Raw genomic sequence first — 110,539 nt, 5'->3', positions numbered from 1 at the left:
CCTTGGTCATGGCTTCGAAGGAGTACGTCCGGGTCTCGCCGAGGACGACGTAGTCCGGCTCGTGGTCGGTGAGGATGTACCCGATGTCGTGCAGCGCCGTGGTCAGACCGGCCTCGCCGATCACGTACGCCGAGCCGCCGGGCCGCTGGTCGTCCAGGAACTTCGCGGTGGCCAGCGCGGACGTCCAGATGTTCTCGATCGGCACGTCCAGGCCCATCCGGCTGAGCCGGGCGTGCAGGTCGCGCGGGGTGTAGATGGAGTTGTTGGTGAGTACCAGGAAGGGCTTGCCGGACTCCCGCAGCTTCTTGATGAAGGCGTCGGCGCCGGGGATCGGTACGCCCTCGTGGATCAGCACTCCGTCCATGTCGGTGAGCCATGACTCGATGGGCTTGCGTTCTGCCATGTGCGTCGATCACTCCTGCGTACGTGCGGACTGAGCGGGGCGCCGGAACCACGGCGTACCGACGCCCCCAGGGTAGTCAGGACTGCGTGATCCTGACCCTGTCGATCACCCAGTACTGCGCAGTGGTCAGCTGCCGGTGGCCGACTTCCAGGCGTCGACGTACTTCGTCAGGTTCTTGTCGATGTCGTTCCAGTCGGGCTCGAAGTTATGGGGGCGGGTCCGGTAGGAGGCCTTGGTGCGGATCTTGGAGACGGCGAGCGGGACCAGCAGGGTCGCCGCCATCAGGACCACCGCGATCGCGGAGCCGGCGAACAGGGCGCCGCGGTCGGTGGCCGCGTGGACGAGGACCGGGAGCGGGGTCCAGTCGGGCGGGTAGAGCATCATCGTGGCGCTCAACTCGCCCATGGACAGGGCGAAGCAGAGGCCGGCGGCGGCGGTGAGGGAGGGCAGCAGCAGGGGGATCCTGACCCGCCACAGGACGTAGGAGGGCCGGGCGCCGAGGGAGGCGGCGGCCTGTTCGTACGCCAGGTCGAGCCGGACGATCGCGGCGGCGACGGACTGGTAGGCGAACGCGGTGACCAGCACGGTGTGGGCGACGATCACGATTCAGCGGGTGCCGTTGAGCAGGCACGGCGGCTGGGAGAACGCGACCAGGATCGCGAGGGAAGACGTCGGCGTAGGGCTGCACCGAGGTTCCGCCGGTGTCCGGCTGGAGGGACTGCTGGACGACCAGGGCGAGGGGGTAGAGGAAGAAGAGGGACCAGCGACGCCCCATCGCCTCATTTCCCGCGAAGCGCTCACCGCCGCCTGCGGGCCAGCAGCAGGGCCGTGCCGGTGACGACGAGTAGGAAGGACGTGGCGGCGAAGGCGCCGTGGGGGGTGGTGAGGCCGGTGCGGGCTAGTTCGTCGGCGAAGGACAGGCGGCCCTCGGGGGCGGTGGGGGCGGCGGAGGGGTCGTCGTCCGGCTCGGCGGCACCCTCCGGCTCGACGCGCACGCGGAACCGGTAGTCGTTCGACTGCCCGACCCAGTCGCCGTCGTCATCACGCCGCTGCACGACGGCCGCGTTGGCGGTGACGTCGTTCGGTACGGCGTCGGAGGTCAGCGCCAGCCGCACCCGCACGGTCAGTGTCTGCCCGGGCGGCACGGTGAACCCCGCGAACTCCTCGCCGAAGGCCCCGACCAGTTCGTCCCGGTCGGTCCGCTCGAACCGGACCGGACGCGGTCGCGAGCCTTCGTAGAACTCCAGGCGCGGCTGCGACGGCTTCAGCGCCCGCTTGCCGTCCACGAGCACGACGACCGGGTGGATGCCGGTGCAGGGGCTCTGGGTGGTGTTGGTGAGATCGATGGACCACATCCCGTACCCGCCGCCGGCGTCGTAGGAGTCGGGGCCGCCGTGGATACGGGTGGTGATCGGGAACTGCCGGTCGTCGGAGGCGGCGCAGTGGGGCCCGGGGGCCGCGTGCGCCGGCGATGCGGTGGCGCCGAGGAGGGCGGCCGCGGCGAGGATGACGGGGAGGGCGGAGGAGAGGGGGACGGGCGTGCACGGTCGCATGAATCCATTCCGTGCCGGGCGACACCCTCCGCGCGAGAACACCGCGCCGTACGGCCCAACAGGTCCGCCCGATCGAGCAACTCGCGGGCCACAGCCGCCGACACGGCCGCATCACCGGGAACGCCGCCCCAGGCCACGCAGACCGCACCGCCCGCTCAACCAGTCCCCCGCCTCACCGGCGGTCCACCGCAAAGGGCCCGGCCTCCAGACCACCCTCACCCACCGCCCGCCCGGACAGACCACCAGCCCACCGACCGGACCCCGACGAAAGGCCGAGCCTCCGAGCCACCCCCACCCACCGCACGCCGACACGACCCACCAGCCACAGGCGAGCCACCGCAAAAGCCCCGGCCCCCAGACCACCCCAACCCCACCGCCCGCCCGGACAAACCACCAGCCCACCGACCGGACCCCAACAAAAGGCCGAGCCTCCGAGCCACCCCCACCCACCGCACGCCGACACGACCCGATCGACCAAGCCACCAGCCCACAGACGCGCCACCGCAAAAGCCCCGGACCCCCCAGCCCCCACCCCACCGCCCGCCCGGCACGAGGGATACGGCGAAAGGTCGAGCCCCCCTCACCCGACCGCCCGCCCGAACAACGGCGCCAGTAGCAGTTGTGCCGCGCCCTCGGCGACCGCGCGTCTTCCGCCGCCCGCGAGTCGTACCGGAACCGCCTGCTCCCCCGTACGCCGGGCACGTTCCGCGAGGACGCCGGCGACCCCGCGTACGAACCGCTCCGGCTCGGCCGCGACGGTCCGCCCGCCCAGCAGCACGAGGTCGACGTCGAGCAGCGCGACCAGGTTGCACGCCCCGACCCCCAGCACCCGCGCCGCCTCCGCCACATCTCCCCGCGTCACCGCGCCCAGACACAGCGCCTCGACGCACCCCCGGTTCCCGCACCCGCACACCGGTCCGTCCAGCTGCACGACCTGATGCCCGAACTCCCCCGCCCCGGTCCGGGCCCCGCGATGGACCACACCCCCGATCACCAGCCCGCACCCGAGCCCCGCCGCGAAGTGCAGGTACGCGAAGGACCCGCTCCCACCCGCCACCGCCAGCCGCAACGCGGCGGCGTTCGTGTCCTTGTCGACGACCACCGGCAGCTCCAGCCGCCGCCCCAGTACGTCCCGCAGCGGAAACCCGTCCCACTCCGGAAACCCGGTGACCCGGTGCAGCACCCCACGGACGTGATCGAGAGGCCCGGGCAACGCGACCCCGACCCCGAGCATCGTCCGCACGTCGGCCGCCGAGTCACCTTCGAGGACCTCCGCGACGAGGGCCACCACCTGCCCCACCACGGTCTCGGCCCCCGCGCCGAGGTCGATCGCCGAGCGCCGCTCCCCCACCACCACGCCCGCCAGATCGACCAGCACCACCCGCAGCTCGTCCCGGTCCAGATGCACCCCCACGGCATGCCCGGCCTCCGGCACCAGCCGCAGCACCGTCCGCGGCTTGCCCCCCGTGGACACCAGCCGCCCGGCCTCGATCACCAGCCCCTCGTCCCGCAACCGCCCGGTGATCTTGCTGACGGCCTGCGGGGTCAGCGCGGTCCGCTCGGCGAGCTCCAGCCGGCTGACGCCCTCCGCCCCGGCCCTGCGCAGGAGTTCGAGGACCAGCGCGGCGTTGTGGCTCCGCACCGCCAGCAGATTCGCCCCCTGCCGCACGCCCTGCTGCGTGCCGTGCGGCACACCCGCCCCGGTGGTGGTATTCGGCCTGTTCACCCTCCCATTGTCCCCTCCGCTTGCACTTTGGCAACAGCGTTGCGAAAGTGGATGTATGACTGGCACACCCCCTGGCTCGCCCCTCCGCGTCGGCCTCGTCGGCTACGGCCTGGCGGGCTCCGTCTTCCACGCTCCGCTGATCGCCACCACCGAGGGCCTGACCCTGGACACGGTGGCCACCTCGAACCCCGAGCGGCAGGAGCAGGCCCGCACCGAGCACCCGGGCGTCCGGGTCGCCGCCACCCCCGACGAGCTGTTCGAGCGCGCCGAGGACCTGGACCTGATCGTCATCGCGTCCCCGAACAAGACGCACGTCCCCCTCGCCACCACCGCCCTGAAGTCCGGCCTCCCGGTGGTCGTCGACAAGCCCGTCGCCGGCACCGCGGCCGAGGCCCGCGCGCTCGCCGCCCTCGCCGACGAGCACGGCCTGCTCCTGTCCGTCTTCCAGAACCGCCGCTGGGACAACGACTTCCTGACCCTGCGCCACCTCATCGCCGAGGGCGAGCTGGGTGACGTATGGCGCTTCGAGTCCCGCTTCGAGCGGTGGCGGCCGCAGCCGAAGGGCGGCTGGCGGGAGTCCGGCGACCCGGCAGAGATCGGAGGTCTGCTCTACGACCTCGGCAGCCACGTCGTCGACCAGGCCCTGGTCCTGTTCGGCCCCGCCACCTCGGTCTACGCCGAGGCCGACATCCGCCGCCCGGGCGCCGAGACGGACGACGACACCTTCATCGCCCTCACCCACGCGAGCGGCGTCCGCTCCCACCTCTACGTCTCCGCGACGACCGCCCAACTCGGCCCCCGCTTCCGGGTCCTGGGCTCGCAGGCCGGTTACGTCAAGTACGGCCTCGACCCGCAGGAGGCGGCCCTCCGGGACGGGCAGCGCCCCTCCGAGGCCGCCGAATGGGGCACGGAACCCGAGTCGCTGTGGGGCCGCGTCGGCTCCGGCGAGTCCCCGCTGACCGGCGGCGGCCGCCCGCTGCGCACCCTGCCCGGCGACTACCCCGCGTACTACGCCGGGATCGCCGCCGCCCTGCGCGACGGCGCCCCCAACCCGGTGACCGCCCTGGAGGCGGCCGCTGCCCTCGACGTACTGGAAGCGGCCCGCCGTTCGGCCCGCGACGGAGTGACGGTGACCCTGTGACGAACAGCCAATACAGCCACAAGAGCGCGATGACCCCGAAGATCACCCCCGAGCTGACGCCCACCGTCGAGGAGCTGGAGGCACAGGAACGCCGCCTGGTGTTCCGGCAGTTCACCCACGACGACGCCTGGGTGCTCGGCTCCCTGCTGGTGGAACTGGCCCGGGAGCGCCAGGCCCCGGTCGCCATCGACATCCACCGCGCCGGCCAGCAGCTCTTCCACGCCGCCCTGCCCGGCTCCACCCCCGACAACGACGCCTGGATCGCCCGCAAGCGCCGGGTGGTGGAGCGCTACGGCTCCGCGTCGTACCTGGTCGGCGCCCGCTGCCGGGCCAAGGGGACCACCTTCGAGGAGTCCTCCCGCCTGGACCCGGACACCTACGCCGCCCACGGCGGCTCCTTCCCGATCACCGTGGCGGGCGTGGGAGTCGTCGGAGCGGTGACGGTCTCCGGTCTCCCCCAGCTCCAGGACCACCGCCTGGTGGTGGAGGCGCTGGAGCACCTTCTGGGCGATCAGGCCTGAGTCCCGGCCTCCCGCTCGGGCCGGGATTATCGGAAGCGACCCTCCGGTTGTCACAGGCGTATCAGCCGTCACGGCAACCGGAGGGATCGTCCCCATGAACAACCCCGTCACCTCGCTGAAGGAGCGGCTGGGACGGTACGGCATCTGGAGCGTGGGCCTGCGCTCGGAGGATCCCGACCGCCGCCCGGAGCTGGACGAGTCGGCCGCCGAACTGGAGGAGCTGGGCTTCGGCACGCTCTGGCTGGGCGGCAGCAGCTCCACCGCGAACGCCGCTCCGCTCGTCCACGCCACGAAGAGCATCACCGTCGGCACCAGCATCCAGAGCATCTGGCAGCACGACCCCGCCGACACGGCCGCGGCCTACGCCGAGCTGGAGGCGACCCACCCGGGCCGGTTCCTGCTGGGCCTGGGCGTGAGCCACGCCAAGCTCACCGACCAGTACCGGCGCCCGTACTCGGCCCTCGTCGGCTACCTCGACGAGCTCGACGCCGCCGGAGTGCCCGCCGAACGCCGGGTGCTGGCGGCGCTGGGCCCGAAGACCCTGGAGCTGGCCCGGGACCGCGCGGCCGGCGCGATCCCGTACCTGGTGACCCCGGAGTACACGGCGTACGCCCGCGAGATCCTGGGCGAAGGCCCGCTCCTCGCCCCCGAGTTGAAGGTCGTCCTGGAACGGGACCCGGCCCGGGCCCGCAGTGTGGCCCGGGATTACCTGGCCATGTATCTCTCGCTCCCCAACTACACGAACAACTTCCTCCGCCACGGCTTCACCGAGTCGGACCTGGCGGACGGCGGCAGCGACCGCCTGATCGACGCGGTGTACGCCTGGGGCGACGAGGACCACATCCGGGAGCGCATCGCGGCGTTCCACGCGGCGGGCGCGGACCACGTGGCGCTCCAGGTGGTCACCGACGACCCCAGGGACGCGCTGCCCCGGGAGGAATGGCGCAGGCTGGCCGACCTGCTGACGTGAGCGCCAGTACGCGGGACAGAGCGGACCCCGACGGAGTCACCCGTCGGGGTCCCGCACCCTCAGGCGTCCTTCAGCTCCTGCCGCTGCCGCCCCAGCCCCTCGATCTCCAGCTCCACCACATCGCCCGCCCGCAGATACGGCTTGGGCTCCGGCTGCCCCAGCGCGACCCCCGCGGGCGTACCGGTGTTGATCACATCGCCCGGGTACAGGGTCATGAAGTGGCTGACGTACCGCACGACCTCCCCCACGGAGAAGATCTGCTCGGCGGTCGTGCCGTCCTGCTTCAGCTCCCCGTTGACCCACAGCCGCAGCGACAGCTTCTGCGGGTCCGGCGCCTCGTCCGCCGTCACCAGCCACGGCCCGAGCGGATTGAACGTCTCGCAGTTCTTGCCCTTGTCCCAGGTGCCGCCGCGCTCGATCTGGAACTCCCGCTCGGACACGTCGTGCGCCACCGCGTACCCGGCGACATGCCCGAGCGCCTCCTGCGCCGACTCCAGGTAGCGGGCCGTGCGCCCGATGACGACGGCCAGCTCCACCTCCCAGTCGGTCTTCCGGGAGCCGCGCGGTACGAGCACGGTGTCGTTCGGACCGACCACCGTGTCCGCGGCCTTGAAGAAGATCACCGGCTCGGCGGGCGGCTCGGCGCCGGTCTCCCGGGCGTGGTCGTGGTAGTTCAGCCCGATGCACACGATCTTGCCGATCCGCCCCAGCGGCGGCCCGATCCGCAGCCCCGCCCCGTCCAGCACGGGCAACTCCCCGGCACCGGCGGCCGCGCGGATCCGGCCGAGGGCGGCGTCGTCGGCGAGCAGCGCACCGTCGATGTCCGGCACGAGACCCGACAGGTCCCGCAGCACGCCTTCGGCGTCGAGCAGCGCGGGCCGCTCCGCCCCGGCCGTACCGACTCGCAGCAGCTTCATGATCACAATCTCCCTCGATCGTGGGGCGTCCGCCGACGTGTGCAGCCATCGGAGGACTGGTCGATCCTCCAAGGTGACGTTCCAGTCCGCAATACCTCGTTCACGTACTGGACCGTAGCCACGGGTGCTCAGCGGTAGAGCACGGCCCGCTCGACGGCACTCCACGTCGTACTGGTCACCACGTACAGGGCGGCCGCCAGCGGCACCACCGCCACCGTGACGAGCGTGAAGAAGGACATGAACGGCATGACCTTGGTGACGGCGCCGAGGCCGGGCACCTGCTCGCCGTCCGCCGGAACGGGACCACCGGCGGCCATCGTCCGCTTCGTACGGCGATAGTTGAACACGGCAACGACTGCGACGACGGCGAACAGCCCGACGTACACCAGCCCCGCCGCCCCGAGCACCCCACCGTCACCCAGCGCGTCCACCCACCGGTCCCCCAGCGGCGCGGCCAGCAGCTGATGACCGAGCAGGGCGTTCGCCTCGCCGCCGATCGTCGGGTTCGAGAAGAGGTGGTAGAGCAGGAAGAAAGCGGGCAACTGCATCAGGCCGGGCAGGCAGCCCGCGAGCGGCGACACCTTCTCCTTCGCGTGCAGCTCCAGTACGGCCTGCTGAAGCCGCTCGGGGTTCCCACGGTGCTTCTTCCGCAGCTCCGCGATCTTCGGCTGCAACTCGGTGCGCGCCTTCTGCCCCCGCGCGGACGCCCTGGACAGCGGCAGCACCAGCAGGCGTACGAACGCGGTGAACAGGACGATCGCGGCGGCGGCCGCGGAGGCGTGGAACAGCGGCTGGAGCAGCTCGGCGAGCTGCTCGACCAGGTTGGCGAAAACGGACATGGGTGAGCCCTCCGTCATGGGTCTCGTCGTGCCGGGACATGGCGTGGCGGCATGACGACCCGCGCGGGGTCACGGTGTGGTGTTCGCCGAGGTGGCGTGCCCTACGCGACGGTCGTCAGGAGGGCGTGTCCGGGCGCTCGGGGGCGGCGGCGTCCCTTGGCGTCGGGGTCGCGTTGGGGCAGGAAGGCCGTACGGCGGTCCCGGTCGCGGATGGCCGTACGCACCCGCGTCGGCGGCACGGCGGGCGCGCAGCGCGCGGCGACCAGCACGCAGACGGCGAGCGCCGACCCGGCCGCGGCGGTCGCGGCGAGCGCGACGGTGGCGGAGAGCGTGCCGGCGTCCAGCAGGGCCAGGTCGAGGAAGAGGACCAGGAGCAGGACGGCGGGGCGCGACTTCGCGCACTTCCGGATCATCGCCGGCTCCCCCTCCCCGCGTATGGGCGCTGCTGTTCGTTTGTTCGTTTATACCTCACCGCGGGCCCATGGACAGGAGCGTTCCCCACACCACCAGGCGGTACTTGGACGTGTACTCGGGGGTGCAGGTGGTGAGGGTGATGTAGTACCCGGGCGCGCGGTAGCCGCGGGCGGGGTGGACGAGGCTGCGCGGCACGGGCCGTATCACTCCGGTGTCGCGGGCGGAGGTCTGCGGGACGGTCTGGTCGACGGCGTACGTGTACACCGCCGACCGTGTCTGCACGACGATCCGGTCGCCGTCGCCGAGCCGGTCGAGGTACCGGAAGGGCTCGCCGTGGGTGTTGCGGTGCCCGGCGAGGGCGAAGTTCCCGGCGTGGCCGGGCTGTGCGGTGCCGGGGTAGTGGCCGGCGTAGCCCTTGTTGAGGACGTGCGGCTTGCTGATGCCCTCGGCTACGGGGACGCGGAGGTTCAGGCGGGGGATGGTGAGGATGGCGTAGGCGTGGGAGGGGAGGGGCGCCCGCGTCGGCGCCGAGGCGGGCGCGGGTCGCTGGGTGCGGGCCGGCCGCTCGGCCGGAACGCCCGACCCGGCGGCGTCCTTCGGGTCGCTCTCCTGGACGCCGGTCGTGGCCTCGCCCCACTCCTCCTCCAGCGCCGCGACCTCCCGCTCGGCGCCTTGCCTGGCCTGCCGGTTGGTCCACCACACCTGGTGGACGACGAGGAGGAGCAGGACGATCCCGACGGTGACGAGGGCCTCGCCACCGGCCCACAGGGCGCGCCGTTGGCGGGCGCGGCGCCGCCTGGTGGTGTGCCGCACGACCGGTACGCGTACGACGGATACGCGCAGGGCGGGTCCGCGCATCAGGACGCCTCCTCCACCGTCGTACGGGATGGGCCGCCCGCACGATAAGGGGCGGGGTGCGAGGTCTCCAGACCCATGCGCGACTCACGTCCGTCCGCCCCCTCGAACTCTTCCTCAACCGGTTTGAGAAAGGACTGCCGGACCCCTGCTGTCCCGCCGCGCCTCAGTCGTCCCGTCGCCTCGATCGTCACGCCGTCTCAGAGGACGGGCGCCCCGATCCCGAGCAGGTTTCCCTCACTGTCCCGGAACCAGGCGCCCCGCTCGCCCCGTGCCCCCTTGCTCGGATAGTTCCCCTCGATATCGGCGATCCCGTCCTCCCCCGTCCGCAGCCCGGGCAGATCGACGACCTCGAATACGACACCACGCGCTCTCAGCCCGGCCACGACCCTGTCGATGTCGTCGACCTGCCACGCCATCTGCGTGAACGTCCCCGGCGAGGCCCCCGCCGACTGGAAGACAGCGAACTCCACACCCCCGCACCGATACAGCAGCCCACCGGGCCGCTCGTCGACGGGCTCCAGCCCGAGCTTCTCGGCGTAGAAGCGCCGGGCGCGCTGAAGATCCTGGGCGGGCAGCCGGGTCGCCACGCGCCCCCCGGCCAGCAGATCCATCGCCTGCGCATCCATACCCTCACTGTCCCGCAGCCGGGCGGTGGGGTCCTGTCGGACGGCGACTGCTGATGTCCTCGGCGAGCAGGCGGGGCGGCTGTTCGGCGGCGACGTCCTGCTCGGGGCCAGCCCCACGGCCGCACGGATGGCGGGCGGTCCGTTACGCACCTGCTCGCGCAGCTCCGCACCGGCCGGACCGTCACGGCGTAACGCAGCGATCCCCCTCCCCTGCGGCCCGGCGACACGGCCGACTGCCCGGGCCGCGGCCGGCCACCGCACGTCCCTACCGCCCTGACAAGCACCGGCACTGGCACTGGCACCCACCTGACCTTTGTCACCGCACGGCAGTACGGTGTCCCCCATGCGCCCCGACACGCCTGCCGAGAATGTCGACCACACCACCGAGGCGGCCCGCCTGGAGCGAACCGCCGGCCTCTATCCCGAGGACACCGAGGCCCTGCTGCTGCGGGCCGCGGCCCACCTGGAACTGTCCGGCGACCGCCCCGCCGCGACCGCGCTGTACGACCGCCTGCTGTCCTCCGGGGACGGCCTGGAGAACCCGTACCTGATCCGCGCCCTCAAGGCCTCGAACCTCTGGGAGTACGGCCACGAGGCCGAGGCCCGAGCGATCATCGACGGCATCCGCACGGCGTCCCCGCGCGACCCGGCCCCCTGGGTGATCGTGGCCGAGGCCCTCGAATCACACGACGAGCTGGAAACGGCGCAGGAGATCTTCACGGAGGCCACCCGCCTCCTGTCCGGGGACGCGCCGAAGCCCCCACAGTCCACGCACCCCCTCTTCTTCGGCCGCCACCGGGTACGCCGCATGCTGGGCCTCCCCCACGACGACTGGGACACCCTGGCCGACACCCTGCACTCCATGCCGGTCACCCTGGACGAACTCCACGACCCGAAACGCGTATGGTCCCTGGGCTCGGACAACCCGGCGGAGCTGGAAGCGGAAATCTCCCGCCTCCGAGCAGAACTCGGCGCCTACAGAGAGGCCCTCTCCCGCCCGTTCCCGGTGGCGATACTGCACTGGCCGAAGGCCGAACTGACGGAGCTGCTGACGGCGTACCCGTCCCTGACCTCGGAATACCCCTCACACGAGGACCACCTGTCGACGATAGAGGCCTCCCTCCGGGAACTCTCCGCCTCGGGCACACCCAACCTGGGCGTAGTAACGGGCACGGTCCCGTCCTACGAGGCCTTCGCCGCCTCGGAGGGCACAACCCCGGCCGACGCGACCCTGCTCCCCCAGTACGCAACAACCCTCGCGGCCCGAGGCAGAGCGGTGACGTGGCCTCCGGAGCGGACGGCCGTGTGCTGGTGCGGAACAGACCGGACGTACGGGGACTGCCACGGCACGCAGGCATAGGAACCGCCGACCGAAACCCCGAACCAACGAACCTCGACAGCCGTCACGCCACCCCAGCGAGCTCGCACGACCCCGGCACACAACGCAAGCACCCGCCCACAACGCAGGCACCCGCACCCGCACCCGCACACAACCCACGCACCAGCACCCGGCCACGAGCCTCACCCACCACCCCACCGTCCCCGCCGCCCCACCCCTGGGCCGCCCGGCCAGGAAAACCCCGCGGTGGAGGGGCGAGTGTCAAGAGTGGAGCGAAGCGAAATCGGCGAAGCCGACGCCCGAAGGGCGCTCTTGACACTCGCCCCGGAACCGCCACCCTCACAAAAACCGGGCGGCCGTGGCCCACTTGAAGCCAGCGGCAGACCAACATCCCCGTGACGGCCACCTCTCGGCAGCGGACGTCCAATCGGCAATCGCGCCTAGACGATGGGCACCCTTGCTAGCCGCGCGTGATCCTCTGTGGGCGAGCACAAGTTCCCTCGCGGGACGCTTCCTCCCACTGCTCTTTGGAGGCGCTACGTTAGGTCTTTCATCTTCGGATTTGACACTAGCCCCCACGACGCGGCCTTGGGCGAGCCGCTCCAACCATCGCCAGAGCGCCATATCGAGGCGATCCCATGTTCCTCTAGGTACTCCACGTAGTGCCCTATGCCCTCGGTGAACAGAGCTATGAGGTGGGGCTTGGGCTCGCCTCGCTTCTCGTGCCAGAAGTGGCTGTATTCGAAGAGCTGGCCGACGGCCTGGCGTACGGCGTTCGTCGTGTTGCCATTCTTCACGGTCTTCCCTTCGACAAGCCAGGAACGTTGTGAACTCTCACGACTACTGCGTAGGACCAAGTCCCGTGGATGCATACCGGCGATTATGGGGGTGTATCCACAAGCGACTGAGTGGTATCCGAAGTCCTTGATGAGCTCTTCATGACTCCTCGTTCTCCGACGCTTGCCGCCCTTTACGTGAACGTAGTAGTCACTGCTGTCCTTAGGGCAGAAGTTGTCCAGGGCATCGCTGGTCGAGTGTTCCTCGGGTAGGTACTCCACTACAAGATCGTCCACGGCCGGTATTTGGAGATGGACACGCTGCGCCACAGCCACGTCACGAAGAAGTCGCGAAGCCTCGAGCAGGTCAGTGCGAAGGCTCTCTTCTGAGGGCAAGTTCGCGATCTCGTAGCGTCGTGCCACAACGCTGCCCGCTTCATACGACCGTGGACGCCAGTCCTTGGAGCCGAAGATCGGCTGGTGGCTCCAACTCGGCGCCAGGGCTGGTGGTAGCGCGGCACGCAGACGCTTCGCACGCTCCCGCAGCTCACGCCGTAGATCTGGGCGGCCGGGAAATTTCTTCTTGAGGCTCGTCACTCCCTGCTGCAAGGTCAGTGTCACGACCGATAGATCGGCGCTGAAGATGTAGGCGAGATACAGACCATCATGCGGCTCCGTGTTGATTTCCGGATCGTAGACACCGATCCATGGGGTGCTACTTGCGAAGCCCTGACCTCCGTGTCCGTCTGCGGTGAAGCCAGGCGGCAATGGGAGATCATCCCTCTCCTTCACACTGCGGAGGAGAGCCTGGCCCGGTACGTCGTTGGATGCCAAGGCATTGGCATCGTAGATTTCCGCGATGCGGATGAGCAGGTCACGAAGTGGCATGTGCCAAACGTTAGCCACCTCAATCACCTTTGATCCAGACGGAGTCAGCTGCGCGACCACAGGCGATGCAATCTTGTCCGGTACGCGCGCGCCCATCAGTCGCTCTCACGCCGCTCAGTGGCGAGGCGCCAGTCTTAAGGCTCGACACCAACTCGCTCGCAGGCACGTCGAAAACGCACCAGGGCGCAGTACCCCTGATGCACCCACGAGGTCAGCCATGAGGCCCTTGATCGCCGCGAGACACAGGTTAAGGACTTCAGCTGCGAGATGCGGCTACGAGTGCCACCCACGGCTCCCCGTCACCCATCGTCCTGATCGCCGTCACCTTCTTCGAGTTCGTTGGTGTCGGGTTCTGCGGCAACGCTGATGGATGTGTCAGCCTCACGCCACTCCTCAGAGTCAGCGGACACCCCGAACGCGGCGTTCTCCTCCGCGAACGCATCAGGCCTATAGACGACGAGGCGTTTACCCTCATCTCTCTTGCCCGGGAGCGACCAGATGGGCCTGTATTTACGCTTCCGCAGCGCCGCCAGCGCTCCGTCACGATCAGCGCCCGGTGCCATCAAGGACACATCTATGCCCTCCTCCACGCGGACATTGACCTCATGGCGCGTCAGAGTGCGGTTGCAAAGGTAGTTCGCAGCGCGAGGTCGGCCGGGATGCATCGTGTCCCAGTACGAACGGGGGTTAGTGCGCGCTCTGCCGGCGGGATTCGACCCGAATCCGGTAAGCAGCGTGTTCCATAGCACTGGGCTGTAGGCACGCAGCAGGGCCCTTTCGCCCAGGACGATCCACACGTCGTCCAGCAGCAAGTAGCGCACGTCAAAGTCGGCGACCGAAAGGTTGTCTGCTTCCTTGATGCTGGCGCGATGCTTGTCTATCCGCTTATACAGTTTAGGAAGCCGCTCATTCGGCGGGTCACCATAGCTGCTATTCCCAGCCTCGGCCTTTCCTACATAGAGGGGAACGTTTGTGCCCCGAAGAGGCGCGTAGATCGGAAAGGCACCCCGGTAGTAGAGAGCGTAAAGGCCCGCCCCCTGGAACGACCGTAGATCGGCCAGCCCCACCTTAGGCCTGGCCTCCAGGGCGCGGCGCAGGTCCTCGCTCAACTGTCCAAGGCCTAGCGGGTTGAATCGCCCACGAGCGTCGCCCGAGAGGTGATCCGGAGGTGATATCGACATATCAGCATAGTCCAAGCGGGCCGCTACAGCTCATCAGGCAGAATATCGGGAAACGTGAGGGTTTCCTGCGAGGGCGGTGGTTCCTCTTGGTTCCAGCGGCGCTCAATCAGAAGACGGGATTGCTCAGCGGACTGCTTGCTCGGCGTGGGCATCCGGTCCGGGCTAGACCACGGCCGGCCGGGATGCAGTTCATCCCACGGGGGGCGACGTTGATTACTCCTACCGCCGCCGGGTGCGTGGTTACCAAAACCGTCAACCAAGGTATTCCACAATGGACGGAACTGCCTGATCATGAGCTGTTCAGCCAGAGAAACGAAGAAATCGACAGCGACAAGATAGCGGACATGGAACTCGTCGGCGTCCAGGTCCACAGCCTGCTCAAGGGATGTTCTATGCTCTTTGATCCGTTCCCACAGAGGTGCCTCGCCTTCGCCCGAGCTAGTCAGCCCCTTGCGTCCCCCTTTATGCACGGCTTTCCCAACATAGATGGGCGTGCGGCAACCGTCAGAGATTGGCTCATACAGAGGGTGATGACCAACGTAATAAATTGCGTAAATGCCCGCCCCTAGCATCGGATGCACATCCGTAATTGGCTCTGGCTCCATTTGCAGCATCTGCATTTCGATGCTTCGACCCAGATTCTCCAGCTTGAGCGGGTCGTACGGCTCGGGGCGAGTGGCGTACTGTCTCCAACTCCCACGTATGACCCGCTTCGGTCCCACTGACCCGCCTGTCTCGTTGGACACGCCGGCACCCCTCCCACTGATGGCGTCACCTGCAGCGACGGCCACTCTAGCGAGCGAGATCCCCGATGCGGGCGTGCGTCTCAGGACTTGGTTCCCATGATCAACAACTCCGCGGTATGCTTTGCGCATGTCTGATCAGGGGAAACAAAAGTCTGCCAACCGGACGTCCGTTGAGCTTTTCGCGGGTGGCGGCGGCTTGGCCATGGCTGTGCACAACGCTGGCTTTCGGCCACTCCTGGTCAACGAGTTCAACAAGCGCGCTTTGGAGACGCTGATCGAGAACGGGGCGAAGCCTCGCGACCCGAGAGACACATCCATGCCTAGGCCAGGGGAGGGGCATCCCGGCCGCCGTGCCGCTGGCTGGCCCCTAACCCCCGGCGATGTGCGGGACATCCCCTCGTTCGAGTTCCTCAAGGACGCCGAGGTGGACGTCCTCGCCGGCGGCCCTCCCTGCCAACCGTTCAGCCTTGGGGGGGTGGCGAAGGGTACCGAGGACGCGCGGAACATGTTCCCGGAAATGTTCCGGGCCATCCGCGAGATGCGCCCCAAGGCTGTCGTTTGCGAGAACGTACGGGGCCTGCTACGGCGCTCTTTTGAGCCATACTTCCAGTACATCATTCGAGAGATGAGCCTTCCGTTCGTTCGGCGAGCGGAGGGGGCCACCTGGGAAGAACATGACCGGGTTCTACGGGGAGTGCTCGCAAGCGGCGACACTGATCCGTCTGAGCGGTACGACGTTGCGTACATGCCGGTGAATGCTGCGGATTACGGGGTGCCGCAGATCCGACACCGAGTCATGATCGTCGCGTTTCGCTCCGACCTCGGTGTGGACTGGGACAGACACAGGCCGGAACCTCGGTTCTCTGAGGCGGCCCTCATCGACTCAATGCATGATGGGAGTTACTGGAAGCGTTACGACGACGTCCAGGGAATCGATGCCGTTCGAGACCGGGTCATGGCAAATCTGCCACCAGTGTCCCTCGTTCCTGATGACAAGGAGCCGTGGCGCACCCTGCGCGACGCGCTCGCCGGGATCGATGAGAACGAAGGTAGGCCCCTGCCTCCTATCGAGCTGGAGGATGTTCATGGCAAGCGACTTGCAGGCCATATCCCGGATCACATGGGCTGGCCCGGCGCCCGCGTTTACACCGGCCACACACCCAACGAACTCGATCGCCCTGCTAAGACGGTGAAAGCGGGCGTTCATGGCGTGCCTGGCGGCGAGTCGGTGCTGCGACTCGATGATCCGACGTTTGACGACACCGGTTACCGCTATATGACAGTCCGCGAGACCGCACGTGTCATGACCTTTCCTGATGACTGGGTCCTTGCAGGACCGCGTGGCGAGAAGATGCGCCAGCTCGGCAACGCCGTCCCGGTCAAGCTCGGCGAGGCCTTCGCCAAGGCAGTCCGAGCCGCTCTCGATGACGCCGAGAGGTTGACATGACTGAACCGACCAAGAATCAGCATGGGTGGAGGGACCGGCTACCATCCGAGCAGGCCTGGAAGCCCAGGCAGGGCATGTCCCAGTCTGCCCGGTCCGCAGAGCAGGACCGCGCTGCTGGTGGGCGTCACCGCCGGGTCGTCGTGCTTGATAGCGGGGAGCGTGCCACTGGCTCTATCGCCTTCCGGGTCTACCGCCGTACTCGCCGTATACGCGCATACCTGCGGTGGTCCCAACAGGGCCAGACTCGAGAGCGCTACGTGGGCGAGGTCAACGCGGCGACTCGGGTCGCCAACCTTGCCCAGGCCTGGGCAGTGGCTCGCGAAGCTGGCCTGGTTACCGACGAGGAACTGCCCGCCGGCTCTGAAGCATCCTCGACAGCTGTGCGTGCCGTCATGGCCGCCAACAAAGGGCGAGATACGAAACCGGAGCTGCTGCTCCGTTCGATCCTCCATGGCAAGGGCCTGCGCTACCGGGTGAACGCCCGACCATTGCCCGACCTCCGCCGCACGGCTGACCTGGTCTTCACTAAGGCTCGAGTCGCAGTCTTTGTAGACGGATGCTACTGGCATGGATGTCCAGATCACTACCGTCCCGCCATGAAGCGCTCCCGCTTCTGGAAAGACAAGATCGAGGGCAACCAAGCGCGCGACGCGGACACGAACCGGCGGCTTCGGGAGCACGGGTGGACCGTAGTCCGAGTGTGGGAACACGAAGATCCAAACAGGGCTGCGGAGAAGGTGAGAGCGGCACTAGCCACACGGCTATTGGCGCCAGCTGGCCCAGAAGGCGGGTTGGCTGAGCAGGGTGCTGATCAAGGCTATGATTGAAACGGACTGTTTCGTCGTAGCAGTGTGCTCATGGGAGAACAGTGGGCTCGTCGTTCGCTTGAGGGCGTCCTGGTTGACGATCAACTCGCCCACATAGGCTCTGCCTTGTCAGCGAGGTCCGCGCGGTAGGCGTGCCAGCGGAAGAGGTCAGTAAGGCCGTACCCGTTACCAGCCTCATACCGCTGAGCCCGAACTGAGCATCCTCACCGATGTCCAGCTTCTCGTTGCGGACCTTGCACCTACGAACGCCCGAGCCGTTCGTGATTCGTGACCATCTCCCGTCCCCACATTGCTTCATAAACGCGGGTCGATGAGCGCGGCCGCGTACTCCTGCGTCACGGTTCGAACGGTAGGGGGCACCCACCAGCACGCAGCGTCTCGATACCCTGCTTCCCATGATTCGTGCAGTCGTCTTCGACGTCGGTGAGTGCCTGGTGGACGAGACCCGGGAGTACGGCACCTGGGCCGACTGGCTGGAGGTACCGAGGCACACGTTCCACGCGATGTTCGGAGCGGTGATCGCACAGGGTCGGGACTACCGGGAGACATTCCAGGAGTTCCGGCCCGGGTTCGACCTCTACGAGGAGCGGCAGAAGCGGGCCGACGCCGGACAGCCGGAGGCCTTCGGGGAAAAGGATCTGTACGCGGACGTACGGCCCACGCTGCAACGGCTCCGGGCAGACGGGCTGTGGCTCGGCATCGCCGGTAACCAGACGGTGCGAGCGGGACGGATCTTGCGCGATCTCTTCTCCGATGACGTCGACCTGATCGGTACGTCCGACGACTGGGGCGCCAGCAAGCCCGAGCCCGAGTTCTTCAAGCGGGTCGCCGCCGTCGTGCCCTTCGAGGTCGGGGAGATCCTGTACGTCGGTGATCGGTGCGACAACGACATCCGACCGGCCGGCGAGGCGGGGATGCACACCGCGCTCGTGCATCGCGGGCCGTGGGCCACGATTCAGTGGAACAGCGACGAAGCGAGGGAACTGCCCACTTTCCGGATTGAGGGGCTCCTCGAGCTGGCCGATCGGGTACGCGAGTTCAACGACTCAGCGCGCTGAGCGTTGTCGACCAGTCGTAGAGGCGGTCGTCGAGGTCGCGGACGCAGCGTTCGTGCTGGTGGGCAGTGAGAGAACGGCGGACCTCGCGTACGCGGTCCATGCCGGTGGCGTACCAAGTGATGGCCAACTGGTCGAGGGCCAGGCCTGCGTACTCGCAAGCCTTCTCCGGGTTCCCCGAGGCCGCTTCGACGGCTGCCAGGTCGCCGTACACGACCGTGCGCTGTTTCTCCTCGCCGGGGGACAGGGCTTCCAGGGCCGCGCTCAGCGCCTCGCGGGCCTGTGGGAGGTGACCCGCGAGCAGTTCGGTGTTGCCCTTGAAGGCTGCGAGCCGAGCCCGGGAGAACCAGTCCATCCACTCGGGTGAGGGGTGCTCGCTGCCGTCTCGCAGGATGTCCTCAGCGTGGCCGATCAGGTGCAGGGCGGTGCGGGTGTTACCGCACCTGGTCTCGCATTCGGCCTCCACGGCGTCCAGCCATGCCAGGAACTCGGCGGATGCGGGGGCTCGGCGGGCGTAGGTGCGAGCTGCGATCATGCGCTCCTGGGCTCCCTCACGCTCGCCCGCCCAACCAGGGATGAACGCCATGTGCGCGATGACCGCCGACCCGAGAAGTGTGTCGTCTGCCTCGCCCGCGGCCTGCAGGGCCAGGAGAAGCGTGTCGTGCGCACTGGCCGGCTGGCTGAGGTCGAAGAACTCGATCCGGCCCGCGAGCAGGTAGGTCTCCGCCAGCGCCGCGGCCACCGTACGGCGCGTAACATCCGTCGTCTCGGGGAGTAGGGCACAACCTAGCGTCGCATGCGCAAGCACAGCTGGATGCAGGGTGGACGGTGCGACCGACCAGTAGAGCCGGCGGTGTGAGCGAGTCACCGCCTCGAAGTCGGCACCTGCCGTGGTCGGTTGGGGCGCGGCGATGGCCCGCTGAGAGCCCATCGCCAGTCCAAGTGCCGCCGCACCGCCAGTGACCAGCATGCGGCGGGTGGGGTCTGGTGTCGGGCCCTCTGAGCCCCAGGGGGGTGTGAAACCGAGCGACTCCATGCTCTGGCCGAGCAGATGAACAAGTACGCGCTGGCAGTCCGGCTGTGGCCACGGTGGATTGTCCGACTCCCAGCGGCGAACCTGTCGTACTCCGATCGACAGACCGCGGATGCCCATGCGCTTGGCGTGCTCCGTCAGGGCGTCGGCCAGGTCCTGCTGTGAGTTGAACCCGGCGGCCACGCGAGCCGCCTTGAGCCGGACGTTGCCTGTGGGCCTTGGCACGGAATCGCCCCCTCCTGTCGACAACTGGTTCAAGCCTCCCACAACAGGTCCGCCACAGGACCCTTCTCCCCCTCAGGGCGTCAGCAAGGCCCTGTGAACGTCCTCTTGAAGGCCTTTTGGAGTCCTCGAATCTGAGCAGTCACTCGTGGACTCTCTGTGCCGTACCGACTGTTGGGCAGCAGCAAGGGAGCAACTATGCACGCACATGAGACTCCAGACGGGGTGATCTCCGAGTGGCTGACTCGGAGCCATCCGGCGCCGGATCAGGTTCGGAACGAGTGGGCGGCGCTGGGCGTCGCCCTTCTGTCGCTTGGGGAGCGGTTCGCAGCGGTGCGTATGCCATCCGAGGTCGTACACGCCGTCGTTCGGTCCCACGAGCCCGACCAAGTCGCAGGCGCGCTCGGAGAGTTATTGGGCGGATCGGTCATCTTTGACCGCCGCGTGGCGGGAGGCACTTACTACGCACTGATCGAGGCGCACGCCGCTCTCGTGTGGGCGTACGACGACATCGCGACCTGCTTGGGGCGCGGCACCTATCTCGGAGTTCCGCGCCTCGACCGGCGGCAACCGCCAGGCACGTACTGGGTGGTGCCGCCCAGGTACGAAGGTGACTTGTGCGCGCCGCGTTCGATCGTCGCCCTGGTCGAGGCCGGACGGTCTCAGCTTGCCGGGGAAGCCGAGGCCTGGTCGCACGCCATCGAGAGGAAGGCTGAGCACATGGCCACTGTCACCACTCAGGCGCCGTGGGCGATGCGATTGGTGACCGACCGCCTGCCGATCAGCCCGCCGCCATACGCGACCGTGGTACTCGACAGCGCTACACAGACCGCCCGATACGCCGACAGCTCCGGGCAGGAGGTGGAGATGGGTAAGCATGGGTCGTCGAAGACCGCGGGAACGGCGTCGGTCTCCGGAGGCGGGGACGGGGAGAAGCCGCAACCGCAGACGCAGGACGACGTCACAACCGACTACGAGTCGGACTGAGCGATGGCTTCCACCGTCCTGGTCATCACGGCCCTGGAAGACGTCACAGCCGACTGGGTGATCGCCGCGCTGAACGCGCGCGGGGTGCCCGTCGTGCGCATCGACCCTGCCGACATTGGACCTGAGCTCGCCTTCGGGTTCCGTATCGGATCCGGCACACCGCTGTGGAGCGGGCGGATGCGTACGACCAGTAAGGAGCTCGAGTTGGGGGAAGTGACGGCGGTCTACTATCGCCGCCCCACCCCGTACGCCGACCGGTTCAAGCACCTCCCCCAGCAGCAACGGGATTTCGCCATCGCCGAGGCACGGCATGGGCTCGGCGGTGTCCTGCACAGCTTGCGTCGTGCGCTGTACGTCAATCATCCGTCCGCGGTCGCACGTGCGGATTTCAAACCGACACAGCTCCAGAGGTTCGCCGAGCTGGGAGTGAGGATCCCGCCGACACTGATCACCAATGACCCCGAAGCGGCACGTAAGTTCGCCGCCACCCAGGAGCAAGTCGTCTACAAGTCGTTCCGTGGTCTGCCCCGCGGCGATGACCATCGGACCGGGGCGCTGTGGACTCAACGTGTCGACCCTGACACCTTCGATGACGCCCTCATGACGACCGCGCACCTGTTCCAGGCCGAGATCCCCAAGGCAGGAGACGCACGCGTCACCGTAGTCGGCCGCCGGGTTTTCGCCCAACGGATCACCACCCCGGACGGGGCTTTGGACTGGCGTCGCGGCAACTGGGAGGAACTGGCTCACACGCCCATCGCCGTCCCCTCCGCCGTCGAGGCTGCCTTGCAGCGCTATTTGGACTCGTTCGGTCTGGTCTTCGGCTGTTTCGACTTCGCACTCACCGGAGACAGCGACGATCCAGAAAGGTGGTGGGCGATCGAGTGCAACCCGAACGGGCAGTGGGGCTGGCTCCCGGACGCGCAGGACATCACCGATGCTTTCGCCGACATCTTGACCAGGAAGGAGGCGGCAGGCCATGAAGATGCCGGCCGACCCTGAGACCGACGCGGCGCGGCTGCGTGAGGCCATGGCGGAAGTCCTCGCCGTAGACGGGACTCTCAAGGATCCAGCCTGGCGGGCGGCGGTCGAAGAGGTGCCACGGCATCCCTTCGTACCCGGCTTCTATCTGCCCACCGGGCAACGCGACGAGCACGGACTGACCGTGTGGGAGCCGGTCACCGCCGAGCTCGACTACGGCCGGTGGCTAGCCGCGGCGTACTCCAACACCACGCTGATCACGCAGTTCGACGGCGAGGAGCCCGACTGGAAGGACCCGGTCGTCCGGCATGGTGGGGCCCCCACCTCGTCGTCCACACTGCCGTCGCTCGTCCTGCGCATGTGGGCCGACGCCGACGTCGCGGAGGGTCACACAGTGCTGGAGATCGGAACCGGGACCGGCTATTCCACCGCACTCGCCTGCGAGCGTCTGGGCTCCTCGCACGTCACCAGCGTGGAGATCGACCCGCGTCGGCTGGAAGCGGCGGCGAACACGCTATATGGCTGCGGCTACTTCCCGACGCTGGCCGTGGCGGACGGCTTGTACGGGTACTGGCCCGAGGCTTGGTACGACCGAATCGTGGCCGCCTGTTCGTTCCGTGCCGTCCCGCCCGCGTTGCTCGCTCAAGCCCGGCCGGGCGGGAAGATTCTGATCCCCCTGTCGGGCTGGCTCTACGGAAACGCCCGTGTCCTGCTCACCGTGGCCGAGGACGGCACGGCCGAGGGTCCCTTGCTGCCGGGCACGATCTCCTTCATGCCCGCCCGGACGCATGCGGCACCGGCCTTCGGCAATCCCGCGGACTGGGCCGCCGGTTTGCCCGAGAAAACACGATCGGCCAGGCACAGCCCCGAACGGATCACGGCCGCGACCGAGGAGGCGTTCCACCTGCGCTTCCTCGCCCAAACCGCAGTACCGAACGCACAGATGGTCACGATGGACGGAGTCGTACACCTCGTCGATGTCGTCACCGGCTCTGCCGCCACGCTCACGCCCAACGGCACAGCGTGGGAGGTCCATGAAGGCGGCCCGATGAAGTTGTGGGAACGCATCGAGGAAGTCCTGGACGCGTTCGACGCGGCCGATCGGCCGAGGCCGGAGACGTTCACGATGCATGTGTACGACGGCGGGCAACATCTGCGGCATCCGCGGATGCCTGGTCTGCCGCTTCCGAGGCCCTGAGATGAGACGAGACCCTCACCGCGAGACGCGTGCTGTGCGTTACCGGCGGGCACGCATGCCCTTGACCAACCCTGGGGGAAAGAGAGTGACCGAATGACGAACATGGTCCCGTGGCAGCAACGGCTGTCCACCGGTACAGAAGGCATCCAGGACGAGGTAGTCCGGTTGTACCAGCAGACGCGTCAGAGCAAGGCGTACCTGCCCACGATGATCTGGGGCACGCTCCAGACCGAGGCCTACGCCTCCGTCATCCTCCGGCACGTTGTCGAGTTCCTCGGTGTCCCTGACGACGTTCCGGCGGGGGTCGCCAAGCGAATGGAGCGGCAGCAGGTGCTCTACGGCGGTGAGCACCGCTTCGACGTCATCCTCGGTGAGCAGGCCCTGTACACCAACGTGGGAGGGCCGGCGGTGATGCGCGGGCAGATGGAACGTCTGCTTCGTGACTTCGACCTTCCCTCTCTCAGGCTGGGTGTCGTCCCGACCGCTGCCGAGGTGGGGATGGTTCCCGAACCCGGCTTCAACATGTACGACGACGGTCGAGTCCACTATGAACTCGTCTCCACCGGGGTGGACATCACCGATCCGGACGAGATCGCTCTCCACATCAAGGCGTTCGACATCCTCAGCGGCGCAGCCTGCTACGGCGACGACGCCAAGTCGCTGATCGGCAAGGCTTTGGCGTTCTGGGGCGGGCCCTGAGAGACGTGGCCCGGGCGTTGGAGTGCTGGGCTTCAAATGGCGGTAGCTCAGCGCCTCGGGCTCAATCGATGTCTCCGGTCTCCACGAGATGGTCCATGAACGCGGCGGCGATCCGTGGGCGCGTGGCGTCCGGTACAGGCGTATCGGGCAGTTCGGCCTCCACGCCCCACTCGGTGTTGAACATGACGGTCATGCCGTCGGGCACCACGGTGTTCCTGAGCCACAAGACGAATCGCGCCGCCGAGCCGACAGTGCAGTCCTTGACCGACACCCCTTCAGGAGTCAGCAAGGCCATGCCCTCGAGCTGTTCGTCGTCCAGCGTGATCCCGAAGTGCATCGACGACCCCTGAACGGGTCCGCCGTTACCTTCGTCGACGCGGATGAACGCCTCGGGGTTCCCTTCGCGCAATAGTGTCGCGAGACGCTCGTACGTCAGGCCCCAGCTCTGCCCGGGCTCTGGGGCGAAGGTGTACATGGTGCGCAGCTCGACGATCTCGTCCGCTTCCATCGTGGTGCTTCCTGTGCAAGGGGCGGTTGTCAGGGAGTAACGAGCGTGGTCCTTCACGTCATACCGCGCCCACCAGCGAGAAGACCCCCAGCCGATCTCGGCTGGGGGTCTTCGGCATTGGTCGTGCCCAGGTCATACAGCGAGCTCAGCAGTCGAGCTGCCGGTGGGGCTCGGGACCACTGTTCCCTGCGGGACCTTGACGGTGCCGTCTCCCTTCGGGATCGGCTTGCCGTCGACGCACAGTCCCGGGGCCCGCGTCGGGCTGCTGCAGTAGCTCTCCGAGACCACACCGCCGGACTCGGGGGCCGTCTCGGAGCCCTCCGTGGACTCGGGGGCAGTCTTCGTGTCCTCGTCTGTGCTGTCACGGTCCTCGTCCGAGTTGTCGCGGTCCTCGCTATCTCGGTTGTCCCAGTCGGCTGTGATGGTGGTTGCCGGGGGCGTGGCCGGGGCGGCGAATGCTCCAGTAGGGACCAGTGCGCCTCCTGCCGCCAGGGCGGTCGAGGCCGCGAGCATCAGAACACGCCGCTTGCGAGTGGTGGGGGAGGCGGTGGCGGTCATGGAGATTCTCCTTTGATGTGAAGGGGTGATGGGTGTTGGCCCGGCGAATCACAGGTCTTTGATGGTGGGGCGCCTGACCGGTGGATTCGGCCGCCGGAATTGTTCCGGGGATTCAGCGGCCACCGGTTCTGCGTGAACCCATGTCTCAAGTAAGCCCTGGCCCGCGAGGTGCGTCATGTCGCTGCATCTCGGGGCTTGACAGGTGGCGGCGCTCATGAGTCGAGGCGTCCCAGGTCAGGCTTGCCGGGCAGACACAGCTGCGTGACCATCCGCGCGTGTGACGGTTACGCCGGTTATGCATGCATCGACTTCGGGCAGACCGGCTGCCGTAGGCGCCGTCATGTCGCTGCTCGTTCTCCTCGTCACAGTCCTGAGCGGCCCACCAGCCACCGCCGGCAGCCACGCGCCGCCCGCGGCGGACGCCGCCGCGATCCGTGAATGGAACACGATCGCCACCGACACCATCAGCACCAACCTCGGCGCCACCCGCCCCTCGGGCCAGGTGGTCATCTGGCACGGGTTCGTCTCGGCTGCCGTCTACAACGCCGTGGTGGGCATCCGGGGCGACTACGCCCCCTACAAGTGGCGGGTGCGCGGTCCCTCCACCGCGTCGCCCGAGGCGGCCGCCGTGGCCGCGGCCCACCGCGTGCTGGTCACCTATTTCCCCGCCTCCCAGGCGCCGCTCGACGCCGCCTACGCCGAATCCCTCGCCAGGATTCCCGAGGGCAGCGCCAAGACGCGGGGCGTGGCCTTCGGGGAGCGGGCCGCCGAGCACCTCATCGACCTGCGCGAAGGCGACGGACGGGGTGCGCCAGTGCAGTTCACCGCCCCGCCCGCGCCCGGCGTCTGGCGGCCCACCCCACCCGGCCACCAGCCCTTCATCGACCCCTGGCTCAGCAAACTGCGCCCGATGCTGCTTGCCTCCCCGGACCAGTTCCGTCCTGGAGCCCCGCCCGCACTGTCCTCGGCGCGCTATGCCCGGGACGTGAACGAGGTGAGGATCATGGGGGCGAAGACCGGGTCGGCCCGCACCGCCTTCCAGACCGAGACCGCCCTGTTCTTCGGGGGCAATCTGGCCGTGCAGGTCCAGGCGGCGCTCCGGGACTACACGGCTCGGCACCACCTGGGCATCGCTGAGACGGCACGGCTGTTCGCCGCGGCGAACACCTCGGGCACCGACGCCGTCGTCGCCGCCTGGGACGCCAAACTCCACTACGGACTCTGGCGGCCGATCACCGCCATCCAGCTGGCCGACACCGACGGCAACCCCGCGACCTCGGCCGACCCGCAGTGGGAGCCGCTGCTCGTCACGCCACCGCACCCCGACTACATCAGTGGCCATGCCGCGGTCGCCGGCGCCGTGACCCAGGCCCTGAGCGGGCTGCTCGGCACGACGCGTCTCGACCTCACCTTCTTCTCCGAGGCCACCGGCACCACGCGGCACTACGAGTACGCCGACCGGATCAACGAGGACATGATCGACGCCCGTGTGTGGGCCGGGATCCACTTCCGCTCGGCGGATGTGGCCGGGTGCCAGGCCGGTAGTCGCGTCGGCGCCTGGGCGGTCACCCACTATTTCCGGCCGCTGCGTTCTTCGTATGACCAGGCGTCACCGGCGGTACGGTCCACGTGCCCGCGGGCCGGGATGCGCTGATGCTCTGATGCTCTGATGCTCTGATGCTCTGATGCTCTGATGCTCTGATGCTCTGACGCTCTGACGCTCTGACGCTCTGACGCTCTGACGCTCTGACGCTCTGACGCTCTGACGCCTTCCCGGCGGTCGCCCTCTCAGCTTGGTTGGTCTGCCGTTGGCTTCAAGTGGGCCAAGGCCGCCCGGGTTTTGTGAGGGTGGCGGTTCCGGGGCGAGTGTCAAGAGCGCCCTTCGGGCGTCGGCTTCGCCGATTTCACTCTTGACACTCGCCCCTCCACCGCGGGGTTCTTCCTGGCCGGGCGGCCCAGGGGTGGGGCGGCGGGGACGGTGGGGTGGTGGGTGGCGGCTCGTGGCCGGGTGGCGGGAGTGAGGGTGGGGCGCACCAGCAATTCGGGGCACGCGGCGGTGGATTGGCGGGTGGCGGGAGTGAGGGTGGGGCGCACCAGCAATTCGGGACACGCCACGGTGGATTGGCGGGTGGCGGGAGTGAGGGTGGGGCGCACCAGCAATTCGGGGCACGCCGGGATGGTTTAGCGGGTGGCAGGGTTGAGAGGGAGGGCGCACCAGCAAGTCGGGGCGCACCAGGATCGTTTAGCGGGTGGCGGTGCGTTGGTGGTGGGTGGCTCCGAGCGGTCGTAACCCGAGGTCCGCGTTGCGCGGTGTGACGGGTGGGGTGAGACTGCTGGTGGGGGTTGAGTTTCGGGCGGGTGCGGCTGCAGCGTCCGTTGGGTGGGCTCGCCCCTGTGCGCTCATTGCATCCGCGCGATTCCGGCAGCGGGTGTAGGGGCGCGTCTTCCGCCACTCCCGATATGCGCTGGAGGGGTTCATGCGTGCCTCTTGGCGGACTCTGAAGGCTTCTGCTCTGGCGTTGGTGGGCATCCTGGCCGTGCCGGCCGGTGTCGCCGTCCCCGCTCCGGCCGAGGATGCGGCTGCGCAGGAGGTCCGCTGCGCATGGCCGGGCGTCGTCAGACCGAGCAGGCTGAACATCGCCTTTCCCGAGACGAACGCGACGTACTGGATGATGCCCTACCGGGTCGGCGAGGGTGAGCGCCTGGTGGTGGACGGGACGTATCCGTCTGCCCGGTTCACTTCGCTGACGGTGTACGACGCCAAGGGGTCGCCCATCGATTCGCTCGCCGACTACGAGATCGCGCCGAGTCGTGGGAGCAAGAACCCGTTCGCCGTGCCGGACGCGGGCACCAACCCCGACCAGCACCGCTATCGGGTCACGGTGCAGCCGGGTGCCGCGGTCGGCGCCGGCGACAACACGCTCGCCGCCACCAAGGACAGCGCCGCGTCCGGCTTGGGGTGGCTGGTGCTGAGGATCTACGTACCGGCCGAGGCGTCCGACCCGACGGGCGGCGTCCCACTGCCCGCCCTGTCGAGACAGCGTGAGGGCAGCAACCCCAGCGCCATTCCGACGTGTTCCCGGGCTGGGGCGGCCCAGGGGCCCGACGGGCCGGTGGCGGAGGAGCTCAGGGAGTTGGTGAAGGACAACGCGCCGCCCGGAGGATTCGAGGGCTGCGGGGAATCCACCGTCGAGGCCCCGGGATTCGCGATCCCCAACAAGGTCGGCGGCCTGTTCCCCAACCCGTACAACAAGTACCTGTGCAGTCCGCTCGCCCACGAGTCGGGCCGTATCGCCGTCATCCGCGGTCAGGCGCCCACCTTCCCCAACACCGGTGAAGGTCAGTCGGTACTCGACAAGACCCAGCTCAGGTACTGGTCGATCTGCCAGAACCAGTGGCAGCTTCCCTACCCGGCCAGCTCCTGCGCCGCCGACTTCCAGACGGCGCTCGACAAGGACCGGCGCTACACCTACGTGGTCTCCACCAAGCAGGACCGCCCCGCCAACGCGACCGAGGACAACGGAGTGACCTGGATCGACTGGGGACCCACCAACGTCAACAGCGTGCTCCTCTTCCGGAACATGCTCCCGGCGCGGGACTTCGCCCACGCCGTCCAGGACGTCCCGTCCGGCCAGGACCCGGCGACGGTCATGGACGCGTACTACCCGACCGTCACCTACTGCACCAAGACCGCCTTCGCCGAGGGCGGACCGGACGCCTGCCCGGCCTCCTGACCGGCCGGTCAGGGGTCCCGCCCCCTGACCGGCCGGTCAGGGGGCGGGACGACGGGACGACGAGCGCTGTGTGCCTCACCGGCTGTCGTACTCGTCGTGGCGGCGCCACCAGAGGCCGGTCTCGTTGCGGCCGAGTGGGGCGCGGTCGAGCCACTGGTACATGCCCCAGAGGATGTCCAGGCCGCGCTCGTACGTGGAGTAGGTGTGGTAGACGATGTCGTCCTCGCGTGCGAACGCGCTCATGCCGGGGCCTTCTCGCCGGTACGTGTCCCAGTCCGTCCCCGAGTCCGCCGCCATCGCCGTGTCGATCTCCGACGCGCCGACATCCATCATGCGGTAGTTGTACTCCACCGCTCCCGACTGCCACTCCTCCTCGGTGTGCGCCACATGGAAGTCGTGGTTGAAGTCGCTTTCGTACGAGGACGCCCAGGGGAAGCTCCAGCCCATCCGCCGTTTGTACGCCTGCACTTTCGCGAGCGGGGCCCGCGATACGGCGCAGAGGGTGACGTCGTGGTGGGCGAGGTGGACGCCGATGCCGTTGAAGCCGTCCGCGATGTTCGAGCAGGTCGGGCACCCTGCCCCGTAGTCCGGCCCGAACATGAAGTGATAGACGAGGAGCTGTGAGCGGCCGCGGAAGAGGTCGGCGAGTGACGCCGGGCCCTCGTCGGTGTCGAAGCGGTACTCCTTGTCGATGCGGACCCACGGCAACTCCTGGCGCTGCCGTGCCAGTTCGTCGCTGCGTCGCGTGAGCGCCTTCTCGGCGTCGAGCAGCTCCAGGCGGGCGGTGAGCCACTCCTCGCGGGTTCCGGTCTTGTGCTTGGTCATTGTTTCTCACCTGCTTGTCCTTGGCCTGCGACCTGCTTGTCCTTTGCCTGCGACCTGCTTGTCCTTTGCCTGTGCCGGCCGTGCCCGCCTCACATCGGCGGGGTGGCTCCGGGCACCGTCGACGGCGCGACGACGATCAGGATTCCGAGTCCGACGATCGCCAGCGCCAGCGGCACATCGACGGCGGCTCTCGGGGGCAGCAGCTTCTGGGCGAGGACGAGGGCGGCGATCAAGGACATCCAGACGACGCTCATGAGGCTGAGCGCCACCAGGATCAGCATCAGCCCGATGCTGGAGCCGACGCAGTAGAGCCCGTACTCGAATCCGGGGCCCGCGCTCTCACGACAGCGCCGGCGGCAGTACCGCTTGAGCGGCGTGAACTCGTAGACGCCCGCCGCGATCACCACCGCGCCGGCGGCGTAGGACCCGTGCGGCCGGTACAGCGCGTACACGGCGAGGCCCACGAGGGTCCAGACGGCGAGGTACGACCCGACGAACAGCAGCACGTCACGTACCCGACCGCCCGCGTGAGCGCGTCTCACCACCGCCGGGACCGCGCCCGGCAGCATCATCGCCGCCATCATCACCACCCACAGGCCGATGAAGACGGCGAACGGGCCCAGCCGGGTCGCCACGCCCATGTCCATTCCCTGCATCTGCCCGACCGCGACGACCCAGGATGCGGCGGCGAGCCCCAGCGTCGCCGTCAGCGCGGCGGTTGTCGCGGGATTCCTGGCGTCCGTCATGGCCGCGGGGCCGGGAGCCTGCTTCCCGAGAAGCCTGCGTCTCGTCTGCTCGACCCTGTGCGGAAGCTCCATCGGCTTCTCCGTTCGTCGAGTCCGTCCCTCTCCACCAAGCCTGGTCGACGACTCCGGGCCCGCAACCGCAGCTCACGTTGCACTAATCAAGTTTTATTAGCGCCGGGGTGGGGCATACACTCTCTTGCCACGACAGCTAGACAAGTTTGACTAGCCTGGGACTAGCCTGGTTGCCGGGATTCGACTCGCCACCGCTCGCCAAAGGAGCCTGCATGACCTTCCTGCCCGACACCGGATACGCCCCCACCCCGGAAGACCGCGCGAGCCTGGACGCCTGGTTCGCGGAGTACGACGCGGCGAGTGGCAAGCGTGACGTCGAGCGGATGGCCGACATGGCGGTGTTCCCGCTGAACCTCGTGAGCGACGATTCCGCGGGCAACGGTCGATCGGCCCAGTGGGACCGGGAGCAGTTCGTCGCGACCATGACCCATGTGATGGGCGAGGGAGGCCAGGACATCACCTTCGAGTCCACCCGAACCCCCGTGTTCCTGTCGGCCTCGATGGCCGTGGTCTTCACGGACTCGACCATGACCGTGGACGGCCACTCCCAGCAGCTCCGGTACGCCGACATCCTGATCAGGCGGGACGGGAAGTGGGCCTTCCAGACGATGATTCAGGGAGGCTGGGGAGACAATCTGTAGCGCGGACCGGCATCTTCGGGGTGTGGAGGCTACTCGCCGACGACTCGTAGGCCGTAGGCCGCCTTGAGGTCGGGAATCCAGTCGTCGAAGAAGCGGATGCCGTGCCGCTCGCCGAGGCGGTTCAACTCGTCGAGCGTGGCCGGTCCTTGCCGCAACCGGTCTGCGAAGTCCTTGAAGAAGAGCTCGAATCCGCCCGGTGTGTACACCTCCATGAGGCGTGCCGGGTCGGGACTCGCGTTCCACATCGTGTGGGGGATCCCGCGCGGCTTCATGACCCAGCAGCCGGTTGTGGCCCTGACGACCTCGTCGCCGACCCGGGCGTGCATCTCCCCGTCGAGTATGTAGAGCCAGACGTCGTTCTGGTGGATGTGGGGTGGTAGCAGGAGGCCGGGTTCGAAGAGCTGCTCGATGATCGAGATGGCCCCGTCGGTCTCCTCGCTGTACAGCTTGACGACGACGCCGTCGGCGTTGTCGCCCTCGTCCCTGGCGACCAGTGTCTTGCCCTTGATGCGTGCACTCATAGCCCACCTCGCCATTCGTGGCCACACCGCCACGCTACGACTCGAGATGCGATCTCGTCGCGTCGCGGCGGACGATGGACGGAGAGGAAAGGTGCTCCATTCGCGGGGGGGTTCCATCCGCTTCGCACGACCATCACCACCCCTGATGCCCATGTTGCTCACAGACAAGAACGCCGTGATCTTCGGAGCCGGTGGGTCGATCGGCGGCGCGGTCGCTCGCGCCTTCGCCCGTGAGGGAGCCAGGGTCTTCCTCGCCGGGCGCACCGAGGCCAAACTCCAGGCCGTGGCGGGGGAGATCGCCGCCACGGGAGCAACGGCCGTGACCACTCGGGTCGACGCGCTCGACGAACAGTCCGTCAACGACTGTGTCGCCGCGATCGTGAAGGAGGCCGGGCGAGTCGACGTCTCGTTCAACGCGATCGGACTGGACGAGGTGCAGGGCATCCCGCTCATCGAGATGTCCTACGACGACTTCGCCCGCCCGATCACCATCGCGACCAGAACGCAGTTCCTGACCGCGAAGGCGGTCGCACCGCACATGATCGAGGCCGGGTCGGGTGTGATCATGATGATCACGGCGTCGCCGTCCCGGATTCCCTTCCCCCTCGTCGGCGGCTTCGGCGTGACCTGCGCCGCGCTGGAGGGCTTCTCCCGCACGCTGGCCGCGGAGCTCGGGCCCAGCGGTGTGCGCGTGATCTGTCTGCGCTCGGCCGGGTCGGTGGAGTCGATAGAGGAAGTGCTGGACAAGCACGCCGTCGGCACCGGCACCACGCGTGACGAGTTCATCGCCGGTCTGACGGACATGACGCTGCTGAAACGGCTGCCCGCGCTCGACGACGTCGGCAACGTCGCCGCGCTCATGGCCTCGGACCACGCCGCCGCCGTGACCGGAGCGGTCCCCAATGTGACGTGCGGCCAGGTGGTCGACTGACGGCCACCGCCGACCCTGCGGAGGGGACGGCGGTGGCCCCATGGGCGTCTACGACGCCGGGTTCAGGTCAGCTCGGCCGAACAGCAGGGCGTAGCCCGGGGGGAGTTGGGCGATGACCCGGGCGATCAGGTCGTCACCCACCAGCTGCGGGAGCGTGCTGAGGACCGAGCTGACGTCCCAGCGGGCCGTTGCCGGGGTGGCGCCCTCGGTGCGGACGGCCACCGAGTCGACGAATTCCGAGGCCGTCAGGGGGCGGGTGGCCGGGATCTGGGAGGCGACGACTCTCGCCGCCTCTTCGGGGAGAGCCTGGGCCAGGGCCACTCGTTCGTCGCCCGTGACGTGGCCGCCGAGGGCGGAGAGGACGATGCGGGTGATACGTTCCGCTTCCGCTCTCGTCGGGTACTGGCCCGCTTCCTGTACGGCGGTGATCAGGTCCGCCCAGGTCGTCGTACCGGTGCGGTGGGGTGCGGGCATCGTCGGTGCGGTCATCGTGCGACCTCTCCTCCTGGTCCGAAGGGCAAGGGAACGCGTCCCGCGGGCGGCGGTGTGCGGGCCTGCGGGACGCTTCTCGTCGACAACTGAGTTCGGCTGCCGGGCTCGGCGGCAGCGCTCAGCCGCTGATCTGCCTGCGGCTGTCGCCGCCGGTGATCTGGATGCGGCGCGGCTTGGCCGCCTCCGCCACGGGGATGCGCAGCGTGAGGACGCCCGCCTCGTACGAGGCGTCGATGCGGTCCGTGTCGAGGGTTTCGCCGAGGAACAGCTGGCGGGTGAAGGTACCCGTGGAACGTTCGGCGACGATCATCTCCGCGCCCTCGGGGGCCGGGTTGCGGCGCTCGGCACGGACGTTGAGGACGTTGCGTTCGACGTCCAGCTCGATCGACTCCGGGTCGATGCCGGGGAGGTCGAAGTGGACGATGAAGTCGTCCCCCGCTCGGTAGGCGTCCATCGGCATCACGGCCGGACGGGTGGGGCCGAAGACCTGCTGCGCGAGTCGGTCGAATTCGCGGAACGGGTCGGTGCGCATGAGCATCACGGGTCACTCCTTTCGTGACGGGGCTGGGTGCGATGCCCTACGGCTTTCTATATAACTCGCGGGAGGAAAGTTGACAAGAGGCGACTCAGGTCAAGTCCCGGCGGCGGCCCACCGGGACCGTGAGCAGGTACAGCGGCGGCAGGAGCGCGGCCGCGCACACCGTCCACAGAGCCGCGTGCGTCCCCGCGTATGTGGCGAGCAGGCCGGCGGTGAGGGCGCCGAGCGGCTGGGCGCCCCAGGAGACGAAGCGGACGGTGGCCATGACACGGGAGAGGAACTCGGGCGGGGACTCGGTCTGGCGGTGGGTGCGGGTGGTGATCGAGCCGATGACGACGCCGAACGCGAAGCCGGCGTTGCCCAGGGCGAACCAGTACGCGTCGGCCGCGGAGGTGGTCAGCGGGGCCAGCAGGGCCGCGGCACCGCCGGCCAGCGCGGTCCCGACGAGCCCCCGGGCGGTGCCGAACCGCCGGGTCAGTCGGACCGCCACGACGGATCCGGCGAGCGCGCCGACTCCGTCCATGGCGAGCACCAGCCCGAGTTGTACGGGCGTCAGTCCGGCCTCACGGACCAGGTAGAGGGGCGTGAGGGCGACCAGGGCCGCACAGACGAAGTTGGTGGCGGTGGCCCAGAGCATGCAGGGCAGCATCACCGGGTGCCGCGTCACGTACGTCCAGCCCTCGCGGATCAGCCGGAGGGCGCCGTCGCCGGTGCGGGCGGCGGGGCGACGCTCGGGGAGGGTACGCAGCAGCACGGCTGAGAGCAGGTAGCTGGCGGCGTCCACGAGGAGCGCGCCGACCGGGCCCGCGGCGTGCACGAGGAGGCCGCCCCCGGAGGGCCCTGCGGTCTCGGTGACGGCGTGCGTGCCGGACATCAGGCTGTTGCGGGCGGCGAGCTGCCGGTTCGGGACGATGGCGGGCAGAAAGGTCGAGTTGCCGATGTCGAAGAGTACGGTCGCGGCGCCGGTGACCAGAGCGGCGAGCAACAGGTGCGGGTAGGTGAGCCGGTCGAGCCACCAGGCGAGCGGGAGGGATCCGACGGCGGCGAGCCGTACGAGATCGAGGGTGACCTGGAGGCGGCGGAGCGGGACGCGCTGGGCGATCACTCCGGCCGGGAGGCTGAGCAGCAGCCAGGAGATCTGTCCGGCGGCGGCGAGCAGGGCGGCCTGGAGCGCGGTGGCGTCGAGGACTGTGAGGGCGACCAGGGGGAGAGCGAGGGCGGTGACGGCGGTGCCCGCGTTGCTGACGGTGGCAGCGGCCCAGTAGCGCCAGAAGACGGCCGGAGGCGAGGTCGCGTGGTGGGTGCTGCGGCGATCGCGCTCCGGGACCGTCGGTGTCCGACTCATGCGACGCCCACCCTTCAGTGAGTCTCCTATGGGAACTTACTTGGTTTGCAAGTCAGTTCCTATCCGGAACTGACCACATGGCGCAAGATGGTTTCGAAGGCCGGAGGTTGGCCGGACGTTGGCCGGACGTCGTATCCGCAAGACAGGAGACCCATGGTCAGGTCGGTGCCCGAGCGGGACGCCGCCTGTGCGATCGCGCAGGCGGCGGCGGTGGTCGGCGACTGGTGGAGCCTGCTCCTGGTTCGGGAGACCGCACGCGGGCACCACCGGTTCGACGCGCTTCAGAAGGAGTTGGGTATCTCCCGGAAGGTGCTGACCGAGCGCCTTGCGCACCTGGTGGAGGCGGAGGTCCTGGAGAAGGTTCCGTATCAGAGTGGCCCGGTGCGGTACGAGTACCGGCTGACGGAGAGCGGGCGGGGGCTGCTGCCCGTGCTGCTCTCGATGCAGGACTGGGCGGACCGCTGGCTGCTCGGCGACGGCTCGCTGAGCGGCACGGCCGACGAGGAGAGTGCGGAGGCGCTGCGGGTGGCGGGCCTGGTGGGCGAGCGGCTGCCGCGCCTCGAACTGCCGGGGCACCGGGACGGTGAGCCGCTGGACCCGGTGGCCGAGGCGGCGGCCACCGTCCTGTTCTGCTACCCGGCGACCGGTCGCCCGGGCCCGTTGCCGGACGGCTGGGCCGACATCCCGGGTGCCATCGGCTGCACACTGGAGAACCGGCTGTTCCGGGACGCGTACGACGACTTCCGCGCGGCGGGCGCCGAGGTGCGCGGCGTGAGCACTCAACGCCCGGACGAGCAGCGGGTGTTCGCGGTCGAGGAGGGCATCCCCTTCACCCTGCTCTCGGACGTCGACCTGCGCCTGGCCGCCGCTCTGCGGCTACCGGTGTTCCGCGCCGGGCAGGCACTGCGGCTGAAGCGGGCGGTGCTGGTGGTGGACCGCGAACGCGTGGTGCGCCAGGCGCGCTTCCCGGTGACGGACATCCCGGGGGCGGTGCGCGAGGCGCTGGCGGTGGTACGGCGGGTGGCGGCGCGGAGCTGAAGGGCTGCGTCCGGCCCCGTGCGAGAGGGCGGCGAGTCAAGTCCCAGTACTCCCAGCCCGTTGCGGAGAAGGTGGGCGCCTGGCCCGCCTACGACGCCGACCTGAACGCCTTCCGGTACCCCTGCGGACTCGTCCCCACCACCCGCCGGAAGCGTTCCCGGAACGCCGTGGGCGAGCCGAAACCGGCCTGCGTCGCGATGCGTTCGACGGGATACGACGTCGTCTCCAGCAGATACTGCGCCCGCCGCACCCGCGCCCGGTGCAGCCACTGCAACGGCGTCGTCCCCGTCTGGTCCCGGAAGCGCCGGTTGAGGGTCCGCGCGCTCATCCCGGCCCGCGTCGCGATGTCGTCCAGCGTCAGATCCTGGTCGCAGTTGTCCTCCAGCCACGCCAGCAGGGGCTCCAGCGTCGCGCCCGCCGGGGCCGGCGGCTGGTCGTGGACGATGAACTGGGCCTGCCCGCCCTCCCGTTCCAACGGCATGACCGACATCCGGGCGGCGTGCGCGGCGACCGCCGAGCCGTGGTCCATGCGGATCATGTGCAGGCACATGTCCATCGCCGCGGCGGCGCCCGCCGAGGTCAGGAACTGGCCGTTGTCGACGTAGAGGACGTTCGGGTCGACCGTCACCTTCGGGTACCGCCGCGCCAGATCCGGCGCCGCGAACCAGTGCGTCGTGGCGCGCAGACCGTCCAGCAGGCCCGTCGCCGCGAAGATGAACGCGCCCACGCACACCGACGCGATCCGCGTACCGTTCGCCGCCGCCGCGCACAGCGCCTCGGTGACCCCGGGCGGCAGCGTCTCCGGCGGGTCGCCGACGCCGGGCAGGATGATCGTGTCGGCCTCCGCCAGCGCCTCGATCCCGTACGGCGCCCGCACGGTGAACGCCCCCGCGCTCACCTCCTCCCGCTCCGAGCAGACCCGCACCCGGTACGCCTCACGACCGTCCGGCAGCCGGGCCCAGCCGAAGGCGTCGATCGGGGCGGAGAGGTCGAACGGGATGACGCCGTCCAGCGCCAGTACGGCCACGGTGTGCATGGCGGGATCGTAGGCTTACGACGGACTTCTGCCAACATGAGCTGTCAGGCAAGAAGGCCGGCCTCCTTACTCCATCACGCACGGCGAGAATCCGTTGAAGCGTGGCATTATCGCCACTTCTGCGAGATCGGACCGGCCGCATAGCGTCGACGCCCGTGACCAAGTTCCTCCTCGCCGTCCACGTCCTCGCCGCGATCGTCGCCATCGGGCCCGTCACCGTCGCCGCGAGCATGTTCCCGCCCGCCGCGCGCCGGGTGCTGGCCGCGCCCGACGACCCCAAGGCCGGCGAGACGGTCCAACTGCTGCACCGCATCTGCCGGGTGTACGCCACGATCGGCGTCGTCGTGCCCGTGTTCGGGTTCGCCACGGCGAGCGCCATGGGTGTGCTCGGCGATGCCTGGCTGATCGTGTCCATCGTGCTGACCGCCCTCGCCGCGGTCGTCCTCGGCGTACTGGTGCTGCCCCGGCAGGAGGCGCTCGTAGAGGGCGGCGGGACGCGTGAGGCGACCGTGCGGCTCGCCATGTTCACCGGGGTGTTCAACCTGCTGTGGGCGGTGGTGACGGTACTGATGATCGTCCGGCCGGGATCGACGACCGGCGCCTGAAGCCGCTCAGTCCTGTCGCCGGTGCGTGAGCACGTTCACCATGCGCCCGTTCGGATCCCGCACGAAGAAGCGCCGCACGCCCCACTCCTCGTCCCGCAGCTCCCGCACGACCTCCGCGCCCGCCGCCACCACCTGCGCGTACACCGCGTCGACGTCCTCGACCTCCACGCTCAGGTCGGGGACGACGGGCGCGGTGCGGTCCTCGGTGACGAAGATGAGCTGGGCGGTCGGATTGGCGGGCGAGGCCAGGGTCATCACCCAGCCCAGGTTCATGACCTCCTCCAGGCCGAGCAGGCCGTAGAAGTCGCGGCTGGCGCTCATCGACTCCTCGGAGTCGGTGTGGATGTCGGGGACGATCCTGCGGACGGTCATCGGACGTGCCTCCGATCGGCGGGTGCCTTCGACGGGTCTGTTCGGTACGGGCGTCCAGTTTTTGTTATCGCCCCGCCCTTCGCACGTCTCCTCACCGTCCCCTCCACAGGCACGCGACTTACGACGTTGAGGTACGAGGCACGTGACGACACACATCAGCCGCCGCGGCATGCTGAAGGCCACGGGTGTGGCAGCCGGAGTCATCGGTACGGGTACGGCCCTCCGGGCGCCCACCGCCATCGCCGCCGGCGGGGCCTTCGCCCACCCCGGCCTCCTGCACACCGGCGCCGACCTGGACCGTATGGCCGCGAAGGTGCGGGCGGGCGCCGCGCCCTACACCGCCGGGTATGCCAAGCTCACCGCCAACCGGCATGCGCAGAGCGGCTGGACGGCCAATCCGCAGGCCGTCGTCCACCGGGGTGCGGGCAGCCCGCAGAACTACTCGATCCTCTACAACGACATCCACGCCGCCTACCAGAACGCGCTGCGCGCACATGTCTCCGGCGACCGCGCGCACGCCGACACCGCCGTGGCCATCCTCAACACCTGGTCCGCCAAGCTGACCGGCGTCCAGGGCTCGGCCGACCGGTTCCTCGCGGCGGGCCTGTACGGCTACCAGTTCGCCAACGCCGCCGAACTCGTCCGCGATCACGGCGGCTTCGAACTGGCCCGCTTCCAGAAGATGCTGCGGGAGGTCTTCCTGCCGCTCAGCGACGACTTCCTGAAGAACCACAACAACGCCGTCGTCACCAACTACTGGACCAACTGGGACCTGACCGCGATGGCCTGCGTCCTGGCCGTCGGCATCTTCTGCGACGACCGTGCCGCCGTCGACCGGGCCATCGAGTACTTCAAGCACGGCGAGGGGCTCGGATCCATCAAGAACGCCATCCCCGTCGTGTACGACGACGGGCTCGCCGAGTGGCTGGAGGCCGGGCGCGACCAGGGGCACGCGCTGCTCGGGGTCGGGCTGATGGGAACGTTCTGCGAGATGGCCTGGAACCAGGGCATCGACCTGTACGGCTACGACGACAACCGGTTCCTCAAGGGCGCGCAGTACGTGGCCAAGTGGAGCCTCGGGGACGAGGTGCCGTACACCGCGAACACCCGTAAGAAGGGCGCGATCGGCGGCTGGTCCGGCACCGAGACGGCGACCGGGGCCGCGGCGGTCGACCCGGCGACGACCCGGCCGATCTGGGCGATGATCGCCAACCACTACACCAGGCGGCGGGGACTCGACGCCTCGTACATCACCCGCATCGCCGCCAAGTCCGCGCCGGAGGGCGGGGGCGGGGACTACGGGCCGAACAGCGGGGGGTACGACCAACTGGGCTTCGGTACTTTGGCGTTCACGCGGGACCGGGTGGCCGGGAGTACGTCGTCGTCGCCGACGCCGACGCCGAGTGCCACGGCATCCGGCGCGCCCTCCCCCGCCGTACAGCCCGCGCAGCCCGTCCAGTCCGGGACCCCGGGCGCCTCCCCCACCCCGGACGGCGACCTCGCCGCCACCGGCACCGGCGATGTCGCGGGCTGGATCGCCGCGACCGGCATCACCGCCCTCGCGGGCGGACTGCTTCTGCTGCGGCGCCGGGGGCGTGCGGGTGACGGGGCCTCGTAGCGGGCGGTCTCCCCCATTTCTTCCGATATTTGGGCTCTTGCCGGCCGGGCTTAAGATCACCCCATGCCTGAAACCAACTCCTGGCCAACCGCCGCCCCTCTCCAGGCAGATCGCTTGCAATTGGAACCGCTGGCAATCGCACATGCCGACGAAGCTGAGGAAATCCTCAATGACGGGCGTTTGCACAAGTGGATCGGAGGCACACCGCCCACGCGCGAGGAACTGGCGCAGCGCTACCGGCGGCAGACCGTCGGTCATTCACCCGACGGGCGGCAGGGTTGGCTCAACTGGATGCTGCGGAACAGAACCGACGGGCAGCTGGTCGGGACAGTACAGGCAACGCTCTACCGCCCCTGCCCCGACCGCGTCGAAGCCGAGCTCGCCTGGGTGGTCGGCCACGCCTTCCAAGGTGTCGGCTACGGCAAGGAGGGGGCCTCCGCCATGGTCCTGTGGCTGCGCACCCAGGGCGTTGCCGGGTTTGTGGCCCATGTGCATCCCGGTCATGGAGCGTCGGCCGGTATCGCCAAGGCTCTGGGCATGAGGCCGACCGGCGAGGTCCACGACTCCGAGATGCTGTGGGCCGACTTCGACCCCCGCGAACGCTCCTCCTAAGCCGTGGCTTTGGACGCCCCCGCCCCCGCCCCGGCCACCGACAACGGCGTGGCGATGTCCTCCAGCGAGCGGCGCTCCGCACGCACCGCCAGGAACGCCGCCACCAGCCCCGCCGCGCACATCAGGCCCGCGCCGATCTGGAAGGCGAGCACCGTGTCGGCCACCACGCCCGACTCCGTCAGGTCGGCGAAGATCAGCGGGCCGCTGATGCCGCCCGCCGCCGTGCCGAGGGCGTAGAAGAAGGCGATGGCCATGGCTCGGGTCTCCATCGGGAAGACCTCCGAGACGGTGAGGTAGGCGCTGGACGCACCGGCCGAGGCGAAGAACAGCACCACGCACCAGCACGCCGTCAGCGTCGTCGCCGTCAGGGAGCCCCGGTCGAACAGCCAGGCCGTGCCGAACAGGAGCAGGCCGGAGAGGATGTACGTCGAGGAGATCATCACCTTGCGGCCGACCGTGTCGAAGAGCTTGCCCAGCAGCAGCGGGCCGAGGAAGTTGCCCGCCGCGATCACCGCGAAGTAGTAGCCCGTGTTGCCCGTCGGCACGTCGAAGAACGTGGTCAGGATGGTGCCGAAGCCGAAGGTGATGGCGTTGTACAGGAACGCCTGGCCGATGAAGAGGGAGAGCCCGAGCACCGCCCGGCGTGGGTAGCGGCCGAAGACGGTCCTGGCGATCAGGCCGAAGCCGATGCTCTTGCGCTGGTGGATGGTGATCTCACCGGCGGGCGGCGGCAGCGGTTCGCCCTTCTCCTGCTCGATCTCCCGTTCGACCGACGTCACCAGCGCTTCCGCCTGCTCACCTCGGCCGTGGATGAACTGCCACCGTGGCGACTCCGGCACATGGCTCCGTACGAGAAGGATGACCAGGCCCAGGACCACGCCCAGCGCGAAGCTCAGCCGCCAGCCCAGGTCCATGGGGAAGATCGCGGTGTCCAGCATCAGGATCGACAGCAGGGCGCCGCCGATCGCGCCGAGCCAGTAGCTGCCGTTGATGATCAGGTCGACGCGGCCCCGGTAGAGGGACGGGATCAGCTCGTCGATCGCGGAGTTGATGGCCGCGTACTCGCCGCCGATGCCGAAGCCGGTCAGGAAGCGGAAGAGGAAGAACCACCAGGACTCGAACGACAGCGCGGTCAGGGCCGTCGCCGCCAGATACACCGCCAGCGTCACCATGAACAGCTTCTTGCGGCCGTAACGGTCGGTCAGCCGGCCGAAGAACAGGGCGCCGGAGCAGGCGCCCGCCACATACAGTGCCGCCGCCGTGCCGGTGACCTGGGCCGCGCTGATGTCCAGCCCGCTGCCCTCCTCGGCCAGCCGGCCGGCCACGTTGCCGACGATGGTGACTTCGAGGCCGTCCAGGATCCAGACGGTGCCGAGGCCGATCACGATCATCCAGTGCCACCGGGACCACGGCAGCCGGTCCAGACGGGCGGGGACGGACGTGGTGACGGTGCCGGTGGAGCCGGGCACAGAGGCCGGCGACGACGATGCTGCTGCCATGGCTCCCTCTCCGTTGGGCGACCCCCTCTCGTGTGCCCGGAACCGGAGAGGTCACGCCCGCACGGCCCGGGGGGCTACGCCCCCAGCATGTGGGAGATCGTGTAGATCAGCAGCCCGGCCAGGGAGCCCACCACCGTGCCGTTGATCCGGATGAACTGCAGGTCACGGCCGATGTGCGCCTCGATCTTCTTCGTGGTGTGCTCGGCGTCCCAGCTCGCCACGGTGTCGGTGATCAGGAGCGTGATCTCGCTGCGGTAGGTCGTCACGATGTGCACCGCCGCGCCCTCCACCCAGCTGTCCACCTTGTTCTGGATCTTGGGTTCGGTGGCCATCCGGGCGCCCAGGGAGAGCAGCGAGGCCCGCACGCGCAGCCGCAGCTCGCTGCGCTCGTCCTCCGCCGCAGAGACGATCATGGAGCGTACGGCCGTCCAGGCGGAGGCGATCAGGTCCTGGACCTCGCCACGGCCCAGCACCTCGCCCTTGAGCCGCTCCACCTTCGCGCGCGTGTCGGTGTCGGACTGCAGGTCGGAGGCGAAGTCGGTGAGGAAGCGGTCGAGAGCGCCGCGCGCCGGGTGGGACGGCATGTCCCGCATCTCCGCGCAGAAGCGCAGCAACTCCTTGTAGACCCGCTCGCCGACCTTCCGGTCGACGAAGCGCGGGGTCCAGCCGGGCGCTCCGCCCTGCACGGCGTCCATCACGGAGTCGCTGTGCAGCACCAGCCAGTCGTGCGCGCGGGAGACGATCAGGTCGACGACCCGTTTGTGGCCGCCGTCGGCGACGACCTTCTCCAGCATCTTGCCGATGCCGGGGGCGATCTCCTGGACGTTCGCCCGGCGGGTGATCGCCTCGCCGACCACCGCCTGCACGTCGGAGTCGCGCAGCACGGTCAGCGCGCCTCTCAGGGCCGTGGCCAGCTCGGCGGTCACCCGGTCGGCGTTCTGCGGTTCGGCGAGCCAGGCGCCGAGGCGGCTGCCTATGCCGACGGCGCGCAGCCGCTCTCGTACGACGTCCTCGGAGAGGAAGTTCTCGCCGACGAACTCGCCCAGCGAGACGCCCAGCTGGTCCTTCTTGGTCGGGATGATCGCGGTGTGCGGGATGGGGATGCCGAGCGGGTGGCGGAACAGGGCGGTGACGGCGAACCAGTCGGCCAGCGCGCCGACCATGCCGGCCTCGGCGGCCGCCGCGACATAACCGACCCAGGGGCCGGCGCCCGAGTTCTGCGCCCATTTGGCCAGCACGTACACCACGGCCACGAACAGCAGCAGCCCGGTCGCGGTGACCTTCATCCGGCGCACCCCGCGCTGCTTCTCCTCGTCGGCGGGGCTGAACGTCGTCATGGCGCGGACGGCGGACGCGGGCACGCCACGCGTGCCGACGGGTCGGTTACCGACCGTGTCCGGCCGGGCATGCTTCTCTACGGAAGCAGCTCCCGTTTCGACTGCTTGATCCGGTTTCGTACGATCCATCCGCTCCACCCGTTCCCGAGCCTCCACTCCACATTGTCCCTTCCTGACCGACTCCTGGAACGGGACAAGAGTTCCCCGCGTCTGTCCGACAGGGGGCGGCGCGCGAGTGAACGGGCAAGTGAACTCTCGCGGCCGAATGGCTCTGCCGCAGGGGGTACCGGTCAACTCCCCCACCTCCATGGCGCATCATGGGGTGATCACATCGGAGCCCCGGGCTCCACTTCCGCCCGAGGAGAGACGCACCGCATGACCAGGCCTCATTCCGGTTATGCCTTGCTCGCCGCGATCGTCTCGCTGATCGTGGCCATGTCGGTCGCCATATACGTCGGAGCGGCCTCCGACGACGGCACGGCACAGCGCCCGGCCGCGGGCCCCCACCCCCCGCGCAACACCGCCGCCCCGGCCTCCACCGGCACCTGGGTCGGCGCCTGGTCGACGTCCCCGTCCGCCGCCGAGCCCGGCACCGAGACCGCCGGCCTGCACGACCGCTCCGTGCGCAACGTCGTCCACACCAGCGTCGGCGGCACGGGTGCCCGGATCACGCTGTCCAACCTCTACGGCCGGCTGCCCCTGACCATCACGGACGCCACCATCGCCCTCGCCGCCGCCCACGGCAGCGCGGCCGCGCTGCCGCAGACCATGCGGCGGCTGACGTTCAACGGCATCGCCACCGTCGTGATCCCGCCGGGCCGGCAGGCGATGAGCGACGCCGTACGCATCACCATCCCGTACGACAGCGACGTCCTGGTCACCACGTACGCCCCGGCCGAGCCCGGCCCGGTCACCGTGCACGCGCACGTACGGCAGATCTCCTACGCCGCGCAGGGCGACCACGCCGAGGACGTGACCGGCACGCCGTACACCCAGCAGGTCGAGGCCTGGCGCTATCTGACCGCCCTCGACGTGCTCAGCAAGGAGTCCCACGGCACCCTCGTCGCCTTCGGCGACTCCCTCACCGAGGGCCACTCCTCCACCGTGGGCGCCAACCGGCGCTGGCCCGACGTCCTCGCCAAGCGGCTGCGCGAGGCGGCCGTCGCCGGGCAGGACGTGCCCCGCTACGGCGTCGTCAACCAGGGCATCGGCGGCAACCGCATCCTGACCGGCGGCAACGGCCGCCCCGCCGACAACCCCAGCGGCCTCACCCGCTTCCCGCGTGACGTCCTCGGCCGCACGAACGTCAAGGTCGTCGTCATCGACCTCGGCATCAACGACATCCTGCGCAACCCCTCCGTCACCGACCCCGAGCTGATCCTCGACGGCCTGCGCACGCTGACCGGCCAGGCCCACGCCCGCGGCATCAGGGTCATCGGCGCGACCCTGATGCCCTTCGGCGGCCACCGCGGCTACAGCGCCGAGCGGGAGGCGGTACGGCAGGCGATCAACGCCGAGATCCGGTCCGGGCGGGTCTTCGACGCGGTGGTCGACTTCGACAGGGCGCTACGGGACGCGTACGACCCGCGCAGGTTCGACCCGGACTACGACTCGGGCGACCATCTGCACCCCAACGACCGGGGATACGAGCGGATGGCTCAGGAGTTCGACCTGGAGTCGTTGAAGGGCTCGGCTCCGGCGCGGCTGTAACCGGCTACTCGGTGTCCCTCCGCCGCTGGTCGTGCCCCCAGCCGTGCCCCAGCATCCCCCGGTCGGCGCCCTCGACCTCCCGCTGCTGCCGCCGCTGGGCGCGCGTCGGCTTGCGCTCCACGCCGACGCCGCCCCAGAAGGCGAACCCGGAGACGATCACCCGCGGGGCGCCCGGCTCGCCCGGCACGCCGTCCTCGCGGCTGTCGAAGCCGCCCATGATGCCGATGCCGCGGACGACGACCTCGACGCCGGGCGGCACGACGATGTTCACGCCACCCATGATCGCCACGCAGTTGATCTCGACCTCGCGGTCGGCGAAGTACGCCTCGCGCAGATCGATCTCCCCGCCGCCCCAGAACGTGAAGCACTGGAACCGCTTCGGCACGGTCCAGTGACCCTTGCGCTGGAACCCGGCCATCACCGCCACGCCCCACGACGAGGAGCCCTCGCGCCCGGTGATCCGCTCGGCCCAACTCCCGCGCGGCGCGGGCTCCTTGGTCAGTGACACCGAGTCACCCAAGGCCCGGCCCGCGACCGGCAGATCCCGCGTGATGGGCGCCAGCTCCCCGTACGTGCGTGCCTGGTACGTCGCATCCAGCCGCTCCTCGAACTCCGCCATGTCCAGCCGTCCCTCGGCGAGGGCGTCCCGCAGGACCTCGGCGACTCGCTCTCGATCGGCGTCGGAGGCACGCAGCTCCGGGGCATCGTCGGTCATGGACAGCAGCCTACGTTTTCCCCGCCGGCGGCACTATGCGGTCGCCCTCTCCTGCGGGGGTTTGGGGGTGTCCCCCATTGAGCGCAGCATCTTCGCGATCACGTCCTCGATGTCCGGCTCCCGCACCGACAGGTCCACCAGCGGGTACTCCGCCGCGATCCGCGCCACCAGCGGCGCCGCCGACTGCGCCGCCGGGAACGCCAGCCACTGCCGGGGCCCCTCCACCCGCACCACCCGCGCCGGCGCCGGCGCCTCGATCGGCGGCAGCTCGCGTTCCAGGTCGACGACGAGGGTCCGCTCGCTCTCCCCCGCCTCGTGCAGCCCGGCGAGCGGGCCGTCGTACATCAGCCGCCCGTGGTCGATGACCATCACCCGGGAGCAGAGCTGCTCGATGTCCTGGAGGTCGTGCGTGGTGAGCAGCACCGTCGTGCCGCGCTCGGCGTTGAGGTCGCGCAGGAACTCCCGCACCCTGGCCTTGGAGACGACGTCCAGGCCGATGGTCGGCTCGTCGAGGTACAGCACCTCGGGGTCGTGCAGCAGCGCCGCCGCGATGTCCCCGCGCATCCGCTGGCCGAGGGAGAGTTGCCGCACGGGCACGTCCAACAGGTCGGCGAGCTCCAGCAGTTCGACGCACCGGTCGAGGTTCGCGCGGTAACGGGCGTCGGGGATGCGGTACATGCGGTGCATCAGCCGGTACGAGTCGATCAGCGGCAGGTCCCACCACAGCGTCGTCCGCTGCCCGAACACCACCCCTATGCGGTGCGCCAGCCGCGTCCGCTCCCGGGACGGGTCGATGCCCGCGACCCGCAGCCGACCGCCGCTCGGCGTGAGGATGCCGGTCAGCATCTTGATCGTGGTCGACTTCCCGGCGCCGTTCGGGCCGATGTAACCGACCATCTCACCGCGCTGCACGGCGAAGGAGATCCCGTCGACCGCCCGCACCCGCCGCCGCTCCCGCCGCAGGAAACCGGTCCGCTTGCGCACGTCGAACACCTTCTCGACGCGGTCCACCTCGATGAATCCGCCGCTCATGAACCCCTCAGCTCCCCGTACTCCGATACGACCTGAGCCCCGCCCGCCACGCCAGCCCGGCAAGCGCACAGCACCCCACCGCCACCAGCGGCGGCGTGAACGCCACCCACTGCGGCAGCCGCAGCGGATACGGCCGCCCCAGCACGTAGCTCGCGGGCAGCCAGTTGACGAAGGCCAGCGGCAGCACGAACGTCACCCCGCGCACCAACTCCTTGCCGAACACGGTCGGCGGATACTGCAACAACGTCGTACCGCCGTAGGTGAACGCGTTCTGCACCTCGGAGGCGTCCTGCGTCACGAACTGGAAGGCCGCGCCCGCCACGAACACCGCCGCGAAGATCGCGGCGCCGCTGACCACCGTCACCGGCATCAGCAGCAGTTTCGGCGCGGTCCAGTCGACGTCGACCGAGGCCAGCGCGTAGCCCAGCACCAGCAGCCCCTGAAGGAACCGGCCCAGGCGGCGCAGCGCGAACCGGTCCGCGGCGACCTGCGCGAGCATCGGCGCCGGACGGACCAGCAGCATGTCGAGCGTGCCGTCGCGCACCCGCCTGCCCAGGTCGCCGACCGGCCCGAACGCCAGATGCGCGAGTCCGAAGGAGACGACGGACAGGCCGTAGAGGAAGGCGACCTCCGGCAGCGTGTAGCCGCCGAGCGTGTCGACCTGCGAGAACATCAGCAGGATCGCGACGAAGTCGAGCCCGGTCAGCAGGACGTTGCCGAGCACGGTCATGACGAAGGAGGCGCGGTAGGTCAGCGTGGAGCGGATCCACATCCCGACGATCAGCCGGTAGGCGCGCAGCCCCTCACCCACCCTGGACCACCACCCGCCGCGTCGCCGCCGACTGCAGCAGCCGCCCCGCCGCCAGCAGCGCCACCGCCCACGCCCCCTGGAAGAGATACGTGCCCACCGGATCGGCCTGCCCCAGCAGCACATCCGCCGGCGCCTGGAGCAACGACGACCACGGCAGGGCCCGTACGATCTCGCCGAACTCCCCCGGGAAGACGTTCAGCGGCAGTGTCATCCCCGAGCAGAACAGCCCGGCGATCATCACCATCTGCAGCATGCCCGCGCCGTCCAGCAGCCAGAACACGCTCAGCGCCGCCAGGTACCGGATCGCGAAGCTGACGACCGCCCCGAGCAGCACCGCGCCCAGGAACGCCCCCCAGACCAGCGGATCGTCGGGCAGCGCCACCGGGAACACCAGTGCCCCGAACGCGAAGGGAAGCACGCCACGGCCCAGCAGCTGGAACAGCGCCCTGCCCAGATCGCTCGCCAGCCACCACAGTTGGAGATCCGCCGGCCGGTACAGGTCGATCGCTACATCACCCGTACGGATACGCTCCATGAACTCGTTCTCGAAGCCGCCGCCCTGAATGGCCAGCGCCGCGAACAGCGCCTGCCCGAGCCACACATAGGTGACGGCCTGCGCCTGGTCGTACCCGCCGAGGTGCGGCCTCTCGTCCCACAGGGCCAGGTAGGTGTACACGAGGATCAGCCCGAAGACGGTGCTGGTGAACACCCCGGCGGCCGTGGCCGCCCGATAGGTCGCGTACCGTCGGAAACTCCCCACCGCGACGGCCACGTACAACCGTCCCGCGCCCACACCGAACCACCGTCCCCGACCAGCCCGACACCGAAGCGCAGGAGCCTAGTACGCGGCCGATCCGGCCTGCCAGGCAATTTCCGGCGGGACACGTACCGGGAACCGGGAACGGAACGACCGGTGCGAGAGTCTTCACATGGGGGCGCAGATCACGTACGAGGGAAAACACAGGAGTCCGTGCACGACATGAGCGACGAGCCGCAGCCGCAGCAGCCGAACCAGGGCGGGCCCGGGCCCGGGGAGGGGAAACCCAGGCGGCCGAAGCGCACCGGCTGGCGCCGGATCATCCCGACCTGGCGCATGCTGCTGGCCACCTTCGTCATCGGCGTCCTGCTGCTGATCGGCCTGTTCTACCTCGGCTACTCGATGGTCCACATCCCGACCGCGAACTCGCTGGCGACCAAGCAGAGCAACGTCTACCTCTACGCCGACGGCTCCCAGCTCGCCCGGGACGGCGAGGTCAACCGGGAGAACGTCACCCTCGCCCAGATCTCCAAGGACGCCCAGCACGCCGTGCTCGCCGCCGAGGACCGCGACTTCTACACCGAGTCCGCGATCGACCCCAAGGCGATGGTCCGCGCGGCCTGGAACACGGCCACCGGCAAGGGCAGGCAGTCGGGCTCCACGATCACCCAGCAGTACGTCAAGAACTACTACCTGGCCCAGGAGCAGACGGTCACCCGGAAGGTCAAGGAGTTCTTCATCTCGATCAAGCTCGACCAGGAGAAGAGCAAGGACGAAATCCTGGAGGGCTACCTCAACACCAGCTACTTCGGTCGCAACGCCTACGGCATCCAGGCCGCCGCCCAGGCCTACTACGGCATGGACGCCACCGACCTGGACGCGGCCCGCGGCGCCTACCTCGCCGCGCTGCTGAACGCGCCCAGCGAGTACGACGTCGTCGCCCACCCGGAGAACAAGCCCGCCGCCCAGGCCCGCTGGAACTACGTCCTGGACGGCATGGTCAAGGAAGGCTGGCTCACCCGGTCCGAGCGGACGGGCCTGAAGTTCCCGATGCCGAAGGAGGCCACCGTCTCCACCGGCATGTCCGGGCAGCGCGGCTATCTCGTCGACGCGGTCAAGCAGTACCTCGTCGAGAACGACATCGTCGACGAGGACTCCCTCGAAGCGGGCGGCTACCGCATCACCACCACCCTGCAGAAACCCAAGCAGGACGCCTTCGTCAAGGCCGTCAACGACCAGCTGATCTCCAAGCTGGACAAGGACAACCGCGAGGTCGACACCTACGTCCGCGCGGGCGGCGTCGCCGTCGACCCCAGGACGGGCAAGGTCGTCGCGATGTACGGCGGCATCGACTACGTCAAGCAGTACACCAACGGCGCCACCCGGCGGGACTTCCAGGTCGGCTCCATCTTCAAGCCGTTCGTCCTCACCTCGGCCGTCGAGAACCGGTCCACCACCCAGAACGGCTTCCCCATCACGCCCAACACCTACTACGACGGCACCAACAAGCGCCCGGTGCAGGGCTGGGACGGCGGCTACGCGCCGGAGAACGAGGACCAGTTCTCCTACGGCCCCATCACGGTCCGCGAGGCCACCGACAAGTCCGTGAACTCGGTGTACGCGCAGATGGCCGTCGACGTCGGCCCCGACAAGGTCATGCGCACCGCGGTCGACCTCGGCGTGCCCTCCAGCACCCCGGAACTGGGCCCCTACCCGTCGATCGCGCTCGGCGTCGCCCAGGCGAGCGTCCTCGACATGGCCAAGGCCTACGCCACCCTCGCCAACCACGGCGAGCACGGCCCGTACACCATGGTCGAGAAGATCACCCGGGAGGGCGCCGAGGTGATCGACCTGCCCGAGCGGCGGACCAACCAGGCCGTCAGCCGCGAGGCCGCCGACACCACGACGTCCGTGCTGCGCAGCGTCGTGCAGCAGGGCACCGGCACCCCCGCGCAGGCCGCCGGCCGTCCGGCCGCGGGCAAGACCGGCACGGCCGAGGAGGACCAGGCGGCCTGGTTCGCGGGCTACACCCCCGACCTGGCCACCGTCGTCGCCGTGATGGGCCAGGACCCGGTCACGGCCGCCCACAAGTCGCTGTACGGCGCGACGGGCCTGGAGCGCGTCAACGGCAGCGGGCCGCCCGCCGAGATCTGGGCCCAGTTCACCAGGGACGCCCTCGAAGGCACCCCGGTCACCGACTTCGACCTGCGGCTCCAGGACGGCGCCGACGTGGTGTACATGCCCCCGGCCCCGCCCGCCGGCGGCGAGAACACCGACGCCCCGGCCGACGAGGACACGCCCGGCACCGACGACTCCCAGACCCCGGGCGAGGCGCAGGGCGGCACGAGTGACGGCGGGACGACCGGCGACGGCGGTACGACGACCGGGGGCACGCCCACGGACGGCGCGAGCACCGACGGCGGAACGACGACGGACGGCGGCACGAGCTCCGACGGCGGCACGACGGACGGCGGGACCACCACCGGCGGGGACACGAGCTCCGGCGGCGACACCAGCACCGGCGGCAGCCAGGGCGGCACCACCGACGGCGGAACGTCCACAGGCACGACCGGGGGCACACCGGGCACCCGGCGCCAGTGAACCCGGATCAGTGACCGGAGGTCGCCTTCAGGCCCACGACGGCGACCAGCAGCAGACAGACGAAGAAGATCCGGGCGGCGGTGGCCGGCTCACCCAGCACCACCATGCCGAGCACCGCCGACCCGGCCGCGCCGATCCCGACCCAGACGCCGTAGGCGGTACCGATGGGCAGCGACTTCGCGGCGTAGGAGAGCAGCAGCATGCTGGCGACGATGCCGGCGCCGGTGAACAGGCTGGGGACGAGCCGGGTGAAACCGTCGGTGTACTTCATCCCGATCGACCAGCCGACTTCGAGCACACCGGCGATGATCAGCAGAACCCAGGCCATGAGAGGCACCTCCGAGAGACAGGCGGACTGACGGGGGTGCGTCGTCTTTGCCTTCAACCCGGTACGGCGCGTCTCGTCGGGTGCCTCCCCAAGGTAGCAAAGGGCACGGCGAAGGGCTGGTGACCAAGGCCACCAGCCCTTTCTCACCGCTCCGACCTACAGATACAGCCCCGTGGAGTCCTCGGACCCCTCGAACCGGTCCGCCGCCACCGCGTGCAGATCGCGCTCGCGCATCAGGACGTACGCGACGCCGCGCACCTCCACCTCGGCGCGATCCTCCGGGTCGTACAGCACCCGGTCGCCCGGCTCGACGGTCCGTACGTTCTGCCCCACCGCGACGACCTCCGCCCACGCCAGCCGACGGCCCACGGCCGCCGTGGCGGGGATCAGGATGCCGCCACCGGAACGCCGCTCGCCCTCACTGGTGTCCTGCCGCACGAGCACACGGTCGTGCAGCATCCGGATGGGGAGCTTGTCGGGATGGGTACTGTGGTCGTTTCTGTTACCGCTCACGCTCTTGAACCTACCTGCAATCGAGGCATTCGTACGCCGCTGGGTCAGCGCTTGCGGCGCCGGGGGCCGAGCACGAGCAGCCCGACGACACCGACGGCGACGAGCGCGGCGGGCAGTACGCGCGCCATCCGGGGCGAGCCGTTCTCGTCCACGAACTGCGCCTTGACGTCGCTCACCGCCCGGTTGACCTGGACGTAGGCCCGTCCGAGGGTGTGATCGACATTCGACACGACCTTGGCCTTGGCGTCCCCGACGATCGTCTTCGGGTGCACCCGCGCCCCGATCTCGTCGAGTGTCTCGGCCAGCACGTCGCGGCGGCGCCTGATGTCCGCCTCGATCTGCGCCGGGGTTCTGGTGTCCGACGTGTCCGCCACGGTACGGCCTCCGAAGTGAAGCTGATGCTGTTCCGGACAGTCTGTCAGCTCCATGGGCGACCGCACCGTCAGCACCCCCGGTTACGCTAGCCGGATGAGCGATCGACTCCAGCCCGGGGACGTGGCCCCCGCCTTCACCCTGCCCGACGCCGACGGCAACGAGGTGTCCCTCGCGGACCACAAGGGCCGCAAGGTCATCGTCTACTTCTACCCCGCGGCGCTGACGCCCGGCTGCACCAAGCAGGCCTGCGACTTCACGGACAACCTCGACCTGCTGGCCGGCGCGGGCTACGACGTGATCGGCGTCTCGCCGGACAGCCCCGAGAAGCTGGCCAAGTTCCGCGACAAGGAATCCCTGAAGGTCACGCTCCTCGGCGACCCGGACAAGACCGTCATCGAGACCTACGGCGCGTACGGCGAGAAGAAGAACTACGGCAAGACGTACATGGGCGTCATCCGCTCCACGATCGTCGTGGACGAGGAGGGCAAGGTCGAACGGGCCCTGTACAACGTCCGTGCGACCGGCCACGTAGCCAAGATCATCAAGGATCTGGGCATCTGAGCGTACGTTCGGCGGCCTGTACCGGGGACCTGGTACAGGCCGCTCGGCATGTCCGGCGTGACTGCCGGACGAGCGCTTCGTTACTCCGTGCGGGTCAGGAACGTATGCCCGAGTACGGAGGGGGTTCGATGGGCGCCAGTGCGTACACCAGGGAGCGGCTGGAGGAGGCGGCTCGGGGGGCGCGGACGTTGTCGGAGGCGTTGGGGTGGTTGGGGGTGGATCCGGGGAGCTCTACGCGGCGGTACGTCATGGGGCGCATGACGAAGCTGGGCGTGGACACCTCGCACTTCGAGCGGGAGGGCGTCAAGTGGACGCGGGAGATCCTGCAGGCAGCAGTGTCGGCCTCGACCAACATGTGCGAGGTGCTGCGGCATCTCGGGCTTGAGGTGGTAGGCGGGCACCACACGCACATCAGTCGGCGGATCAGGGCGTACGGCATCGACATCTCTCACTTTCAGGCGCCGAACCGGCGGGGGCAGGCGCGGCGGCCCCGAACGCCGGAGGGCTTGCTTGTCGAGCAGCCTGCCGATCGGGCTCGGCGCATCCCGAGCGATCGACTCAAGTGGGCCATGACCGCGAAGGGCATGCCAGAGCGGTGCGCCCTGTGCGGCGCGGAAGCCGTTTGGCGAGGGCGTCCGCTGCCCCTGGAGGTCGACCACATCGACGGCAACTGGCGGGACAACCGCATCGAGAACCTGCGCTTTCTCTGCCCCAACTGCCACTCGACCACCGACAATTACCGAGGGCGGGGCAAGCGACGCGCCAAGGGCGGCGTCGTATGAACAGAGGCGTTCAGTACACCCGAGAGCGGCTGGCCGAGGCCGCCCGGCAGTGCGCGGACATCGACGAGGTCGTCGCGTTCTTCGGCACCCCGCCGTACGACAAGCTCCGCCGCCATCTCGTCAGTCGATTCGATCACTTCGGCATCGACGTCTCCCATATGCCCCGGCGGACGCGGGCAAAGGAGGTCGACAGACCCCCGGCCGACGAACTGCGGCGCGCTCTTGAGCGGTCGACGTCCATAGCCGGTGCTCTTCGCGCATTGGGTCTGGACCCCTACAACAGTCGGCTGCGCGCGCTGTTCCCCGAGTGGACAGCGGAGGAGGGCCTGAGCACCGCCCACTTCCTGGGCCAGGCACATCAACGCGGAAAGCCGGGAGTGGTGCCGCTGCGCCGCCCCGAGGACATCCTCGTCAAGCACGACGGCAAGCAGCGGACCCGGACGCATCTACTCCGTCGGGCCCTGCGCGAAGTCGGCGTGCCCGAAGTGTGCGCCGAGTGCGGGGTCGGCCCCGAGTGGCTCGGCAGGCCCATGACGCTGGAGGTCGACCACATCAACGGCGACTGGCACGACGACCGGCGGGAGAACCTGCGGCTGCTGTGCCCCAACTGTCACGCGGTCACCACCACCTGGTGCCGAGGTGGTAAGCGACGGCATACTCTCTCCCGGTAATGTGGAGCAGCACTCCGCGCCCGTACGCCAACGGCCGAGCGGCGATCTTTAGGTGGTCGTGTTTGTCGGTTCGAATCCGACCGGGCGCACAGACAGGGGCCGTCCAGCGAGGCGGCCCCTCGTCCGTCTCTCAGCCCAACAACTCCCGCACCACCGGCACCAACCCCCGAAACGCCTTCCCCCGGTGGCTGATGGCGTTCTTCTCGTCGGGGCTCATCTCCGCGCACGTGCGGGTCTCGCCCTCGGGCTGGAGGATCGGGTCGTAGCCGAAGCCGTGGGTGCCGGCCGGCTTGTGGCGCAGTACGCCCCTCAGGCGGCCCTCGACCACCCGCTCCGTGCCGTCCGGCAGGGCGAGGGCCGCCGCGCAGGCGAAGTGGGCGCCGCGGTGTTCGGTGGGGATGTCCGACAGCTGGGCCAGGAGCAGATCGAGGTTGGCCTTGTCGTCGCCGTGCTTGCCGGACCAGCGGGCCGAGAAGATGCCCGGCGCGCCGCCGAGGACGTCGACGCACAGGCCCGAGTCGTCGGCGACCGCGGGCAGGCCGGTGGCCTGGGCGAGGGCGTGGGCCTTGAGCAGGGCGTTCTCGGCGAAGGTGACGCCGGTCTCGCGGACGTCGGGGACGTCGGGGTAGGCCTCCGCGCCGACGAGGTCGTGGCGCAGACCTGCGTCGGCGAGGATCGCCTTCAGCTCGGTGATCTTTCCGGTGTTGCGGGTGGCGAGGATCAAGCGGGTCATGCCCTCAGTATCCAGGCCCGGGGTCGGCGTTCTGTTACGGCGTGCAGACCTTGGTCAGTTCGCCGGCCGCGTCCGTGACGGGGCTGATGTCGGGGGTCTCGTCGCCGTTCCGCACCGCTGTGCGGACGTTGTCGACGGCCTTCTGGAGGTCGTCCACCGCCTTGTTGACGTCGGCGTTGTCGGTCTTGTCGCCGATTTCGCCGAGGTTCTGGTCGATGGAGTCGAGGGACTCCTGGAGCTGGGTGGGGTCGTTCGCGGCGCTCTCGACGGCCTGCTGGAGGTCCGTGACGCTGTCGGCGATGGCGTCGGCTGTCTGGACGCAGTCGAGTGCCTTGTTCACGGCGTCGCAGCCGGTGGTGAGTCCGGCGGTCAGCGCGACGGCCGCCAGGGTGGCGGCGACGGCTGTGGTACGGCGTCGGCGGCGGCTCGCGGCCATGGAACGGTCCCTCCCTTGGGAACAGGCCCTGTGGGCCCGGTTGCTGGCCGGGCGCACAGGGTTGGGCCGTGCGCCCGTATCTCATGAGACGCGGTGGCGGGCGGTGCGGTTGCCCGCGCCGACCACCGCTCTTGGTGCGTCCTTTACCTTGCGCGCCCTACTTTTCCAGGGCTGCCGCGAGCGCTGTGCGCTGCAGTTCGGCGAGTTCGGTGCAGCCGGCCACGGCCAGGTCGAGCAGCGCGTTGAGCTCCTCGCGTGCGAAGGGCTCGGCCTCGGCGGTGCCCTGGACCTCGACGAACCGTCCGTCGCCGGTGCAGACGACGTTCATGTCGGTTTCGGCGCGCACGTCCTCCTCGTAGCAGAGGTCGAGCAGCGGGACCCCGCCGACGATGCCGACCGACACGGCGCTGACCGAGCCGGTGAGGGGCTGGCGGCCGGGCCGGATCAGCTTCTTGGCCTGGGCCCAGGAGACGGCGTCGGCGAGGGCGACGTAGGCGCCGGTGATGGCGGCGGTGCGGGTGCCGCCGTCGGCCTGGAGGACGTCGCAGTCGAGGACGATGGTGTTCTCGCCGAGGGCCTTGTAGTCGATGACCGCGCGCAGGGAGCGGCCGATGAGGCGGGAGATCTCGTGCGTGCGGCCGCCGATCTTGCCCTTGACCGACTCGCGGTCGCCCCGGGTGTTGGTGGAGCGGGGCAGCATGGCGTACTCCGCGGTGACCCAGCCCTCGCCGCTGCCCTTGCGCCAGCGGGGGACGCCTTCGGTGACGGAGGCGGTGCAGAAGACCTTGGTGTCGCCGAAGGAGACGAGGACGGAGCCCTCGGCGTGCTTGCTCCAGCCGCGTTCGATGGTGATCGGGCGGAGCTGTTCGGGGGTGCGGCCGTCGATTCGAGACATGGGTTGAGCCTAGCCGCCTGTCGTTCGGGCCCGGTGCCCCGTTGGCCTTGCTCAGTCGAGCGTGCGGGGCAGGCCGAGGTGCGGGGCGAGGGTTGTCTCGAAATGCGTGAGTTCGCAGATGCGGTCGCCGGCGAATCCTGCGACGAGGATTCCCGCGAGGCGCAGGCCACCGGTGACGGGGTCGCGGAGGTACTCGCCCCACGTGGGCTGGCCGTTCGCCCGGACCGGCACCATCCGGGTGATGGCTCGCCGACGGGCGTCGATCGCGGTGAAGAACCGGTGCACCGCTTCGGTACCGCGGTATTCGAAGGGCAGTGGTGGCATCCGCAGCCACACGTCGTCGCTCATCAGCGCGACGAGCGCGTCCACGTCCCGCTCGGTGAACGCCTCGACGAAGCGGTCGACCAGCTCCCGCTCCTCGGGTCCGCCGGCCTGGGGCGGGGGCGGCCGGTCGGCCGAGCGTGCGGCCTCCATCGTCGTGCGGGCGCGTTTGAGGGCGCTGGTGACGGCGTCCTCGGTCAGCCCGAGCAGTTCGGCGGCTTCACTGGCCCGGTATCCGAGCACGTCACGCAGCAGCAGCACCGCGCGCTGGTTCGGCGGCAGCAGTTGTACGGCGGTCACGAAGGCCAGTGAGATCGCTTCGCGGGACTCGTACCGGGCCTCGGGTCCCGGCATGTGGTCGGGCAGGCCGTCGAGCAGGTGGTCGGGGTACGGCTGGAGCCACAGCGCCTCTCCGAGCCGGGTGGGCTCCGGCGGCGGGCCCGGGAAGGACGGCGCGGGTACCGGCCTGCGCGCGGATGACCGCAGCGTGTTGAGGCACCGGTTGGTGGCGATGCGGTACAGCCAGGTGCGCACGGACGACCGCCCCTCGAACCCGTCCAGGCCGACCCATGCCGACAGCAGCGCCTCCTGGAGGGCGTCCTCGGCGTCCTGCAGCGATCCGAGCATGCGGTAGCAGTGCACTTGCAGCTCGCGGTGGTAGGGCTCGACCAGCGCGGCGAACGCGTCGCGGTCGCCGGCCCGGGCCCGCTCGAGCGGTTCGTCCGGCATGGTGACCTCCGTTGTCATCGTCCCACCGCGTACTGACACCGGCGGTCGGCGAAAGTGGTCACCACGGGCGCGCCCAGTTTCCGGCGTCTGCCGTGTCCATCTCTGTGCAAGCCGCACCAGCAGAGCTGAAACGGAGTGGGTCACCATGTCGACGCCACAGGACCCCATCGCGAACCGGACCGTCCTGGTGACCGGCGCCAATCGGGGCATCGGACGTGCGCTGGTCGAGGAAGCCCTGCGCCGAGGCGCGCAGCGCGTCTACGCCGGGACCCGCCGGCCCCTGTCCCACCCGGACGGGCGTGTGACGCCGGTGATGCTGGACGTGACCGACGGTGCGCGGATCGAGGCGGCGGCAGGGAGCGTCGACGCGCTCGACGTCCTGGTCAACAACGCCGGTCTGGCGCTCTACGACGACCTCGGTGATCGCGCGGTGCTCGAGCGGCACCTGGCGGTCAACCTCTTCGGTCCGTACGCCGTCACCCGGGCGTTCCTGCCGCAGCTGACCCGGTCGCGCGGCGTCGTCGTCAACGTGCTGTCGTTGGCGGCTCTCGCGTCTGTGCCCGTGATCCCGGCGTACTTGGTCTCCAAGGCCGCGGCGTTCTCGCTCACGCAGGCGCTGCGCGCGCTGCTGGCGTCTCGGGGCGTCCGGGTGCACGCCGTGCTGGCCGGCCCGGTGGACACGGAGATGTCCCGCGATCTCGACGTGCCGAAGGCTGCTCCGGCGGCGGTCGCGCGGGCGATCTTCGACGGTGTGGCCGTCGGGGCGGAGGACATCTTTCCCGACCCCTTGTCGGCCTCCTTGGCGCCGGGCTGGTCCTCCGGCCCCGTCAAGGCCCTCGAACGCGAGAACGCTGCGCTGCTCGAGGCGACGCGGTGACGACGATCGCGGCCGGCGGGGTGCGGCCGTGTCGATGGCGGCCGACCCTGGACACAGGGAGCCGGTGCAGGAGGTCGGACCGAGCTGGAAGGTGGATGTCGCCATGAAGACACCCCCGATCGTTTCGCCGCAGGAGTGGGAGGCCGCGCGTCAGGAGCTGCTTGTGGAGGAGAAGCAGCTGACGCGCGCCCGTGACGCGCTGGCCGCCAAGCGCCGTCGGATGCCGTGGGCGGCGGTGGAGAAGGAGTACGAGTTCGATGGGCCCCAGGGCAGGGTGAGTCTGCTCGACCTGTTTCAGGGGCGTCGTCAGCTGATCGTCTACCGGGCCTTCTTCGAGCCGGGCGTGTACGGCTGGCCGGATCACGCCTGCCGTGGCTGCTCCATGCTGGCCGACCAGGTCGGCCATGTCGCCCATCTGAACGCCCGCGGCACCACTCTCGTCTTCGCCTCGCGCGCGCCGCAGCCGGAGATCGAGCGGGTGAAGTCACGGATGGGCTGGACGCACATCCCCTGGTTCACGATCACCGACGATTTCGACTCCGACTTCGGTGTGGACGAGTGGCACGGCACGAACGCGTTCTTCCGCGACGGCGACCGTGTGTTCCGCACCTACTTCATCAACGTCCGTGGCGACGAGGCCTTGGGGAGCCTGTGGAGTTACCTCGACATGACCGCGCTCGGGCGGCAGGAGACGTGGGAGGACTCGCCGGAGGGCTATCCCCAGACCGCGCCGTACGAGTGGTGGAACTGGCACGACGAATACGGCGAGGAGGCAGAGCCGTCGCAGGGGTGGATGGACCAGATTCGCCGGGGCTGAGCCCTTTGCCCGGCCGGTACGGAACGGAAGGCGGCACCGTAGAGACGTAGAGAAGGGCCCCTCCCGGTGCGGGAAGGGCCCCTTCGCAGGTGAGCCGGGGCTCACATCATGTCTTCGATGTCCGCCGCGATCGGGTCGGCGTCGGTGCCGATGACGACCTGGATGGCGCTGCCCATCTTCACGACGCCGTGGGCGCCGGCGCCCTTGAGGGCGGCGTCGTCGACCAGTGAGGGGTCGGACACCTCGACGCGCAGCCGCGTGATGCAGCCCTCGACCTCTTCGATGTTGTCGATGCCGCCGAGCCCGGCAACGATCTTCTCAGCCTTGCTGGCCATGTCCTTCTCCCTGATCCGACCTGGTCCGAAGCGCTATGTCGCAGTAACCCACAGTTGGCCCTGCTTCGCGAGCGGTCATGGCGTACGTACCGAATGATGGCGTCACGACAGCGGAACCTTCCGTCGACTGGTCTACACCACCTGGCGGACGGTCGCCAAACCCGGCCCTCGGGGAGGAGTCCGATGAGTGCCGACAGCGCCGCCCGTCCCGCTCGCGCCCGCTGGAGCACCCTTTTCCAGGGCCTGCAGAAGATGGGGCGCAGTCTGCAACTCCCGATCGCCGTCCTGCCGGCCGCGGGCATCCTCAGACGGCTCGGTCAGCCGGATCTCTTCGGCGACGAGGGGCTCGGCTGGACCGGTGTCTCCAAGGTGATGGCGGGGGCGGGCAGCGCGCTGCTCGACAGTTCCCTGGGGCTTCCCCTTCTTTTCTGTGTCGGTGTGGCGATCGGCATGGCGAAGAAGTCGGACGGTTCGACCGCGCTGGCTGCGGTGGCGGGGTTTCTCGTCTACTACTCGGTGCTGCGCGAGTTCCCGGAGGACTGTCCGGCCGGGGCGAAGATGGTCGAGGCGGGCTGCCAGGTGGCCGGCGGGACGGTGTCCGTCTTCACGTATCCGAATCCAGGGGTGTTCGGCGGCATCGTCATGGGTCTGCTGTCCGCTTTCTTCTGGCAGCGTTTTCACCGTACGAGGCTGGTGGACTGGCTCGGCTTCTTCAACGGCCGGCGGCTGGTGCCGATCATCATGGCGTTCGTGGCGATCGCGTTCGCGGTGCTGTGCCTGTGGGTCTGGCCGCCGATCGGTGCGGCGCTGGAGAGCTTCAGCGACTGGCTGAGCTACCTGGGCGCGTGGGGTGCGGGCGTCTTCGGCATCGCCAACCGGGCGCTTCTCGTCGTGGGCCTGCACCAGTTCCTGAACGTGCCCCTGTGGTTCCAGTTCGGCACCTACACGGAGCCCGACGGCACGGTGGTGCACGGTGACGTCAACATGTTCCTGGCGGGTGATCCGAACGCGGGTCAGTTCACCACGGGCTTCTTCCCGATCATGATGTTCGCCCTGCCGGCGGCCGCCCTGGCCATGACGCACTGCGCCCGCCCCGAGCGCCGCAAGGAGGTCGGCGGTCTGATGCTGTCGGTGGCGCTGACGTCGTTCGTCACCGGTATCACGGAACCGCTGGAGTACTCGTTCCTCTTCATCGCCCCCGTTCTCTACGCGATCCACGCGCTGCTGACCGGGGTGTCGATGGCGGTGTCGTGGGGGCTGGGCGCGAAGGACGGGTTCAGTTTCTCCGCCGGTCTGATCGACTACGTCATCAACTGGAACCTGGCGACGAAACCGTGGCTGCTGATCCCGATCGGGCTGGCCCTCGCCGTCGTCTACTACGCGGTCTTCCGGTTTGCGATCACGAGGTTCGACCTGAAGACTCCGGGCCGGGAAGCTGAGGAGGATGTGGAGGACGTGACGAAGGTATAGGGCCGGAGGCGAGGGTTCCTTATGCCGCCTTCATCGTGCTAAAACAGGTCTACACCACTGAGTGGTGTAGACCACCACCCGATGGAGGATGTATGAGCACCGCCACCACATCGGCGGCTCCCGCAAAGAAGCGGGGATCCGGCCTGTTCCAGGGCCTGCAGAAGATCGGCCGCAGTCTGCAGCTCCCGATCGCCGTCCTGCCGGCGGCGGGCATCCTGCTCCGGCTCGGCCAGCCCGACGTGTTCGGCGCTGACGGCCTCGGCTGGGACAAGGTCGCGGCCGTGTTCGCCACGGCCGGTGGCGCGATCTTCGACAACCTGCCGATGCTCTTCTGCATCGGCGTGGCGATCGGCTTCGCCAAGAAGGCCGACGGCTCCACGGCGCTGGCCGCCCTGGTCGGCTTCCTGGTGTACAGCAACGTCCTGAAGGCGTTCCCGGTCACCGAGGCGAAGATCCAGGCGGGCGAGGACATAGCCGCGACCTACAACAACCCCGGTGTCCTCGGCGGCATCCTCATGGGCCTGCTGGCCGCCGTGCTGTGGCAGCGCTACCACCGCAAGAAGCTGGTGGACTGGCTGGGCTTCTTCAACGGCCGCCGACTGGTGCCGATCATCATGGCCTTCGTCGGCACGGCGGTGGGTGTGCTCTTCGGTCTCGTCTGGGAGCCGATCGGTGGGGTCATCTCCGACTTCGGCGAGTGGATGACCGGCCTGGGCGCCGCGGGCGCGGGACTGTTCGGTGCGATCAACCGCGCGCTGATCCCGATCGGCATGCACCAGTTCGTGAACACCGTCGCCTGGTTCCAGATCGGCGACTTCACCGACGCCGCCGGCGAGGTCGTGCACGGCGACCTGAACCGCTTCTTCGCCGGTGACCCGACCGCGGGCCAGTTCATGTCCGGCTTCTTCCCGATCATGATGTTCGGCCTTCCGGCCGCCGCCATCGCCATCGCGCACGCCGCGCGGCCCGAGCGCCGCAAGGCCGTGATGGGCATGATGGTGTCGCTCGCGCTGACCTCGTTCGTGACCGGTGTGACCGAGCCGATCGAGTTCGCGTTCATGTTCATCGCCCCACTGCTGTACGTGATCCACGCCCTCCTCACCGCTCTGTCCATGGCGATCACTTGGGCGCTCGGCGTGCACGCGGGCTTCACCTTCTCCGCCGGCTTCATCGACTACGCGCTGAACTGGAATCTGGCCACCAAGCCCTGGCTCATCGTCCCGATCGGCCTGGTGTTCGCGGCGATCTACTACGTGCTCTTCCGCTTCGCCATCACCAGGTTCAACCTCCCCACCCCGGGCCGTGAGCCCGAGGAGGAGGTCGAGGACCTCACGAAGGCGTGAGCCGCACGACGTAAGCACGAGGCCCCCGGAGCGATCGAGCTCCGGGGGCCTTCGTCGTGCTGTGGGTGTCAGATCTCGTACGACTTCCTGGGCACCGCCAGTTCCACCGGACCGTCGTACACCGCGCGGGCGTCGGCGAGGTTGACCTGCGGGTCGGTCCACGGGGGGATGTGGGTGAGGAGCAGCCGGCGGGCGCCCGCCCGGCCTGCCGTCTCGCCCGCCTCGCGGCCGTTGAGGTGCAGGTCGGGGATGTTCTCCTTGCCGTGCGTGAAAGCGGCCTCGCACAGGAAGAGGTCGGCGTCCCGGGCGAGTTCGTCCAGGGCCGGGCTGACTCCGGAGTCGCCGGAGTACGTCAGGGTCCGTCCGGCGTGTTCGATGCGGATGCCGTACGCCTCCACGGGGTGGGCCACCCGTTCGGTGTGCACCGTGAAGGGGCCGATGTCGAACGTGGACGGCTTGACCGTGTGGAAGTCGAAGACCTCGCTCATCGAGGAGGCGGAAGGGGTGTCGGCGTACGCGGTGGTCAGCCGGTTCTCGGTGCCCTCGGGACCGTAGACGGGCAGGGGCGCGCAGCGGCCGCCGTCGTGCCGGTAGTAGCGCGCCACGAAGTAGGCGCACATGTCGATGCAGTGGTCGGCGTGCAGATGGCTCAGGAAGATCGCGTCGAGGTCGTAGAGACCGCAGTGGCGCTGCAGCTCGCCCAGGGCGCCGTTGCCCATGTCGAGGAGCAGCCGGAAGCCGTCGGCCTCTACGAGGTAGCTCGAACAGGCCGATTCCGCGGACGGGAACGACCCCGAGCAGCCGACGACGGTGAGCTTCATGAAGCAGAAACCTCCGCGGGCGGATATGGAGAGACGGGGGTCGTGCGGTCCGTCGAGCGTAAGGCGCAAAACGTCCGGTCGCTCCTCCGCCCAGGGCCGTTGTGGGGGAACTCACCTGTGCTGTCACCGATTCGGCTGGACGCGGGGCGCACACGGCGCGGCGGAGGGCGCGCGTGCGGGTGCGTACGCCGGTAACGTCATCGTATGGACACGTCCTGGTGGTTGGCACTCGCAGCGGTGGTGCTGCTCGCGCTGGTCGCCACGCTCGTGGACGGCTGGGGGCGGCGGCCCACGGGCCGCCGGACGCGGCCGCCGGGGCGCGCGCAGGGGCCGGCAGCCCGGCCGCGGGCGGCGGAGATCTGGTGGGCGAACGTGCCCTACGAGGACGGGCCCGGTGGCAAGGACCGGCCGTGCCTGGTGCTGGCGGTGCACGGGCGGCGGGCGACGGTCGCGAAGATCACCAGCAAGTACCACGACGAGCGGGCCGGGGTGATCCCGCTGCCGCCGGGCTCGGTCGGGGACACCCAGGGCCGGGCGAGCTTCCTGGAGACGGACGAGCTGCGCGAGGTCCCTGTCGGGGCCTTTCGCAGGCGGGTGGGGGTGATGGACCCGGTCCTGTGGGACCAGGTCCGTCACCTCGCGACGTAGCCGTTTACGCCCAGAGCTGGCCCTGGAGCGTCTCGATGGCCTCTTCGGTGGTGGCCGCCGTGTAGACGCCCGTCGAGAGGTACTTCCAGCCGCCGTCGGCCACGATGAACACGATGTCCGCGCTCTGCCCGGCCTTCAGCGCCTTCCTTCCGACGCCGATCGCCGCGTGCAGGGCGGCACCGGTGGAGACGCCCGCGAAGATGCCCTCCTGCTGGAGCAGTTCGCGGGTGCGGGTGACCGCGTCGGCGGAGCCGACCGAGAAGCGGGCGGTGAGGACGGAGGCGTCGTACAGCTCGGGTACGAAACCCTCGTCGAGGTTGCGCAGGCCGTACACCAGGTCGTCGTACCGCGGCTCGGCGGCGACGATCTGCACGTCCGGCCGGTGCTCGCGCAGGAAGCGGCCGACGCCCATCAGGGTGCCCGTGGTGCCGAGGCCCGCGACGAAGTGGGTGATGGAGGGGAGGTCGGCGAGGATCTCCGGGCCGGTGGTGGCGTAGTGCGCGCCGGCGTTGTCCGGGTTGCCGTACTGGTAGAGCATCACCCAGTCGGGGTGCTGGGCGGAGAGTTCCTTGGCGACGCGTACGGCGGTGTTGGAGCCGCCCGCGGCCGGGGAGGAGATGATCTCCGCGCCCCACATGCCGAGCAGGTCCCGGCGTTCCTGGGAGGTGTTCTCGGGCATCACGCACACCATGCGGTAGCCCTTGAGCTTGGCCGCCATGGCCAGCGAGATGCCGGTGTTGCCGGAGGTGGGCTCCAGGATGGTGCAGCCCGGGGTCAGCCGGCCGTCCTTCTCGGCCTGCTCGATCATGTGCAGGGCGGGACGGTCCTTGACCGAGCCGGTCGGGTTGCGGTCCTCCAGCTTGGCCCAGATCCGGACGTCGGTGGACGGCGAGAGCCGCGGCAGGCGCACCAACGGGGTGTTGCCCACCGCGGCCAACGGGGAGTCGTAACGCATCGGGGGTCGTCAGCCTCAGGCCATGCCGCCGGCCACGGCCGGCAGGATCGTGATGCTGTCGCCGTCGGCGAGCTTGGTGTTGATGCCGTCGAGGAAGCGGACGTCCTCGTCGTTCAGGTAGACGTTGACGAAGCGGCGCAGCTGGTCGCCGTCCACGATGCGGGCCTGGATGCCCGCATGCCGACTGTCGAGATCGGCGAACAGCTCGGCGAGGGTCTCCCCGGTGCCTTCGACGGCCTTCTGACCGTCGGTGTACTGGCGGAGGATGGTGGGGATGCGGACCTCGATGGCCATGGCTCAGGGCTCCTGTCGGGAGTGGTCAGGTCGAAAAGACGCGCGGCAGCGCAGATACGGCAGGTTGTGCGTAGGGGCGCCGCGGCTCACGGCCGTACGGCGGCAGGGGTCGGCGTCAACAGATGGCGCTGGCGAGCCTGCACAGGTCGACGTGCAGCCGCGCCACGAGCATCGCGCCCGGCGTCTTGTCGCTCACGTCGAGGAAAACCATGGGCTCATCGTATCGATTCCTGGTCCGGGTCCTGGAATGTGATCTCGGATAGTGGATGAACTCTGACCGAATCCCGGGACGGGGTCGGGGATCAGTAGGTCTCCACCACCTTGACCTCCTCTTCCGTCACCTCGCCGTCGACGATCCGGAAGGAACGGAACTGGAAGTCGCCGAGCCCGTCGGTGTCCGCGGTGGAGACGAGGACGTAGTGCGCGCCGGGTTCGTTGGCGTAGGAGATGTCCGTGCGGGACGGGTAGGCCTCGGTGGCCGTGTGGGAGTGGTAGATGATCACCGGCTCCTCGTCGCGGTCGTCCATCTCGCGGTAGAGCTTGAGCAGATCGCCGGAGTCGAACTCGTAGAACGTGGGCGAGCGGGCGGCGTTCAGCATCGGGATGAAGCGCTCGGGGCGGCCCTCGCCCACCGGGCCCGCGACCACGCCGCACGCCTCGTCGGGGTGGTCCTCGCGCGCGTGGGCGACGATCTGGTCGTACAGGGCCTGGGTGATGGTCAGCATGACGGTCAGGATAAGCAGTAGGGCCGTCCCGTACCGAGGGGTGGTACGGGACGGCCCACATGCCGGACGTCCTGAGCGGCGGCGGCAGGGGGTGCCACGAGTACTCCCTGCCGCCGGACGTCCTCGGCGTTGGTCAGCCGACCTTCTCGAACTCCGCGGAGCGGCGCTCGGTGATCTGAGGGTTGCGGGTCTTCAGGACGAACCAGCCGATGCCCAGGGCGACGGCCCACCCGGCCATCACGTAGAGGCAGACGCGGGCGTCGGCGTCGTAGGCGATGATGCCGGTCACGAAGAGCAGGAACGCGATGGCGATGTACGAGCACACCGCGCCGCCCGGCGCCGGGAAGGACGAGGCGGGCAGCCGGCCCGCGACGACCGCGCGGCGGTACAGGACGTGGCTGATCAGGATCATCAGCCAGGTCCAGATGCCGGCCGCGGTGGCGATGGAGGTGACGTAGCCGAACGCCTTCTCCGGGACGACGTAGTTCAGGATCACGCCGATGCCCATGAACAGCACGGAGACGAAGATGCCGAGCGCCGGGGTCTTGGTGGAGGACAGCTTCGAGAAGGCCTTGGGGGCCTCACCGCTGTCGGCGAGGTTGCGCAGCATGCGGCCCGTGGAGTACATGCCCGAGTTGCAGGACGACAGGGCGGCCGTCAGCACGACGAAGTTGACGATGCCGGCGGCGGCCGGGATGCCGATCACCGCGAAGGCCTTCACGAACGGGCTGACGCCCTCAGCGAACTCGGTCCACTTCACCACGCACAGGATGACGGTGAGGGCGCCGACGTAGAACAGCGCGATGCGCCAGGGCAGGGTGTTGATCGCCTTGGGGAGGGTCTTCTCCGGGTTCTCGGACTCGCCGGCCGTGACACCGACCAGCTCGACCGCGAGGTAGGCGAACATGACGCCCTGGAGGGTCATCAGGGACGAGCCGATGCCCTTGGGGAAGAAGCCGTCGAAGGCCCAGAGGTTGGAGACGGACGCGGTGTCACCCGCCGCGCTGAAGCCGAAGGTGAGCACGCCCAGGCCGATGACGATCATGCCGATGAGGGCGGTGACCTTGACCATCGAGAACCAGAACTCCAGCTCACCGAAGAGCTTCACGGAGATCAGGTTGACGCCGAAGAGGATCACCAGGAAGACCAGCGCCGTGACCCACTGCGGGATGGACGGGAACCAGTAGTTGACGTAGATCGCGGCGGCCGTGAGTTCGGCCATGCCGGTGACGACCCACATCAGCCAGTACGTCCAGCCGGTGAAGTAGCCGAAGAACGGGCCGAGGAACTCCCGGGAGTACTCCGCGAAGGAGCCCGACACCGGGCGGTAGAGCAGGAGCTCGCCGAGCGCCCGCATGATGAAGAAGATGATCACGCCGGCGAGGGCGTACATCAGGATGAGGCTGGGACCGGCCTTGGCGATGTTCGCCCCGGCACCCAGGAAGAGGCCGACGCCAATGGCGCCGCCGATCGCGATCATCTGGACCTGACGGCTGCCGAGCCCGCGCTCGTACCCCTCTTCAGGAGCGTCGGTGACCTTCTCAGAGGCCATGTGTAGTGCGCCTTTCTCCATGCCGATCCGGGCCTTTCCTCGGCCTCGGATCGGGTTTCGATCCCCCCGGATTGATGGAGCTGAGCGGCCCTCCCAAGGCCCCTCGTGCCTGGCCGACGGTCGCCGGCTCGGTGGCGCACCCGGCGCGACATAAGGGTGGTGTTCGCCGGGCGATCGTGAAGATTTATCACGGTGGCAACACTGATCACCTGTACGTCATGTGACGCACGGCACAGGGAGAAGTGGACAAACGGTCACCCAAGAGCCCATAACTGGCCGCATCGGTGACATGATCGTTATCCGGATTTGAGTGTCCGCTGAGCGAACACAGAATCTCCACGATCAGGGCATAAGGGTGGAGATCAACGTCTCCTGGAGCCCGCCCAGCCAGAGGTACGCCATCACCATCGGCTTGCGCGGGTCCTCGTCCGGCAGCCGGTAGAGCAGGTCGGTGTCGTCCTCGTCGACGATCTCCAGCCGGGAGCCGATCGCCAGGCGCAGATCGTTGAGGGCGCCGAGCCACTGCTGGGACTGCTCCGGCGTGAGCTTCAGCACCGCCCCGCCGTCCCCGGCGGCGGCCAGCTCGTCCAGCGAGCGGATCACCGCGAGGGCGTTCTCCCGCTTGCCGGCCCGCAGGTCGTTCTCGGTGTAGCGGCGGAACTCGGCGGAGTGCGCCCGCTGCTCGTCGTCCTCCACCGGCTCCTCGGGGTCGCTGTAGGCGTCCGGGAACAGGCGCCGCAGCACCGGGTCGGAGGGCGGTTCACTGGGGCCCTCCGCGAAGAGCTCGGCGAGCGGGTCGGCGGGGGCCTCCTCGCCGGGGCCGGGGCCGATGAGTTCCAGGAGCTGGACGGCCAGCGACCGGATGATGGAGATCTCGACGTCGTCGAGGGCGACGGCCGCGCCGCCGCCGGGGAGCGGTTCGAAGGTTCCTGGCAAGGCGATTCGCTACTTCCGGTCCTGCTGGAGGGTGGCCCACAGACCGTAGCCGTGCATGGCCTGCACGTCGCGTTCCATCTCCTCGCGGCTCCCGCTGGAGACGACCGCCCGGCCCTTGTGGTGGACGTCGAGCATGAGCTTGGTGGCCTTGTCCTTGGAGTAGCCGAAGTACGACTGGAAGACGTAGGTCACATAGCTCATCAGGTTGACCGGATCGTTGTGGACGATCGTGACCCAGGGGACGTCCGGCTCCGGTACGGCCGAGACCTCCTCCGCCGACTCGGTGCGTTCGATCTCGATGGGAGCGGCTGACGTCACAACCCCCATGCTGCCATGCGGCCCACAAATCGTCACACTGACGAAATGGGGTGTAGCATCGGTTGCCATGCCGCACCTCCCGGGGGACAACCCCCGGACCCCCGGCCGGGCAGGGGTACCCGGCGACGTATGGCGAGGAGAGCTTTGGTGAGCACAGCGGACCTTGGGCTGCCGGTGGACGTCCCCTCGACCGCCCTCTTCACGGACCAGTACGAGCTGACGATGCTCCAGGCCGCCCTGAAGGCCGGCACCGCCGAGCGGCGCAGTGTCTTCGAGGTCTTCACCCGGCGGCTGCCGGACGGGCGACGGTACGGCGTGGTGGCCGGGACCGGCCGGGTCCTGGACGCCGTCGAGAACTTCCGCTTCGACGCGGGCGTCCTGCGCTTCCTGCGCGAGCGGGGGATCGTCGGCGAGGAGACCCTCGACTGGCTCGCCGGATACCGCTTCTCCGGCGACATCTGGGGCTACCCCGAGGGCGAGGTGTACTTCCCGGGCTCGCCGATCATGCGGGTCGAGGGCAGCTTCGCCGAGTGCGTGCTGCTGGAGACCGTGATCCTGTCCATCCTCAACCACGACTCCGCGATCGCCGCGGCCGCCTCCCGCATGTCCTCGGCCGCCGGGGACCGCCCGCTGATCGAGATGGGCGCCCGCCGCACCCACGAACTCGCCGCGGTCGCCGCCGCCCGCGCCGCGTACGTCGGCGGCTTCGCCTCCACCTCCGACCTGGCCGCCGGTTTCCGCTACGGGATCCCGACGGTGGGCACCTCCGCCCACGCCTTCACCCTGCTCCACGACCGCGAGCGCGACGCCTTCCAGGCCCAGGTCAACACCATGGGCCGGGGCACGACCCTGCTGGTGGACACGTACGACGTCGCCGAGGCCGTCCGTACGGCGGTGGAGGTCGCCGGTCCCGAGCTGGGGGCCGTGCGGATCGACTCCGGGGACCTGCTGCTGGTCGCGCACCGGGTGCGGCAGCAGCTGGACGAGCTGGGGGCGACGAACACGAGGATCATCGTGACCTCGGACCTCGACGAGTACGCCATCGCCTCGCTGGCGGCGGCGCCCGTGGACGCGTACGGCGTCGGCACCCAGCTGGTCACCGGCTCCGGGCACCCCACCTGCTCCATGGTCTACAAGCTGGTCGCCCGCGCCGAGTCCGCCGACCCGAAGGCACCGCTGGTGCCGGTGGCGAAGAAGTCCTCCGGCGGCAAGCTCTCCATCGGCGGCCGCAAGTGGGCCGCGCGCCGGCTGGACGAGCAGGGCGTCGCCGAGGCCGAGGTGGTCGGCACCGGGCCCGTCCCGGACGGGCTGGTCGACCGGCAGCTGCTGGTCGAGCTGGTCAAGGGCGGCGAGGTGGTCGCCCGTGAGCCGCTCGACGCCCCCCGCGAACGGCACATCGCAGCCCTCGCCAACCTGCCGCTGTCCGCCACACAGCTCTCCCGCGGGGAACCCGTCCTGCCGACGGAGTACGCCACCGGGGGCACGGTCGGCTGACGCGAGCCGTGGGGGCGCTCGTCGTGCGCCCCGCGGTGCCCCCTCCCCTTGGGCCCCCGAAGTCTCTAGGCTCGGAAGTTCCTCCCCGACCGACCCCGAGAACCCATAGCCGAAGGACACCCACCATGCGCCGCGCCTTGATCGTCGTAGACGTGCAGAACGATTTCTGCGAGGGGGGCAGCCTCCCGGTGGCCGGCGGTGCCGATGTGGCCGCCGCGATCACCGAGCTGATCGGGCAGGCCCCCGCCGGATACCGCCACGTGGTGGCGACCCGGGACCACCACATCGCGCCCGGGGGCCACTTCGCGGACAACCCCGACTTCGTGCACTCCTGGCCCGCGCACTGCGTCGCCGGCACGGAGGGCGTCGGCTTCCACCCGAACTTCGCCCCGGCCGTCGCCTCCGGCTCCATCGACGCGGTCTTCGACAAGGGCGCCTACTCGGCGGCGTACAGCGGCTTCGAAGGGGTCGACGAGAACGGGGTCCCGCTGGCCGACTGGCTGCGGGAGCGGCAGATCGACGAGGTGGACGTGGTGGGCATCGCGACCGACCACTGCGTACGGGCGACCGCCCTGGACGCGGTCCGCGCGGGCTTCCGCACCCACGTCCTGCTGGACCTCACGGCCGGCGTCGCCGAGGAGACCACCGAGCGGGCGCTGGAGGAGCTGCGGGAGGCGGGCGTGGAGCTGTCCGGGAAGCCCGTCGTCTGAGACCGCCCCGCGGGCACCTGTGGGCGGACCCGGGCTCACATCCGGGCGGCCGGGCGGCGCAGCAGGGCGCGGATCGGGTGCCACAGCTCCTGGACGAGTTCCGGGCCGCCGACCACCGCCGCGTCGGGGGCCGTGCGCCATATCAGGCCGTCCGGATGGTGCAGGACCGCGGTGATCTCGTCCGGGGTCGGCGGGGCGGCGTTGCCCCGCAGGTAGACCGCCCGCAGCCCCAGGTTGCGCAGCCTGGTCAGGGCGCGCGCCCGGTTCTGGGCATGGACGAGCACCCGGACGCTGCCCGGTCCGTCGGCGGCGGGGCTGGGCAGATTCAGTGCCACCACCACCGTGCCGTTCGGCAGCTTGCAGAAACCTCCTGCGGCCATGCGGTCACATCCCCGTTTGCGTCGGTGTCAATAAGCGAACCACAGGACGCACCTAAACACGGATCGGCGGTGCCCCGCCAGAGGGTCTCCGATCAAACGGTTCTGACCTGCGGAAATGCCGCTCCATGCGCCCGGGGGACCGAACCCGCCCGAGCCCGTCGAGCCACCTCGGGGCCGCTGCGCCGATCTCGATCTCGCCGCCGGTGTCAATGAACAGGCGACCCGATCGACGCGCGGAAGAAGAGGGGGTGAACGAACATGATCGGCCGCACCCCGTCGGAGGGGTGCGGCCGATGCGGTTCGCTGTTTTCCCTTACTTCGACTACTTCGACGCGGCCGAGACCTTCACCGTGATCGTCGAGCCGTCCCGCGGCTCCTTCACTATCGCGATCTTGGTGTTGGTGTCAGTGATCCTGACGCCGGCCGCCGGGGTGGTCTCGTCGTAGTACGTGTACTTGCGGTCGTTGAAGATCCGGTTGCCCGGCTGCGACTTGATCACCGTCGCGACACCCGCGTTGTGCAGGGTGATCCCGTCCGTCCGGTAGGAGCTGAACGTGGAGTCGTAGGACTGGATCCGGTTGCGCATCAGCGTGCCGTCGGACCACTTCAACGGGGTCGGATGGGCGTCGACCGGGAGGATCAGACCGACGCCGGGGTGGTCGCCAGTGTTGTTGTCCGCCTGAGAGGTGTCCCACTTCCAGATCAGCAGACCGTTCTGGTACGGGTAGTGCTCCACCCAGTCCGGCCGGGTCGTGGAGAAACCGAAGTTGTACGGGCCGACCTTGAGAGTCCTGTCGTACGACACGTACTGCCGGTTCTCGGCGATGTAGTACTGCGCGTAGTCCTTGGTGAACGAGGCGCCGACGCGCGAGAAGCCGGACGCGTTCCAGGCCTCGTCGGCGCTCTCCGCGTCGTCGGAGACGACCGGCGCACCGTCCGCGGTGACCGTGATCCGGTCGGCGGCGAAGCCCTTCTTCGCCACGCCGCTGTCGGTGGCGTAGCGGAAGCGCAGGTCGATCTTCTTGCCCGCGTAGGCGTCGAGCGGGAAGGTCAGCTTCTTGTACGCGTCCACGGTGCCGGTCAGCGCGGGCTTGCCGCCGCCGTCACGCGGGATGGCCGTGCCGTCGTAACCGCCGTCCAGGGCAGTCCAGTTGGCGCCGCCGTCGGCGGACACCTCGGTGTAGAGGTAGTCGTAGCCGTTCTCGATGTCCCACCAACCGTCCAGGCCGAGCGTGGCGGCGGACTTGCCGGTGAGGTCGACGGAACGAGTGAGCGTGTTCCTCAGGTCGTCGCCGCTACCGCTCCACCACTGCGTCGAGCCCTGCGCAGGCGGGACGATCTCGGTGGTGACGGGCTTCTTCGGCAGTTCCACCACCAGCGCCTGAGCGTTCTTGGTGTTGTACTCGGCCACACCCAGCTTGTGCAGGGAGGTCGTCGCGGCCTTCGCCGTGTCGTAGTTCAGCCAGCCCAGCTGGAGCTTGTCCCAGGCGGTCATGTCGCCGGGCAGGTCGCCGATCTCGTCGCGGCCGGTGCCGAGCCAGGAACCGGAGGACATCAGCGTCCAGAAGCCGGTGGAGTTCTCGCCGCCGTTGGTGTCGTAGTGGTCCGGCAGACCGAGGTCGTGACCGTACTCGTGGGCGAAGACACCGAGTCCGCCGTTCTCCGGCTGGATGGTGTAGTCGCCGACCCAGACACCGGAGCCGCCGATCTGCGTGCCGCCGAGCTTGTTGCCCTCGGGGCCGGTGGCACCGGCGTCGGTGCCGAACGCGTACCAGCGGTGCGCCCAGATCGCGTCCTCGCCCTGCGCGCCGCCGCCCGCGGACTCGTCCTCACCGGCGTGCACGATCTGGAAGTGGTCGATGTAGCCGTCGCGCTCGTTGAAGTCGCCGTCGCCGTCGAAGTCGTAGCGGTCCCACTGGTCGTACTCGGCCAGCTTGGCCTTGATCTCCGCGTCGGACTTGCCGGCCGCCTTCTGCTGGTCGACCCACGCGTTGACGCCGTCCTGCACCGCGTACCAGGCGCAGTTGTCGGGCTGGCACTTGTTGGAGCCGTAACGGGCCTCGTTGTAGGGGACCTTGACCCAGTCGGTGACCTCGCCCTCGATGGAGTAGCGGCCCGAGGACTGCTTCTCGTAGTAGGTCTTCATCGAGGCGGTGCCGTCGCCGAAGTAGAGGTCCTGGAAGTGCTCGCGGTTGTAGTCCGCCTGCCAGGCCGTGCTGTTGTCCTTCTCGCGGTCCGGCTGGGCGATCTGGTTGTGCAGCGGGCCGGGGGTGCCGCCGTAGCGGCTGTCGACCTGGTCGCCGAACTCGACCAGGACGGTGAAGATCTTGTCCGTCTTCTCCCGGCCGAGTTCGACGTACTTGCTGCGGCCCTTGCGGCTCTCGAGCTCGACGACCTTGGAGCCCTCGCGCTCCTCGACCTCGGCCTCGCCGGATATGACCTGCTTCAGGGCCTCTTCGCGCTGGGCCGCGACGGTCTTGCTGAGCGGTCCGTCGAGGTTGTGCGCGTGCCCCTCGTGGTTCTCCGGAGCCGCCGGGTCCTGCCGGTCGACGGCGGGTGCCTTGGCCGGCGTACCGCCCGCGTCGGCCTGGGCCACGGTCAGGCCGGAGAGCGTGGCGGTGGCCGCGGCGAGCGCGACTGCGGTGGCCGCCGCTCTGAACGTCCAGGGTCTACTGGTCACTTGAGGTCCTCCCCCGCGTGCGCGTGCGCGGATGGGGGGTAAGGGACGTGCTGGGTCCGCGCACGCGTGATCAACGCGTGTTAGTCAAGTGCCGACATTTGACTAGAGGTTGCCGAGAAAAGACAGACCTTGACTTGAACAGAACAACTGCACTATGCGGAGATGACGTTTCGCTTACCGAACAGGTCAGGTGCGTTCAGCGGGCGCGCGGGACCGTCGATCGAGTGGCCGACATGACTCGGTGCGCCCCCTGTGCACCGGCACTGTTGGTCAGGTCACGCTTACGGTTCGTTCCACTCGGGCATGCACGCGAATAGATTCTGTCCGCACCCTCCCCCACCGCGAGAGGCACCGGGGGGAGTCCACCCCCATTCTTCGAGGACACGATTGCCATGCCTCGTCCGACTGCCGCCCAGCTCGCCTACGGTTCGTGCACCGTGATCTTCTCCACGCTCGCCATGCTGCTGCTGTCACAGACGAGTTCGGGTGCGGGGATCGCGGTCATCGCCGTCGCGGCGCTGTTGCTCGGGCTGCTGGTCGCCATGACGGTGCCCATGCCGAAGCGGACCCCGGCCCCGGTGCGCCGGCCCGCCACCGACATGGCGCCGCCGCAGCCGGCGACGGCGGCCCGTGAGCCCGTACGGGAATCGACGGCTTCCTGAACGTCTCTGAACACTCGAAAGCAGCGCACACCACGGCGGGCCCGCCACTCGCGTGACGGGCCCGCCGTGCTGCTGACCGGCGTCAACCGGTGCGTCAACCGGTGCTGACCACCACCGTCTTGGCCGCCTTGTCGTGCAGCCCCTGCTTGTAGGGCTTGTCGAAGAAGCTCCAGCCGCCGCAGATCGCCGTCCAGATGCAGGCGCAGCAGAACGCGAACGGAATCCACAGCACCGCCGCGCGGATCAGTGAGGTCTGCGCGGAAGGCGTGGCTCCGTCGTCCAGATGTGCCACGCGCATGTTCAGCCATTTCTTGCCGAGGGTCTGCCCCCACCTGGCGATCATGATCGTGTCGTACGCCATGTAGAGCACGGCCGCGATGACGGACTGCGTCACGCGGTTGCCGACGTCGACCCGCTCGGCGTTCACCTGGTACTCGTCCACGTCGAAGCCCCAGGTGATCAGCCAGACGACGACGCCGACCAGCACCATGTCGATGAGCCGGGCCAGCGTGCGCATGCCGCTGTCGGCGAGCGGGGGCATACCGGCGAGCGGGTCGGCGGGGTACTCGCCACCGTCGTACGGACCACCGCCGTACGGGCCGCCGGGGGGCGGGGGCTGGCCGCCGCCGTACGGCGGGGGTTGCTCACCGCCCCCGGAGGGCCTGTCGTACGGCGAGCCGGCCCCCTCGCCGGGCGGGGGCTGCTTCTTGAACGGATCGTCCTCCGGCGGCTGCCCGCCGGAACCGGGGGGCGGTTCGGTGCTCATGGCCCGAGTCGACCGCGAACCCCACGGGTCCGCATCCGGCGAGCGGCCGTCCGGAGTACGCTACGACGCCGCCGTTCAGCCCGCCACGAACGTGTGCGCGGCCTTGTCGTGCCAGCACTGCCGCCACGGCTTGTCGAACACGCACCACAGGACGCCGATGAGGCCGAAGCAGAGCAGGCCGGGGACGCTGTAGACGAGCCAGCGCCGCAGGGCCGCACCGAAGGACGGGGGCTCATGGCCCTCGATGTCCCGCACCTCGAGACCGAGCAGCTTCTTGCCCAGCGTGCGGCCCCACTTGGCGGTGGGCAGCGCCTCGTACACCACACCGACGAGGAGCAGCACGGCGACGACGGCGGCCAGGTACGTCGACGTCGTGCCGTCCAGCAGCCAGACCGTGACCGTCTGGCCCGACAACTTGGCCTCGTCGATCTTCCCCTGGATGTGATCGAGGGCCTGGGCGCCGAGCGGTACGGCGGCGACCGCGGTGACGCCCGCGATGACCAGGGTGTCGATCAGCCGGGCCGCCAGCCGCTTGCCGAGGCCGGCCGGACGGGCCGCGGCCTGCCGCCTCGCCGCCGCCTGGAAGGGGTCCTCGACCGGCGGCTTCCAGGGGGCGACGGGCTGCTCGTCGGGGGTGGGGGTGGAGGTCCCGGCGAGGCGGTGGACCTGCTGCGCCCAGGAGGACTGGCCGCCGCCCGAGCCCGAGGTGACGGGGGCGGCGGGGGTCGGGGCCGGGGCCTGGGCCTGGGCCTGGTGGGGGACGCCGGCGGACTGCGGGGTGGGCGCCGCGGCCGGGGCGGACTGGGCGGCGGCGCGTGCGGCGGCCGCCTTTCCGGCGCCGAAGCCGGGGCTGCCGGAGGTGCCGGCGGGCGTCTGGGCGGGCGTGCTCGGCGCCGGGGTCGACCAGCCGGGGGTGCCCTGGCCGGCGGACGCGGCGGGGTTGGACGCCGCCGAGCCGCCCGCTTGAGGCGCGGCCGCCGGACCCGGCGTCCCCTCCTGCTGGCCCCGGCGCGGGCCGACCGCGCGGAACGTCATCGTGCCCGGATCCTCGGCGGCCTCGTCGGGACCGCCCGTACCGGCGCCCGCGCCCTGGGACTTGGCGGTCGGGCGGCGGAACACGAACGTGTTGCCGGAGGCCGCCGCCTCGGACTCGGCGGGCGGGATCGACGCCGTACCGTCCGTGCGGGCGGCGTCGCCGTCGGGCTGTGCGGGCGGGTCGGCGGGGACGCGCGGGTCGGCGCCGGGGGCCGCGGGCCAGGAGACGCGGCGGTCCTGGTCGCCGCCGAAGCCGGACTGCCGGGAGCGGTCGGCGCCCCAGGCGGAGGCGGGCTCGGGGCGGCTGCCGTGCTGGGCGTCCTTGGGGTCCTGCGGTACGGGCTCGGGGTCCTCGTCGAAGAAGTGCGGCCCGGTCTCCTCGACGGCGGGCTGCGCGGAGCGTACACCGGGCGGCGGGGCGAGCGGTTCGCCGTCGGCCGGTGCCGGGCGGCTGGTGCCCGGCACCCAGGCGGCTCCGTTCCAGTACCGGACATATCCAGGAATGGAGGGGTCCGGGTAGTAGCCCTCGCGGGGCCTGTCGTCGCCGGGTGCCGGGGTTGGGGCGCTCATGTCCGTCGTCCCGTATCTGCTCGAGGGTGTTATGGGGGCCTCCACATCTATCAGACCGGCGCAACCCCCACCGCCCGTCCCGCTGGACCCACCCCTTTCGAGCACGGATGTGCTAGGTCCGCGAAAGAACTTCCGGAAACCCGCGTAATGCTCCCGGCCTCCCCCGCTCTTCCCCCGTACGGGCCCGCCCCTGGGCCCTTCTACCGGAGGGAGACCAAGGACATGTACACCGTGGTGGAGCGCGAGCTGGAGCTGAGACTCATCCTGTCGCCGGAGCGGGGCATCCCGGTTCCCGCCCGGCTGGGCTACCGCACCGACGATCCGTACGCCGTCCGGATCAGCTTCCACATCGACTCCGAGCATCCCGTCAACTGGACGTTCGCCCGGGAGCTGCTGATCGAGGGGGTGTTCCGGCCGTGCGGGCACGGGGACGTGCGGGTGTGGCCGTCGAAGGTGAACGGCCGCGGCGTCGTTCTGATGGCGCTGAGTTCACCCGACGGAGACGCCCTGCTGGAGGCGCCGACGGCGCAGGTGTCGGCCTGGCTGGAGCGCACGTTGCGGGTGGTGCCTCCGGGGAGTGAGGGCGAGCAGCTCGGCATCGACGACGGTCTGGCATCGCTGCTCGCCCAGTGAAGCCGGTGAAGCGGGTGAAGCCGGTGGACTCGGCGGGGCCTCAGAACAGCTTGCCGGGATTGAGGATCCCCAGCGGGTCGAACACCTGCTTGATCGCCCGCTGCATCTCCACCCCGACGGGCCCGATCTCGCGCGCCAGCCACTCCTTCTTCAGTACGCCCACCCCGTGTTCGCCGGTGATCGTGCCGCCGAGCTCCAGGCCGAGGGCCATGATCTCGTCGAAGGACTCACGGGCGCGTGCGCACTCGTCGGGGTCCTGGGCGTCGAAGCACACGGTCGGGTGGGTGTTGCCGTCGCCCGCGTGGGCGACGACCCCGATGGTGAGCCGGTACTTCTCGGCGATGCGCTCGACGCCCTCGACCAGGTCGCCGAGCCGGGAGCGGGGCACGCACACGTCGTCGATCATCGTGGTGCCCCGGACCGCCTCCAGCGCGGTGAGCGACAGCCGCCGCGCCTGGAGCAGCAGTTCGGACTCGGCCGCGTCGTCGGCGGGGACGACCTGGGTGGCGCCGGCGGCCTCGCACAGCGCGCCGACGGCGGCGAGGTCGGCGGCCGGGTCGGGGGTGTCGAAGGCGGCGAGCAGCAGGGCCTCGGTGGTCTCCGGCAGCCCCATGTGGGCCAGGTCGTTGACCGCCTTGACCGTCGTACGGTCCATCAGTTCGAGGAGGGAGGGCACGTGCCCGCCCGCCATGATCCGGCACACGGCGTCGCAGGCGGCGGCCGCGGAGGCGAACTCGGCGGCCAGCACCAGCTGCTGCGGCGGCTTGGGCCTCAGGCCCAGGACGGCCCGTACGACGACACCGAGGGAGCCCTCGGAGCCGACGAACAGGCGGGTGAGGTCGTACCCGGCGACGCCCTTGGCGGTGCGCCGGCCTGTGGACATCAGGCGGCCGTCGGCGAGGACGACGTCGAGGCCGAGGACGTACTCGGCCGTCACCCCGTACTTCACGCAGCACAGGCCGCCGGACGCGGTGCCGATGTTGCCGCCGATCGTGCACATCTCCCAACTGGAGGGGTCCGGCGGGTAATAGAGGCCGTGTTCGCCGACGGCGCGGGAGAGGGCGGCGTTGACGACGCCGGGTTCGACGACGGCGATCCGGTCGACGGGGCTGATCTCCAGGATCCGGTCCATCTTCGTCAGCGACAGCACGATGCAGCCGTCGGTGGCGTTGGCGCCGCCCGACAGGCCGGTGCGGGCGCCCTGCGGGACCACCGGGACGCGCAGCTCGGTGGCGGTGCGCATGACGTGCTGGACCTGTTCGACGGTGCGCGGCAGCACGACCACGGCCGGGGTGCCGGCCGGGCAGAAGCTCGCCATGTCGTTGGCGTAGGAGGCGGTGATGTCGGGGTCGGTGAGGACGGCCTCGGCCGGCAGGCCCGCCAGCAGCCGGTCCGTGAGGTTGCCCTGCGCTTCGTCGGGAGGGGCTTGGATACGGCTCATGATCACAGACTGTCACCCGGGGCCATCGGTGTGAACCCCGCCTGCGGCACCCTTCGCCTGCCGGGACGAGGTCGTCGTACTGACGCACAGTGTGCGCCATGGAGACCGGTGTGAAGACCGCCGTCGGGACCGGCACGGAGACCGGGGCGAGCGACTCGCGGGGCGTGGGCAGGCGTTTTCGGCGGCGGCGTGCCCGGCTGGTCACGGGCGTGTTGCTCGGCCTGCTCGTGGGTGCCCTCGTCGTCGCCTGGCTGCTGTGGCCGCAGCGCCCGCAGCCCCGGCAGGATCCGCCGCCCCGGCCCGGCCCCGCGCAGCAGGCGATGACCGCCGTCACCGCCGGGGTGCCGGCCGCGCTGCCCGATCTGGCGGTGCTGATCGGCGAGCGCAGGGCTCACCTGCGGACGCATCCCAAGGACGCCCGGTCGTGGGCGGTGCTGGGTGCGGCGTACGTCGAGCAGGGGCGGCGGACCGCCGACGCCGCCCACTACCCGACCGCCGAGCGGGCGCTGCGGACGTCGCTGAAGGTGCGGCCGCGCGGCAACGCCGCCGCGCTGGAGGGCATGGCGGCGCTGGCCAACGCGCGCCGGGACTTCCGGGCGGCGCGGACCTGGGGCGAGGCCGCGCTGAAGGTGGACCGCAGGCGTTGGACGACGCACTCGCTGCTGATCGAGGCGTACACGGGCCTCGGCGACTACAAGGCCGCCCGCAGCACCCTGGAGCGGTTGCAGGGACTGCACTCCGGTACGGCGGTGATGGCCCGGTCGGCCGCCGTGTACTGGGACCGGGGCTGGCGTGAGGACGCGGCGGCCACCCTCGCCGACGCGGCGGCGAAGGCCGAGACGCCGGCCGAGCGGGCGGCCTGGCTGGAGCGGGCCGGTCAGCTCGCCTGGGAACGCGGGGACCGGGAGATCGCCCTGCGGCACTTCCAGGCGGCGATGCGCCTCGACCCCGACCTGCGGGCCGCGCAGGCCGGGCAGGGGCGCGCGCTGGCGGCGCTGGGGCGGACGACGGAGGCGCTGAGCGCGTACCGGGCGGCCCTCGCCAAGCAGCCGTCGCCGACTTACGCGCTGGAGCTGGGCGAGTTGTACGAGTCGCTGGGGATGGACCAGGCGGCCGGCGTGCAGTACGACCTGCTGCACGCGCAGGTCAGCAGCGCCGCCGCCGGCGGGGTGGACGAGGAGCTGGTGCTGGGCCGCTTCGAGGCGGACCACGGCGATCCCGGGGACGCCGTGCGGCTGCTGCGCGCCGAGTGGCGCGACCAGCCCGGGATCGCGGTGGCCGACGCGCTGGGGTGGGCGCTGCACCAGGCGGGTGAGCACGAGGAGGCGCTGGAGTACGCGGAGCGGGCCACCGACAAGGAGCACGGGGGCGGCGTACGCAGCGCGCTGTACGCCTACCACCGGGGGATGATCGAGCGCGCCCTGGGGCTCGACGGGCCCGCGCGGCGGCATCTGGAGGAGGCGCTGCGGATCAATCCGTACTTCTCGCCGCTGTGGGCGCCGATGGCGCGGGAGGTGCTTCAGGAGCTGGGCGAGCCGCCGGAGGTGGAGGTTCCGGCGACTCGCTGAGCCGTCGGTCAGAGGTTGCCGCGCTTGGCCTGCTCCCGTTCGATCGCCTCGAACAGGGCCTTGAAGTTGCCCTTGCCGAAGCCCATCGAGCCGTGCCGTTCGATGATCTCGAAGAAGACGGTCGGGCGGTCCTGGACCGGCTTGGTGAAGATCTGCAGCAGATAGCCGTCCTCGTCGCGGTCGGCGAGGATCTTCAGCTCGCGCAGGGTGTCCAGGGGCACGCGGGTCTCGCCGACCCACTCCCCCAGGGTGTCGTAGTACGAGTCGGGCGTGTCCAGGAACGCCACGCCGGCCGCGCGCATCGTACGGACCGTCTGGACGATGTCGCCCGTGTTGAGCGCGATGTGCTGCACGCCCGCGCCGCCGTAGAACTCCAGGTACTCGTCGATCTGGGACTTCTTCTTGGCGATGGCGGGCTCGTTGATCGGGAACTTGACCTTGAGCGTGCCGTCGGCGACCACCTTGGACATCAGCGCGCTGTACTCGGTCGCGATGTCGTCGCCCACGAACTCCTTCATGTTCGTGAAGCCCATGACCTTGTTGTAGAAGCCGACCCACTCGTTCATCCGGCCGAGTTCGACGTTGCCGACGCAGTGGTCGATCGCCTGGAACGTGCGGTGGGCGGGCGGCTGGACCATCGGGTCGGCGGCGACGAAGCCGGGCAGGTAGGGGCCGTCGTAGCCGGACCGGTCGACCAGGGTGTGCCGGGTCTCGCCGTAGGTGGCGATGGCGGCGAGGACGACCGTGCCGTGCTCGTCCTTCAGCTCGTACGGCTCGGCCACCGAGCGGGCGCCGTGCTCGATCGCGTAGGAGTACGCGGCGCGCGCGTCCGGGACCTCGATGGCGAGGTCGATGACGCCGTCGCCGTGCGCGGCCACGTGCTCGGCCAGGAAGTGGCCCCAGGTGGTGGCGGGCTTGATCACCGAGGTGAACACGAACCGGGCGGAGCCGTTCTCCAGCACGTAGCTCGCGGTCTCGCGGCTGCCGTGCTCCGGTCCGGAGTAGGCGACCAGCCGCATGCCGAAGGCGGTGGAGTAGTAGTGCGCGGCCTGCTTGGCGTTGCCCACGGCGAACACGACCGCGTCCATTCCCTTGACCGGGAAGGGGTCGGCCTGCCGTGCGGTGTCGGGGGTGTGGTGTGTGGTCTGCGTCATAGCGGCAGCGTCTCCCCGGTGACGCAAGGTGCGCAATAGTTTGCGTTTCCACTGGGCAATCTGCTCAGCCGTACGGCCCTAACGGCGGGCTCTCTGTACAGGATGACCATCACGGAGGTTGGTGTGGCGATCGATCAACTGGACGGGCGGATCATCGTGCTGCTCGCGCGGGAGCCGCGTATCGGCGTGCTGGAGATGTCCCGTCGGCTCGGGGTCGCGCGGGGCACCGTGCAGGCCCGGCTGGACCGGCTTCAGTCGAACGGAGTCATCCGTGGGTTCGGCCCGCAGGTCGACCCGGCGGCCCTCGGCTATCCGGTCACCGCCTTCGCGACGCTGCAGATCAGGCAGGGGCAAGGGCCCGACGTCCGGGCCCACTTGGCGACCGTGCCGGAAGTGCTGGAGCTGCACACCACGACCGGCAGCGGGGACATGCTGTGCCGGCTGGTGGCTCGCTCGAACGCCGATCTTCAGCGTGTGATCGACCGGGTCGTCGGTTTTGATGGCATCGTGCGGGCTGCCACGGCGATCGTGATGGAGAACCCCGTTCCGCTGCGGATCATCCCGCTGGTGGAGCAGGCGGCACTTCAGGAGTGAGCGAGCGATCAATGGGAAGGCGACGGACGGGAGTGACGGGAGTGACCGAGGCTGTGGGGTGATGGCGTGTGAACTTCTGGGAGTACCTCGGCAACCGCCACCAGCAGCTGTTCACCGACGCCTACCAGCACGCCAGCGCCGTCTTCCAGTGCATGGTCGTGGCGACCCTGCTCGGTGTGCTGATCGGCGTGGCCACCTACCGCTCCGAGTGGGCCGGGAACCTCGCGACCCTCGCCACCTCCACCATCCTGACCATTCCGTCGCTGGCCATGATCGGTCTGCTGATTCCGATCGTGGGGCTCGGTGTGGCGCCGACCGTGATCACTTTGACGCTGTACGGACTTCTGCCGATCGTTCGTAACTCGATCGTGGGGCTGCGGGGCGTCGACCCGACGCTGGTGGACGCGGCCACGGGCATCGGGATGTCCCGGATGAAGCGGCTGGTGCGGGTCGAGTTGCCGCTCGCCTGGCCGCCGATCCTGACCGGCATCCGGGTCTCGACACAGATGCTGATGGGCATCGCGGCCATCGCCGCGTACGCCTCCGGGCCCGGCCTCGGCAACCTGATCTTCCGCGGTATCGCTTCGCTGGGCAGCGCGAACGCGCTGAACCAGGTGCTCGCGGGCACGCTCGGGATCATCATCCTGGCCCTGCTGTTCGACGCCGCGTATGTGCTGATCGGGCGGCTGACCATTTCTAGGGGGATCCGTGTCTGAGTCGCACGGCGCCGAGTCCCATGGCGCGAGCATCGAGCTGGAGAACCTCAGCAAGCGGTATCCGGGCAATCCGCAGCCCGCCGTCGACGGCGTCACGATGGAGATCAAGGCGGGCGAGACGGTGATCTTCGTCGGGCCGTCCGGGTGCGGCAAGTCGACGACCCTCAAGATGATCAACAGGTTGATCGAGCCGACCGGTGGCCGCATCCGGATCGACGGTGCCGACGTGACCCATATCGATCCGGTCAAGCTGCGCCGCAAGGTCGGCTACGCGATCCAGGCGTCCGGCCTGTTCCCCCACATGACGGTCGCCCAGAACATCGCGCTCGTACCGAAGATGATCGGTTGGTCGAAGTCGCGCATCCGTGACCGGGTCGAGGAGATGCTCGATCTCGTCGGGCTCGATCCGGGCGAGTTCCACGGCCGCTATCCGCGCCAGCTGTCCGGCGGGCAGCAGCAGCGGGTGGGCGTGGCGCGGGCGCTGGCCGCCGATCCGCCGGTGCTGCTGATGGACGAGCCGTTCGGCGCGGTGGACCCGATCACCCGGGACCACCTCCAGGACGAGCTGATCCGGCTCCAGCACGAGCTGCACAAGACGATCGTGTTCGTCACGCACGACTTCGACGAAGCGATCAAGCTGGGTGATCGGATCGCCGTACTGCGTGAGCGTTCGCACATCGCGCAGTTCGACACGCCGGAGGCGATCCTCACCAACCCGGCGGACGACTTCGTGTCCGGGTTCGTGGGCGCCGGGGCGGCGCTGAAGCGGCTGAACCTCACCCGCGTACGGGATGTGGAGATCACCGACTATCCGACGGTGACCGTGGACGACCCCCTGCAGTCCATCTTCAACCGGCTCCGCTCCAGCGGTACGAACGAGATCCTGCTGCTGGACAAGCGGGGCCGCCCGTACAAGTGGCTCAGGCGGGGCGACCTGATGCGGGCCAAGGGCTCGCTGGCGCGGGCCGGGACCCTGGTCCACGACACGGTGACCCGGGACGCCACCCTGCGCGACGCGCTGGAGGCCGTCCTCACGGACAACACCGGGCGGGTGGCGGTGACCGGGCGGCGCGGCGAGTACACCGGCGTCGTCGACATGGAGACGCTGATGAACTCGGTGCACGAGCTGCTGGAGGCCGACCGGCTCGAAGCCATCGAGCACCAGCACGACCTGGAGGAGACCAGGTCCGCTCAGACGCACGCGGAACAGGAGGGGCACGGAGGGGAGCCAAAGGCGTGACCACCTCTTCGGAGCAGAACCGACCCCCGGGCGAGCACGACGTCAGAGGGCACGTCTACCGGGACGAGGGCGAGGTGCCCGGCGACCAGGAGCCGCCTCCCCCGCCGAGCCGGACGGGCCCCCGCGTCCGCTGGCAGAAGCTGACCTTCCTGCCGGCCTTCGTGGTGGCCGTGCTGCTGGCGACCTGGCTGTGGTTCCGGCAGGCCGACCTGGACGCGATCTCCGAGAACGCGCTGTCGGGCGGCCGGGTGTCCGAGGCGCTGTGGCAGCACGTCCAGCTGACCGCGATCTCCACGTTCTTCGTGCTGATCATCGCGATCCCGCTGGGCATCCTGCTGACCCGCAGGACGTTCCGGAAGGTGACCCCGGTGGCGATGACGTTCGCCAACATGGGCCAGGCGACCCCCGCGATCGGTCTGCTGGCGCTGCTGGTGATCTGGCTGGGCATCGGCCGCAGGTCGGCTCTGATCGGCATCATCATCTACGCCATCCTGCCGGTGCTGTCGAACACCATCGCCGGTCTCAGGGCGAACGACCCGGCGCTGCTGGAGGCCGCCCGGGGTATCGGCATGTCGCCGACGGGCGTCCTGACCCGGGTGGAGCTGCCGCTGGCGGTCCCGCTGATCCTGGCGGGCGTCCGTACGGCCCTGGTGCTGAACGTCGGTACGGCGACGCTGGCGACGTTCGGCGGTGGCGGCGGCCTGGGGACGCTGATCACCACCGGCATCACCAGTCAGCGGATGCCCGTGCTGATCCTGGGATCCATCCTCACGGTCGCCCTCGCCCTCCTGGTGGACTGGCTGGCCTCGCTGGCCGAACTGCTGCTGCGGCCGCGGGGGCTGGAGGTGGGGACATGAGGCGGTTGCTGTGCCTGACCGCGGCGCTGCTGCTGGCCTCCGGCTGCGGGCTGACCAGCGGCTCCCCGATGGTCGACGATGTGCGGCCCGGGTCGATCGGGCAGGGCGAGCCGCTGAAGGGCGCCGATCTGACGGTCACGTCGAAGGAGTTCACCGAGCAGCTGATCCTGGGCGCGATCATGGGGATCGCCTTCGAGGCGGCGGGCGCGAACGTCCTGGACCGGACCGGCATCCAGGGGTCGGTGGGGTCGCGGGAGGCGGTCAAGAGCGGCGAGGCGGACGCCGTGTACGAGTACACGGGCACGGCCTGGATCACGTACATGGGCAACAGCAAGCCCATCCCCGACCCGCGGCAGCAGTGGCAGGCGGTACGCGACGCGGACCTGAAGAACGGCGTGACCTGGCTGGCGCCGTCGTCGCTGAACAACACCTACGCGCTGGCCATGAACCAGGCCAACTTCAAGAAGTACGGCACCAGGACCCTCTCGGACGTGGCCAAGCTGGCGAAGTCCGATCCCGGGGCCGTGACGCTGTGCGTCGAGGGCGAGTTCGCCAACCGGGAGGACGGGCTGCCGGGCATGGCGCGGGCGTACGGCATGAACATCCCGCCGTCCCGGATCACCCAGATGGACACCGGGATCATCTACACCCAGACGGCGAAGGGAGGTTGCACCTTCGGGGAGGTCTTCACCACCGACGGCCGCATCAAGTCCATGAACCTGGTGGTGATGGAGGACGACAGGAAGTTCTTCCCCAACTACAACGCCGCCCCCGTGATCAACACCAAGACCCTGAAGGAATGGCCGGCGATCACGGGGATCCTCGACCCGATCACGAAGAGGCTCAACAACTCCGTGGCCCAGACCCTCAACGCCAAGGTGGACGTGGAGGGGGAGGATCCGCACCAGGTGGCGCTGGACTGGCTGGTGCGGGAGGGGTTCGTGAAGGAGGGATAGGGGACGGCTCCTTGAGGGGCCGGCAGCCGGGGACCGTTGCCAGCAGCCGTGGACCGTTGCCAGCAGCCGTGGACCGTTGCTAGCAGCTGGGGACCGAGCCCGTTCCCTTCTCCAGGGAGATCAGGGACTGGACCGCGCCCTTCAGGGTCTTGACCGGGATCAGGCGCAGGCCCTTGGGGGATTCCGACTTGGCGTCGGCGCACTCGGCGCTCGGGACCAGGAAGACGGTCGCGCCGTCGCGGTGGGCGGCCTGGGTCTTCAGGGCGACGCCGCCGACCGCGCCCACCGTGCCGTCGGCCTCGATGGTGCCGGTGCCGGCGATGGTGCGGCCGCCGGTGAGGTCGCCGCCGCTGCCGTCGCCCTCGAGCTTGTCGATGATGCCGAGGGAGAAGAGCAGCCCGGCGCTGGGGCCGCCGACGTCGGCGAGTTCGAGGTCGACCTTGATGCCCTTGTCGTCGAGGCCGAGGTAGGTGAGCGCGGCCTCGGTCGCCGCGTCCTGGGACTGGCGCATCTGGGCCTCGTTGTGCCGCTCGATCTCCTTGACGGTGTCGCCGCTCGGGTAGACGGCGTCGCGGGGCATGACCGCCTTGTCCGTGCGCAACCAGCCGTCGATCACATCGCCGAGCCAGACGCGGGTGTCCGGGCTGGTCGCCTCGATCGTCGTCATCCGCAGCTGCCCGCTGGTCTCACGGGTCGGCGCACCGGAGATGGTGATCACCGGCGTGTCCTGGTCCTCACCGAGCACGTTCGCCGTCATCCCCGGCTGGGCCACCGAGAACGGCAACGGCGCGAATCCGGCCGCGGCGATCAGACCGACGACGGGCAGTGCGCAGACGGCGAGGGCCTGGAGGCGTGTGAGACGAGAGAGCACGAGGTCAATCTAACGCGCGGGAGTGTTCGAACCGTCCCCGGTCCGGATCACGTCTGCCGGATCACGTCCGACGTCAGCGCAGCGCCTCCGCCACCTCGCGGGCCGCGTCCACCACCCTCGGGCCGACCCGTTCGGGGACCGCGTCCGCCAGCATCACCACGCCGACGCTGCCCTCGACTCCGGTCACGCCGACCAGCGGGGCGGCGGCGCCGCACGCGCCCGCCTCCAGTTCGCCCTGGGTGAGGGTGTAGCCGGGGTCGCTGCCCGGGCGTTGGCGGGCCGCCAGGATCGCCTTGCCGGCGGCGCCCCGGTCCAGGGGGTGGCGGAAGCCCGCCCGGTAGGCCACGTGATAGTCCGTCCAGGTCGGCTCGACCACGGCGACGGCCAGCGCCTCCGCCCCGTCCACCAGCGTCAGATGCGCCGTCGCCCCGATGTCCTCGGCCAGCGACCTGAGCGCCGGCAGCGCGGCCTCCCGTACCAGCGGATGCACCTGCCGTCCGAGTCCCAGCACACCCAGCCCGACGCGGGCGCGGCCGCCCAGGTCACGGCGTACCAGCGCGTGCTGCTCCAGCGTGGCGAGCAGGCGGTACACCACGGTCCTGTTCACGCCCAGCTTGGTGGACAGCTCTGTGACGGTCAGTCCGTGGTCCGTGTCGGCCAGCAGCTTGAGGACGCGCAGTCCCCGGTCGAGCGTCTGAGAGGTCTCCGCGGTCACGACGCCCACTCCTTAAGTGGTGAGGTCGACAGCCCCCTCGCGGCGGATGCGTCACCGAGTCCCGTCAGCGACGCGCTTCAGAGGCTGCCGATCGGCTGACGGCCCGGCCGGTGGTCCGGGCCCCTGTCGCTTCACGGCTGCGCTCCGCGGCGGCGCTGCCACGGGGCGTGTGCGTAGCGGGACAGTAGCGAGCCGGTCCGCTCAGCGGAAGCCTCCGTCCAGAATCCGGTCAGGGACCGGTATGGGGTACTCCGATTTGCCCCGATACGACGGGCGCACAGCGCCCCGAAGGGGGCGCGAGGAACTGCGCGAGCAACCACAGACAACCCGCACCCGAACTACGAGCAGCGAAACCCGGCCAGGCACAGCGCCGGCGTCACCGCATCCGCGTAGCCCACTCCTGCACCTTGGCGATCCGCTGCCGCAACTGCCCCGCCGTCGCCTCCGCGCTCGGCGGCCCGCCGCAGACCCGTCGCAGTTCGGTGTGGATGACACCGTGCGGCTTGCCGCTCTGGTGGACGTACGCACCGACCAGGTTGTTCAGCTGCCGCCGCAGCTCCATCAGTTCCTTGTGGCTGACCACCGGCCGCCGCTCGGCGGGCATTTCGAGCAGGTCGGCCTCGGCGTCCGGCTTCTTGCGGCTGTGCGCGATCTGCCGCGCCTGCCGCTTCTGGAGCAGCAGTTGCACCTGGTCGGGTTCCAGCAGCCCGGGAATGCCGAGGTAGTCCTGCTCCTCCTCGCTCCCCGGGTGTGCCTGCATGCCGAACTCGGCGCCGTTGTACATGACCCGGTCGAAGACGGCGTCGGACTCGAGGGCCTCGAAGGGGAGCATGTCCTGCTCGCCGGTGTCCTCGTCCTTCTGCTGTTCCGACTCCTTGAGCAGCTTGTCCTCCTCGGCGTACGGGTCCTCCTCGCCGTCCTTCTTCGGCTTGTCGAGCACGTGGTCGCGCTCGCGCTCCATCTCGTTGGCGAAGGAGAGCAGGTCGGGGACCGTGGGCAGGAAGACGGAGGCCGTCTCGCCGCGCCGCCGGGACCGTACGAAGCGGCCGACGGCCTGCGCGAAGAACAGCGGCGTCGAGATGGTGGTGGCGTACACCCCGACCGCGAGCCGCGGGACGTCGACGCCCTCGGACACCATCCGCACCGCGACCATCCACCGGTCGGTGTTGTGGCTGAACTCGTCGATCCGGTCGGACGCGCCGGCGTCGTCGGAGAGCACGAGGGTCGCCTTGTTGCCCGTGATGTCCCGGATGAGCTTGGCGTACGCGCGTGCCGAGTCCTGGTCGGAGGCGATGACGAGGGCACCGGCGTCCGGAATCGCCTTCCTGACCTCGGTCAGCCGCTGGTCGGCGGCGCGCAGCACGGCCGGCATCCAGTCGCCCCGCGGATCGAGCGCGGTACGCCAGGCCTGGCTGATCGCGTCCTTGGTCATCGGCTCGCCGAGCCGTGCCTCGATCTCGTCACCGGCCTTGGTGCGCCAGCGCATGTTGCCGCTGTAGGAGAGGAAGATGACGGGCCGCACGACGTTGTCCGCGAGGGCGGAGCCGTAGCCGTAGGTGTAGTCGGCGGCGGACCGCCGGATGCCGTCGGCCCCTTCCTCGTACGCCACGAAGGGGATGGGGTTGGTGTCGGAGCGGAAGGGCGTACCCGTCAGGGCCAGCCGCCGGGTCGCGGGCTCGAAGGCCTCCAGGCACGCCTCGCCCCAGGACTTGGAGTCACCGGCGTGGTGGATCTCGTCGAGGATGACGAGGGTCTTGCGCTGCTCGACGCGGTTGCGGTGCAGCATGGGCCGCACGCCCACGCCCGCGTACGTCACCGCGACGCCGTGGTACTCCTTGCCGAGCGGCCCCGCGCTGTACTCGGGATCGAGCTTGATCCCTATCCGCGCGGCCGCCTCCGCCCACTGCTTCTTCAGATGCTCGGTGGGCGCGACCACGGTGACCTGCTGCACGACGTGGTGGTGCAGCAGCCAGGACGCCAGCGTCAGCGCGAAGGTCGTCTTGCCGGCGCCGGGCGTGGCGACCGCCAGGAAGTCACGCGGCTGCTCCTGGATGTACTTCTCCATCGCACCCTGCTGCCAGGCGCGCAGCTTGCTGGCGGTACCCCAGGGGGCGCGGCCGGGGAAGGCGGGCGAGAGGTGATGGGAGGACGAGGAGGAAGCGGCGGTGGTAGTCACGGTCTCCGTGGGGGTCGGGCGGCTCGGCGGTACGGGGCTCCGCCGCCCCGAATTCGGCCGGCTCGGCTCCGTATGACAACCGGGCCACCCTACCGGCGGCCGGGACAGGTCAACGCGCGAACCAGGGCGGGTCGCCCGTGGGTGGGATCGAGGTCACACCGGCTACTCGGCGAGCTCCCGCAACGCCTCGGAGATGGCCTTGACTTCGTCCAGGCTGCCCGTGGCCACCGCAATCACCAGGCGCTCGGCGGCATCGATGTCCGGCCGCAGCTGAACCTCGTTCAGCGCCAGAAAGACCACGCATGATGTCCACGCCGTGCGCTTGTTGCCGTCGACGAAGGGATGGTTGATCGCCAGCGATTGCAGGAGCGCCGCCGCTTTGTCGAACAGGTCGGTGTAGGCCTCCTGCCCGAACATGGAAGCCGAAGGACGATGCACTGCCGACTCCAGCAGGCCCGCATCACGCACGACGACATCCTGGTCATCGACGGCCAGCTCGGCGATGGCCAGGACATCCTCGGCCGACAGGTAGATGCAGGTCACTTGAGCCGCTCCAGCAGTTCGGCCCACTTGACGGTCTGCTCCTTGGCGGCCTTGCGGACGAGCGCTTCGTGCGCCGTCCGGGCCAGGTAGTCGTCCACGGCCCTCAGCAGTATGGCGTGCATGCTGACACCCTCCTCTTCGGCCCGCAGCTTCAGAGCTTCCGTCTGGTCGTCGCGAAGACGCAGATTCATAGCCATACCAAAACGGTACCACACGTTGGTGTCATACTGGTACCAGTCAGCGGATTGGCTCCCGCAACCGCGTCGTCACCCAAGCCCCCACCAACGCCACCCCCGCCATCGGCAGGAACACCACCGCGAACGCGGCCGGGTGGGAGGCCGTGGCCTCTGTCGCGGCGTGGGTCACCGTGCCGCCGCCCAGGGCCGCGAAGGCGGCGCCGCCCGCGGCCAGGAGGAGCACGTTGGACAGGCCGTCGGAGATCTGGAGGGCGGCTGAGTTGCTGCCGGCCTGGTCGGGGGCGGAGAGGTGCAGGAGCAGGACGCTGGTGGAGGAGATGACCAGGCCCATGCCGAGGCAGCCGAAGCCCCAGGCGACGGCGACGATCCACACGGGGACGGCGTCGAGCAGGACGCTCGGGGCGGTGGCGATGGCCGCCGCGACCAGCAGCATGCCCAGCGTCATCAGGCGTTCCCGGTACGGCTCCAGGCGCGGCCGCGACTGCACCCACGAGCCCAGCGCCCAGGTCGCCCCGCCCGCCGCCAGCGAGAAACCGGCGAGCGTCGGGGAGAGCCCCCGCTGGGTGACCAGCATCAGCGGGACGAAGGACTCCGCGGCGATGAAGGCACCCGCCGCGATGCCGCGCAGCAGCACGACGGAGGGCAGCCCGCGCGCCGCCCGGTACGTGCCGCGCGGGAGGAGCCCCAGCACCGCCGGGACCAGCAGCGCGGCGCCCGCCACGCCGGGCAGCACGGAGAGCCAGCGCAGATCCTGGGCCGCGTACTGGAGCAGTCCCGCGCCGAACGAGATGGCGAGCGCGAGACGGATACGGCGGCGGTCGAAGGAGCCCTTGCCCTCCCCGTCCGTCACCGGGCCGGCGGCCCGGTGACGGATCTGCGGCAACGCGAGGGCCAACGGCAGCAGCACCAACACCGGTATCCCGAGGAACACCCAGCGCCAGCCCAGCTGTTCGGTCACCGCGCCCGCCGCGAGCGGGCCGACCACCGACGGCACCACCCAACTCGCCGCGAACGCCGCCATGATCGCCGGTCGCAGCCGCTCCGGATAGGCCCGCCCGACCACGACGTACAGCGCCACGATGACCAGCCCACCGCCGAGCCCCTGCACCGCCCGCCCGAGGATGAACAGCCACATCGCCCCCGCCGTCCCGGACAGCAGCAGCCCCGCGCCGAAGGCGGCGATGCCGGTGGTCAGCGCGCCGAGCGGGCCCCGCCGGTCCGACCACTGCCCGGCGAGCACCATCCCGAACAGGCTCGTCGTGAAGTACCCCGAGAACGCGAACGCGTACAGCGACACCCCGTCCAGCTCCCGCGCCGCCACCGGCATCGCCGTCCCCACGGCCGTCGCCTCGAAGGCGATCAGCAGTACGACGGAGACGATGCCCACGCTCAGCGCCCGGTGCGACCGGCTCAGCACACCCTCGCTGTCGGGTTCCGGCGGGACGGTCAGGGCGTCTGCGACGTCGGTGTCGCGGGGGTTCGGGGCAGCCATGTACGTCAGCGTAAGGTGCGCAACCGGACATCGCCCCTGTCGGGAGACGGTGATCTCCTCAGCCCTTGGTCGTAGACCCACCCGTTCGTGAACGGCGTATGGCAGTCCCATTGCGGCGCCCCGCCTTTCCTTGAGGCCCGCCCATGCCCCGCCCTACGGTCGAAGCACGCCAGCAGCACACGGCCGTGTGCCCGAGTGGTTGAGGGGCTCGCCTGCAAAGCGAGTTACACCGGTTCGAATCCGGTCACGGCCTCCAGTCCCCGTGAAGTCCCCCTACAGCACCCCACCCGCCTCGTCCTGGAACAGCTCCGTCCAGTAGTGCCGGACCGAGCGGTCGATCACGCTCGTCGGGTCGACCCTGCGCAGTACGTCGATCATCGTCGCCGCCAGCTGGTCGTACGCCTCGGTCGTCAGCTCGTGGTCCGTCGCCGCGTCGATCGCCTTCTCGCGGTGCAGCAGCCACAGGGTGAAGGCGAGGGTGGAGATGTCCGTGTTGAGGGAGTACAGCCTCGCTTCGGGTTCGCTCCAGTTCAGGACCTCGCCCGTGGCGCCGTCGACGACCAGGCTGTTGTCCTCGATGAGGTACCCGAGGCGTATCAAGTGGTCGGCGCGGTCGGGGAGTCTGTCGGTGGGGAAGTCGCCGGGGCGTTCTTCGGTGTAGTACTCGGTGAGGGTCGGGAGCGGGACGTCCGTGTCGAGGTAGAAGAGGAAGCCGTCCTCGGGCAGGCCCGTCTCGCGCAGGAAGCGGCGGGTGGGTTCGTGGGTGAGGGTCGCGGGGAAGTCGACCTCCTCGAAGCGGGCGATCCGGCCGGGGCCGAACTCCTGGTCCAGCAGGCGCGGGGGCAGGTCCAGGGTGAGGCCGGACTCCGTGCCCGGGCCCGCCATCAGGGCCAGCGGGCGGATCAGTGCCGCCATCCGCCAGTACGGCGGCAGCTCACCTTCCGGTCCCGCGCCCTCCTCGAACACTGCCAGCAGCTGCCGCGTCGCCTCCGCCACCGCCTTCGGCCCGGAGCGGCCGGCGTAGGAGGCGAACTGGCCGCGCAGGTCGGCCAGTTCCTCCGTCGCCGCGGCGAACCGCACCAGCGTCCGCAGCGACGGCGCCAGCGGGCGGCTGTCCATCAGGTCGGGGCGGTCGTGGAAGATGTACGTCGTCGAGACCTGGCCGGTCGCGCCGTCGAGCAGCACCGACTCCGACTCCAGGCCGTCGGGCGCCAGGAGGCCGCCTATGACGAGCTGTTCGCGCAGCCGGGCCACCAGACGGTCGGGGTCGGCCGTGGAGTCCGCCACCGTCCGCAGGCCGTCCCCGCGCAGTGCCTCGAACGTCAACAGGGCGCTGTCGCCCGGCAGTCCGGGACCCGCCAGCCAGCGGCGCGTCGGCGCGTGTGTGACGTACGGGTCGAGTTGGTCCTCGGTCAGGGTGATCACCGCGGCAGCGGCGTCGATCGTGCTCATGGCTCCCCCGCGCATGCTTGTCCAGGGGGGTACGCCCGCCGCCCCTGCCCCGCACGGCCGTCCCCACTGCCCAGAACACTACGCGCCACCACTGACAATCGCTCCGACCTGCGGAAACAGTCAGCGAACTTCAGCGGTTGAGCAGCCTCACTGCCCCGTCACGACCGCCGCCTGCGGCCGGATCGGCAGCCGGTTCACCGGACGCCCCGTCGCCGCCCGAACCGCCGACGCGACCGCCGCCGGCGACGCCACCACCGGCACCGCGCTGACCGCCTTGGCGCCGAACGGCGCGACCACGTCCCGCTCCTCGACCAGCTTCACGATCCGGATGTCGGGCGCGTCCAGCGCCGTCGGCAGGGCATAGCCGGTGAGGTCGGGATGCCGTATCACGCCACGCGGCGTGCGCAGGTTCTCCGTGAGGGCGATACCGACGCCCTGCGTGACGCCCGCCTCGATACGCGCCGCGAGCTGCGCCGGGTTCAGCACCCGGCCGACGTCCTGCGCGACCGCCAGCTCCACCACCCGCACGGAGCCGATCTCGATGTCGACGTCCACCACCGCGCGGATCGCGCAGAAGGCCAGTCCTACGAAGGCGTCGCCCTGTCCGGCGCCGTCCAGCGGCTCGGTCGGGTGCGGGCGGCACTGGGCCGTCGCCCACAGTTCCTTGCCGTCCAATGCCTCGCTGACCGTCGTCGACAGGACTCCGTCGTACGAGGTGATCTTGCCGTCGGTGATCTGGAGCAGCTCCGTGGACATGCCGAACTTGTGGGCCAGGGGCTGGAGGAGTTGCGTGCGGACCATCTTCGCCGCGCGCTCCACCGCACCGCCCGACACCCACGTGTGGCGGCCTCGGCAGCCCGCGCCCGCCGGGGGCTGGTCGGTGTCCACCGGCGCCACGTGCACCTCGTCGACGCCGAGCGTCTCCTGGACGATCTGGCGGGCGAGCGTCGCGAAGCCCTGCCCGGTCTCGACGGCCGCGCACAGCACGGTCGCCACGCCGTCCTGGACCTTCACGGTCGCCGTGGAGACCTCGTCGGCGCCCTCCGCGCCGAGCATGTGGACCATGCCCAGGCCGTAGCCGACGCCCCGGCGCACCGCGCCCGGTTCGCCCGCGCCCTCGGGGCCGCCGGGCAGCAGCCACTCGTCCTCGGGCGTGTCCTTGGGGAGCTTGGGGAGCGGGAAGTCCCGTACCGCTTGGAGGAGTTCCGCGACCGGCGCCGGGCATGTCACCGTCTGGCCGGTGGGCAGGACGTCCCCCGTCGCCATGACGTTGCGCAGGCGCAGTTCCGCCGGTTCGACGCCGAGCTTCTTGGCCAGCTTGTCCATCTGCGCCTCGTAGGCGGCGCAGACCTGCATCGCGCCCTCGCCGCGCACATGGCCGGAGGGCGGGTTGTTGGTGCGGACGGCCCAGCCCTCGATGAAGGCGTTCGGGACGACGTAGGGGCCGCAGGCGAAGGCCACCGCGGCGGCCAGCGCCTCGGCCGAGGTGTCCGCGTACGCGCCCGCGTCCAGCAGGATCTGCGCCTCGACCTTCACCAACCTGCCCTCGGCGTCGGCGTGGTGGCGGTAGCGCAGCAGCGTGGGGTGGCGGTGCGTGTGGCCCAGGAAGGACTCCTCGCGCGTCGCCGTCAGCTTCACCGGGCAGCCGGTCTTCAGCGCCAGCAGGCCGAGCGGGAGCTGGAAGCCCTGGTCCTCGCGGTCGGCGGTGGCGCCGGGCACGCCGGTGACGACGACCTTGACGCGCTCGGGCTCCAGGCCGTAGCAGGCGGCGGCCCGGTCGCGGTCGGCGTGCGGGTCGGTGGACGCCAGGTACAACTCCACGCCGCCGTCGGGACGCGGCACCGCGAGGCCCGCCTCCGCGCCGATGGGGGCGGGGTCCTGGCGGCCGATGCGGTACAGGCCCTCGACGACGACCTCGCCGGCCGCGTCCGGGTCGCCGTGCCGCAGCGGGATGTGCCGGATCAGGTTGCCGTCGGGGTGCAGCGGCTCGGCCTCGAAGGCCTGCTCCGGGTCGGTCACCGGGTCGAGCACCTCGTACTCGACGATGACGGCCGCCGCCGCCATCCGCGCGGTGTCCGGGTGGTCGGCGGCGACGGCGGCGATGGGCTCGCCGTGGTGGCGTACGACGTCGGAGGCGAACACCGGGCGGTCGGCCTTGCCCCGTCCGTGCAGCGGGGAGCCGGGCACGTCCTCATGGGTGACGACGGCCCGTACGCCGGGCATCTCGCGCGCGTGGGAGGTGTCGATGGACACCACGCGCGCGTGCGGGTGCGGTGAGCGCAGTACGGCCGCCCACAGCAGGCCCTCGGCCCACAGGTCGGCGGCGTACGGGAAGGTGCCCTCGGTCTTCGCGCGGGAGTCGGCGGCGGGCAGGGAGGCGCCGAGGCCGTGCGGGAGCGGTTCCGCGGCGGGCACGGCCTCCGCGGTGGTGGTCGCGGTGGCGGCTTCGTTGCTCACGCCTGACCTCCGTCCTGTCCCTGTCCGTACGGCTGGTCATGCGGTCCGGGCGGTGTCCCGGGGGACTCGAACGCCGACAAGTTGACGCCACCGGCCCCGGGGCCCGCCTGGTGAGGGATACGCGGCTCGGCGGCGTCCTGTTCGGGCGCGTCGGCCGCAGCGTGCGCCTCGCGCTCGGCGACGACGTCCTTGACGGCTTCCAGTACGGCCCGGTAGCCCGAGCAGCGGCACAGGTTGCCGCACAGCGCCTGGCGGGTCTCCAGCTCGGTCGGCGCCGGGTTGCCCTCCAGCAGGTCGTGCACGGTCATCGCCATGCCGGGCACGCAGAAACCGCACTGCACGGCACCGCACTTGGCGAGCGCCCGCTGCACGTCCGAGGGCTGCCCGTCGACGGCCAGGCCCTCCACGGTGCGCACCTCGCTGCCGGCCGCGGTGACCGCGGGCACCAGGCAGGAGGCGACGAGCCGCCCGTCGACCTGGACGTTGCAGGCCCCGCACTCGCCCTGCGAGCAGCCGTCCTTGGCGCCCGCGAGGCCGAGCCGCTCCCGCAGGACGTACAGCAGCGACTCGCCGATCCACGCGTCGGTGACGGGGCGGTCGGCGCCGTTGACGCGCAGCACGTAGGAGGCGAGGGGATGTTCCTCGCGCGGGAGCGTGGTGGACGGCTCGGCGGGAGCGTCCGGCTCACTCGGCGGCTCGTCTGCGGGCTCCGACCCGGAGTCCGCGTCCCCGGACCGCGCCGACCCCTCGGCGCGGCTCTCGGCATGGCTTCCGGACAGGCTCTCGGCGGCATCCACGGCCCCAGGGGCCACCGAGGCCGCCTCCAGCGCCTCAGCGGGCCTCTCAGCCTCCGCTACGCCCTCCTGGGCCCCCAGCGTCTCCTGGGCACCCCCGGCCGCCTCACCGCCCGCAGGGGCACCTTCCGTCGCGTGCCCCACGGGCACTTCGGTGTAGGCCTGCTGCTCCCACGGCTGCCCGGCCGCCTCGGTGGCCCAGGGCGCGGGTGCGCCCCCGGGGAGCGTGGCGGGCGGAGTACCGCCCCACTGCTCCACCAGCGCCGACGTCGTGAACTCGCCCGATTCGTCCGGTAGATCACCGTTCGCTACGGGAATCGACCACTGCCCGGTCACGTCATGACCGGGTGCGGGGGCGGACTGGTGGCCGGGGTGCGGCCGGCCGGCCTCCGCCTGGGTGGCCTCCTCGAAGTTCCACTGCCCGGTGGCCCCGGGGTTGTACGCGTACTGGTCCTGACCGCCGCCCTGGGGCATCGCGTTCGGGTCGGCCCACTGCGCGCCCTCGGAGGGCACGCCCCAGGTACCGGTGGCCGCCGGGTCGGTACCGGCGGCCGGCGTGACCGCTATCTGCGGCGGCACATAGCCGTGGCCGGGCGCGGCGAGCGGGCTGTCGGCGGATGCCAGGAGCGCGTCGATGCCGCCCTCGGGGAGTTTCACGAAGGCGGTGGCGCCGTCGTCGTAGTCGCCCTGGGGCAGCGGGTCCCAGCGTCCGCCGCCCTGGGGCGTGCCCTCTCCGTGCTGGTCGTCGGTCACGACAGTGCCCTCCCCAGTGCTCGTCGGGCCAGCGCGGCGACGGTGCGCCGCAGGTGCAGTACGGCGGGCGGAAGCTGTGGGACCGAACCGTCCTCGGCCGGGGGCGCGTCGGGGATGCAGGCCGCGGCGACGTACTCGCCGAAGGCGGTGAGCGCCTCGGGCACGATCGCGCGGTTGTTGTCCCAGTCGATGAGCTGCGCGACCCACTGCTCGGCCTCCAGGGGCCGCAGCGACATCGGCGCTATGGCACCCACGGCACACCGCACCCCGCGCCGGGCCGGGTCGAGGACCAGCGCCACGGAGGCCACGGCCCGCCCGGGGCCGGTGCGGCCGGTCGCCTTCAGGAAGACCTGCGGGGCGTGCAGCAGCGGCACGCGCACGTACCCGATGAGTTCACCGGCGCGCAGCATCTCCACGCCCGCCAGCAGGTGCGACACCGGGATCTCCCGGCGGGCTCCGCCCGGGCCCGCGATGATCAGCGTCGCCTCCAGGGCGGCCAGCACGGGCAGCGCGTCGCCCGTGGGGGCCGCGGTGGCGATGTTGCCGCCCAGGGTGCCGGCGTTGCGGATGTGCGGCGGGCCCGCTGCGCGTGCGGCCGCGGCAAGCGCCGGGATCAGTGCGGCGAAGTCGGGGCGGCCCATGCGCGCGTGCGTGAGTCCGGCGCCGAGCAGGGCGTGGCCGTCCTGGTACTGCCAGCCGCGGATCTCACTGATCCGGCCGAGCCCGACCAGCGCGGCGGGCCTGAGCTGACCGGAGTTGACCGCGGTCATCAGGTCGGTACCGCCCGCCACGGGCACGGCGGCGGGCATGGCGGTGAGTGCCGCCACGGCCTCGTCCAGCGTGGCGGGCAGGGTGACGGCCTGCGCCGCCTGCGGTGCGTGCGTGGTCAAACCGGCTGCCCCTTCCCGCTGCCCCACCTGGTCCCGCCTGTGTGGCCGTACGGTACGTGCCGACAGGGCGGACGTGGCAACTCTGGCACATCTTCGCAGGACCCGAAGACGGGGGTCCGCTAGGAGGCATTCGCCCACCTCATCAGGGAGATGGCCCGATTTGTACGTACATCACCGCGCATCACCGGTCATGCGGAATTGCCACTCTTCGGTGACCCTTGTCCACTTTTTTTCCCGCCTGTTCGAGACCTGCCCGTTCGAGACCTGCCCGTTCGAGACCTGCCCGCTTCGCGGGCCTACCTGTTCGGCGGCGGCCCCTCGATCGGGCGGCCGAGTACGCCGGGGCGCTGCTGCCAGGGCCGCGGCCCCGTGGGCGGCCGGTAGGCGACGCCCAGGGCGTCAAGTCGCCGGTAGTGGGCGGTCATCCGGCGTTCGAAACCGGTGAAGTCCCGTTCCGCCGGGGCGGGCAGGGCACTCCAGGCGACCTCGGCGAAGGCGGCGAGCCTCGGAAAGGCCTGGTAGTCGACGCGCGCCTGGTCCTCCATCACCTCGGTCCACACATTGGCCTGCGTACCCAGTACGTGCCCGGCCTGCGCCTCGGTGAGCCGCGGCGGCACGGGCTCGAACCGATAGACGTCCTCCAGGGTGCGCACATACCCGATCGGTACGGGTTCGTCCGCGCCGTCGGCCTGGCGGTGGTCGAGGTACACCTGCTGCTCGGGGCACATCACGACGTCGTGACCGGCCTGGGCGGCGGCGATTCCGCCCGCGTATCCGCGCCACGAGGACACCGTCGCCCCGGCGGCGAGCCCGCCTTCCAGGATCTCGTCCCAGCCGATCAGCCGACGCCCGCGCGCGGAAAGCCACTCGTCGAAGTGGCCGATGAACCACGACTGCAACGCGTCCTCGTCGGCCAGCCCCAGTTCCCTGATCCGCGCCTGCGCGGTGGCCGACTGCCGCCACTGGTCCTTGGGGCATTCGTCGCCGCCGACGTGAATGAACTCCGAGGGAAACAGATCGAGGACTTCCTCGAACACGCCTTCGTAGAAGCGCAGGGTGTTGTCAGTGGGGGCGAGTACGTTCGCGGAGATCCCCCAGTTGTCCCAGACCGAGAGGGAGTTGGTGTCGATGACGTCCGAGTTGCCGAGTTCCGGATACGCGGCGATGGCGGCCTGCGAGTGTCCCGGTACGTCGATTTCCGGGACGACGGTGATATGCCGCTCGGCGGCGTAGGCGACGATCTCCCGGATGTCGTCGTGGGTGTAGTGGCCACCGTGCGGCTTCTCCTCCCACAGCGGCGAGGCCCGGTGGCCGAATTTGGTGCGCGCGCGCCAGGAGCCGACCTCGGTCAGCCTGGGGTAACGCCTGATCTCCAGTCGCCAGCCCTGGTCGTCCGTCAGGTGGAAGTGGAAGACGTTGAGTTTGTGCGCGGCCATCAGGTCCAGGTAGCGCAGCACGCCGTCCTTGGGCATGAAGTGCCGGGCCACGTCCAGCATGAGGCCGCGCCAGCGGAAGCGGGGTGAGTCCTCGACATGGGTCAGCGGCAGCCGCCAGGTCCGGCCGGGCAGCGGGGCGCGCCGGAAGGCGTCGGGGCCGAGCAGTTGACGTAGCGTCTGGGCGCCCCAGAAGAGCCCGGCGGGGCCACCGCCGACCAGGTGCACGCCGGTCGGCATGACGGCGAGGCGGTAGCCCTCCGCACCCAGGTCCTTGGTGACGGCCGGGTCGAGAGAGAGGCGGATGACGTCGTCCCCGTGCCCCTCCGCCGGTGGGAGCGGCAGGCCGGTGGCAGCGCCCAGCGTGGCCCGCAGCCAGCGTTCCGTCCACTCGGCGCCGTCGTGTGCCGCCAACCGCGTCCGGGGGCCCAGTTCGAAGGATCCGGCCCCGTGGGCCGTCAGATGAAGGGGCTTGGGAATCACGTCCACCACATCAGTCCTTTACCGCTCCACCCAGCCCCGACACCAGTCGGCGCTGCACCAGCACGAAGAACACCAGCACCGGAATCGTCATCACCGTGGACGCCGCCATCACGCCTCCCCAGTCGGGCTCCTCCGGTTTGTAGAAGACCAGCAGAGCCATCGGCAGCGTCGACTGCGAAGTGTCGCTGATGATGAAGGACTTGGCGAAGAGGAAGTCGTTCCAGGCCGAGATGAAGGAAAACACGCTCGTGGCCACCAGCCCCGGGAAGACCAGCGGGAAAAGGATCTGCCAGAGGAATCGCGCCCGGCTCGCCCCGTCGATGTACGCGGCCTCCTCCAGCGCCTGAGGCACCGCTTTCACGAACCCCCGCAGCATCCAGATCGCGAAGGGCAGGGAGAAGGCGATGTGCGGCAGGATCAGCGAGCCCAGCGTGTTCAGCTGGCCGAAGTCCCGCATGAGGAAGAACAGGGGGATCGTCAGCGCCTCCACCGGCACCATCTGGGCCACCAGGAACATGATCAGCAGGGTGGTCCGGAAGCGGAACCGGAATCGTGTCACGGCGGTCGCGGCGAGAAACGCGATCAGCGCCGAGACGACCACGACGGTGCACGCGACGACAAGACTGTTGACAAAGTACCGGCCGAATTCCTGCTGGCCGAAGACCCGCCGGAACGAATCCAGAGTGGGGGCCGACGTCCACGGCCGAGGGGTGGTGGACTCGATCTCCCCGGCCGGTTTGAAGGCGCTCAGCACCATCCAGTACAGGGGAAAGGCGACCACGGCCGCGATCAGCAGCGCCGCCGCCTCGGCGGCCGTCCGCCACGGCCGGCGCACAAGGCCCTGGAAAAGATTCACAGCTCCTCCCCCTGTCGGCGCAGCAGCCGCAGATACACGAGCGTCACCGCGAGCAGGATCAGCAACATCACGACGCCGATCGCCGAGCCGAGGCTGTACTGCGAGGACGCGAACGCCTGCTGGTAGGCGTAGACGTTCAGGACGAGGTTCTGGCCGGCGATGCCGCCGCCGTTCGTCATGACGTAGATCTGCGTGAAGACCTTGAAGTCCCAGATGACCGACTGGATGGTGACGATCACCAGGATCGGGCGGAGCATCGGCGCCAGCACCGAACGCCAGATCCGCCACTGCGAGGCACCGTCCAGCGCGGCGGCCTCCAGCACCTCCGTGGGCACGGCACGGATCCCGGCGTACACCGTGACCATCACGAACGGGAAGGAGCACCACACCACTTCGAGCAGGACGAGGAAGAAGGCGCTGAACCGCCCGTACGTCCACGAGTGGTCGCCGAGTCCCAGGATTCGGTTGACCGGCCCGAAGTCCGGGTCGAACAGCAGCAGCCAGACCGTGGACCCGGTGACCGCGGGCGTCGCCCACGCCCCCAGCGCGGCCAGCATCAACGCGAGCCGCGGCAGCGCCCGCACGCGGGTGAGCAGCACGGCGAGCGCACACCCGACAGCCAGCGTCGACACCACGCAGGCCGCCGCGAACAACACGGTGGCCAACAACACCTGCCAGAACTGCTCGTCGCCAAACAACCGGGTGTAGTTCCCGAACCCCTGAAACGACGTCGGCTCCCCACCGCTGACCTGCGCCTGGGTGTACTCCAGAAGGGAGATCAGCCCCAGTTGGTAGACCGGGTAGACGAGCAGCCCACCGACGACGACGAGAGCCGGGGCAAGGTATAGCCAAGGGGTACTGCCACTCCCCCAGGGGCGCGGGGAACTGCGCGACAAGCCACGGACAGCCCGCAGCCGCGAACGCTCCCCCACCCCCAAGCCATTAGGCGTCACCCGCATCACCCGGCGGAGCCAAACGCGGCGTCCATCTTCGCCGCCGCATCCCCCGCCGCCCCCGCCACACCCTTCTTGCCGCTCACGATCTCCTGGAACATCGTCGGCAACACCAGCGAGGAGTCGATCTGCGCCCACGCGGGCGACGCCGGCACGAACTTCGTCTCCGCGGCCAGCGTCTCGACGAACGGCTTCACAAAGGGCTCACGCTCCGCCACCTCGCCCCGCACGTCCGTGAAGGTCGGCAGAAAGCCCATCGCGTCGAAGAGTTCACCCTGCGTCCGCTTCGACGCCAGCCGCTTCATCAGGTCGACGGCGAGTGTGCGGTGCGAGGTGCTCTTCAGTACGCCGATGTTGTTGCCGCCCGCGAACGCCGGAGCGATCGAGCCCGGTTCGACCCCGGGCAGCGGCACCACCGCGTACTTGCCCTTCACCGCCCCGGCCTCCACCGCCTGATGGCTGAAGTCGCCGCCGATCGCCATCCCCGCCTTGCCCGAGGCGAACGCGGTGACGGTGTCGTTGCCGGTCATCCCCGCGCATTTGGCGGCGGGGCAGTTGTCGTCGCCGAAGAGCGAGGTGTACGCCGTGATGCCCTTCCGGGCGTCCGGGCTGTCGATCGCGGAGGCGTACGAGCCGCCCTTGCCGGTGGCCAGTTCACCGCCGTTGGCCCAGATGAACGGCATCGCCCCGTAGGTGTAGGCGCCGCCCACTGCCAGGCCGTACAGGTCGGGCTCGGCGGCCCGGATCTCCTTCGCCGTCTCGATCAGCTCGGCCTGGGACTTCGGCACGTCGAGGCCGAGTTCGTCGAAGACGTCCGTCCGGTAGTACAGGGCGCGTACGCCCACAAAGTACGGGGCGCCGTAGATCTTCCCGTCCACCGTCACCGATTGCTTGGCGGTCGGGTCGGTGTCCTTGGCCTCGCTCCAGGACGTGAAGTCCTTGGTGACGTCCTCCAGGCCGCCGTCCTTCACATAGCCGGCGGTGTCGGTGTTGCCGTACTCGATGACGTCGGGCGCGCTCCCGGGGTCGTTGAAGGCGGCCTTGATGCGCTGGGCGCGGGTCTCGACCGGGATGTACTCGACGGTGACCTCGGTGCCCTCGTGCGCCTTCTCGAAGCCGTCGAGCACGGACTGGACGACCTGCTCCTTCGGCTTGTTGTTGACCTCCTGGAACAGCCAGACCCGCAGGGTGCCGGTCTGCTCGTCCTTGCCGGAGGTGGAGTTGCCGGACGTCTGCGGGGCGCAGGCGGCGGTGACCAGGACGGCCGCGACGGCGGCCAGTCGGACGGACAGCTTCATGGAGTACTCCTCCGAGGCGTTGCAACATGCGCAATGACAGTTTCGCTCTGCACAACAACAAGCCGGAGGTTATGAACTACATGAACATGCCCACAAGAGGTCTCAACCACTTCGTGACATGACGAAGAGGCCCCCGGGGCGCGCCGAAGCACATCCCGGGGGCCTCCCGGACATCAGTAAGGAAGGGTCAGACGGTTACTTGTCGCCGCCCTTGCCCTTGTCGTCGCCGCCGGCACCCATGGAGTCGTAGATCTCCTTGCACATGGGACACACGGGGTACTTCTTCGGGTCGCGGCCCGGCACCCAGACCTTGCCGCACAGCGCCACGACGGGCGTACCGTCGAGGGCGCTCGCCATGATCTTGTCCTTCTGGACGTAGTGGGCGAAGCGCTCGTGGTCACCGTCGCCGTGGGAAGTCTGCGGCGTGGGCTCTACGAGTGTCCCCGTACCAGTCCCGCGCTCGGGCTCGAGAGTGCTCATACGGCCAAGGGTACTGAAGCTCACAGACAACGGTTGCGAGAAGGGCGGCCGTCAGTTCAGCGAGGGGTCGTCGGGGTACGTGGCCACCATCGCCAGCTCGTTGCGCTGCCGGCGCAGCACCTCGCGCCAGAGCCGTTCCGGGAACGGCGAGTAGACGTCGCCGGGCTCTGACTCCACGACGTACCAGGCGCCCTCGACCAGTTCGTCCTCCAGCTGGCCGGGGCCCCAGCCGGCGTACCCGGCGAAGATCCTCAGCGAGCCGAGGACGGAGGCCAGCAGCTCAGGCGGTGCCTCCAGGTCGACCAGGCCGATCGCGCCGTGCACCCGCCGCCAGCCGAGCGGGGCGACGTCGCCGGACGCGCCGCCGGGGATGACCGCCACACCGAGGGCGGAGTCCAGCGAGACCGGTCCGCCCTGGAAGACCACGCCGGGCTCGCCCGCCAGGTCCGCCCAGCCCTCCAGGATGTCGCCGACGTCCACCGGTGTCGGCCGGTTGAGGACGACACCCAGCGAGCCCTCCTCGTCGTGGTCGAGGAGGAGCACGACCGCGCGGTCGAAGTTCGGGTCCGCCAGGGCGGGGGTGGCCACGAGCAGCCGCCCTGTGAGCGAGGACACCTCGGTCATGCCAGACATGATCCCGCATCTTCCCGTCACGTGGGGAGCCAATCCGGCGACGGGAGTGATTGCAGCTCAGGGCGGACGGAAGCGTCACCGGCGCACGGCCCCTTCCGGCGGCTCCAGTGACCCCATGTGCCCGGTACGGAACGGTTCGTGTTGTGACAGAGCTATGACAGGTCTGAGCGGTCCTTGGGCTTACTTCAGGGGGGTCGGCGGCGATTACTCTGTCTCTCCGGCCCTTGCCCAACTCATCGGAACGCGAGATACATGACCGTCAACGACGATGTCCTGCTTGTCCACGGCGGAACCCCGCTGGAGGGCGAGATCCGTGTCCGCGGTGCGAAGAACCTCGTACCGAAGGCCATGGTCGCCGCCCTGCTCGGCAGTGCGCCGAGCCGGCTGCGCAACGTCCCGGACATCCGTGACGTCCGTGTGGTCCGCGGACTGCTCCAGCTGCACGGCGTGTCGGTGCGTCCGGGCGAGGAACCGGGCGAACTGGTGCTCGACCCGACGCGGGTGGAGAGCGCGAACGTCGCCGACATCGACGCGCACGCGGGGTCGAGCCGTATCCCGATCCTCTTCTGCGGCCCGCTGCTGCACCGCCTCGGCCACGCGTTCATCCCGGGTCTCGGCGGCTGTGACATCGGCGGCCGGCCCATCGACTTCCACTTCGACGTGCTGCGGCAGTTCGGCGCGCGGATCGAGAAGCGCGCGGACGGGCAGTACCTGGAGGCCCCGCAGCGGCTGCGCGGTACGAAGATCCAGCTGCCGTACCCGTCCGTGGGCGCGACCGAGCAGGTGCTGCTGACCGCCGTGCTCGCCGAGGGCGTGACGGAACTCTCGAACGCGGCCGTGGAGCCGGAGATCGAGGACCTCATCTGCGTCCTGCAGAAGATGGGCGCCATCATCGCGATGGACACCGACCGCACGATCCGCATCACCGGTGTGGACACGCTCGGCGGCTACACCCACCGCGCCCTCCCGGACCGGCTGGAGGCCGCCTCCTGGGCGTCCGCGGCGCTCGCGACCGAGGGCAACATCTACGTCCGTGGCGCCCAGCAGCGGTCCATGATGACGTTCCTCAACACCTACCGGAAGGTGGGCGGTGCCTTCGAGATCGACGACGAGGGCATCCGTTTCTGGCACCCCGGCGGGCAGTTGAAGTCCATCGCCCTCGAAACGGACGTCCACCCGGGCTTCCAGACGGACTGGCAGCAGCCGCTGGTCGTCGCCCTGACGCAGGCCACGGGCCTGTCCATCATCCACGAGACGGTCTACGAGTCCCGCCTCGGCTTCACCTCCGCGCTCAACCAGATGGGCGCCCACATCCAGCTCTACCGCGAGTGCCTCGGCGGCTCGAACTGCCGCTTCGGCCAGCGCAACTTCCTGCACTCGGCGGTCGTGAGCGGCCCCACCCGCCTCCAGGGCGCCGACCTGGTCATCCCCGACCTGCGCGGCGGCTTCTCCTACCTGATCGCCGCCCTGGCCGCCCAGGGCACGTCCCGGGTCCACGGCATCGACCTCATCAACCGGGGCTACGAGAACTTCATGGAGAAGCTCGTGGAACTCGGCGCGAAGGTGGAACTGCCGGGCAAGGCGCTCGGGTAGTTCCAGCCCGGCCGGCGTTTGAGGCCATTGGTAGGCGCAACCACGATGGGGCGGCACCCGAGAACCGGGCGCCGCCCCATTGGCGTACTACGAGCCGCACACCGTTCCGTGGTGTACAGACGGCAAGGTCACTTGCCCTTCGCGGCTTCCTTGAGCTTCGAGCCCGCGGAGACCTTCACGCTGTAACCGGCCGGGATCTGGATCGGGTCGCCGGTCTGCGGGTTACGCGCGGTACGAGCGGCACGGTGGGTGCGCTCGAAGGTCAGGAAGCCGGGGATGGTGACCTTCTCGTCCCCCTTGGAGACGACCTCGCCGACGACGTCGGCGAACGCGGCCAGCACGGCGTCGGCGTCCTTGCGGGTCACCTCGGCGCGGTCGGCCAGCGCGGCCACCAGCTCACTGCGGTTCATGTTGTTACTCCCGTGTTCTTCTTGCCGTTGAGGCGTGCCACGCGGCGGAGCCGCATATCGGGCACAGCGAAGCCGATGCTGCCAGGGTCCTCGGACAGTCCCCGGACCCGGGTCCGTCGTCCGACGCTCGCGCCCAGGGACGCATCCTGCCCCCACCTGCGGCGGGAATGCCAATCCGGCACCCGCAGGAGTCGTGAGAACACCCTTGGGAGTCACACGAAAAGCGCCACTGACCAGGGGCCTGTCCGGCGGATCCGCCGGACAGGCCCCGGCCGCCAACCCTAGATGGCCGTCAACGGTACGAGGTTCCGCGACGCGCCGGTGATCAGCGCGGCCGTGGTGATCCTCACAGCCCGGCCGTCAAGCAGCCGGGCCGTCCGTCAGCCGGCCGAGCCGTTCAGGAGCCCGGTCGTCCTGATCACAGCCCGTTCGCATCGCTCGGCGCCGCCCCGACCGCCTTCGCGGCCTCCCGCACCGCACCCGCGACCGCGCCGGCGACCTTGTCGTTGAACACGCTCGGGATGATGTAGTTCGGGTTGAGTTCGTCCTCGGTGACGACGTCCGCGAGCGCCTTCGCGGCCGCGAGCATCATCTCCGTGTTGACGGTACGGGACTGCGCGTCCAGCAGACCGCGGAAGACGCCCGGGAAGACCAGCACGTTGTTGATCTGGTTCGGGAAGTCGGAGCGGCCGGTGGCCACAACTGCCGCCGTCTGGCGGGCGATTGCCGGGTCCACCTCGGGGTCGGGATTCGCGAGCGCGAACACGATCGCGTCGTCGGCCATGGCCGCCACGTCGTCGCCGTCGAGCACGTTCGGAGCGGAGACGCCGATGAAGACGTCCGCGCCGCGCACGGCCTCCTTGAGGGTGCCCGTGATGCCCTCGGGGTTGGTGTTGTCGGCGATCCAGCGCAGCGGCGAGTCCGGGGCGGCGTCGACCAGGTCCTTGCGGTCGGCGTGCACGACACCGTGGATGTCGGCGACGACGGCGTGCTTCACACCGGCGGCGAGGAGCAGCTTCAGGATCGCCGTACCGGCCGCGCCCGCGCCCGACATGACGACGCGGATGTCCTCGATTCCCTTGCCTGCGACGCGAAGTGCGTTGGTCAGCGCGGCCAGCACCACGATCGCCGTGCCGTGCTGGTCGTCGTGGAAGACGGGGATGTCGAGGGCCTCGCGCAGCCGCGCCTCGATCTCGAAGCAGCGGGGGGCGGAGATGTCCTCCAGGTTGATGCCGGCGAAGCCGGGGGCGATCGCCTTGACGATCTCGACGATCGCGTCGGTGTCCTGGGTGTCCAGGCAGATCGGCCAGGCGTCGATGCCGGCGAACCGCTTGAAGAGGGCCGCCTTGCCCTCCATCACGGGCAGCGCGGCCTTCGGGCCGATGTTGCCCAGGCCCAGCACGGCGGAGCCGTCCGTCACGACCGCAACGGAGTTGCGCTTGATGGTGAGGCGGCGGGCGTCCTCGGGGTTCTCGGCGATGGCCATGCAGACGCGGGCCACACCCGGCGTGTAGACCATGGAGAGGTCGTCACGGTTGCGGATGGGGTGCTTGGACTGCATCTCGATCTTGCCGCCGAGGTGCATGAGGAACGTACGGTCCGAGACCTTGCCCAGCGTGACGCCCTCGATGCCGCGCAGCTGCTGCACGATCTGGTCGGCGTGCGCGGTGGAGCTGGCCGCGATCGTGACGTCGATCCGGAGCTTCTCGTGTCCGGACGCGGTGACGTCGAGGCCGGTCACCGAGCCTCCGGAGGATTCCACCGCGGTGGTGAGCTGCGAGACGGCGGTTCCGCTCGCGGGCACCTCCAGCCGGATGGTCATCGAGTAGGAGACGCTGGGCGCCGTTGCCATGGCCGACTTCCTCTGCTTTCACGGTGTCGCCGATTTATGCCGTCCGATCGTCGCACCTACCGCTGAGTACGTGGTAGCCGACCTGGATTGCGCTCATTTAGTTCACGGGCGCACGGCCGCCGTTCCTCGGCAGATGAGACGATTTCGGAAAACTTCTTCCACCATACGAGAGACGATCAGGCATGAAAAGAGGCCCACGTCACAGGACGTGGGCCTCTCACTCGTTCAGTGACACCGACCCGCCATGCTCGCCTCGCGGCAAGTGGTCGCTCGTAGCGACGAAGGTTGGGCCCGGGGGCTTGGATCGGGCCGGTGCCACACCCAGGCTAACAAACCGATCCCGTAAGGCCATTCCCGTACCGGAGGTCAGTCGCGCGGCAGACCGGGTGTCAGTCCCGCAGGAGATCCGGCACCCCGGCCCCGTCCGGCTCGTCCCGCTCTCCGGAGACGATCGTCAGCTGCTGGGTGGCCCGGGTCAGTGCGACGTACAGCACCCGCAGCCCGGCGGGCGACTCGTCGGCGATCTCCGCGGGCGAGACGACGATCGTCGCGTCGTACTCCAGGCCCTTGGCCTCCAGGCTGCCGAGCGCCACCACCCGGTCGCCGAGCCCGGCCAGCCAGCGGCGGGCCTCCTCGCGCCGGTTCATGGCCACGACGACCCCGACCGTGCCGTCGACGCGGCCGAGCAGCCGGGCCGCCTCCTCGCGCACGGTCTGCCCCAGGGCCCCCTCGACGACCGCGAAGCGCGGCTCGACGCCGGTGGAGCGCACCGCCGACGGGGACTCGGAGCCGGGCATGGCCAGGGCCAGCACCTTGGACGCCAGCTCGGCGATCTCGGCCGGGTTGCGGTAGTTCACGGTGAGCCGGAAGCGGCGACGCGGACGCGCGCCGAGGGCCTCGTCGCGGGCCTCGGCCGCCTCGTCGGGGTCGGACCAGGAGGACTGGGCCGGGTCGCCGACGATCGTCCAGGTGGCGTGCCGGCCGCGACGGCCGACCATGCGCCACTGCATCGGCGTGAGGTCCTGGGCCTCGTCGACGATGACGTGCGCGTACTCGATGCGCTCCTGCGCCAGCCGCTCGGCCCGCTCCCGCTGCGACTCCTCGCGCACCGGCATCAGCTCCTCCAGGCCGGTGAGCTGGTCCAGCGGGTCGAGCTCGCGCTTCTTCTTGGGGCGGGCCGGGGTGCCGAGGATCGCCTGGAGCTCGTCCAGCATGGCGATGTCGTGCGCGGAATGGCCGTCGCGCCTGAGCGAGCGGGCGACCTTGCGCACCTCGCCCGGGTTCAGGATCCGCCGGGCCCAGCGGCCCAGCCGGCGTTCGTCGGCCATGGCCGCCAGGACCGCCCGCGGGGTCAGCTCCGGCCACCAGGCGTCGAGGAACGCGATGAAGTCGTCCTCGGAGGTGATGTCCTCGTCGAACGACGACCGCAGCTCGGCGGCCAGCTCCGGGTCGCTGTGCCGCCCGGCCGCGCCGGACCGCTCCCACAGGGCGTCCAGCAGCAGCTTGCGGGCGCGCGGGCGCAGCAGGTTGACCGGGGCCGTGCCGCCCAGCGCGGCGCGCCGAATCCGCTCCAGCTCCTCGGGCTGAAGTTCGAGACGCCGGCCGAAGGCCACGACCCGCAGGCGCTGTGGTGAATCGTTCAGCTCCAGCGCTCCGCGGGCGGCCTTCCGCAGCACCTTGAGCATGCGGTACGAGCCCTTGGCGCGGGCCACGGACGGGGAGTCGTACAGCGTCGCCTCGGCGCCGTCGACGAGCGAGCCGATGGCCCGGATGGCGACCTGGCCCTCCTCGCCGAGCGAGGGCAGCACGCCCTCGGTGTACGCCACCAGCAGCGGGGTCGGCGAGACGATCAGGATGCCGCCCGCGTAGCGGCGCCGGTCCTGGTAGAGCAGGTACGCCGCCCGGTGCAGGGCGACGGCGGTCTTGCCGGTGCCGGGGCCGCCCTCGACGTACGTCACGGAGGCGGCGGGGGCGCGGATGACCAGGTCCTGCTCGGCCTGGATGGAGGCGACGATGTCACGCATGGTGTGGGTGCGGGCCTGGCCGAGGGCGGCCATCAGGGCGCCGTCGCCGATCACGGGCAGCTCGTGGCCGTCGAGGAACGCCGTCAGCTCGGGGCGCATCAGGTCGTCCTCGACGCCGAGGACGCGGCGGCCCTTGGAGCGGATGACCCGGCGGCGGACCACGCGGCCGGGGTCGACCGGCGTGGAGCGGTAGAAGGGGGCGGCCGCGGGCGCCCGCCAGTCGATGACCAGCGGCGCGTAGTCCTCGTCGAGGACGCCGATGCGGCCGATGTGCAGGGTCTCGGCGATGTCGGCCGTGTTGTCCGGCCGCACGGCGCCTTCGGCCGGCTCCACGGCGGTGTAGGCGCCGTCCGGGCCCTTCTTGCCGTCCTTGCCGCGCAGCAGGTCGATGCGGCCGAAGAGGAAGTCCTCGAACTCGTTGTTCAGCCGGCTCAGGTGGACGCCCGCCCGGAAGACCTGCGCGTCGCGCTCGGCGAGCGCGCCGGGCGTGCCGACCTGGCCGCGGCGGGCCGCGTCCTGCATGAGGAACTCCGCCTCGTGGATCTTCTCCTCCAGGCGGCGGTACACCCGGTCCAGGTGCTCCTGCTCCACGCCGACCTCTCGGTCGCGTACGGAGTCCTGGGCGGTTTCGAGCGCGGTTTCCTGTTGAGCCTGAGCGGCCACCGGGCCCCCTTCTGACGTGCTGGGCAGCCGTCCACCGTACGCGAAGGGGGCCCCTGAAGGCTACGTATGAGCCCCGGGTCCGTTACCTGGCGGACCCGGGGCTCGTGTCGTAAGTGGTTGCGGCCGTCGTGGCCGCTTACGCGTCGATCTCCACCAGCAGCTCTCCGTCGAAGGTCATGACCTCGAAGTGGTCGATCTCGTTCGGGGAGAAGGCGGCGCCGCCCTGGATGTAGAGCGGGTTCTTGCCCTGCTCCGAGGTGGCGTTCGGCAGGCCGTAGCCCCAGTTCGGGACGGACCAGTTGCTGAGCGTCTCGCGCTCGCCGTTCTTGCCGACGGCGATCAGCGAGCACTTCTCGGGGCCCTTGACGTTCTTCAGCTCCAGGACCGCGTCGGTGCCCCAGGCCTTCTCCTGCATGGCCACGGTGGCGCTGACGTCGGTCTTGGGGTCGGTCGCCGTGACCCGGTCGGGCATCTTCTTGAAGGCCTCCTGGGCCGGGCTGGCGGCCAGGACCGTCGGGTTGCCGCCGCCGGACTCGTCACCGCCGGTCGCCGCGACGGAGACCAGCGGGCCGCCGACGATCAGCGCGGCCGCGGCCGCGACCATGTACATGCTGCGGCGGCGCTTCTGG

At 69.8% G+C, this 110,539-nt stretch carries 111 protein-coding genes, 2 tRNA genes, 1 pseudogene and 1 riboswitch (2 of these 115 only partly in view); of the genes and pseudogenes, 42 read left to right on the top strand and 72 right to left on the bottom strand.

Annotation, left to right across the window (positions count from 1 at the left end):
- From I2W78_RS24785 to I2W78_RS24770, 4 genes and pseudogenes are all read right to left on the bottom strand, one after another.
- Positions 1–403: the 5' portion of an HAD-IIA family hydrolase gene (locus tag I2W78_RS24785; protein ID WP_196462471.1), read on the bottom strand. Its footprint begins 377 nt before the window's first position; only the first 403 of its 780 coding nucleotides appear in the window; the start codon lies at positions 401–403; the stop codon falls past the left edge of the window.
- Positions 404–622: 219 nt separating this feature from the next.
- Positions 623–1,066: pseudogene (locus tag I2W78_RS24780) on the bottom strand (ABC transporter permease); the annotation flags it as partial.
- Positions 1,067–1,200: 134 nt separating this feature from the next.
- Positions 1,201–1,956, bottom strand: coding sequence for a hypothetical protein (locus I2W78_RS24775; RefSeq protein WP_196462470.1), 756 nt, complete (start codon positions 1,954–1,956; stop codon positions 1,201–1,203).
- 580 nt (positions 1,957–2,536) lie between these two features.
- Positions 2,537–3,649 carry an ROK family transcriptional regulator gene (locus I2W78_RS24770; RefSeq protein WP_307783988.1) on the bottom strand — a complete coding sequence of 371 codons (1,113 nt, stop codon included), beginning with the start codon at positions 3,647–3,649 and terminating at the stop codon, positions 2,537–2,539.
- 88 nt (positions 3,650–3,737) lie between these two features.
- On the opposite strand from I2W78_RS24770, the gene I2W78_RS24765 reads away from it, so the two are divergent.
- From I2W78_RS24765 to I2W78_RS24755, 3 genes are all read left to right on the top strand, one after another.
- Complete coding sequence (locus I2W78_RS24765) at positions 3,738–4,823, top strand: Gfo/Idh/MocA family protein (protein ID WP_196462468.1); 1,086 nt, start codon at positions 3,738–3,740, stop codon at positions 4,821–4,823.
- Positions 4,824–4,852: 29 nt separating this feature from the next.
- Complete coding sequence (locus tag I2W78_RS24760; protein ID WP_196464702.1) at positions 4,853–5,344, top strand: heme-degrading domain-containing protein; 492 nt, start codon at positions 4,853–4,855, stop codon at positions 5,342–5,344.
- Positions 5,345–5,438: 94 nt separating this feature from the next.
- Entirely contained in the window at positions 5,439–6,314 is an 876-nt protein-coding gene (locus I2W78_RS24755; protein ID WP_196462467.1) for an LLM class F420-dependent oxidoreductase, read from the top strand.
- A gap of 59 nt (positions 6,315–6,373) precedes the next feature.
- On the opposite strand, the gene I2W78_RS24750 is transcribed toward I2W78_RS24755, so the two are convergent.
- From I2W78_RS24750 to I2W78_RS24730, 5 genes are all read right to left on the bottom strand, one after another.
- A complete protein-coding gene (locus I2W78_RS24750) occupies positions 6,374–7,231 on the bottom strand; it encodes a fumarylacetoacetate hydrolase family protein (RefSeq protein ID WP_196462466.1) in 858 nt (285 codons plus the stop codon).
- A gap of 128 nt (positions 7,232–7,359) precedes the next feature.
- On the bottom strand, positions 7,360–8,070 hold the full coding sequence (locus I2W78_RS24745; RefSeq protein WP_196462465.1) for a YidC/Oxa1 family membrane protein insertase: 711 nt from the start codon (positions 8,068–8,070) through the stop codon (positions 7,360–7,362).
- 101 nt (positions 8,071–8,171) lie between these two features.
- A complete protein-coding gene (locus I2W78_RS24740) occupies positions 8,172–8,483 on the bottom strand; it encodes a DUF6412 domain-containing protein (protein WP_196462464.1) in 312 nt (103 codons plus the stop codon).
- Positions 8,484–8,538: 55 nt separating this feature from the next.
- On the bottom strand, positions 8,539–9,342 hold the full coding sequence (locus I2W78_RS24735; RefSeq protein WP_196462463.1) for a class E sortase: 804 nt from the start codon (positions 9,340–9,342) through the stop codon (positions 8,539–8,541).
- 197 nt (positions 9,343–9,539) lie between these two features.
- Positions 9,540–9,968: a VOC family protein gene (locus I2W78_RS24730; RefSeq protein WP_196462462.1), complete on the bottom strand. Its 429-nt coding sequence runs from the start codon at positions 9,966–9,968 to the stop codon at positions 9,540–9,542.
- Between the two features lie 343 nt (positions 9,969–10,311).
- Between I2W78_RS24730 and I2W78_RS24725 the strand changes: the two genes are divergently transcribed.
- Positions 10,312–11,328: an SEC-C domain-containing protein gene (locus I2W78_RS24725; RefSeq protein WP_196462461.1), complete on the top strand. Its 1,017-nt coding sequence runs from the start codon at positions 10,312–10,314 to the stop codon at positions 11,326–11,328.
- Between the two features lie 515 nt (positions 11,329–11,843).
- Here the strand turns inward: I2W78_RS24725 and I2W78_RS24720 are convergent.
- The 3 genes from I2W78_RS24720 to I2W78_RS24710 all read right to left on the bottom strand — a co-directional run bounded on the left by I2W78_RS24720 (position 11,844) and on the right by I2W78_RS24710 (position 14,898).
- Entirely contained in the window at positions 11,844–12,971 is a 1,128-nt protein-coding gene (locus I2W78_RS24720) for an MrcB family domain-containing protein (RefSeq protein ID WP_196462460.1), read from the bottom strand.
- 299 nt (positions 12,972–13,270) lie between these two features.
- The gene (locus I2W78_RS24715; RefSeq protein ID WP_196462459.1) at positions 13,271–14,080 is read right to left on the bottom strand and encodes an Eco29kI family restriction endonuclease; all 810 of its coding nucleotides are present in this window, start codon (positions 14,078–14,080) and stop codon (positions 13,271–13,273) included.
- A gap of 95 nt (positions 14,081–14,175) precedes the next feature.
- Complete coding sequence (locus I2W78_RS24710) at positions 14,176–14,898, bottom strand: Eco29kI family restriction endonuclease (RefSeq protein ID WP_307783766.1); 723 nt, start codon at positions 14,896–14,898, stop codon at positions 14,176–14,178.
- A gap of 127 nt (positions 14,899–15,025) precedes the next feature.
- Here I2W78_RS24710 and I2W78_RS24705 point away from each other — a divergent pair, with 127 nt between their 5' ends.
- The 3 genes from I2W78_RS24705 to I2W78_RS24695 all read left to right on the top strand — a co-directional run bounded on the left by I2W78_RS24705 (position 15,026) and on the right by I2W78_RS24695 (position 18,230).
- Positions 15,026–16,345 (top strand): DNA cytosine methyltransferase, encoded by a 1,320-nt coding sequence (locus I2W78_RS24705; protein WP_196462458.1) that lies wholly within the window; start codon positions 15,026–15,028, stop codon positions 16,343–16,345.
- Entirely contained in the window at positions 16,342–17,172 is an 831-nt protein-coding gene (locus I2W78_RS41475) for a very short patch repair endonuclease (protein WP_196462457.1), read from the top strand. The genes I2W78_RS24705 and I2W78_RS41475 overlap by 4 nt, the downstream gene beginning before the upstream one ends.
- A 395-nt stretch (positions 17,173–17,567) precedes the next feature.
- Entirely contained in the window at positions 17,568–18,230 is a 663-nt protein-coding gene (locus I2W78_RS24695; RefSeq protein WP_196462456.1) for an HAD family hydrolase, read from the top strand.
- On the opposite strand, the gene I2W78_RS24690 is transcribed toward I2W78_RS24695, so the two are convergent.
- A complete protein-coding gene (locus I2W78_RS24690) occupies positions 18,211–19,485 on the bottom strand; it encodes a transcriptional regulator (RefSeq protein ID WP_196462455.1) in 1,275 nt (424 codons plus the stop codon). The genes I2W78_RS24695 and I2W78_RS24690 overlap by 20 nt on opposite strands.
- Positions 19,486–19,680: 195 nt before the next feature.
- On the opposite strand from I2W78_RS24690, the gene I2W78_RS40690 reads away from it, so the two are divergent.
- The 4 genes from I2W78_RS40690 to I2W78_RS24670 all read left to right on the top strand — a co-directional run bounded on the left by I2W78_RS40690 (position 19,681) and on the right by I2W78_RS24670 (position 23,347).
- Positions 19,681–20,469 (top strand): putative ATP-grasp-modified RiPP, encoded by a 789-nt coding sequence (locus I2W78_RS40690; RefSeq protein WP_230885575.1) that lies wholly within the window; start codon positions 19,681–19,683, stop codon positions 20,467–20,469.
- A 3-nt stretch (positions 20,470–20,472) separates the two neighbouring features.
- Positions 20,473–21,471: an ATP-grasp ribosomal peptide maturase gene (tgmB, locus tag I2W78_RS24680; protein WP_196462454.1), complete on the top strand. Its 999-nt coding sequence runs from the start codon at positions 20,473–20,475 to the stop codon at positions 21,469–21,471.
- Positions 21,449–22,648 (top strand): ATP-grasp peptide maturase system methyltransferase, encoded by a 1,200-nt coding sequence (gene tgmC / locus I2W78_RS24675; protein WP_196462453.1) that lies wholly within the window; start codon positions 21,449–21,451, stop codon positions 22,646–22,648. Before tgmB ends, tgmC begins: the two co-directional genes overlap by 23 nt.
- 93 nt (positions 22,649–22,741) lie before the next feature.
- On the top strand, positions 22,742–23,347 hold the full coding sequence (locus tag I2W78_RS24670) for a DUF5753 domain-containing protein (protein WP_196462452.1): 606 nt from the start codon (positions 22,742–22,744) through the stop codon (positions 23,345–23,347).
- 61 nt (positions 23,348–23,408) lie between these two features.
- Here I2W78_RS24670 and I2W78_RS24665 read toward each other — a convergent pair whose 3' ends face one another.
- Together I2W78_RS24665 and I2W78_RS24660 are read right to left on the bottom strand one after the other, a co-directional pair.
- A complete protein-coding gene (locus I2W78_RS24665; RefSeq protein ID WP_196462451.1) occupies positions 23,409–23,855 on the bottom strand; it encodes a hypothetical protein in 447 nt (148 codons plus the stop codon).
- A 132-nt stretch (positions 23,856–23,987) separates the two neighbouring features.
- Complete coding sequence (locus I2W78_RS24660; protein WP_196462450.1) at positions 23,988–24,413, bottom strand: hypothetical protein; 426 nt, start codon at positions 24,411–24,413, stop codon at positions 23,988–23,990.
- 340 nt (positions 24,414–24,753) lie between these two features.
- On the opposite strand from I2W78_RS24660, the gene I2W78_RS24655 reads away from it, so the two are divergent.
- Both I2W78_RS24655 and I2W78_RS24650 read left to right on the top strand, forming a co-directional pair.
- On the top strand, positions 24,754–26,067 hold the full coding sequence (locus tag I2W78_RS24655; protein WP_230885574.1) for a vanadium-dependent haloperoxidase: 1,314 nt from the start codon (positions 24,754–24,756) through the stop codon (positions 26,065–26,067).
- A gap of 823 nt (positions 26,068–26,890) precedes the next feature.
- Entirely contained in the window at positions 26,891–28,147 is a 1,257-nt protein-coding gene (locus I2W78_RS24650) for a hypothetical protein (RefSeq protein WP_196462448.1), read from the top strand.
- A gap of 75 nt (positions 28,148–28,222) precedes the next feature.
- Here the strand turns inward: I2W78_RS24650 and I2W78_RS24645 are convergent, their stop codons facing one another.
- Positions 28,223–28,972 (bottom strand): DUF899 domain-containing protein, encoded by a 750-nt coding sequence (locus I2W78_RS24645; RefSeq protein WP_196462447.1) that lies wholly within the window; start codon positions 28,970–28,972, stop codon positions 28,223–28,225.
- Positions 28,973–29,061: 89 nt separating this feature from the next.
- Positions 29,062–29,790: a DUF2182 domain-containing protein gene (locus tag I2W78_RS24640; RefSeq protein WP_196462446.1), complete on the bottom strand. Its 729-nt coding sequence runs from the start codon at positions 29,788–29,790 to the stop codon at positions 29,062–29,064.
- Positions 29,791–30,002: 212 nt separating this feature from the next.
- Between I2W78_RS24640 and I2W78_RS24635 the strand changes: the two genes are divergently transcribed.
- Positions 30,003–30,431 carry a nuclear transport factor 2 family protein gene (locus I2W78_RS24635; RefSeq protein ID WP_196462445.1) on the top strand — a complete coding sequence of 143 codons (429 nt, stop codon included), beginning with the start codon at positions 30,003–30,005 and terminating at the stop codon, positions 30,429–30,431.
- Positions 30,432–30,460: 29 nt separating this feature from the next.
- On the opposite strand, the gene I2W78_RS24630 is transcribed toward I2W78_RS24635, so the two are convergent.
- Entirely contained in the window at positions 30,461–30,952 is a 492-nt protein-coding gene (locus I2W78_RS24630; RefSeq protein ID WP_196462444.1) for a cupin domain-containing protein, read from the bottom strand.
- A gap of 151 nt (positions 30,953–31,103) precedes the next feature.
- Here I2W78_RS24630 and I2W78_RS24625 point away from each other — a divergent pair, with 151 nt between their 5' ends.
- Positions 31,104–31,883: an SDR family NAD(P)-dependent oxidoreductase gene (locus I2W78_RS24625; protein WP_196462443.1), complete on the top strand. Its 780-nt coding sequence runs from the start codon at positions 31,104–31,106 to the stop codon at positions 31,881–31,883.
- Positions 31,884–31,931: 48 nt separating this feature from the next.
- Here the strand turns inward: I2W78_RS24625 and I2W78_RS24620 are convergent, their stop codons facing one another.
- The 3 genes from I2W78_RS24620 to I2W78_RS24610 form a co-directional block, all read right to left on the bottom strand.
- On the bottom strand, positions 31,932–32,372 hold the full coding sequence (locus I2W78_RS24620) for a DUF2267 domain-containing protein (RefSeq protein WP_196462442.1): 441 nt from the start codon (positions 32,370–32,372) through the stop codon (positions 31,932–31,934).
- Between the two features lie 121 nt (positions 32,373–32,493).
- Positions 32,494–32,913 carry an Hsp20/alpha crystallin family protein gene (locus tag I2W78_RS24615; protein WP_196462441.1) on the bottom strand — a complete coding sequence of 140 codons (420 nt, stop codon included), beginning with the start codon at positions 32,911–32,913 and terminating at the stop codon, positions 32,494–32,496.
- A gap of 88 nt (positions 32,914–33,001) precedes the next feature.
- On the bottom strand, positions 33,002–34,258 hold the full coding sequence (locus I2W78_RS24610) for an MFS transporter (protein ID WP_196462440.1): 1,257 nt from the start codon (positions 34,256–34,258) through the stop codon (positions 33,002–33,004).
- Positions 34,259–34,411: 153 nt separating this feature from the next.
- Between I2W78_RS24610 and I2W78_RS24605 the strand changes: the two genes are divergently transcribed.
- On the top strand, positions 34,412–35,296 hold the full coding sequence (locus I2W78_RS24605; protein ID WP_196462439.1) for a winged helix-turn-helix transcriptional regulator: 885 nt from the start codon (positions 34,412–34,414) through the stop codon (positions 35,294–35,296).
- 88 nt (positions 35,297–35,384) lie between these two features.
- Here the strand turns inward: I2W78_RS24605 and I2W78_RS24600 are convergent, their stop codons facing one another.
- Positions 35,385–36,332 (bottom strand): GlxA family transcriptional regulator, encoded by a 948-nt coding sequence (locus I2W78_RS24600; protein WP_196462438.1) that lies wholly within the window; start codon positions 36,330–36,332, stop codon positions 35,385–35,387.
- Between the two features lie 155 nt (positions 36,333–36,487).
- On the opposite strand from I2W78_RS24600, the gene I2W78_RS24595 reads away from it, so the two are divergent.
- Complete coding sequence (locus I2W78_RS24595) at positions 36,488–36,937, top strand: hypothetical protein (RefSeq protein WP_196462437.1); 450 nt, start codon at positions 36,488–36,490, stop codon at positions 36,935–36,937.
- A gap of 6 nt (positions 36,938–36,943) precedes the next feature.
- Here the strand turns inward: I2W78_RS24595 and I2W78_RS24590 are convergent, their stop codons facing one another.
- Positions 36,944–37,309 (bottom strand): VOC family protein, encoded by a 366-nt coding sequence (locus I2W78_RS24590; protein WP_196462436.1) that lies wholly within the window; start codon positions 37,307–37,309, stop codon positions 36,944–36,946.
- Between the two features lie 169 nt (positions 37,310–37,478).
- On the opposite strand from I2W78_RS24590, the gene I2W78_RS24585 reads away from it, so the two are divergent.
- Positions 37,479–38,927 carry an alginate lyase family protein gene (locus tag I2W78_RS24585; RefSeq protein WP_196464699.1) on the top strand — a complete coding sequence of 483 codons (1,449 nt, stop codon included), beginning with the start codon at positions 37,479–37,481 and terminating at the stop codon, positions 38,925–38,927.
- A gap of 63 nt (positions 38,928–38,990) precedes the next feature.
- Complete coding sequence (locus I2W78_RS24580) at positions 38,991–39,539, top strand: GNAT family N-acetyltransferase (RefSeq protein ID WP_196462435.1); 549 nt, start codon at positions 38,991–38,993, stop codon at positions 39,537–39,539.
- Here I2W78_RS24580 and I2W78_RS24575 read toward each other — a convergent pair.
- Positions 39,536–41,038, bottom strand: coding sequence for an MFS transporter (locus I2W78_RS24575; protein ID WP_196462434.1), 1,503 nt, complete (start codon positions 41,036–41,038; stop codon positions 39,536–39,538). The two genes, I2W78_RS24580 and I2W78_RS24575, sit on opposite strands and share 4 nt — an antisense overlap.
- A 74-nt stretch (positions 41,039–41,112) precedes the next feature.
- The gene (locus I2W78_RS24570) at positions 41,113–42,504 is read right to left on the bottom strand and encodes a DUF445 domain-containing protein (RefSeq protein WP_196462433.1); all 1,392 of its coding nucleotides are present in this window, start codon (positions 42,502–42,504) and stop codon (positions 41,113–41,115) included.
- A 246-nt stretch (positions 42,505–42,750) separates the two neighbouring features.
- On the opposite strand from I2W78_RS24570, the gene I2W78_RS24565 reads away from it, so the two are divergent.
- Positions 42,751–44,085: an SGNH/GDSL hydrolase family protein gene (locus tag I2W78_RS24565; protein ID WP_196462432.1), complete on the top strand. Its 1,335-nt coding sequence runs from the start codon at positions 42,751–42,753 to the stop codon at positions 44,083–44,085.
- Positions 44,086–44,089: 4 nt separating this feature from the next.
- Here the strand turns inward: I2W78_RS24565 and I2W78_RS24560 are convergent, their stop codons facing one another.
- The 4 genes from I2W78_RS24560 to I2W78_RS24545 are packed head-to-tail and all read right to left on the bottom strand — an operon-like array spanning position 44,090 to position 47,436.
- Complete coding sequence (locus I2W78_RS24560) at positions 44,090–44,800, bottom strand: DUF1707 SHOCT-like domain-containing protein (RefSeq protein ID WP_196462431.1); 711 nt, start codon at positions 44,798–44,800, stop codon at positions 44,090–44,092.
- Between the two features lie 33 nt (positions 44,801–44,833).
- Entirely contained in the window at positions 44,834–45,832 is a 999-nt protein-coding gene (locus tag I2W78_RS24555; RefSeq protein ID WP_196462430.1) for an ABC transporter ATP-binding protein, read from the bottom strand.
- A 7-nt stretch (positions 45,833–45,839) separates the two neighbouring features.
- Positions 45,840–46,604: an ABC transporter permease gene (locus tag I2W78_RS24550; protein ID WP_196464698.1), complete on the bottom strand. Its 765-nt coding sequence runs from the start codon at positions 46,602–46,604 to the stop codon at positions 45,840–45,842.
- A gap of 31 nt (positions 46,605–46,635) precedes the next feature.
- The gene (locus I2W78_RS24545) at positions 46,636–47,436 is read right to left on the bottom strand and encodes an ABC transporter permease (protein WP_196462429.1); all 801 of its coding nucleotides are present in this window, start codon (positions 47,434–47,436) and stop codon (positions 46,636–46,638) included.
- Between the two features lie 186 nt (positions 47,437–47,622).
- Here I2W78_RS24545 and I2W78_RS24540 point away from each other — a divergent pair, with 186 nt between their 5' ends.
- Positions 47,623–50,001 (top strand): transglycosylase domain-containing protein, encoded by a 2,379-nt coding sequence (locus I2W78_RS24540; RefSeq protein WP_196462428.1) that lies wholly within the window; start codon positions 47,623–47,625, stop codon positions 49,999–50,001.
- Between the two features lie 7 nt (positions 50,002–50,008).
- Here the strand turns inward: I2W78_RS24540 and sugE are convergent, their stop codons facing one another.
- The 3 genes from sugE to I2W78_RS24525 form a co-directional block, all read right to left on the bottom strand.
- Positions 50,009–50,329 (bottom strand): quaternary ammonium compound efflux SMR transporter SugE, encoded by a 321-nt coding sequence (gene sugE / locus I2W78_RS24535; RefSeq protein WP_141314984.1) that lies wholly within the window; start codon positions 50,327–50,329, stop codon positions 50,009–50,011.
- Positions 50,330–50,364: 35 nt separating this feature from the next.
- Positions 50,365–50,432, bottom strand: a riboswitch (guanidine-III (ykkC-III) riboswitch).
- Between the two features lie 53 nt (positions 50,433–50,485).
- Positions 50,486–50,842: a GroES family chaperonin gene (locus I2W78_RS24530; protein ID WP_141314982.1), complete on the bottom strand. Its 357-nt coding sequence runs from the start codon at positions 50,840–50,842 to the stop codon at positions 50,486–50,488.
- Positions 50,843–50,886: 44 nt separating this feature from the next.
- Positions 50,887–51,216, bottom strand: coding sequence for a DUF3618 domain-containing protein (locus tag I2W78_RS24525; RefSeq protein ID WP_196462427.1), 330 nt, complete (start codon positions 51,214–51,216; stop codon positions 50,887–50,889).
- Positions 51,217–51,310: 94 nt separating this feature from the next.
- On the opposite strand from I2W78_RS24525, the gene bcp reads away from it, so the two are divergent.
- A complete protein-coding gene (gene bcp / locus I2W78_RS24520; protein WP_196462426.1) occupies positions 51,311–51,778 on the top strand; it encodes a thioredoxin-dependent thiol peroxidase in 468 nt (155 codons plus the stop codon).
- Between the two features lie 94 nt (positions 51,779–51,872).
- Here bcp and I2W78_RS40685 read toward each other — a convergent pair whose 3' ends face one another.
- Entirely contained in the window at positions 51,873–52,028 is a 156-nt protein-coding gene (locus tag I2W78_RS40685) for a hypothetical protein (protein ID WP_230886980.1), read from the bottom strand.
- Here I2W78_RS40685 and I2W78_RS24515 point away from each other — a divergent pair.
- The 3 genes from I2W78_RS24515 (at position 51,967) to I2W78_RS24505 (ending at position 53,320) form a co-directional block, all read left to right on the top strand.
- The gene (locus tag I2W78_RS24515; protein WP_230886565.1) at positions 51,967–52,560 is read left to right on the top strand and encodes an HNH endonuclease signature motif containing protein; all 594 of its coding nucleotides are present in this window, start codon (positions 51,967–51,969) and stop codon (positions 52,558–52,560) included. The genes I2W78_RS40685 and I2W78_RS24515 overlap by 62 nt on opposite strands.
- Positions 52,557–53,231 (top strand): HNH endonuclease signature motif containing protein, encoded by a 675-nt coding sequence (locus tag I2W78_RS24510; RefSeq protein WP_196462424.1) that lies wholly within the window; start codon positions 52,557–52,559, stop codon positions 53,229–53,231. Before I2W78_RS24515 ends, I2W78_RS24510 begins: the two co-directional genes overlap by 4 nt.
- A 16-nt stretch (positions 53,232–53,247) precedes the next feature.
- Positions 53,248–53,320: transfer RNA gene (locus I2W78_RS24505), tRNA-Leu, on the top strand.
- 41 nt (positions 53,321–53,361) lie between these two features.
- On the opposite strand, the gene rdgB is transcribed toward I2W78_RS24505, so the two are convergent.
- The 4 genes from rdgB to I2W78_RS24485 form a co-directional block, all read right to left on the bottom strand.
- Complete coding sequence (rdgB, locus tag I2W78_RS24500) at positions 53,362–53,964, bottom strand: RdgB/HAM1 family non-canonical purine NTP pyrophosphatase (RefSeq protein WP_196462423.1); 603 nt, start codon at positions 53,962–53,964, stop codon at positions 53,362–53,364.
- 34 nt (positions 53,965–53,998) lie between these two features.
- The gene (locus tag I2W78_RS24495; RefSeq protein ID WP_196462422.1) at positions 53,999–54,400 is read right to left on the bottom strand and encodes a hypothetical protein; all 402 of its coding nucleotides are present in this window, start codon (positions 54,398–54,400) and stop codon (positions 53,999–54,001) included.
- A 157-nt stretch (positions 54,401–54,557) separates the two neighbouring features.
- A complete protein-coding gene (gene rph / locus I2W78_RS24490; RefSeq protein ID WP_196462421.1) occupies positions 54,558–55,295 on the bottom strand; it encodes a ribonuclease PH in 738 nt (245 codons plus the stop codon).
- A gap of 51 nt (positions 55,296–55,346) precedes the next feature.
- Positions 55,347–56,345, bottom strand: a complete 999-nt coding sequence (locus I2W78_RS24485) for a sigma-70 family RNA polymerase sigma factor (RefSeq protein WP_196462420.1) — start codon at positions 56,343–56,345, stop codon at positions 55,347–55,349.
- 145 nt (positions 56,346–56,490) lie between these two features.
- Here I2W78_RS24485 and I2W78_RS24480 point away from each other — a divergent pair, with 145 nt between their 5' ends.
- Together I2W78_RS24480 and I2W78_RS24475 are read left to right on the top strand one after the other, a co-directional pair.
- Positions 56,491–57,222, top strand: coding sequence for an SDR family NAD(P)-dependent oxidoreductase (locus I2W78_RS24480; RefSeq protein WP_196462419.1), 732 nt, complete (start codon positions 56,491–56,493; stop codon positions 57,220–57,222).
- 103 nt (positions 57,223–57,325) lie between these two features.
- Positions 57,326–58,039: a DUF899 domain-containing protein gene (locus I2W78_RS24475; protein WP_196462418.1), complete on the top strand. Its 714-nt coding sequence runs from the start codon at positions 57,326–57,328 to the stop codon at positions 58,037–58,039.
- A 101-nt stretch (positions 58,040–58,140) separates the two neighbouring features.
- On the opposite strand, the gene I2W78_RS24470 is transcribed toward I2W78_RS24475, so the two are convergent.
- Positions 58,141–58,374 carry a glucose PTS transporter subunit EIIB gene (locus I2W78_RS24470; protein WP_196462417.1) on the bottom strand — a complete coding sequence of 78 codons (234 nt, stop codon included), beginning with the start codon at positions 58,372–58,374 and terminating at the stop codon, positions 58,141–58,143.
- A 183-nt stretch (positions 58,375–58,557) separates the two neighbouring features.
- Between I2W78_RS24470 and I2W78_RS24465 the strand changes: the two genes are divergently transcribed.
- Both I2W78_RS24465 and I2W78_RS24460 read left to right on the top strand, forming a co-directional pair.
- Complete coding sequence (locus I2W78_RS24465; protein ID WP_196462416.1) at positions 58,558–59,844, top strand: PTS transporter subunit EIIC; 1,287 nt, start codon at positions 58,558–58,560, stop codon at positions 59,842–59,844.
- 92 nt (positions 59,845–59,936) lie between these two features.
- Positions 59,937–61,187: a PTS transporter subunit EIIC gene (locus I2W78_RS24460; RefSeq protein ID WP_196462415.1), complete on the top strand. Its 1,251-nt coding sequence runs from the start codon at positions 59,937–59,939 to the stop codon at positions 61,185–61,187.
- 68 nt (positions 61,188–61,255) lie between these two features.
- Here I2W78_RS24460 and I2W78_RS24455 read toward each other — a convergent pair whose 3' ends face one another.
- Positions 61,256–62,008: an MBL fold metallo-hydrolase gene (locus I2W78_RS24455; protein ID WP_196462414.1), complete on the bottom strand. Its 753-nt coding sequence runs from the start codon at positions 62,006–62,008 to the stop codon at positions 61,256–61,258.
- A gap of 204 nt (positions 62,009–62,212) precedes the next feature.
- Between I2W78_RS24455 and I2W78_RS24450 the strand changes: the two genes are divergently transcribed.
- Positions 62,213–62,656, top strand: coding sequence for a type II toxin-antitoxin system PemK/MazF family toxin (locus I2W78_RS24450; RefSeq protein WP_196462413.1), 444 nt, complete (start codon positions 62,213–62,215; stop codon positions 62,654–62,656).
- A 4-nt stretch (positions 62,657–62,660) separates the two neighbouring features.
- Here I2W78_RS24450 and I2W78_RS24445 read toward each other — a convergent pair whose 3' ends face one another.
- From I2W78_RS24445 to clpS, 7 genes are all read right to left on the bottom strand, one after another.
- A complete protein-coding gene (locus tag I2W78_RS24445) occupies positions 62,661–63,611 on the bottom strand; it encodes a PLP-dependent cysteine synthase family protein (protein ID WP_196462412.1) in 951 nt (316 codons plus the stop codon).
- Positions 63,612–63,626: 15 nt separating this feature from the next.
- Positions 63,627–63,905 (bottom strand): MoaD/ThiS family protein, encoded by a 279-nt coding sequence (locus tag I2W78_RS24440; RefSeq protein ID WP_196462411.1) that lies wholly within the window; start codon positions 63,903–63,905, stop codon positions 63,627–63,629.
- A gap of 115 nt (positions 63,906–64,020) precedes the next feature.
- Complete coding sequence (locus I2W78_RS41740) at positions 64,021–64,116, bottom strand: putative leader peptide (RefSeq protein WP_374222700.1); 96 nt, start codon at positions 64,114–64,116, stop codon at positions 64,021–64,023.
- A gap of 91 nt (positions 64,117–64,207) precedes the next feature.
- Positions 64,208–64,630: a Mov34/MPN/PAD-1 family protein gene (locus I2W78_RS24435; protein ID WP_196462410.1), complete on the bottom strand. Its 423-nt coding sequence runs from the start codon at positions 64,628–64,630 to the stop codon at positions 64,208–64,210.
- Between the two features lie 133 nt (positions 64,631–64,763).
- On the bottom strand, positions 64,764–66,182 hold the full coding sequence (locus I2W78_RS24430) for an amino acid permease (RefSeq protein ID WP_196462409.1): 1,419 nt from the start codon (positions 66,180–66,182) through the stop codon (positions 64,764–64,766).
- Positions 66,183–66,524: 342 nt separating this feature from the next.
- Positions 66,525–67,118 (bottom strand): DUF2017 domain-containing protein, encoded by a 594-nt coding sequence (locus I2W78_RS24425; RefSeq protein WP_196462408.1) that lies wholly within the window; start codon positions 67,116–67,118, stop codon positions 66,525–66,527.
- Positions 67,119–67,127: 9 nt separating this feature from the next.
- On the bottom strand, positions 67,128–67,445 hold the full coding sequence (gene clpS, locus I2W78_RS24420; protein WP_141314019.1) for an ATP-dependent Clp protease adapter ClpS: 318 nt from the start codon (positions 67,443–67,445) through the stop codon (positions 67,128–67,130).
- Between the two features lie 138 nt (positions 67,446–67,583).
- On the opposite strand from clpS, the gene I2W78_RS24415 reads away from it, so the two are divergent.
- Positions 67,584–68,930 carry a nicotinate phosphoribosyltransferase gene (locus I2W78_RS24415; RefSeq protein WP_196462407.1) on the top strand — a complete coding sequence of 449 codons (1,347 nt, stop codon included), beginning with the start codon at positions 67,584–67,586 and terminating at the stop codon, positions 68,928–68,930.
- Between the two features lie 125 nt (positions 68,931–69,055).
- Positions 69,056–69,640, top strand: a complete 585-nt coding sequence (locus I2W78_RS24410; protein WP_196462406.1) for a nicotinamidase — start codon at positions 69,056–69,058, stop codon at positions 69,638–69,640.
- Positions 69,641–69,675: 35 nt separating this feature from the next.
- Here I2W78_RS24410 and I2W78_RS24405 read toward each other — a convergent pair whose 3' ends face one another.
- On the bottom strand, positions 69,676–70,020 hold the full coding sequence (locus I2W78_RS24405; RefSeq protein ID WP_196462405.1) for a hypothetical protein: 345 nt from the start codon (positions 70,018–70,020) through the stop codon (positions 69,676–69,678).
- Between the two features lie 322 nt (positions 70,021–70,342).
- The gene (locus I2W78_RS24400; protein ID WP_196462404.1) at positions 70,343–72,700 is read right to left on the bottom strand and encodes an immune inhibitor A domain-containing protein; all 2,358 of its coding nucleotides are present in this window, start codon (positions 72,698–72,700) and stop codon (positions 70,343–70,345) included.
- 392 nt (positions 72,701–73,092) lie between these two features.
- On the opposite strand from I2W78_RS24400, the gene I2W78_RS24395 reads away from it, so the two are divergent.
- Positions 73,093–73,362: a hypothetical protein gene (locus I2W78_RS24395; RefSeq protein ID WP_196462403.1), complete on the top strand. Its 270-nt coding sequence runs from the start codon at positions 73,093–73,095 to the stop codon at positions 73,360–73,362.
- Between the two features lie 94 nt (positions 73,363–73,456).
- Here the strand turns inward: I2W78_RS24395 and I2W78_RS24390 are convergent, their stop codons facing one another.
- The gene (locus I2W78_RS24390) at positions 73,457–74,128 is read right to left on the bottom strand and encodes an RDD family protein (RefSeq protein ID WP_196462402.1); all 672 of its coding nucleotides are present in this window, start codon (positions 74,126–74,128) and stop codon (positions 73,457–73,459) included.
- A 75-nt stretch (positions 74,129–74,203) separates the two neighbouring features.
- A complete protein-coding gene (locus tag I2W78_RS24385; RefSeq protein WP_196462401.1) occupies positions 74,204–75,733 on the bottom strand; it encodes an RDD family protein in 1,530 nt (509 codons plus the stop codon).
- A gap of 222 nt (positions 75,734–75,955) precedes the next feature.
- On the opposite strand from I2W78_RS24385, the gene I2W78_RS24380 reads away from it, so the two are divergent.
- The gene (locus tag I2W78_RS24380; protein WP_196462400.1) at positions 75,956–76,366 is read left to right on the top strand and encodes an SsgA family sporulation/cell division regulator; all 411 of its coding nucleotides are present in this window, start codon (positions 75,956–75,958) and stop codon (positions 76,364–76,366) included.
- A gap of 40 nt (positions 76,367–76,406) precedes the next feature.
- Here the strand turns inward: I2W78_RS24380 and I2W78_RS24375 are convergent, their stop codons facing one another.
- Positions 76,407–77,813, bottom strand: a complete 1,407-nt coding sequence (locus tag I2W78_RS24375; protein ID WP_196462399.1) for an FAD-binding oxidoreductase — start codon at positions 77,811–77,813, stop codon at positions 76,407–76,409.
- Between the two features lie 92 nt (positions 77,814–77,905).
- Between I2W78_RS24375 and I2W78_RS24370 the strand changes: the two genes are divergently transcribed.
- Positions 77,906–79,375 (top strand): tetratricopeptide repeat protein, encoded by a 1,470-nt coding sequence (locus I2W78_RS24370; RefSeq protein WP_196462398.1) that lies wholly within the window; start codon positions 77,906–77,908, stop codon positions 79,373–79,375.
- Between the two features lie 8 nt (positions 79,376–79,383).
- On the opposite strand, the gene hppD is transcribed toward I2W78_RS24370, so the two are convergent.
- Positions 79,384–80,529 (bottom strand): 4-hydroxyphenylpyruvate dioxygenase, encoded by a 1,146-nt coding sequence (hppD, locus tag I2W78_RS24365; protein WP_196462397.1) that lies wholly within the window; start codon positions 80,527–80,529, stop codon positions 79,384–79,386.
- Positions 80,530–80,652: 123 nt separating this feature from the next.
- Between hppD and I2W78_RS24360 the strand changes: the two genes are divergently transcribed.
- The 5 genes from I2W78_RS24360 (at position 80,653) to I2W78_RS24340 (ending at position 84,892) form a co-directional block, all read left to right on the top strand.
- Positions 80,653–81,123 (top strand): Lrp/AsnC family transcriptional regulator, encoded by a 471-nt coding sequence (locus tag I2W78_RS24360; protein WP_196462396.1) that lies wholly within the window; start codon positions 80,653–80,655, stop codon positions 81,121–81,123.
- Positions 81,124–81,191: 68 nt separating this feature from the next.
- On the top strand, positions 81,192–81,839 hold the full coding sequence (locus I2W78_RS24355; protein WP_196462395.1) for an ABC transporter permease: 648 nt from the start codon (positions 81,192–81,194) through the stop codon (positions 81,837–81,839).
- Entirely contained in the window at positions 81,832–83,079 is a 1,248-nt protein-coding gene (locus tag I2W78_RS24350; RefSeq protein ID WP_196462394.1) for a betaine/proline/choline family ABC transporter ATP-binding protein, read from the top strand. The genes I2W78_RS24355 and I2W78_RS24350 overlap by 8 nt, the downstream gene beginning before the upstream one ends.
- Complete coding sequence (locus I2W78_RS24345; protein ID WP_196462393.1) at positions 83,076–83,936, top strand: ABC transporter permease; 861 nt, start codon at positions 83,076–83,078, stop codon at positions 83,934–83,936. Before I2W78_RS24350 ends, I2W78_RS24345 begins: the two co-directional genes overlap by 4 nt.
- Positions 83,933–84,892, top strand: coding sequence for a glycine betaine ABC transporter substrate-binding protein (locus tag I2W78_RS24340; RefSeq protein WP_196462392.1), 960 nt, complete (start codon positions 83,933–83,935; stop codon positions 84,890–84,892). The genes I2W78_RS24345 and I2W78_RS24340 overlap by 4 nt, the downstream gene beginning before the upstream one ends.
- A 79-nt stretch (positions 84,893–84,971) precedes the next feature.
- On the opposite strand, the gene I2W78_RS24335 is transcribed toward I2W78_RS24340, so the two are convergent.
- From I2W78_RS24335 to I2W78_RS24310, 6 genes are all read right to left on the bottom strand, one after another.
- The gene (locus I2W78_RS24335) at positions 84,972–85,763 is read right to left on the bottom strand and encodes a S16 family serine protease (RefSeq protein WP_196462391.1); all 792 of its coding nucleotides are present in this window, start codon (positions 85,761–85,763) and stop codon (positions 84,972–84,974) included.
- A gap of 73 nt (positions 85,764–85,836) precedes the next feature.
- On the bottom strand, positions 85,837–86,478 hold the full coding sequence (locus I2W78_RS24330; RefSeq protein ID WP_196462390.1) for an IclR family transcriptional regulator: 642 nt from the start codon (positions 86,476–86,478) through the stop codon (positions 85,837–85,839).
- A 376-nt stretch (positions 86,479–86,854) separates the two neighbouring features.
- Positions 86,855–88,654, bottom strand: coding sequence for a DEAD/DEAH box helicase (locus I2W78_RS24325; protein WP_196462389.1), 1,800 nt, complete (start codon positions 88,652–88,654; stop codon positions 86,855–86,857).
- 162 nt (positions 88,655–88,816) lie between these two features.
- Positions 88,817–89,197, bottom strand: coding sequence for a type II toxin-antitoxin system death-on-curing family toxin (locus I2W78_RS24320; protein WP_196462388.1), 381 nt, complete (start codon positions 89,195–89,197; stop codon positions 88,817–88,819).
- The gene (locus I2W78_RS24315; RefSeq protein ID WP_196462387.1) at positions 89,194–89,394 is read right to left on the bottom strand and encodes a ribbon-helix-helix protein, CopG family; all 201 of its coding nucleotides are present in this window, start codon (positions 89,392–89,394) and stop codon (positions 89,194–89,196) included. The genes I2W78_RS24320 and I2W78_RS24315 overlap by 4 nt, the downstream gene beginning before the upstream one ends.
- Before the next feature lie 40 nt (positions 89,395–89,434).
- Positions 89,435–90,886: an MFS transporter gene (locus I2W78_RS24310; protein WP_196462386.1), complete on the bottom strand. Its 1,452-nt coding sequence runs from the start codon at positions 90,884–90,886 to the stop codon at positions 89,435–89,437.
- Positions 90,887–91,067: 181 nt separating this feature from the next.
- On the opposite strand from I2W78_RS24310, the gene I2W78_RS24305 reads away from it, so the two are divergent.
- A tRNA-Cys gene (locus I2W78_RS24305) sits at positions 91,068–91,142 on the top strand.
- Between the two features lie 17 nt (positions 91,143–91,159).
- On the opposite strand, the gene I2W78_RS24300 is transcribed toward I2W78_RS24305, so the two are convergent.
- The 10 genes from I2W78_RS24300 to I2W78_RS24255 all read right to left on the bottom strand — a co-directional run bounded on the left by I2W78_RS24300 (position 91,160) and on the right by I2W78_RS24255 (position 103,359).
- A complete protein-coding gene (locus tag I2W78_RS24300) occupies positions 91,160–92,338 on the bottom strand; it encodes an SUKH-4 family immunity protein (RefSeq protein ID WP_196462385.1) in 1,179 nt (392 codons plus the stop codon).
- 147 nt (positions 92,339–92,485) lie between these two features.
- Positions 92,486–94,795, bottom strand: coding sequence for a xanthine dehydrogenase family protein molybdopterin-binding subunit (locus I2W78_RS24295; protein ID WP_196462384.1), 2,310 nt, complete (start codon positions 94,793–94,795; stop codon positions 92,486–92,488).
- Positions 94,792–96,342: a 2Fe-2S iron-sulfur cluster-binding protein gene (locus I2W78_RS24290; RefSeq protein WP_196462383.1), complete on the bottom strand. Its 1,551-nt coding sequence runs from the start codon at positions 96,340–96,342 to the stop codon at positions 94,792–94,794. The genes I2W78_RS24295 and I2W78_RS24290 overlap by 4 nt, the downstream gene beginning before the upstream one ends.
- Positions 96,339–97,232 (bottom strand): FAD binding domain-containing protein, encoded by an 894-nt coding sequence (locus I2W78_RS24285; protein WP_196462382.1) that lies wholly within the window; start codon positions 97,230–97,232, stop codon positions 96,339–96,341. The genes I2W78_RS24290 and I2W78_RS24285 overlap by 4 nt, the downstream gene beginning before the upstream one ends.
- A 296-nt stretch (positions 97,233–97,528) precedes the next feature.
- Positions 97,529–99,157 carry a beta-N-acetylhexosaminidase gene (locus tag I2W78_RS24280; RefSeq protein WP_374222699.1) on the bottom strand — a complete coding sequence of 543 codons (1,629 nt, stop codon included), beginning with the start codon at positions 99,155–99,157 and terminating at the stop codon, positions 97,529–97,531.
- A gap of 1 nt (position 99,158) precedes the next feature.
- Entirely contained in the window at positions 99,159–100,004 is an 846-nt protein-coding gene (locus tag I2W78_RS24275; RefSeq protein WP_196462380.1) for a carbohydrate ABC transporter permease, read from the bottom strand.
- Entirely contained in the window at positions 100,001–100,963 is a 963-nt protein-coding gene (locus I2W78_RS24270) for a carbohydrate ABC transporter permease (RefSeq protein ID WP_196462379.1), read from the bottom strand. Before I2W78_RS24270 ends, I2W78_RS24275 begins: the two co-directional genes overlap by 4 nt.
- Positions 100,963–102,255 (bottom strand): extracellular solute-binding protein, encoded by a 1,293-nt coding sequence (locus tag I2W78_RS24265; RefSeq protein ID WP_196462378.1) that lies wholly within the window; start codon positions 102,253–102,255, stop codon positions 100,963–100,965. The genes I2W78_RS24270 and I2W78_RS24265 overlap by 1 nt, the downstream gene beginning before the upstream one ends.
- Positions 102,256–102,450: 195 nt before the next feature.
- A complete protein-coding gene (locus tag I2W78_RS24260; protein ID WP_180686221.1) occupies positions 102,451–102,735 on the bottom strand; it encodes a DUF3039 domain-containing protein in 285 nt (94 codons plus the stop codon).
- 51 nt (positions 102,736–102,786) lie between these two features.
- Positions 102,787–103,359, bottom strand: coding sequence for a YqgE/AlgH family protein (locus I2W78_RS24255; RefSeq protein ID WP_171114141.1), 573 nt, complete (start codon positions 103,357–103,359; stop codon positions 102,787–102,789).
- A 261-nt stretch (positions 103,360–103,620) separates the two neighbouring features.
- On the opposite strand from I2W78_RS24255, the gene murA reads away from it, so the two are divergent.
- A complete protein-coding gene (gene murA, locus I2W78_RS24250) occupies positions 103,621–104,961 on the top strand; it encodes a UDP-N-acetylglucosamine 1-carboxyvinyltransferase (RefSeq protein ID WP_196462377.1) in 1,341 nt (446 codons plus the stop codon).
- Between the two features lie 128 nt (positions 104,962–105,089).
- On the opposite strand, the gene I2W78_RS24245 is transcribed toward murA, so the two are convergent.
- The 4 genes from I2W78_RS24245 to I2W78_RS24230 all read right to left on the bottom strand — a co-directional run.
- A complete protein-coding gene (locus I2W78_RS24245) occupies positions 105,090–105,371 on the bottom strand; it encodes an HU family DNA-binding protein (RefSeq protein WP_196462376.1) in 282 nt (93 codons plus the stop codon).
- A gap of 418 nt (positions 105,372–105,789) precedes the next feature.
- Positions 105,790–107,223, bottom strand: coding sequence for an NAD-dependent malic enzyme (locus tag I2W78_RS24240; RefSeq protein ID WP_196462375.1), 1,434 nt, complete (start codon positions 107,221–107,223; stop codon positions 105,790–105,792).
- Positions 107,224–107,612: 389 nt separating this feature from the next.
- Entirely contained in the window at positions 107,613–109,910 is a 2,298-nt protein-coding gene (locus I2W78_RS24235; RefSeq protein WP_196462374.1) for a HelD family protein, read from the bottom strand.
- A gap of 136 nt (positions 109,911–110,046) precedes the next feature.
- Positions 110,047–110,539, bottom strand: the 3' portion of a protein-coding gene (locus I2W78_RS24230; protein ID WP_196462373.1) for an anti-sigma factor family protein. Its footprint extends 275 nt past the window's final position; the window shows 493 of its 768 coding nt (coding positions 276–768); its start codon lies beyond the right edge, outside the window; it ends in the stop codon at positions 110,047–110,049.

The sequence above is a fragment of the Streptomyces spinoverrucosus genome, assembly GCF_015712165.1.
Lineage (GTDB): Bacteria > Actinomycetota > Actinomycetes > Streptomycetales > Streptomycetaceae > Streptomyces > Streptomyces spinoverrucosus_A.
This window is presented reverse-complemented; position numbering and strand designations above follow the sequence as displayed.

Excerpts from the sequence above, each read along its gene's own strand:
- I2W78_RS24775 (WP_196462470.1), bottom strand. The coding sequence starts at position 1,956 with ATGCGACCGTGCACGCCCGTCCCCCTCTCCTCCGCCCTCCCCGTCATC.
- I2W78_RS24765 (WP_196462468.1), top strand. The coding sequence starts at position 3,738 with ATGACTGGCACACCCCCTGGCTCGCCCCTCCGCGTCGGCCTCGTCGGC.
- I2W78_RS24760 (WP_196464702.1), top strand. The coding sequence starts at position 4,853 with ATGACCCCGAAGATCACCCCCGAGCTGACGCCCACCGTCGAGGAGCTG.
- I2W78_RS24755 (WP_196462467.1), top strand. The coding sequence starts at position 5,439 with ATGAACAACCCCGTCACCTCGCTGAAGGAGCGGCTGGGACGGTACGGC.
- I2W78_RS24750 (WP_196462466.1), bottom strand. The coding sequence starts at position 7,231 with ATGAAGCTGCTGCGAGTCGGTACGGCCGGGGCGGAGCGGCCCGCGCTG.
- I2W78_RS24745 (WP_196462465.1), bottom strand. The coding sequence starts at position 8,070 with ATGTCCGTTTTCGCCAACCTGGTCGAGCAGCTCGCCGAGCTGCTCCAG.
- I2W78_RS24740 (WP_196462464.1), bottom strand. The coding sequence starts at position 8,483 with ATGATCCGGAAGTGCGCGAAGTCGCGCCCCGCCGTCCTGCTCCTGGTC.
- I2W78_RS24735 (WP_196462463.1), bottom strand. The coding sequence starts at position 9,342 with ATGCGCGGACCCGCCCTGCGCGTATCCGTCGTACGCGTACCGGTCGTG.
- I2W78_RS24730 (WP_196462462.1), bottom strand. The coding sequence starts at position 9,968 with ATGGATGCGCAGGCGATGGATCTGCTGGCCGGGGGGCGCGTGGCGACC.
- I2W78_RS24725 (WP_196462461.1), top strand. The coding sequence starts at position 10,312 with ATGCGCCCCGACACGCCTGCCGAGAATGTCGACCACACCACCGAGGCG.
- I2W78_RS24720 (WP_196462460.1), bottom strand. The coding sequence starts at position 12,971 with ATGCCACTTCGTGACCTGCTCATCCGCATCGCGGAAATCTACGATGCC.
- I2W78_RS24705 (WP_196462458.1), top strand. The coding sequence starts at position 15,026 with ATGTCTGATCAGGGGAAACAAAAGTCTGCCAACCGGACGTCCGTTGAG.
- I2W78_RS41475 (WP_196462457.1), top strand. The coding sequence starts at position 16,342 with ATGACTGAACCGACCAAGAATCAGCATGGGTGGAGGGACCGGCTACCA.
- I2W78_RS24695 (WP_196462456.1), top strand. The coding sequence starts at position 17,568 with ATGATTCGTGCAGTCGTCTTCGACGTCGGTGAGTGCCTGGTGGACGAG.
- I2W78_RS40690 (WP_230885575.1), top strand. The coding sequence starts at position 19,681 with ATGCACGCACATGAGACTCCAGACGGGGTGATCTCCGAGTGGCTGACT.
- tgmB (WP_196462454.1), top strand. The coding sequence starts at position 20,473 with ATGGCTTCCACCGTCCTGGTCATCACGGCCCTGGAAGACGTCACAGCC.
- tgmC (WP_196462453.1), top strand. The coding sequence starts at position 21,449 with ATGAAGATGCCGGCCGACCCTGAGACCGACGCGGCGCGGCTGCGTGAG.
- I2W78_RS24670 (WP_196462452.1), top strand. The coding sequence starts at position 22,742 with ATGACGAACATGGTCCCGTGGCAGCAACGGCTGTCCACCGGTACAGAA.
- I2W78_RS24665 (WP_196462451.1), bottom strand. The coding sequence starts at position 23,855 with ATGGAAGCGGACGAGATCGTCGAGCTGCGCACCATGTACACCTTCGCC.
- I2W78_RS24660 (WP_196462450.1), bottom strand. The coding sequence starts at position 24,413 with ATGACCGCCACCGCCTCCCCCACCACTCGCAAGCGGCGTGTTCTGATG.
- I2W78_RS24655 (WP_230885574.1), top strand. The coding sequence starts at position 24,754 with ATGTCGCTGCTCGTTCTCCTCGTCACAGTCCTGAGCGGCCCACCAGCC.
- I2W78_RS24650 (WP_196462448.1), top strand. The coding sequence starts at position 26,891 with ATGCGTGCCTCTTGGCGGACTCTGAAGGCTTCTGCTCTGGCGTTGGTG.
- I2W78_RS24645 (WP_196462447.1), bottom strand. The coding sequence starts at position 28,972 with ATGACCAAGCACAAGACCGGAACCCGCGAGGAGTGGCTCACCGCCCGC.
- I2W78_RS24640 (WP_196462446.1), bottom strand. The coding sequence starts at position 29,790 with ATGGAGCTTCCGCACAGGGTCGAGCAGACGAGACGCAGGCTTCTCGGG.
- I2W78_RS24635 (WP_196462445.1), top strand. The coding sequence starts at position 30,003 with ATGACCTTCCTGCCCGACACCGGATACGCCCCCACCCCGGAAGACCGC.
- I2W78_RS24630 (WP_196462444.1), bottom strand. The coding sequence starts at position 30,952 with ATGAGTGCACGCATCAAGGGCAAGACACTGGTCGCCAGGGACGAGGGC.
- I2W78_RS24625 (WP_196462443.1), top strand. The coding sequence starts at position 31,104 with ATGTTGCTCACAGACAAGAACGCCGTGATCTTCGGAGCCGGTGGGTCG.
- I2W78_RS24620 (WP_196462442.1), bottom strand. The coding sequence starts at position 32,372 with ATGACCGCACCGACGATGCCCGCACCCCACCGCACCGGTACGACGACC.
- I2W78_RS24615 (WP_196462441.1), bottom strand. The coding sequence starts at position 32,913 with ATGCTCATGCGCACCGACCCGTTCCGCGAATTCGACCGACTCGCGCAG.
- I2W78_RS24610 (WP_196462440.1), bottom strand. The coding sequence starts at position 34,258 with ATGAGTCGGACACCGACGGTCCCGGAGCGCGATCGCCGCAGCACCCAC.
- I2W78_RS24605 (WP_196462439.1), top strand. The coding sequence starts at position 34,412 with ATGGTCAGGTCGGTGCCCGAGCGGGACGCCGCCTGTGCGATCGCGCAG.
- I2W78_RS24600 (WP_196462438.1), bottom strand. The coding sequence starts at position 36,332 with ATGCACACCGTGGCCGTACTGGCGCTGGACGGCGTCATCCCGTTCGAC.
- I2W78_RS24590 (WP_196462436.1), bottom strand. The coding sequence starts at position 37,309 with ATGACCGTCCGCAGGATCGTCCCCGACATCCACACCGACTCCGAGGAG.
- I2W78_RS24585 (WP_196464699.1), top strand. The coding sequence starts at position 37,479 with ATGCTGAAGGCCACGGGTGTGGCAGCCGGAGTCATCGGTACGGGTACG.
- I2W78_RS24580 (WP_196462435.1), top strand. The coding sequence starts at position 38,991 with ATGCCTGAAACCAACTCCTGGCCAACCGCCGCCCCTCTCCAGGCAGAT.
- I2W78_RS24575 (WP_196462434.1), bottom strand. The coding sequence starts at position 41,038 with ATGGCAGCAGCATCGTCGTCGCCGGCCTCTGTGCCCGGCTCCACCGGC.
- I2W78_RS24570 (WP_196462433.1), bottom strand. The coding sequence starts at position 42,504 with ATGGATCGTACGAAACCGGATCAAGCAGTCGAAACGGGAGCTGCTTCC.
- I2W78_RS24565 (WP_196462432.1), top strand. The coding sequence starts at position 42,751 with ATGACCAGGCCTCATTCCGGTTATGCCTTGCTCGCCGCGATCGTCTCG.
- I2W78_RS24560 (WP_196462431.1), bottom strand. The coding sequence starts at position 44,800 with ATGACCGACGATGCCCCGGAGCTGCGTGCCTCCGACGCCGATCGAGAG.
- I2W78_RS24555 (WP_196462430.1), bottom strand. The coding sequence starts at position 45,832 with ATGAGCGGCGGATTCATCGAGGTGGACCGCGTCGAGAAGGTGTTCGAC.
- I2W78_RS24550 (WP_196464698.1), bottom strand. The coding sequence starts at position 46,604 with ATGTGGATCCGCTCCACGCTGACCTACCGCGCCTCCTTCGTCATGACC.
- I2W78_RS24540 (WP_196462428.1), top strand. The coding sequence starts at position 47,623 with ATGAGCGACGAGCCGCAGCCGCAGCAGCCGAACCAGGGCGGGCCCGGG.
- sugE (WP_141314984.1), bottom strand. The coding sequence starts at position 50,329 with ATGGCCTGGGTTCTGCTGATCATCGCCGGTGTGCTCGAAGTCGGCTGG.
- bcp (WP_196462426.1), top strand. The coding sequence starts at position 51,311 with ATGAGCGATCGACTCCAGCCCGGGGACGTGGCCCCCGCCTTCACCCTG.
- I2W78_RS40685 (WP_230886980.1), bottom strand. The coding sequence starts at position 52,028 with ATGACGTACCGCCGCGTAGAGCTCCCCGGATCCACCCCCAACCACCCC.
- I2W78_RS24510 (WP_196462424.1), top strand. The coding sequence starts at position 52,557 with ATGAACAGAGGCGTTCAGTACACCCGAGAGCGGCTGGCCGAGGCCGCC.
- rdgB (WP_196462423.1), bottom strand. The coding sequence starts at position 53,964 with ATGACCCGCTTGATCCTCGCCACCCGCAACACCGGAAAGATCACCGAG.
- I2W78_RS24495 (WP_196462422.1), bottom strand. The coding sequence starts at position 54,400 with ATGGCCGCGAGCCGCCGCCGACGCCGTACCACAGCCGTCGCCGCCACC.
- rph (WP_196462421.1), bottom strand. The coding sequence starts at position 55,295 with ATGTCTCGAATCGACGGCCGCACCCCCGAACAGCTCCGCCCGATCACC.
- I2W78_RS24485 (WP_196462420.1), bottom strand. The coding sequence starts at position 56,345 with ATGCCGGACGAACCGCTCGAGCGGGCCCGGGCCGGCGACCGCGACGCG.
- I2W78_RS24480 (WP_196462419.1), top strand. The coding sequence starts at position 56,491 with ATGTCGACGCCACAGGACCCCATCGCGAACCGGACCGTCCTGGTGACC.
- I2W78_RS24475 (WP_196462418.1), top strand. The coding sequence starts at position 57,326 with ATGAAGACACCCCCGATCGTTTCGCCGCAGGAGTGGGAGGCCGCGCGT.
- I2W78_RS24470 (WP_196462417.1), bottom strand. The coding sequence starts at position 58,374 with ATGGCCAGCAAGGCTGAGAAGATCGTTGCCGGGCTCGGCGGCATCGAC.
- I2W78_RS24465 (WP_196462416.1), top strand. The coding sequence starts at position 58,558 with ATGAGTGCCGACAGCGCCGCCCGTCCCGCTCGCGCCCGCTGGAGCACC.
- I2W78_RS24460 (WP_196462415.1), top strand. The coding sequence starts at position 59,937 with ATGAGCACCGCCACCACATCGGCGGCTCCCGCAAAGAAGCGGGGATCC.
- I2W78_RS24455 (WP_196462414.1), bottom strand. The coding sequence starts at position 62,008 with ATGAAGCTCACCGTCGTCGGCTGCTCGGGGTCGTTCCCGTCCGCGGAA.
- I2W78_RS24450 (WP_196462413.1), top strand. The coding sequence starts at position 62,213 with ATGGACACGTCCTGGTGGTTGGCACTCGCAGCGGTGGTGCTGCTCGCG.
- I2W78_RS24445 (WP_196462412.1), bottom strand. The coding sequence starts at position 63,611 with ATGCGTTACGACTCCCCGTTGGCCGCGGTGGGCAACACCCCGTTGGTG.
- I2W78_RS24440 (WP_196462411.1), bottom strand. The coding sequence starts at position 63,905 with ATGGCCATCGAGGTCCGCATCCCCACCATCCTCCGCCAGTACACCGAC.
- I2W78_RS41740 (WP_374222700.1), bottom strand. The coding sequence starts at position 64,116 with ATGGTTTTCCTCGACGTGAGCGACAAGACGCCGGGCGCGATGCTCGTG.
- I2W78_RS24435 (WP_196462410.1), bottom strand. The coding sequence starts at position 64,630 with ATGCTGACCATCACCCAGGCCCTGTACGACCAGATCGTCGCCCACGCG.
- I2W78_RS24430 (WP_196462409.1), bottom strand. The coding sequence starts at position 66,182 with ATGGCCTCTGAGAAGGTCACCGACGCTCCTGAAGAGGGGTACGAGCGC.
- clpS (WP_141314019.1), bottom strand. The coding sequence starts at position 67,445 with ATGGGGGTTGTGACGTCAGCCGCTCCCATCGAGATCGAACGCACCGAG.
- I2W78_RS24410 (WP_196462406.1), top strand. The coding sequence starts at position 69,056 with ATGCGCCGCGCCTTGATCGTCGTAGACGTGCAGAACGATTTCTGCGAG.
- I2W78_RS24405 (WP_196462405.1), bottom strand. The coding sequence starts at position 70,020 with ATGGCCGCAGGAGGTTTCTGCAAGCTGCCGAACGGCACGGTGGTGGTG.
- I2W78_RS24395 (WP_196462403.1), top strand. The coding sequence starts at position 73,093 with ATGCCTCGTCCGACTGCCGCCCAGCTCGCCTACGGTTCGTGCACCGTG.
- I2W78_RS24390 (WP_196462402.1), bottom strand. The coding sequence starts at position 74,128 with ATGAGCACCGAACCGCCCCCCGGTTCCGGCGGGCAGCCGCCGGAGGAC.
- I2W78_RS24385 (WP_196462401.1), bottom strand. The coding sequence starts at position 75,733 with ATGAGCGCCCCAACCCCGGCACCCGGCGACGACAGGCCCCGCGAGGGC.
- I2W78_RS24380 (WP_196462400.1), top strand. The coding sequence starts at position 75,956 with ATGTACACCGTGGTGGAGCGCGAGCTGGAGCTGAGACTCATCCTGTCG.
- I2W78_RS24370 (WP_196462398.1), top strand. The coding sequence starts at position 77,906 with ATGGAGACCGGTGTGAAGACCGCCGTCGGGACCGGCACGGAGACCGGG.
- hppD (WP_196462397.1), bottom strand. The coding sequence starts at position 80,529 with ATGACGCAGACCACACACCACACCCCCGACACCGCACGGCAGGCCGAC.
- I2W78_RS24340 (WP_196462392.1), top strand. The coding sequence starts at position 83,933 with ATGAGGCGGTTGCTGTGCCTGACCGCGGCGCTGCTGCTGGCCTCCGGC.
- I2W78_RS24315 (WP_196462387.1), bottom strand. The coding sequence starts at position 89,394 with ATGGCTATGAATCTGCGTCTTCGCGACGACCAGACGGAAGCTCTGAAG.
- I2W78_RS24310 (WP_196462386.1), bottom strand. The coding sequence starts at position 90,886 with ATGGCTGCCCCGAACCCCCGCGACACCGACGTCGCAGACGCCCTGACC.
- I2W78_RS24300 (WP_196462385.1), bottom strand. The coding sequence starts at position 92,338 with ATGAGCACGATCGACGCCGCTGCCGCGGTGATCACCCTGACCGAGGAC.
- I2W78_RS24270 (WP_196462379.1), bottom strand. The coding sequence starts at position 100,963 with ATGCGGGTGACGCCTAATGGCTTGGGGGTGGGGGAGCGTTCGCGGCTG.
- I2W78_RS24265 (WP_196462378.1), bottom strand. The coding sequence starts at position 102,255 with ATGAAGCTGTCCGTCCGACTGGCCGCCGTCGCGGCCGTCCTGGTCACC.
- I2W78_RS24260 (WP_180686221.1), bottom strand. The coding sequence starts at position 102,735 with ATGAGCACTCTCGAGCCCGAGCGCGGGACTGGTACGGGGACACTCGTA.
- I2W78_RS24255 (WP_171114141.1), bottom strand. The coding sequence starts at position 103,359 with ATGACCGAGGTGTCCTCGCTCACAGGGCGGCTGCTCGTGGCCACCCCC.
- murA (WP_196462377.1), top strand. The coding sequence starts at position 103,621 with ATGACCGTCAACGACGATGTCCTGCTTGTCCACGGCGGAACCCCGCTG.
- I2W78_RS24245 (WP_196462376.1), bottom strand. The coding sequence starts at position 105,371 with ATGAACCGCAGTGAGCTGGTGGCCGCGCTGGCCGACCGCGCCGAGGTG.
- I2W78_RS24240 (WP_196462375.1), bottom strand. The coding sequence starts at position 107,223 with ATGGCAACGGCGCCCAGCGTCTCCTACTCGATGACCATCCGGCTGGAG.